This window comes from Cupriavidus sp. GW823-FHT07B10 (assembly GCF_058794355.1).
Genome location: NZ_JBXAGS010000001.1, coordinates 109245 through 218705 on the forward strand (window position 1 = coordinate 109245; position 109461 = coordinate 218705).

111 protein-coding genes and 1 riboswitch (1 of these 112 cut by a window edge) are annotated in these 109461 nt (G+C 68.1%); of the genes, 74 read left to right on the forward strand and 37 right to left on the reverse strand.

The annotated features are described in order from the left end of the window. The 6 genes from pxpB to pcp form a co-directional block, all read left to right on the forward strand. Positions 1 to 582, forward strand: partial view of a 5-oxoprolinase subunit PxpB gene (gene pxpB, locus AC1Q6V_RS00555; RefSeq protein ID WP_010811490.1) — the 3' portion only. The gene continues 66 nt to the left of window position 1, outside the view; the window shows 582 of its 648 coding nt (coding positions 67–648); its start codon lies off the left edge, out of view; its stop codon occupies positions 580 to 582. After that, a complete protein-coding gene (locus AC1Q6V_RS00560; protein ID WP_011614361.1) occupies positions 579 to 1598 on the forward strand; it encodes a 5-oxoprolinase subunit C family protein in 1020 nt (339 codons plus the stop codon). The genes pxpB and AC1Q6V_RS00560 overlap by 4 nt, the downstream gene beginning before the upstream one ends. A 55-nt stretch (positions 1599 to 1653) precedes the next feature. After that, entirely contained in the window at positions 1654 to 2394 is a 741-nt protein-coding gene (gene pxpA, locus AC1Q6V_RS00565) for a 5-oxoprolinase subunit PxpA (protein WP_010811492.1), read from the forward strand. 100 nt (positions 2395 to 2494) lie between these two features. Then, the gene (locus AC1Q6V_RS00570) at positions 2495 to 3223 is read left to right on the forward strand and encodes a DUF969 domain-containing protein (RefSeq protein WP_010811493.1); all 729 of its coding nucleotides are present in this window, start codon (positions 2495 to 2497) and stop codon (positions 3221 to 3223) included. 10 nt (positions 3224 to 3233) lie between these two features. Beyond that, positions 3234 to 4184, forward strand: coding sequence for a DUF979 domain-containing protein (locus AC1Q6V_RS00575; protein WP_010811494.1), 951 nt, complete (start codon positions 3234 to 3236; stop codon positions 4182 to 4184). Positions 4185 to 4199: 15 nt separating this feature from the next. After that, the gene (gene pcp / locus AC1Q6V_RS00580; RefSeq protein ID WP_010811495.1) at positions 4200 to 4850 is read left to right on the forward strand and encodes a pyroglutamyl-peptidase I; all 651 of its coding nucleotides are present in this window, start codon (positions 4200 to 4202) and stop codon (positions 4848 to 4850) included. Between the two features lie 12 nt (positions 4851 to 4862). Here pcp and AC1Q6V_RS00585 read toward each other — a convergent pair whose 3' ends face one another. The 5 genes from AC1Q6V_RS00585 to AC1Q6V_RS00605 form a co-directional block, all read right to left on the reverse strand. Beyond that, complete coding sequence (locus AC1Q6V_RS00585; RefSeq protein WP_454751131.1) at positions 4863 to 6113, reverse strand: VanZ family protein; 1251 nt, start codon at positions 6111 to 6113, stop codon at positions 4863 to 4865. A gap of 19 nt (positions 6114 to 6132) precedes the next feature. Beyond that, positions 6133 to 6762, reverse strand: coding sequence for an ABC-type transport auxiliary lipoprotein family protein (locus AC1Q6V_RS00590; protein ID WP_454751130.1), 630 nt, complete (start codon positions 6760 to 6762; stop codon positions 6133 to 6135). A 70-nt stretch (positions 6763 to 6832) separates the two neighbouring features. Next, positions 6833 to 7774, reverse strand: a complete 942-nt coding sequence (locus AC1Q6V_RS00595; RefSeq protein WP_011614365.1) for an MlaD family protein — start codon at positions 7772 to 7774, stop codon at positions 6833 to 6835. Further along, positions 7771 to 8625: an ABC transporter ATP-binding protein gene (locus AC1Q6V_RS00600; RefSeq protein WP_010811499.1), complete on the reverse strand. Its 855-nt coding sequence runs from the start codon at positions 8623 to 8625 to the stop codon at positions 7771 to 7773. Before AC1Q6V_RS00600 ends, AC1Q6V_RS00595 begins: the two co-directional genes overlap by 4 nt. Then, positions 8622 to 9758, reverse strand: a complete 1137-nt coding sequence (locus AC1Q6V_RS00605) for an MlaE family ABC transporter permease (protein WP_010811500.1) — start codon at positions 9756 to 9758, stop codon at positions 8622 to 8624. The genes AC1Q6V_RS00600 and AC1Q6V_RS00605 overlap by 4 nt, the downstream gene beginning before the upstream one ends. A gap of 171 nt (positions 9759 to 9929) precedes the next feature. Between AC1Q6V_RS00605 and AC1Q6V_RS00610 the strand changes: the two genes are divergently transcribed. The 3 genes from AC1Q6V_RS00610 to AC1Q6V_RS00620 are packed head-to-tail and all read left to right on the forward strand — an operon-like array spanning position 9930 to position 12408. Continuing rightward, positions 9930 to 10811, forward strand: a complete 882-nt coding sequence (locus AC1Q6V_RS00610; RefSeq protein ID WP_037025304.1) for a biotin--[acetyl-CoA-carboxylase] ligase — start codon at positions 9930 to 9932, stop codon at positions 10809 to 10811. Continuing rightward, the gene (locus tag AC1Q6V_RS00615) at positions 10808 to 11650 is read left to right on the forward strand and encodes a type III pantothenate kinase (protein WP_454751129.1); all 843 of its coding nucleotides are present in this window, start codon (positions 10808 to 10810) and stop codon (positions 11648 to 11650) included. The genes AC1Q6V_RS00610 and AC1Q6V_RS00615 overlap by 4 nt, the downstream gene beginning before the upstream one ends. A gap of 41 nt (positions 11651 to 11691) precedes the next feature. Next, positions 11692 to 12408 (forward strand): SPOR domain-containing protein, encoded by a 717-nt coding sequence (locus AC1Q6V_RS00620; RefSeq protein ID WP_010811503.1) that lies wholly within the window; start codon positions 11692 to 11694, stop codon positions 12406 to 12408. Between the two features lie 15 nt (positions 12409 to 12423). Here AC1Q6V_RS00620 and rfaE2 read toward each other — a convergent pair whose 3' ends face one another. The 7 genes from rfaE2 to AC1Q6V_RS00655 form a co-directional block, all read right to left on the reverse strand. Continuing rightward, positions 12424 to 12918, reverse strand: coding sequence for a D-glycero-beta-D-manno-heptose 1-phosphate adenylyltransferase (rfaE2, locus tag AC1Q6V_RS00625; RefSeq protein WP_010811504.1), 495 nt, complete (start codon positions 12916 to 12918; stop codon positions 12424 to 12426). A gap of 717 nt (positions 12919 to 13635) precedes the next feature. Further along, a complete protein-coding gene (locus AC1Q6V_RS00630) occupies positions 13636 to 14499 on the reverse strand; it encodes a ferritin family protein (RefSeq protein ID WP_010811505.1) in 864 nt (287 codons plus the stop codon). Between the two features lie 200 nt (positions 14500 to 14699). Next, complete coding sequence (locus AC1Q6V_RS00635) at positions 14700 to 15965, reverse strand: patatin-like phospholipase family protein (RefSeq protein ID WP_010811506.1); 1266 nt, start codon at positions 15963 to 15965, stop codon at positions 14700 to 14702. A gap of 37 nt (positions 15966 to 16002) precedes the next feature. Beyond that, positions 16003 to 16794 (reverse strand): polyhydroxybutyrate granule multifunctional regulator PhaM, encoded by a 792-nt coding sequence (gene phaM / locus AC1Q6V_RS00640; protein WP_011614369.1) that lies wholly within the window; start codon positions 16792 to 16794, stop codon positions 16003 to 16005. A 74-nt stretch (positions 16795 to 16868) separates the two neighbouring features. Then, positions 16869 to 17702: an enoyl-CoA hydratase/isomerase family protein gene (locus AC1Q6V_RS00645; RefSeq protein ID WP_011614370.1), complete on the reverse strand. Its 834-nt coding sequence runs from the start codon at positions 17700 to 17702 to the stop codon at positions 16869 to 16871. Positions 17703 to 17821: 119 nt separating this feature from the next. Then, a complete protein-coding gene (locus AC1Q6V_RS00650) occupies positions 17822 to 18802 on the reverse strand; it encodes a fumarylacetoacetate hydrolase family protein (RefSeq protein WP_010811509.1) in 981 nt (326 codons plus the stop codon). An 82-nt stretch (positions 18803 to 18884) separates the two neighbouring features. After that, on the reverse strand, positions 18885 to 19883 hold the full coding sequence (locus AC1Q6V_RS00655; protein WP_454751128.1) for a Bug family tripartite tricarboxylate transporter substrate binding protein: 999 nt from the start codon (positions 19881 to 19883) through the stop codon (positions 18885 to 18887). A gap of 179 nt (positions 19884 to 20062) precedes the next feature. Between AC1Q6V_RS00655 and AC1Q6V_RS00660 the strand changes: the two genes are divergently transcribed. The 4 genes from AC1Q6V_RS00660 to AC1Q6V_RS00675 all read left to right on the forward strand — a co-directional run bounded on the left by AC1Q6V_RS00660 (position 20063) and on the right by AC1Q6V_RS00675 (position 23324). Next, on the forward strand, positions 20063 to 20896 hold the full coding sequence (locus AC1Q6V_RS00660; RefSeq protein WP_010811511.1) for an IclR family transcriptional regulator: 834 nt from the start codon (positions 20063 to 20065) through the stop codon (positions 20894 to 20896). Further along, entirely contained in the window at positions 20856 to 21947 is a 1092-nt protein-coding gene (locus tag AC1Q6V_RS00665) for a DUF3108 domain-containing protein (RefSeq protein WP_454751127.1), read from the forward strand. The genes AC1Q6V_RS00660 and AC1Q6V_RS00665 overlap by 41 nt, the downstream gene beginning before the upstream one ends. 51 nt (positions 21948 to 21998) lie before the next feature. Further along, positions 21999 to 22841, forward strand: coding sequence for an alpha/beta fold hydrolase (locus AC1Q6V_RS00670; RefSeq protein ID WP_439671157.1), 843 nt, complete (start codon positions 21999 to 22001; stop codon positions 22839 to 22841). A gap of 225 nt (positions 22842 to 23066) precedes the next feature. Then, a complete protein-coding gene (locus tag AC1Q6V_RS00675; protein ID WP_010812891.1) occupies positions 23067 to 23324 on the forward strand; it encodes a BTH_I0359 family protein in 258 nt (85 codons plus the stop codon). A 72-nt stretch (positions 23325 to 23396) separates the two neighbouring features. Here AC1Q6V_RS00675 and AC1Q6V_RS00680 read toward each other — a convergent pair whose 3' ends face one another. After that, the gene (locus tag AC1Q6V_RS00680) at positions 23397 to 23789 is read right to left on the reverse strand and encodes a rhodanese-like domain-containing protein (protein WP_010812890.1); all 393 of its coding nucleotides are present in this window, start codon (positions 23787 to 23789) and stop codon (positions 23397 to 23399) included. Between the two features lie 230 nt (positions 23790 to 24019). Between AC1Q6V_RS00680 and AC1Q6V_RS00685 the strand changes: the two genes are divergently transcribed. The 5 genes from AC1Q6V_RS00685 to AC1Q6V_RS00705 all read left to right on the forward strand — a co-directional run bounded on the left by AC1Q6V_RS00685 (position 24020) and on the right by AC1Q6V_RS00705 (position 29967). Continuing rightward, positions 24020 to 25081, forward strand: coding sequence for a homocysteine S-methyltransferase family protein (locus AC1Q6V_RS00685; RefSeq protein ID WP_010812889.1), 1062 nt, complete (start codon positions 24020 to 24022; stop codon positions 25079 to 25081). A 17-nt stretch (positions 25082 to 25098) separates the two neighbouring features. Further along, positions 25099 to 27846 carry a methionine synthase gene (gene metH, locus AC1Q6V_RS00690; RefSeq protein ID WP_010812888.1) on the forward strand — a complete coding sequence of 916 codons (2748 nt, stop codon included), beginning with the start codon at positions 25099 to 25101 and terminating at the stop codon, positions 27844 to 27846. A gap of 263 nt (positions 27847 to 28109) precedes the next feature. After that, positions 28110 to 28571: a hypothetical protein gene (locus tag AC1Q6V_RS00695; RefSeq protein ID WP_010812887.1), complete on the forward strand. Its 462-nt coding sequence runs from the start codon at positions 28110 to 28112 to the stop codon at positions 28569 to 28571. 310 nt (positions 28572 to 28881) lie between these two features. After that, the gene (locus AC1Q6V_RS00700; RefSeq protein WP_010812886.1) at positions 28882 to 29514 is read left to right on the forward strand and encodes a response regulator; all 633 of its coding nucleotides are present in this window, start codon (positions 28882 to 28884) and stop codon (positions 29512 to 29514) included. A gap of 45 nt (positions 29515 to 29559) precedes the next feature. Then, positions 29560 to 29967: a response regulator gene (locus tag AC1Q6V_RS00705; protein WP_010812885.1), complete on the forward strand. Its 408-nt coding sequence runs from the start codon at positions 29560 to 29562 to the stop codon at positions 29965 to 29967. A gap of 49 nt (positions 29968 to 30016) precedes the next feature. On the opposite strand, the gene AC1Q6V_RS00710 is transcribed toward AC1Q6V_RS00705, so the two are convergent. Further along, entirely contained in the window at positions 30017 to 31420 is a 1404-nt protein-coding gene (locus AC1Q6V_RS00710; protein WP_011614375.1) for a sensor histidine kinase, read from the reverse strand. 284 nt (positions 31421 to 31704) lie between these two features. Here AC1Q6V_RS00710 and AC1Q6V_RS00715 point away from each other — a divergent pair, with 284 nt between their 5' ends. Beyond that, positions 31705 to 31872 (forward strand): DUF1328 domain-containing protein, encoded by a 168-nt coding sequence (locus tag AC1Q6V_RS00715; RefSeq protein WP_010812883.1) that lies wholly within the window; start codon positions 31705 to 31707, stop codon positions 31870 to 31872. 52 nt (positions 31873 to 31924) lie between these two features. After that, the gene (locus AC1Q6V_RS00720; protein ID WP_010812882.1) at positions 31925 to 32353 is read left to right on the forward strand and encodes a DUF883 family protein; all 429 of its coding nucleotides are present in this window, start codon (positions 31925 to 31927) and stop codon (positions 32351 to 32353) included. Positions 32354 to 32529: 176 nt separating this feature from the next. Here AC1Q6V_RS00720 and AC1Q6V_RS00725 read toward each other — a convergent pair whose 3' ends face one another. Then, positions 32530 to 32850 carry a DUF1840 domain-containing protein gene (locus tag AC1Q6V_RS00725; protein ID WP_010812881.1) on the reverse strand — a complete coding sequence of 107 codons (321 nt, stop codon included), beginning with the start codon at positions 32848 to 32850 and terminating at the stop codon, positions 32530 to 32532. A 264-nt stretch (positions 32851 to 33114) separates the two neighbouring features. Here AC1Q6V_RS00725 and argS point away from each other — a divergent pair, with 264 nt between their 5' ends. The 5 genes from argS (at position 33115) to AC1Q6V_RS00750 (ending at position 38294) form a co-directional block, all read left to right on the forward strand. Continuing rightward, positions 33115 to 34902: an arginine--tRNA ligase gene (gene argS, locus AC1Q6V_RS00730; protein ID WP_010812880.1), complete on the forward strand. Its 1788-nt coding sequence runs from the start codon at positions 33115 to 33117 to the stop codon at positions 34900 to 34902. A gap of 116 nt (positions 34903 to 35018) precedes the next feature. Further along, positions 35019 to 35744 (forward strand): SPOR domain-containing protein, encoded by a 726-nt coding sequence (locus AC1Q6V_RS00735; protein ID WP_010812879.1) that lies wholly within the window; start codon positions 35019 to 35021, stop codon positions 35742 to 35744. Between the two features lie 166 nt (positions 35745 to 35910). Next, positions 35911 to 36546, forward strand: coding sequence for a thiol:disulfide interchange protein DsbA/DsbL (locus AC1Q6V_RS00740; RefSeq protein WP_011614376.1), 636 nt, complete (start codon positions 35911 to 35913; stop codon positions 36544 to 36546). 105 nt (positions 36547 to 36651) lie between these two features. After that, on the forward strand, positions 36652 to 37458 hold the full coding sequence (locus tag AC1Q6V_RS00745; protein ID WP_011614377.1) for an SDR family oxidoreductase: 807 nt from the start codon (positions 36652 to 36654) through the stop codon (positions 37456 to 37458). A 2-nt stretch (positions 37459 to 37460) separates the two neighbouring features. Beyond that, complete coding sequence (locus tag AC1Q6V_RS00750) at positions 37461 to 38294, forward strand: helical backbone metal receptor (protein ID WP_010812876.1); 834 nt, start codon at positions 37461 to 37463, stop codon at positions 38292 to 38294. A 5-nt stretch (positions 38295 to 38299) separates the two neighbouring features. Here AC1Q6V_RS00750 and AC1Q6V_RS00755 read toward each other — a convergent pair whose 3' ends face one another. Beyond that, the gene (locus AC1Q6V_RS00755; protein WP_454751126.1) at positions 38300 to 39376 is read right to left on the reverse strand and encodes an MBL fold metallo-hydrolase; all 1077 of its coding nucleotides are present in this window, start codon (positions 39374 to 39376) and stop codon (positions 38300 to 38302) included. A gap of 205 nt (positions 39377 to 39581) precedes the next feature. On the opposite strand from AC1Q6V_RS00755, the gene AC1Q6V_RS00760 reads away from it, so the two are divergent. From AC1Q6V_RS00760 to AC1Q6V_RS00885, 26 genes are all read left to right on the forward strand, one after another. Further along, a complete protein-coding gene (locus tag AC1Q6V_RS00760; protein WP_011614379.1) occupies positions 39582 to 40046 on the forward strand; it encodes a MerR family transcriptional regulator in 465 nt (154 codons plus the stop codon). Between the two features lie 127 nt (positions 40047 to 40173). After that, positions 40174 to 40650, forward strand: a complete 477-nt coding sequence (locus AC1Q6V_RS00765; protein WP_010812873.1) for a PaaI family thioesterase — start codon at positions 40174 to 40176, stop codon at positions 40648 to 40650. 64 nt (positions 40651 to 40714) lie between these two features. After that, entirely contained in the window at positions 40715 to 41896 is a 1182-nt protein-coding gene (locus AC1Q6V_RS00770; RefSeq protein ID WP_492316699.1) for an isovaleryl-CoA dehydrogenase, read from the forward strand. 111 nt (positions 41897 to 42007) lie between these two features. Continuing rightward, on the forward strand, positions 42008 to 43849 hold the full coding sequence (gene aceK, locus AC1Q6V_RS00775) for a bifunctional isocitrate dehydrogenase kinase/phosphatase (RefSeq protein WP_010813256.1): 1842 nt from the start codon (positions 42008 to 42010) through the stop codon (positions 43847 to 43849). After that, positions 43846 to 44517, forward strand: coding sequence for a carbonate dehydratase (can, locus tag AC1Q6V_RS00780; protein ID WP_010813257.1), 672 nt, complete (start codon positions 43846 to 43848; stop codon positions 44515 to 44517). The genes aceK and can overlap by 4 nt, the downstream gene beginning before the upstream one ends. Positions 44518 to 44564: 47 nt before the next feature. Continuing rightward, positions 44565 to 45743, forward strand: a complete 1179-nt coding sequence (locus AC1Q6V_RS00785) for an acetyl-CoA C-acetyltransferase (RefSeq protein ID WP_011614382.1) — start codon at positions 44565 to 44567, stop codon at positions 45741 to 45743. A 130-nt stretch (positions 45744 to 45873) separates the two neighbouring features. Continuing rightward, the gene (locus AC1Q6V_RS00790; RefSeq protein WP_010813259.1) at positions 45874 to 46554 is read left to right on the forward strand and encodes an SDR family oxidoreductase; all 681 of its coding nucleotides are present in this window, start codon (positions 45874 to 45876) and stop codon (positions 46552 to 46554) included. A gap of 30 nt (positions 46555 to 46584) precedes the next feature. Continuing rightward, positions 46585 to 47715: an acyl-CoA dehydrogenase family protein gene (locus tag AC1Q6V_RS00795; protein ID WP_058698937.1), complete on the forward strand. Its 1131-nt coding sequence runs from the start codon at positions 46585 to 46587 to the stop codon at positions 47713 to 47715. A gap of 87 nt (positions 47716 to 47802) precedes the next feature. Next, entirely contained in the window at positions 47803 to 48459 is a 657-nt protein-coding gene (locus AC1Q6V_RS00800; protein ID WP_010813261.1) for a 2-hydroxychromene-2-carboxylate isomerase, read from the forward strand. Further along, positions 48456 to 49142, forward strand: coding sequence for an HAD family hydrolase (locus AC1Q6V_RS00805; RefSeq protein WP_010813262.1), 687 nt, complete (start codon positions 48456 to 48458; stop codon positions 49140 to 49142). The genes AC1Q6V_RS00800 and AC1Q6V_RS00805 overlap by 4 nt, the downstream gene beginning before the upstream one ends. Next, a complete protein-coding gene (locus AC1Q6V_RS00810; RefSeq protein WP_010813263.1) occupies positions 49139 to 49576 on the forward strand; it encodes a YchJ family protein in 438 nt (145 codons plus the stop codon). Before AC1Q6V_RS00805 ends, AC1Q6V_RS00810 begins: the two co-directional genes overlap by 4 nt. Further along, the gene (locus tag AC1Q6V_RS00815; protein WP_454751425.1) at positions 49573 to 50250 is read left to right on the forward strand and encodes a glutathione S-transferase family protein; all 678 of its coding nucleotides are present in this window, start codon (positions 49573 to 49575) and stop codon (positions 50248 to 50250) included. The genes AC1Q6V_RS00810 and AC1Q6V_RS00815 overlap by 4 nt, the downstream gene beginning before the upstream one ends. 53 nt (positions 50251 to 50303) lie before the next feature. Further along, positions 50304 to 51911 carry a carboxyl transferase domain-containing protein gene (locus tag AC1Q6V_RS00820; protein WP_492316700.1) on the forward strand — a complete coding sequence of 536 codons (1608 nt, stop codon included), beginning with the start codon at positions 50304 to 50306 and terminating at the stop codon, positions 51909 to 51911. Positions 51912 to 51953: 42 nt separating this feature from the next. Further along, entirely contained in the window at positions 51954 to 52850 is an 897-nt protein-coding gene (locus AC1Q6V_RS00825) for a dienelactone hydrolase family protein (protein ID WP_037023757.1), read from the forward strand. A 38-nt stretch (positions 52851 to 52888) separates the two neighbouring features. Further along, positions 52889 to 53677, forward strand: a complete 789-nt coding sequence (locus tag AC1Q6V_RS00830; RefSeq protein WP_011614386.1) for an enoyl-CoA hydratase/isomerase family protein — start codon at positions 52889 to 52891, stop codon at positions 53675 to 53677. A gap of 418 nt (positions 53678 to 54095) precedes the next feature. Beyond that, positions 54096 to 55496: an adenosylmethionine--8-amino-7-oxononanoate transaminase gene (gene bioA / locus AC1Q6V_RS00835; RefSeq protein ID WP_454750541.1), complete on the forward strand. Its 1401-nt coding sequence runs from the start codon at positions 54096 to 54098 to the stop codon at positions 55494 to 55496. Further along, entirely contained in the window at positions 55486 to 56700 is a 1215-nt protein-coding gene (bioF, locus tag AC1Q6V_RS00840) for an 8-amino-7-oxononanoate synthase (protein WP_439671159.1), read from the forward strand. The genes bioA and bioF overlap by 11 nt, the downstream gene beginning before the upstream one ends. After that, complete coding sequence (gene bioD / locus AC1Q6V_RS00845; protein WP_439671160.1) at positions 56697 to 57440, forward strand: dethiobiotin synthase; 744 nt, start codon at positions 56697 to 56699, stop codon at positions 57438 to 57440. The genes bioF and bioD overlap by 4 nt, the downstream gene beginning before the upstream one ends. An 18-nt stretch (positions 57441 to 57458) precedes the next feature. Next, positions 57459 to 58490, forward strand: coding sequence for a biotin synthase BioB (gene bioB, locus AC1Q6V_RS00850; protein ID WP_010813271.1), 1032 nt, complete (start codon positions 57459 to 57461; stop codon positions 58488 to 58490). A gap of 64 nt (positions 58491 to 58554) precedes the next feature. Further along, positions 58555 to 60582 (forward strand): acetyl/propionyl/methylcrotonyl-CoA carboxylase subunit alpha, encoded by a 2028-nt coding sequence (locus AC1Q6V_RS00855; RefSeq protein WP_011614389.1) that lies wholly within the window; start codon positions 58555 to 58557, stop codon positions 60580 to 60582. A 104-nt stretch (positions 60583 to 60686) separates the two neighbouring features. Continuing rightward, positions 60687 to 61628: a 2-hydroxyacid dehydrogenase gene (locus AC1Q6V_RS00860; protein ID WP_454750751.1), complete on the forward strand. Its 942-nt coding sequence runs from the start codon at positions 60687 to 60689 to the stop codon at positions 61626 to 61628. Positions 61629 to 61665: 37 nt separating this feature from the next. After that, complete coding sequence (locus AC1Q6V_RS00865; protein ID WP_010813274.1) at positions 61666 to 62601, forward strand: hydroxymethylglutaryl-CoA lyase; 936 nt, start codon at positions 61666 to 61668, stop codon at positions 62599 to 62601. Positions 62602 to 62642: 41 nt separating this feature from the next. Then, positions 62643 to 63143 (forward strand): YbaK/EbsC family protein, encoded by a 501-nt coding sequence (locus tag AC1Q6V_RS00870; protein ID WP_010813275.1) that lies wholly within the window; start codon positions 62643 to 62645, stop codon positions 63141 to 63143. Beyond that, positions 63140 to 63568, forward strand: coding sequence for a thioesterase family protein (locus AC1Q6V_RS00875; protein WP_010813276.1), 429 nt, complete (start codon positions 63140 to 63142; stop codon positions 63566 to 63568). The genes AC1Q6V_RS00870 and AC1Q6V_RS00875 overlap by 4 nt, the downstream gene beginning before the upstream one ends. A gap of 10 nt (positions 63569 to 63578) precedes the next feature. Next, entirely contained in the window at positions 63579 to 63839 is a 261-nt protein-coding gene (locus AC1Q6V_RS00880) for a DUF1289 domain-containing protein (protein WP_010813277.1), read from the forward strand. After that, complete coding sequence (locus AC1Q6V_RS00885) at positions 63809 to 64765, forward strand: MBL fold metallo-hydrolase (protein WP_052181600.1); 957 nt, start codon at positions 63809 to 63811, stop codon at positions 64763 to 64765. The genes AC1Q6V_RS00880 and AC1Q6V_RS00885 overlap by 31 nt, the downstream gene beginning before the upstream one ends. Before the next feature lie 22 nt (positions 64766 to 64787). On the opposite strand, the gene AC1Q6V_RS00890 is transcribed toward AC1Q6V_RS00885, so the two are convergent. The 6 genes from AC1Q6V_RS00890 to AC1Q6V_RS00915 all read right to left on the reverse strand — a co-directional run bounded on the left by AC1Q6V_RS00890 (position 64788) and on the right by AC1Q6V_RS00915 (position 71719). After that, positions 64788 to 66989 (reverse strand): TonB-dependent receptor, encoded by a 2202-nt coding sequence (locus AC1Q6V_RS00890; protein ID WP_454750752.1) that lies wholly within the window; start codon positions 66987 to 66989, stop codon positions 64788 to 64790. Positions 66990 to 67148: 159 nt separating this feature from the next. Continuing rightward, the gene (locus AC1Q6V_RS00895; RefSeq protein ID WP_454750761.1) at positions 67149 to 67607 is read right to left on the reverse strand and encodes a hypothetical protein; all 459 of its coding nucleotides are present in this window, start codon (positions 67605 to 67607) and stop codon (positions 67149 to 67151) included. After that, a complete protein-coding gene (locus AC1Q6V_RS00900; protein WP_454750753.1) occupies positions 67540 to 68808 on the reverse strand; it encodes a GTP-binding protein in 1269 nt (422 codons plus the stop codon). Before AC1Q6V_RS00900 ends, AC1Q6V_RS00895 begins: the two co-directional genes overlap by 68 nt. A 231-nt stretch (positions 68809 to 69039) precedes the next feature. Continuing rightward, positions 69040 to 69459 carry an RNA polymerase-binding protein DksA gene (dksA, locus tag AC1Q6V_RS00905; RefSeq protein WP_010813282.1) on the reverse strand — a complete coding sequence of 140 codons (420 nt, stop codon included), beginning with the start codon at positions 69457 to 69459 and terminating at the stop codon, positions 69040 to 69042. A 610-nt stretch (positions 69460 to 70069) separates the two neighbouring features. Further along, positions 70070 to 71152 carry a CobW family GTP-binding protein gene (locus AC1Q6V_RS00910; protein WP_010813283.1) on the reverse strand — a complete coding sequence of 361 codons (1083 nt, stop codon included), beginning with the start codon at positions 71150 to 71152 and terminating at the stop codon, positions 70070 to 70072. A 30-nt stretch (positions 71153 to 71182) separates the two neighbouring features. After that, positions 71183 to 71719, reverse strand: coding sequence for a Fur family transcriptional regulator (locus tag AC1Q6V_RS00915; protein ID WP_010813284.1), 537 nt, complete (start codon positions 71717 to 71719; stop codon positions 71183 to 71185). Positions 71720 to 71860: 141 nt separating this feature from the next. Here AC1Q6V_RS00915 and AC1Q6V_RS00920 point away from each other — a divergent pair, with 141 nt between their 5' ends. The 5 genes from AC1Q6V_RS00920 to AC1Q6V_RS00940 all read left to right on the forward strand — a co-directional run bounded on the left by AC1Q6V_RS00920 (position 71861) and on the right by AC1Q6V_RS00940 (position 76733). After that, complete coding sequence (locus AC1Q6V_RS00920; protein WP_010813285.1) at positions 71861 to 72760, forward strand: alpha/beta fold hydrolase; 900 nt, start codon at positions 71861 to 71863, stop codon at positions 72758 to 72760. 295 nt (positions 72761 to 73055) lie between these two features. After that, the gene (locus tag AC1Q6V_RS00925; protein WP_439671166.1) at positions 73056 to 74042 is read left to right on the forward strand and encodes a tripartite tricarboxylate transporter substrate-binding protein; all 987 of its coding nucleotides are present in this window, start codon (positions 73056 to 73058) and stop codon (positions 74040 to 74042) included. A gap of 218 nt (positions 74043 to 74260) precedes the next feature. Next, positions 74261 to 74797, forward strand: a complete 537-nt coding sequence (gene hslV, locus AC1Q6V_RS00930) for an ATP-dependent protease subunit HslV (RefSeq protein ID WP_010813287.1) — start codon at positions 74261 to 74263, stop codon at positions 74795 to 74797. A 50-nt stretch (positions 74798 to 74847) separates the two neighbouring features. Continuing rightward, positions 74848 to 76179: an ATP-dependent protease ATPase subunit HslU gene (gene hslU, locus AC1Q6V_RS00935; RefSeq protein ID WP_010813288.1), complete on the forward strand. Its 1332-nt coding sequence runs from the start codon at positions 74848 to 74850 to the stop codon at positions 76177 to 76179. Between the two features lie 257 nt (positions 76180 to 76436). Continuing rightward, a complete protein-coding gene (locus AC1Q6V_RS00940) occupies positions 76437 to 76733 on the forward strand; it encodes a hypothetical protein (RefSeq protein ID WP_454750754.1) in 297 nt (98 codons plus the stop codon). Positions 76734 to 76786: 53 nt separating this feature from the next. Here the strand turns inward: AC1Q6V_RS00940 and AC1Q6V_RS00945 are convergent, their stop codons facing one another. Both AC1Q6V_RS00945 and AC1Q6V_RS00950 read right to left on the reverse strand, forming a co-directional pair. Continuing rightward, complete coding sequence (locus AC1Q6V_RS00945; protein WP_011614398.1) at positions 76787 to 77398, reverse strand: response regulator transcription factor; 612 nt, start codon at positions 77396 to 77398, stop codon at positions 76787 to 76789. After that, on the reverse strand, positions 77395 to 78783 hold the full coding sequence (locus AC1Q6V_RS00950; RefSeq protein ID WP_011614399.1) for an ATP-binding protein: 1389 nt from the start codon (positions 78781 to 78783) through the stop codon (positions 77395 to 77397). The genes AC1Q6V_RS00945 and AC1Q6V_RS00950 overlap by 4 nt, the downstream gene beginning before the upstream one ends. 176 nt (positions 78784 to 78959) lie before the next feature. On the opposite strand from AC1Q6V_RS00950, the gene AC1Q6V_RS00955 reads away from it, so the two are divergent. Next, a complete protein-coding gene (locus AC1Q6V_RS00955) occupies positions 78960 to 79448 on the forward strand; it encodes a copper chaperone PCu(A)C (protein ID WP_010813292.1) in 489 nt (162 codons plus the stop codon). A 178-nt stretch (positions 79449 to 79626) separates the two neighbouring features. Here the strand turns inward: AC1Q6V_RS00955 and AC1Q6V_RS00960 are convergent, their stop codons facing one another. Beyond that, positions 79627 to 80562 (reverse strand): LysR family transcriptional regulator, encoded by a 936-nt coding sequence (locus tag AC1Q6V_RS00960; protein WP_010813293.1) that lies wholly within the window; start codon positions 80560 to 80562, stop codon positions 79627 to 79629. Between the two features lie 93 nt (positions 80563 to 80655). Between AC1Q6V_RS00960 and AC1Q6V_RS00965 the strand changes: the two genes are divergently transcribed. Continuing rightward, a complete protein-coding gene (locus AC1Q6V_RS00965; protein ID WP_011614400.1) occupies positions 80656 to 81186 on the forward strand; it encodes a DMT family transporter in 531 nt (176 codons plus the stop codon). Here AC1Q6V_RS00965 and AC1Q6V_RS00970 read toward each other — a convergent pair. Beyond that, complete coding sequence (locus AC1Q6V_RS00970; RefSeq protein WP_010813295.1) at positions 81159 to 81389, reverse strand: cysteine-rich CWC family protein; 231 nt, start codon at positions 81387 to 81389, stop codon at positions 81159 to 81161. The two genes, AC1Q6V_RS00965 and AC1Q6V_RS00970, sit on opposite strands and share 28 nt — an antisense overlap. 342 nt (positions 81390 to 81731) lie before the next feature. Here AC1Q6V_RS00970 and argB point away from each other — a divergent pair, with 342 nt between their 5' ends. From argB to metW, 5 genes are all read left to right on the forward strand, one after another. Further along, positions 81732 to 82649 carry an acetylglutamate kinase gene (gene argB / locus AC1Q6V_RS00975; RefSeq protein ID WP_010813296.1) on the forward strand — a complete coding sequence of 306 codons (918 nt, stop codon included), beginning with the start codon at positions 81732 to 81734 and terminating at the stop codon, positions 82647 to 82649. A gap of 72 nt (positions 82650 to 82721) precedes the next feature. Beyond that, a complete protein-coding gene (locus tag AC1Q6V_RS00980) occupies positions 82722 to 83660 on the forward strand; it encodes a pyrimidine 5'-nucleotidase (protein WP_010813297.1) in 939 nt (312 codons plus the stop codon). Next, positions 83657 to 84328: a nucleoid occlusion factor SlmA gene (gene slmA, locus AC1Q6V_RS00985; RefSeq protein ID WP_010813298.1), complete on the forward strand. Its 672-nt coding sequence runs from the start codon at positions 83657 to 83659 to the stop codon at positions 84326 to 84328. Before AC1Q6V_RS00980 ends, slmA begins: the two co-directional genes overlap by 4 nt. A gap of 454 nt (positions 84329 to 84782) precedes the next feature. Beyond that, positions 84783 to 85964, forward strand: a complete 1182-nt coding sequence (gene metX / locus AC1Q6V_RS00990) for a homoserine O-succinyltransferase MetX (RefSeq protein WP_011614402.1) — start codon at positions 84783 to 84785, stop codon at positions 85962 to 85964. Further along, entirely contained in the window at positions 85961 to 86572 is a 612-nt protein-coding gene (gene metW / locus AC1Q6V_RS00995; protein ID WP_010813300.1) for a methionine biosynthesis protein MetW, read from the forward strand. The genes metX and metW overlap by 4 nt, the downstream gene beginning before the upstream one ends. Before the next feature lie 10 nt (positions 86573 to 86582). On the opposite strand, the gene AC1Q6V_RS01000 is transcribed toward metW, so the two are convergent. Then, entirely contained in the window at positions 86583 to 87011 is a 429-nt protein-coding gene (locus AC1Q6V_RS01000) for a VOC family protein (protein WP_011614403.1), read from the reverse strand. 82 nt (positions 87012 to 87093) lie between these two features. Here AC1Q6V_RS01000 and AC1Q6V_RS01005 point away from each other — a divergent pair, with 82 nt between their 5' ends. After that, entirely contained in the window at positions 87094 to 87666 is a 573-nt protein-coding gene (locus AC1Q6V_RS01005) for a TetR/AcrR family transcriptional regulator (protein WP_010813302.1), read from the forward strand. Here AC1Q6V_RS01005 and AC1Q6V_RS01010 read toward each other — a convergent pair whose 3' ends face one another. Continuing rightward, positions 87667 to 88581, reverse strand: a complete 915-nt coding sequence (locus AC1Q6V_RS01010) for a LysR family transcriptional regulator (protein WP_011614405.1) — start codon at positions 88579 to 88581, stop codon at positions 87667 to 87669. It abuts the gene before it with no gap. Between the two features lie 110 nt (positions 88582 to 88691). Between AC1Q6V_RS01010 and AC1Q6V_RS01015 the strand changes: the two genes are divergently transcribed. Continuing rightward, positions 88692 to 89579 (forward strand): DMT family transporter, encoded by an 888-nt coding sequence (locus AC1Q6V_RS01015; protein ID WP_010813304.1) that lies wholly within the window; start codon positions 88692 to 88694, stop codon positions 89577 to 89579. Between the two features lie 125 nt (positions 89580 to 89704). Beyond that, positions 89705 to 90553, forward strand: a complete 849-nt coding sequence (locus AC1Q6V_RS01020) for an acyl-CoA thioesterase (RefSeq protein WP_011614406.1) — start codon at positions 89705 to 89707, stop codon at positions 90551 to 90553. Positions 90554 to 90566: 13 nt separating this feature from the next. On the opposite strand, the gene AC1Q6V_RS01025 is transcribed toward AC1Q6V_RS01020, so the two are convergent. Next, positions 90567 to 91826 (reverse strand): muropeptide transporter, encoded by a 1260-nt coding sequence (locus tag AC1Q6V_RS01025; protein ID WP_010813306.1) that lies wholly within the window; start codon positions 91824 to 91826, stop codon positions 90567 to 90569. A gap of 150 nt (positions 91827 to 91976) precedes the next feature. On the opposite strand from AC1Q6V_RS01025, the gene AC1Q6V_RS01030 reads away from it, so the two are divergent. After that, positions 91977 to 92939 (forward strand): M48 family metallopeptidase, encoded by a 963-nt coding sequence (locus AC1Q6V_RS01030; RefSeq protein WP_010813307.1) that lies wholly within the window; start codon positions 91977 to 91979, stop codon positions 92937 to 92939. A gap of 70 nt (positions 92940 to 93009) precedes the next feature. Here the strand turns inward: AC1Q6V_RS01030 and argC are convergent, their stop codons facing one another. Next, on the reverse strand, positions 93010 to 93957 hold the full coding sequence (gene argC / locus AC1Q6V_RS01035; protein ID WP_454750755.1) for an N-acetyl-gamma-glutamyl-phosphate reductase: 948 nt from the start codon (positions 93955 to 93957) through the stop codon (positions 93010 to 93012). Positions 93958 to 94141: 184 nt separating this feature from the next. On the opposite strand from argC, the gene AC1Q6V_RS01040 reads away from it, so the two are divergent. After that, positions 94142 to 94438: a type II toxin-antitoxin system MqsR family toxin gene (locus AC1Q6V_RS01040; protein WP_454750756.1), complete on the forward strand. Its 297-nt coding sequence runs from the start codon at positions 94142 to 94144 to the stop codon at positions 94436 to 94438. 31 nt (positions 94439 to 94469) lie between these two features. Beyond that, the gene (locus tag AC1Q6V_RS01045; RefSeq protein ID WP_010813310.1) at positions 94470 to 94871 is read left to right on the forward strand and encodes a type II toxin-antitoxin system MqsA family antitoxin; all 402 of its coding nucleotides are present in this window, start codon (positions 94470 to 94472) and stop codon (positions 94869 to 94871) included. A gap of 9 nt (positions 94872 to 94880) precedes the next feature. On the opposite strand, the gene AC1Q6V_RS01050 is transcribed toward AC1Q6V_RS01045, so the two are convergent. Beyond that, positions 94881 to 95657, reverse strand: coding sequence for an exodeoxyribonuclease III (locus AC1Q6V_RS01050; protein WP_011614408.1), 777 nt, complete (start codon positions 95655 to 95657; stop codon positions 94881 to 94883). Between the two features lie 27 nt (positions 95658 to 95684). Between AC1Q6V_RS01050 and pyrE the strand changes: the two genes are divergently transcribed. Further along, positions 95685 to 96371 carry an orotate phosphoribosyltransferase gene (gene pyrE / locus AC1Q6V_RS01055; protein ID WP_010813312.1) on the forward strand — a complete coding sequence of 229 codons (687 nt, stop codon included), beginning with the start codon at positions 95685 to 95687 and terminating at the stop codon, positions 96369 to 96371. Between the two features lie 161 nt (positions 96372 to 96532). Further along, positions 96533 to 97807, forward strand: coding sequence for a patatin-like phospholipase family protein (locus tag AC1Q6V_RS01060; protein WP_010813313.1), 1275 nt, complete (start codon positions 96533 to 96535; stop codon positions 97805 to 97807). A gap of 14 nt (positions 97808 to 97821) precedes the next feature. On the opposite strand, the gene AC1Q6V_RS01065 is transcribed toward AC1Q6V_RS01060, so the two are convergent. From AC1Q6V_RS01065 to AC1Q6V_RS01080, 4 genes are all read right to left on the reverse strand, one after another. Then, a complete protein-coding gene (locus AC1Q6V_RS01065; RefSeq protein WP_010813314.1) occupies positions 97822 to 98631 on the reverse strand; it encodes a polyphosphate kinase 2 family protein in 810 nt (269 codons plus the stop codon). 107 nt (positions 98632 to 98738) lie between these two features. Further along, positions 98739 to 99605 (reverse strand): diaminopimelate epimerase, encoded by an 867-nt coding sequence (gene dapF, locus AC1Q6V_RS01070; protein ID WP_010813315.1) that lies wholly within the window; start codon positions 99603 to 99605, stop codon positions 98739 to 98741. Positions 99606 to 99647: 42 nt separating this feature from the next. Then, positions 99648 to 100541, reverse strand: coding sequence for a lipid A biosynthesis lauroyl acyltransferase (locus tag AC1Q6V_RS01075; RefSeq protein ID WP_010813316.1), 894 nt, complete (start codon positions 100539 to 100541; stop codon positions 99648 to 99650). Next, a complete protein-coding gene (locus AC1Q6V_RS01080; RefSeq protein WP_454750757.1) occupies positions 100538 to 101434 on the reverse strand; it encodes a lysophospholipid acyltransferase family protein in 897 nt (298 codons plus the stop codon). The genes AC1Q6V_RS01075 and AC1Q6V_RS01080 overlap by 4 nt, the downstream gene beginning before the upstream one ends. 331 nt (positions 101435 to 101765) lie before the next feature. Here AC1Q6V_RS01080 and metK point away from each other — a divergent pair, with 331 nt between their 5' ends. Together metK and kdoO are read left to right on the forward strand one after the other, a co-directional pair. Further along, a complete protein-coding gene (metK, locus tag AC1Q6V_RS01085) occupies positions 101766 to 102929 on the forward strand; it encodes a methionine adenosyltransferase (RefSeq protein ID WP_010813318.1) in 1164 nt (387 codons plus the stop codon). A gap of 202 nt (positions 102930 to 103131) precedes the next feature. Further along, a complete protein-coding gene (gene kdoO, locus AC1Q6V_RS01090) occupies positions 103132 to 104073 on the forward strand; it encodes a Kdo hydroxylase KdoO (RefSeq protein ID WP_011614413.1) in 942 nt (313 codons plus the stop codon). Here the strand turns inward: kdoO and AC1Q6V_RS01095 are convergent, their stop codons facing one another. Beyond that, positions 104074 to 105477: a coniferyl aldehyde dehydrogenase gene (locus tag AC1Q6V_RS01095; protein WP_454750758.1), complete on the reverse strand. Its 1404-nt coding sequence runs from the start codon at positions 105475 to 105477 to the stop codon at positions 104074 to 104076. Between the two features lie 315 nt (positions 105478 to 105792). Here AC1Q6V_RS01095 and AC1Q6V_RS01100 point away from each other — a divergent pair, with 315 nt between their 5' ends. Further along, complete coding sequence (locus tag AC1Q6V_RS01100) at positions 105793 to 107472, forward strand: GMC family oxidoreductase (RefSeq protein WP_439668492.1); 1680 nt, start codon at positions 105793 to 105795, stop codon at positions 107470 to 107472. A 4-nt stretch (positions 107473 to 107476) separates the two neighbouring features. Here the strand turns inward: AC1Q6V_RS01100 and AC1Q6V_RS01105 are convergent, their stop codons facing one another. Continuing rightward, on the reverse strand, positions 107477 to 109138 hold the full coding sequence (locus AC1Q6V_RS01105; protein WP_010813322.1) for an acyl-CoA dehydrogenase family protein: 1662 nt from the start codon (positions 109136 to 109138) through the stop codon (positions 107477 to 107479). A 198-nt stretch (positions 109139 to 109336) separates the two neighbouring features. Next, a riboswitch (TPP riboswitch) is annotated at positions 109337 to 109438 on the forward strand. Positions 109439 to 109461 lie beyond the last annotated feature (23 nt).

Sequence of the window (109461 nt, forward strand, 5' to 3'; positions counted from 1 at the left end):
CTGGAAGTCCAGCGCCGGATCTGGGCGATGGCTGCCCGGGCCGAGGACTGGCGCGGGGTGGTGGACGTGGTGCCGGGCATGAACAACCTGACCGTGATCTTCGACGGCAGCGCCGATGTGGACGCGCTGGAGCGCAACCTGAAGCTCGCCTGGGCCTCCGGCGAGGCACGCAATGCCACCGGCAAGCTGGTGGAGATCCCGGTGCGCTACGGCGGCGAGCATGGCCCGGACCTGGGCGATGTGGCGGCCCATACCGGGCTGACACCGCGGGAAGTGGTGCGCCGCCATGCCGCCGGCGAGTACGTCGTCTACTTCCTGGGCTTCCAGCCGGGATTTGCCTATATGGGCGGTCTGGCGCCGGAGCTGGCCACGCCGCGCCGGCGTGAGCCGCGGGTGGCGGTGCCGGCCGGGTCGGTCGGCATTGGCGGCGAGCAGACCGGGATCTATCCGGCGGTGCTGCCGGGCGGCTGGCAGCTGATCGGGCGCACCGATGCCGAGCTCTTCGTGGCGGACCGGGATCCGCCGTCCCTGTTTGCGCCCGGCGATACCGTGCGCTTTGTTGCCGAGGAAATCATCGCGTGATCGAAATCATTCGTCCCGGCGCGCTTGCCTCGGTGCAGGACCTGGGCCGTACCGGCTTTCGCCGTTTTGGCGTGGGCCGTTGCGGGGCCATGGACATGCTGGCGGTGGAGGTGGGCAACCGCCTGCTCGGCAATGCGCCGGGCTGTGCCGCCATTGAATTCACGCTGGGCCGCGCCGCGCTGCGCTTCCATGCCGATATGCGCGTGGCGCTGGCTGGTGCCGAATGCGGCGCCAACCTGGACGGCGTGCCGGTGTGGTCGTGGCATGCCTTTGACGTGCACAAGGGCGAGACGCTGACGCTGCCGTCGACGCGCGGCGGCACGCGCGTGTACCTGTGCGTGGCGGGCGGCATCGAGGTCGAGCCGGTGATGGGCTCGCGCAGCACCGACCTGAAGTCAGGCTTTGGCGGTCTGGGCGGGCGCGCGCTGCAGGAAGGCGACCGCCTGACGGCGGGGCGCCCGGGGCTGGCGGCCGAGACCGACTGGATCGGCGTGCAGGCGCCGGCGTGGGCGCTGCCTGCCAGCATCGCGGGCAAGGCCACGCCGGTCCGGATGCTGCCGGGGCCTGAATATGAAGACTTCGACGCGGCCTCGCGGGCCGCGCTGTGGCAGGCCGACTGGACCGTCACGCCCAACAGCAACCGCATGGGGCTGCGCCTGAACGGGCCCGCGCTGGCGCGGCGCGCCGAGCGCAGCGCCGACTTGCTGTCGCATGGCGTGGTGCCGGGCGTGATGCAGGTGCCGCCGGGCGGCCAGCCGATCGCGCTGATGGCCGATGCGCAGACCACTGGCGGCTACCCCAAGATCGGCGTGGTGATCGGTGCGGACCTGTGGCGGCTGGCGCAGGTGCCGCTGGGTGCGCCGGTGCGTTTCGTGCAGGTGACGCTGGCGCAGGCAGAGGCGGCGCAGGCCGAGCTGGAGCGCTACCTGCGCCAGATCGACCAGGCGCTGCGGTGGCAGGGCGATGGCATGCCCATCGCCGCGCGGCGGCGCGCAAGCACGCGCGTGGCGGCATAGGCGCGCACGCGCAACATCAATCGGGCGACGCAGTGCGCCGCACAGGAGAATGGCAATGCAGATCGATTTGAACGCTGACCTTGGCGAAGGCTGTGCCAACGACGAGGCGCTGCTGGCGCTGATCAGTTCGGCCAATATCGCATGCGGCTGGCACGCGGGCGACGCGGCCACCATGGTGCAGACGGTGAAGTGGGCGCTGGAGCGCGGCGTGGCGATCGGGGCGCACCCGAGCTACCCGGACCGCGAGAACTTCGGCCGCACCGAGATGCAGCGCGACCCGGAACACGTCTACGCCGACGTGCTGTACCAGATCGGCGCGCTCGACGCGATCGTGCGCGCGCAGGGCGGCGAGCTGCATCACGTCAAGCCGCATGGCGCGCTGTACAACCAGGCCGTGCGCGATCCGGCGCTGGCCCGGGCCATCGTGCGCGCGGTGCGCGACTTCGATGCCGACCTGGTGTTCTTCGGCCTGGCCGGCAGCCAGATGATCGATATCGCCAGGGAAGCCGGCCTGCGCGTCAAGCAGGAGGTCTTTGCCGACCGCGGCTACAACCCCGACGGCACGCTGGTCAAGCGCGGCACGCCGGGCGCGCTGCACGAGGACGAGGAAGTCGCCCTGAACCAGACCCTGACCATGGTGCGCGAGAAACGCGTGCGCGCCATCGACGGCACCTGGGTACCGATTCAAGCCGAAACCGTGTGTCTGCACGGCGACGGCGCCCACGCGCTGGCCTTTGCGCGGCGCATCCGGGAACGGCTGGGCGCGGAAGGCATCGCGGTCCGCGCCGGCGACTGAGCACTCCGTCTCAACCGCCAGCATCCACTGCGGCCGGCGCTGTCGTGCGCTGACACGGCTGCCGTCCGCTCGCTTCCGTCACACTCGTTTGGTGTCTCTTATGGAACAGGCAGTCAATCTCTGGCCCCTTGTCGGGGTCGGCGTCATCATTGTCGGCTTCGTGCTGCGCTTCAATCCCATGCTGGTGGTGGTGCTCGCCGCGCTGGCCACGGGGCTGGCCGCGCCGATGCCGCTGATGCAGATCTTCTCGGCGATCGGCACCGCCTTCGTCAAGGCGCGCAACCTGCCGCTGATCATCCTGCTGCCGCTGGCCGTGATCGGCCTGCTGGAGCGGCACGGGCTGCGCGAACATGCGCAGGCATGGATCGCGCGCATTGCCTCGGCCACGGTTGGCCGCCTGCTGATCGTCTACCTGGGCGTGCGCGAGCTGACCGCCGCGATCGGCCTGACCAGCCTGGGCGGGCACCCGCAGATGGTGCGCCCGCTGCTGGCGCCGATGGCCGAGGGCGCGGCCGAGAACCGCTTCGGCCACCTGCCCGAGCCGGTGCGCCAGCGCGTGCTGGCGTTCTGCGCCGCCACCGACAATGTCGGCCTGTTCTTTGGCGAGGACATCTTCGTGGCCTTCGGCGCGATCGCGCTGATGCACACCTTCCTGCTGTCGTCGAACATCGACGTTGAGCCGCTGCATATTGCTGTGTGGGGCATCCCCACCGCGATCTGCGCCTTCCTGATCCACGCCGTGCGCCTGAAGCGCCTGGACCGCTGGCTCGAGCGCGAACTGGGCGGCAAGGCCGCCGCGGCCGCCGTACCTGCCAAGAGCGCAGAGTAAGGAGCCCGCCATGATCATTTCCATCGAATATCTCTACTGGCTCGCGGGCCTGGTGCTGGCGATCACCGCGCTGATGACCTTCGCCGACCGCGAGCATCCGCGCCGCCTCAGCACCGGCCTGTTCTGGCTGCTGTACGCGATCGTATTCCTGATCGGCGACCGGCTGCCGCCGGCCGCGGTCGGCATCGGCGCGGTGGTGATGGCGCTGATTGCGGGCTTCGGCGGCGTCGGCCACGGCAAGCACCACAGCCTGCCCGAGGAAGAACGCCGCGCCAGCGCGCGCCGCCTGGGCAACAGGCTGTTCATCCCGGCGCTGCTGATCCCGCTGGTGACCGTGATCGGCACCATGCTGTTCAAGGACGTCAAGATCGCCGGCGTGCCGCTGCTCGATCCCAAGAACGTGACCTTTGTCTCGCTGGGGATCGGCTGCCTGATCTCGCTGGCGGTGGTGTGCTGGCTCACGCGCGACACCGTGGCGCAGGGCCTGCGCGAGTCGCGCCGGCTGACCGAGTCGCTGGGCTGGGCGCTGGTGCTGCCGCAGATGCTGGCGATGCTGGGCCTGGTGTTCGCCGACGCGGGCGTGGGCAAGGCGGTGGCGCACCTGTCCACCGCCTATATCAACATGGACTACAAGCTGGTGGCGGTGGCGGTCTATTGCGTGGGCATGGCGCTGTTCACCGTGATCATGGGCAACGGCTTCGCGGCCTTCCCGGTGATGACCGGCGGCGTGGGCGTGCCGATCCTGGTCGGCATGTTCGGCGGCAATCCGGCGGTGATGGCGGCGATCGGCATGTTCTCGGGCTATTGCGGCACGCTGATGACGCCGATGGCGGCCAACTTCAATATCGTGCCGGCGGCGCTGCTGGAACTCGACGACAAGAACGCCGTGATCCGCGCGCAGGTGCCGACCGCGCTGGCGATCCTGGTGGCCAATATCGCGCTGCTGTACTTCCTGATGTAACTGCGGAGCCTCGCCATGCGTACCGTGCTGCTGACCGGCTTCGAGCCGTTCGAGAATGAACCGATCAATCCCTCATGGGAGGCAGTGCGCGCGCTCGACGGCGAGCGCGTGGGCGACGCGGTGATCGTGGCGCGGCAGCTGCCGTGCGTGTTCGGCGCGGCGATCGATACCATCGGCGAGCTGGTCGACGTGCTGCGGCCCGCGCTGGTGATTGCCGTGGGCCAGGCCGGCGGGCGCGCCGAGATGTCGGTGGAGCGCGTGGCGATCAATGTCGACGATGCGCGCATTGCCGACAACGCCGGCGCCCAGCCGATCGATACCGCCATCGTCGCGGGCGGCCCGGCCGCCTACTTTGCCACGCTGCCGATCAAGGCGATGGTGCGCGACATGCGCGCGGCGGGCGTGCCGGCCTCGGTGTCGCAGACCGCCGGCACCTTCGTCTGCAACCATGTCTTCTACGGGTTGATGCACCGGCTGTCGCAGCAGCCGGATGGCGACGTGCGCGGCGGCTTTATCCATATCCCCTACCTGCCCGAGCAGGCGGCGCGCCATCCGGGCCAGCCCAGCCTGGCGCAGGAAACGCTGGTGAAGGGATTGCGCGCGGCGGTGGCGACGGCGTTGTCGACCCGCGCCGATGTGCGCGAGCAAGGCGGGCAGTTGCACTAGGCCCCGTCAGCGCTATTCCTGCGTACCGGCCGCGGCCGCCTCACGGCGCGCCGCGGCTTTTTTCCTGGCATGGCGGCGCAGGCTGACCTGTTCGAAGCGCCAGATCACATAGCAGAATGCCAGGAACGGCCACAGCCAGCCCAGCCATTGCGCCAGGCTGTTGAAGTGGATGAAGCGGCCCATGCGCCAGCCTTGCTCCGAGATCCACGCATAGGGGTTGGATGGCAGCACATTGGTCAGCACCACCAGCACGATCAGTGCCACCATCGCCAGCACCGCGCGCAGCCAGCGCGGCAGGTACAGCAGCAGCGCCAGCACCAGCGAACTGGTCAGCAAGGCAAAGCGCCCGCCCTCGGACAGCCAGACAAAAGCGTTCTCGGACGGAAACTGCAGTTCGGCCGCGGTGGCCTTGAGCAGCAGCGCCGCCGCCAGCAGGCCGGCCAGGATGCGCAGCATCGGCGCGCTGCGGCGCATCGCGATCGAGGCGAACAGGCCGGTGCCGACCCAGCTGCTGGCGGTCACCAGCGATTCCAGCAACTGCTGGCTCTGCATGTCCTCGGGCCGCAGGCCGATATGGTCCTGCCAGGCCTCAAGCTGCGGGAACACCATCTGCAGCGCCTGCATCGGCCAGGACTCCGGGTCGGTCAGCCATTCGCGCACGATGCCGCCCATGCCGAACAGGTGCTCTTGCGGAAACACCTGCGCAAACGGCCACAGCAGCAGCAGGATGATGGCAAAGCTGGCGTGCGGCTCGAACCACGCATGGCGCAGGCGCGTCAGGCGCCCGTCGTCGATCAGGGCCCGGGTGAACGGCGCCACCACCGCGCCGCCCAGCAGCGCGCCCAGCGCATTGGTGATCAGGTCGATATTGGAAGAGATGCGGCTTGGCAGCCAGGTCTGGAAGGCCTCCATGCAGGCCGCCAGCAGCGTCCCGGCCACAAGCGCCACCAGCGTGGCGCGCCCGCCCGACATGCGCGGATGCAGCGACAGCACCACCAGCGCACCGAACGGGAAGTACCCCAGCACATTGGTCAGCAGGTCGAAGTCGGTGATGTAGCGCGGCTTGGGCGCGCTCAGGAAGGCAAACGGCGAAACGCCGTTGTCGACCCAGCCCGAGAACGGGTACAGGCTGGCGTACACGACCAGCAGCGTGAAGCAAATCAGCCCCACTCGGGCCAGCGGCGAGTGCTGCGGGCCGGTGGCTTCCGGCGTTGGCTGAGCCGCCGGGGGCGGCGCGGAGGGCGGCGGGGGAGCCGGCTCCATGGCATTTCTCCTTGCGTGTCTACTTTAGCTGCAGCGTGCCGATCCAGTCGAGCAGCGCCGCGATCACCGCGTCGCTGGCCTCGGCCAGGGCCTTCACGCCGCCGGCGCCATCGGCGCTGGCAGCGGGCCGGCGTGCCTCGAAGGTCTGCTGGCCGAGCATGCCATGCTGGAACACCGTGGCGCGCAGCCGCACCACGCCTTCGCTGGTGGTGGCGCTGTCGAACACCTGGTCGAACTCGATCAGGTCCACCTTCAGCGCCGGCACGCTGCTGTCGCCGAACCAGCTCAGCGTGCCGCGCGCGGCCACGGCCTCGCGCAGCCGCTCGTCGAACAGGCGCGTGGGCGACATCACCCAGCGCTGCGTGGCGTAGGCCTGCAGGCGCTGCGCCTGCGCATACTGCAGCCGGTAGAAGAGGGCGTTGCCATCCAGCCAGTTGGGCCCATCGGTCTGCGCCACGCGCAGTTTGGGCAGCCGCGCCGGCGCAGGGTTCCCGTTGCCGGGGGTGGTGGCGGCCGGCGGGCCGAGGTCGTAGGTGACGCTGGGGTCGTTGCCGCGCGTCAGCGCGCAGCCTGACAGCGCCAGCCCCGCGGCGGCCAGCAGCAGGGCGGCCTGGAGGCGGGGGATCGCGGATCGGAGCAAGCGTGGCATCTCGGTCGCAGGGTTCACGGCGGTATCTCGCGGTTGGCGGTATCGGGTGAGGGGCGGCATGCGGGCCGCGCTACGGCGCGCTGAAGCCCGGCTCGCCCGGACCCGGCGCGGGCGCGGGCGCGCCGAACAGCACGCTGCTCGGGCTTTCGTTGAACTGGCCGGCGGCGCGCTCGAAGGTGCGCGCGGTCTGGCGCGCGTCGCGGGCCAGGCCATTGAGCTGCGGCAGGGTCTCTTCGCTGAAGGTGCCCGCCGCGGACTGCACCGACGAGGCCGCGCCCTGCAGGTCGCGCCCGACGCTGTCGACGGTGCGCATCACTGTGCCGTTGGGGTTGGCCAGCTCCTGCGTCAGGCGCCGGGTCGATTCCAGCGTGGCGTTCAGGTTCTCGGTCACCTTCGGCAGCCGGTTGGCGGCCGGGCCCAGCGAATCGGACAACCGCGAGTAGTCCTCGGCGGTCTTGCGCACCGAGCGGATCGCGGCCATCAGCTCGGCGCGGTTGGCGCCCTGGAACATGTCGTTGAGCGAGGCCATCATCGTCTCGACCTGTGTCAGCAGCGAATCGCCGCGTTTTTCCAGCTCTTCGAAGAAGCCGGGGCGCATGGCGATGCGGGCCACCGCCTTGGGCGAGGTCGGCAGCGGCGGCGAGGCCGTGGTGCCGTCGTGCGTAGCGCTGTCGTCCAGCTGCACGTAGGCGATTCCGGTCACGCCCTGGAAGCCCAGCGTGCCATAGGTGGTGCGCGTGATCGGCGTGTCCTTGTTGACGTTGACGCGCACAATGATCTGGCCCGGCACCTGCGGGTCGAACTTGATCGACTCGACCTTGCCCACCGCAAGCCCGCGGTATTTCACATCGCCCTGCGGCTGCAGGCCGTTGACGGTGGAGCGTGTGATCAGGTCATACGGCACGCGCACCGCGTGGTCGGTGCTGAACCAGAAGATCGCGAACAGCACCAGCACGGCCAGCCCGATGGTGAACACGCCGGCAAGGAATGCGTGTGACTTGTTTTCCATCATGCTTCTCCAGGGGGCGGCGCATCCGGCTGCGCGTGCGGCGGCAGCGCCTGCATGGCGCGCTGGGCGCGCTCGCCCAGGAAATACTCGCGGATGAAGGGGTGGTCCACCTTCACCACTTCAGGGATCGGCGCCGCGGCGATCACCTTGTGGTCGGCCAGCACCGCGACGCGGTCGGACAACGCCACCAGCGTGTCCAGGTCGTGCGTGATCATCACCACCGTCAGGCCCAGTTCGCGGCGCAGTTCGCGGATCAGCGCCACGTAGTCGTCCGAGGCCATCGGGTCCAGCCCGGCGGTGGGCTCATCCAGGAACAGCAGCTCGGGCTCCAGCGCCAGCGCGCGCGCCAGCGCCACGCGCTTGATCATGCCGCCGGACAGGTCCGACGGCATCTTGTCGGCATCGCGCGCTGATAGCCCCACCAGTTGCAGCTTGAGCAGCGCCGCCTGGCAGATCAGGTTGTCGGGCAGCGCGCGCAGTTCACGCAGCGGCAGCGCGATGTTGTCGATCACCGACAGCGCCGAGAACAGTGCGCCGCGCTGGAACTGCAGTCCCCAGCGGTTGCGCAGCGCCTGCAGCTGCGCCGGGCGCAGCCGGGTCGGGTCCTCGCCGAACACCTTGATGCTGCCCGAGGTGGGCCGCTCCAGCCCCACGATCTGGCGCAGCAGCACGGTCTTGCCGCTGCCGGACCCGCCCACGATCGACAGCACCTCGTCGCGGTAGACGTCCAGGTTCACGTGGTCATGCACCATGGCCTTGCCGAAGCGCTTGACCAGGTTGCGCACCTCGATGACCGGGGTGCGGTCCTTTTGGACCTTCCCGTCCTGGGTGGCGGTAGCTGGCGCGGCGCTCACAGGCCCACGTCCTTGAACAGGACGGCGAAGACCGCGTCGGCCAGGATCACGATGGTGATCGCGGTCACCACCGAGGCGGTGGTGCCTTCGCCCAGGCTTTGCGTATTTGGCTTGATGCGCAGCCCGAAGTGGCATGCGGTCAGCGCGATCAGGATGCCGAACACCACGCCCTTGCCCAGCCCCAGCCACAGGTTGGCTACCGGCACCGCATCGGGCAGCTCGCGCAGGAAGAAGGTGGCACTGATGCCCAACTGCATGCGCGCGGCCAGCATGCCACCGGCCAGCGCCATCACGTCGGTCCACGCCACCAGCAGCGGCATGGCGATAGCCAGCGCGATCACGCGCGGCATGATCAGCCGGAAGCCGTGCGAGATGCCCATCACGCGCATCGCGTCGAGCTCCTCGGTCACGCGCATCACGCCGATCTGCGCGGTGATGGCCGAACCCGAGCGCCCCGCGATCAGGATCGCCGCCAGCACCGGGCCCAGCTCGCGGATCACCGCCATGCCCAGGATGTTGACGATAAAGGTGCTGGCGCCGAAGGTGCGCAGCTGGTTGGCCGACAGGTAGGACAGCACGATGCCGATCAGGAAGCCGACCAGCGCGGTGATGCCCAGCGCCTTGTAGCCCACGTTGTAGATATTGGCCGAGATCTCGCGCCATGGGCCGCGCTGCGGCACACCCGCAAAGCGCAGCAGATCGAAGGCCAGCTGGCCCAGCATGGTGATGCCGCTGCGCAGCTGCGCGCCGAACGACAGCACGTTGGCGCCGAACAGCGTGATCGGGTTGAAGCGGTCCATCATGTGCTTCTTCCAGCCCTCGTTCTGCACCGCGGCGATGCGCTCGAACACGCGGCGCTGGCCCTCGCTGGCATCGAGCCGCTGCGGCAGCGCGCCGTTCCAGGCCTGCCACAGCAGTTGCCCGCCGATATGGTCCAGCCGCTCGACGCCGGCCAGCGACCACTGCGCGCTGTCTGGCGCCTGCGCCAGCTCATGCAGCTGCGCGCGCAGCTGCCGCGCCTGGTGGCAGCCGGCCAGGGCGAGCGCGGTCCAGTCGCCACGCAGCGCTACGCTGACGGTTCCGTCCCCGCGCGTGATATCGAAGTCTGGCGTCGTCTGGCGTTCCAAGGGCATGCGATGTGATGGCCGAGTCTCGATTCTAAGCCACCCGCCCCGCTGGCGCGACCGCGCCGTGCCGAGGCGGCGGCGCGGCTACAATGCGGCATCTGCCGCAGGCACCCGGGCCGCACCCCGTCCCCGCCTGTGTTTTCTACGATCGCCATCGATCCCAACCCTTTGCCGCGCATGTCCGCCGTTCCTCCGACTCCATCCGACCCTTCCGCCCCATCCGGCGCCAACTGGCGCATTGATGCCGGCGCGCTGCGCGGCATGCTGTCGCCCGCGCTGAGCGACTGGACGCTGGAGCTGGTGGAGGAAACCGGCTCCACCAATGCCGACCTGACCGCGGCCTGCCGCCAGGCGCCGTGGACCGACGCCGCCAGGCTGCGCCTGGCTTACCGCCAGACCGCCGGGCGCGGGCGCCAGGGCCGGCCATGGCAGGGGCAGGCAGGCATGACCTTCTCGGTGGCACTGCCGCTGGCGCTGGCGCCGGCGCAACTGAGCGGCCTGAGCCTGGCCGTGGGCCTGGCGCTGGCCGAGGCCCTGGGCGATGTCGATGCGCGACTCGGCGCACGGATCGGGCTGAAATGGCCCAACGACCTCCAGATCGATGGCCGCAAGCTGGCCGGCATCCTGATCGAGTCGGTGCCCGCCGGGCCGCAGCGCGTCTGGGCCGTGATCGGCATCGGCCTGAACCTGGTGCGCGACGCGCAGATGGAAGCGGCGCTGGGCCGCGAGCTGGCTGGCGTGGCCGAGGCCATGCCCGGCTTCGACGCGCAGCGCGATGCCCCGCGCCTGCTGGCCGCGCTGCTGGAACGGCTGGCGGCCATGCGCATCGCGTTCCTGGCGCACGGTTTCGGGCCGATGGCACGGCGCTGGTCCGCGGCCGATGCCTACCGCGACCAGCCGGTGCGGCTGCTGCACGAGGGCAAGGTGATCGCCGAAGGCATGGCGCGCGGCGTCGACGAGGCTGGCCACCTGCTGCTGGAAACGCCGGCGGGGCTTGAGCGCATCGCCAGCGGCGAGCTGTCGCTGCGGCCCGCGCCGGGGCAGGGAGACACCGCATGAGCGCGCCGCTCCTGCTGATCGATATCGGCAATACCCGCCTCAAGTGGGCCTGGTGCGAAGCCGGGGCGGCGCTGCCCGCCACCGGCGCGCTGCCCACGCCGTGGCAGCACGGCGGCGCGGTTACCCATGCCGACGCCGGCGCGCTGCAGGCGCTGGCCGCTGACCTGCGCGCGCTGCGCGGCAGCGGGCCGATGCCGTCGGTGTGGATCAGCAACGTCGCCGGGCCGGTGATCGCGGCCGCCGTGGATGTGGCGCTGGCCGACGCCTTCGGAGGCTGTGCGCCGGTGCAATGGGTGCGCAGCGCCGCCGCGCACGGCAACCTGGCCAACGGCTACCGCGAGCCCACGCAACTGGGCGTGGACCGCTGGGTCGGCGCCATCGGCGCGCACCGCTGGCTGCCGCACGACACACTGCTGGTGGTGACCGCGGGCACGGCCACCACGCTGGATATCGTCACGGCCGCGGCGGATGGCAGCGCGCGCTTCGAGGGCGGCCTGATCCTGCCCGGGCTGGCGCTGATGCTGGGCACGCTGGCGCGCAACACCGCGCAGTTGCCGGCGCTGGACGTGGACGATGCCGGCACCGTGGCCGGCGCGCACCTGCGCTGGGCCGACAATACGCACGACGCCATTGCCGCGGGCTGCCTGGCCGCGCAGGCCGGCGCCATCGAACGCACCTGGCGTGTGCTGGGCGAGCGCGGGCCGGGCCCCGTGCGCTGCCTGCTGTCCGGCGGTGCCCGCGGCGCGCTGGCAGGCGCGCTCGCCGTGCCGTTCGAGATGCACGATAATCTGGTGCTGCTCGGCCTGCACGCGATGGCGATGGCATCGGCCGGCGACTAGCGCGCAGCGCAACTTCTCACAGCCTCAATCCGCCCCGACCCATGACCGCCCCAGGCCAGCCCGCCCGGCCACGCTCGCCGCGCATCGTCCCGCTGTTGCTGCTGCTCGCCAATGCCGTGCTGCTGGGGGCGGTGCTCGGGGTGTTCGGCGCGAACCCGCTGGCCGGCTGGTTTGAAACCCCGCGTGAACCGCAACGGCTGCAGCAGCAAGTTCGTGGGGAGCGGATGCGGGTGCAGGCGCCGGCGTCGGCACCGGCGGCGGGTGCCGCACCGCGCAGCGCGCTGCCGTCCGCCACGCTGGCGGCAGCTTGCGTCGAGATCGGTGGCTTCAGCGCCCAGGCGGCGCGCCGCGCCACTGAAGACCTGGCCGCCGCCGCGCTGCGCGTGGAAGCGTTCGCGCGGCAGGAACAGGTGCGCTGGTGGGTCCATCTGCCCGCGCAGCCCACGCGCGAGCATGCCGAGCGCAAGCTGGCCGAACTGCGCCGGCGCAATGTGACCGAGTACTCGCTGGTGACCGCTGGCACGCCCGAGGCCCCCACCTATACGGTGTCGCTGGGCCTCTTCCGCGAGCGCGAGCGTGCCGAGCAATATCTCGATACCCTGCGCGGCTACGGCGTGCGTACCGCCATGCTGACCGAGGCCGCGCGGCCGCTCACGCGGCAGTGGCTGCGCGTGCGCGATGCCGACCACGCGGCGCGTGCCCGGCTCGAGGCCATGCGCCAGCGCTACGGCGCCGAGGACGTGCTGGCCTGCTCCTGAGCGCCCTGGGCTGCCTTAGCTGCCCTGGCGCACCCTGGTCAGCAGCTTGGTGGTCGAGCGGTCGTGCAGGAAGGGGATGGCGTAGGCCTGCCCGCCCCAGCTGCGCACCAGCCGGGTTTCTTCCAGCGTGTCGATGTCGTAGTCGCCGCCCTTGACGTAGATGTCGGGGCGCACCAGGCGGATCAGTTCCACCGGGGTCTGTTCGCGGAACATCGCCACCAGGTCGACCGACTCCAGCGCGGCCAGCAGCGCCATGCGGTCCGATTCATGGTTCAGCGGACGGTCGTCGCCCTTGCCCAGCATCTTTACGGAAGCATCGCTGTTGACGCCAACCACCAGGCTTGCGCCCAGTGCGCGCGCCTGTGCCAGGTAGGTGGCATGGCCGCGGTGCAGGATGTCGAAGACGCCATTGGTGAACACCAGCGGGCGCGGCAAGGCGGCGATGCGCGCGGCCAGCGCGGCGGGGGTGTCAGGCAGGGTCAGCTTGGATTCGAAAGCGGGTACGGACATGGGGTCGGCATCGGAAAGTGGAGGCTGGCCCCTGGTCGGAGCCGGCGTGCTTGCCCGAGATGGTACCCCTTCTTGGGATCCCCGCCGGCGGCGGGGTCCTGGTTACCCCGTCACGCACAGCCTCATGGCCGCGTCGTTGGCGACATCCCTGGCTGCCGGATCGGAGACCGGCCGGGCCTGCTGCACCGACGCGGTGGCAATGCCGCGCAAGGCGCCCTGCAGCGCCTGCCGCACGGCGTCGATATGCGCGGCCTGCGCGTTGCTGCCAGCTGCGGCTGGCGCTAATTCCGATGTTATCGGAATTGCGAGGCATTACACCACGAATTAAATGAATTCGTAATGCTGGATTTGCATCGAATTGATGGCCAGGGTAATTGAGGCGTGATTTAAATATTCTATTTCCGGATATAAATCTATTCGACAAACGGACGCCAGGCATGGGTTTGCCGCCGCCGCGCGAGGGCGCGGCAGTGCGCGGGACGGGAATGGAATGATGTAGTAACCGGTTACTACCCGCGTGGCAACTCGCTCGTTTATCATGCCAGGCGCTCGAATTTCCGGGACAAGGAAATCAGCATCGCAGAATACCCGCCACAGCCGGACCAGGTCCGGTGCGCCGCCGCGGGTCGCATTTGTCGGGAATGCGTCAAGGCAAAAGAAGGGAAAAGAAAAGCCCCGCTTCGGCGGGGCTTTTTTTCGTGCTGCCGGACTGGCCGCTCAGGCTTGCGCCGGCTGGGCCCCGCCCGAGCCTTGCAGGCTGGCGTTCAGTTCCTTGCGGTAGCGGTTCAGGTCCTGCACGGTTTCGAAGGTGCGTTCGAACAGCAGCGACATGTTGTGCAGAATCCGTTCGATGACCTTCTTCTCCCAGCCTTCGTCAAAGCGGATCTGCTCGTCCAGCCAGTGCTCGAGCCAGTCCGGATCCGGCAGGCGCGACTGCACCGTGTCGTTGGGGAACAGCGCCTTGTTGACGTGCAGGTTGGTCGGGTGCAGCGGCTTCTCGGTGCGGCGGGCCGAGGCCATCAGCACGCCGATCTTGGCAAAGGCGGCGCGCGCGCTGTCGCCGAACTGCGCCAGGTATTTCTTCATGTAGCGCAGGTAGGCGCCGCCATGGCGGGCTTCATCCTGCGACAGGGTGCGGTAGATATGCTTGATCACCGGTTCCGTGTGCCATTCGGCGGCGCGGCGGTACCAGTGGTTCAGGCGGATCTCGCCGCAGAAATGCAGCATCAGGGTTTCCAGCGGCGGGGCCGGGTCGAACTCGAAGCGCACCGCGTGCAGTTCTTCCTCGGTCGGCACCAGGTCCGGGCGGAAGCGGCGCAGGTACTCCATCAGCACCAGCGAGTGCTTCTGTTCCTCAAAGAACCAGATGCTCATGAACGCCGAAAAATCAGAATCGTGGCGGTTGTCGCGCAGGAACATCTCGGTCGCGGGCAGGGCGGACCATTCCGTGATCGCATTCATCCGGATGGTCTTGGCCTGGTCGTCCGTCAGCATGCTGGCGTCAAAGGAGTCCCAGGGGATGTCCTTGTCCATGTGCCAGCGGACGGCTTCCAACGATTTGAACAGTTCGGGGTAGAGCATGGTAAGCCTTTGAAATTACGGGCAGATTCTACCAGATGCGAATTATTCTCTTCTCCTTTTTTAGTCCGGATCGGGGCAAATGCAACGCTTTTTGACGCGGTTTGGCGCAGCCGGCTGCATATTGCGGGCGATCAGCGGAGCGCCGAGGCGTCAATGTGCCAGCCGCGGCGCCTGGCAGGACGCCATGTGCGGGCGGGTGCTCAGGGCGAAAGCGCGCGTTCGTCCACCGGCAGCGCGGCCGGTGGCGTGCCCGGGACGACGCCGAACAGGAACGCCGCCAGCTCGTCCGCCTGGGCCTCGGCATCGCGCTCGCCCAGTGCCATCAGGGCCTGGGTGAAGGCGGGTTCGAACAGCAGGTAGCTGGCGAAGGCGGCGCCGCGCGCCTCGGTGCCGCCCAGTGGCGCCAGCAGGGCGCGCACCGTGCGCGGCAGCTGCTTCTGGTGCTCGGCGGCAATGGCTTCGATCGGCTCGCTGGGGGAGATCGTCATCACCTGCACCGGGCGCCAGCCCTCGCGGTCGCCGGCCAGCTCCGGCATGCGCGCCAGCAGGCGGTTGATATGCAGCAGCCGTTCCAGGTCGGCGTTGAGCCCGTCCAGGAAGATGCTGGCCAGCGCCTGTCCGCCCACCTGCGCCAGCGACGGGTAGCCGCCGGCCGGCATGGTGTCGTACCAGCCCGAGCGCTGGCGCGAGGCCGCGCCGATCGCCAGCACGCGCGACGCGCCCAGGTGGATCGCCGGCGACAGCGGCGACATCTGCCGCATGGTGCCGTCGCCGAACCACTCATGGTGGCCGTCCAGCTCCAGCGGCATGGCCGGGAACAGGAACGGGATCGACGCGGATGCCAGCAGGTGGTCAACCGTGATCGGCGCCGGGATCGCAATGCGCTGGCTGCGGTGCCACGGATGGATGCGGTGGTGCGACTGGTAGAAGGTCACGTGGCGCCCGGTGCTGTAGGACAGCGCGGTGACCGCGAAGGCCTGCAGCGCACCGCTGTCCAGGCTGGCCTGCACGCGCTCGGGCTCGAACAGCTCGCCCAGCATGCTGCCCAGCGGGGTGTTGTCGAACAGGGCACGGGGCGCGCGCCGCTGCGTGGCCCAGCCCAGCGCCAGCGTGGACAGCCAGCGCGCACCCGACACGCCCACGCGCAGCACGTCGGTGCGGTAGACGTCGTCGGCATGGATGCTGTGCCACAGCGCCGCCAGGCTCTGCGTGGCGGCCTGGAAGTCCCCCGCCTGGATTGCCAGCCCGGCGCCGTTGATCGCCCCTGCCGAGGTTCCGGCGATGATGCCGAAGGGCATCGCGCCATGGCCCTTGCCGTGCCGCGCGGCAATGCGCGCCAGCCCGCTCAGCACGCCCGCCTGGTAGGCGGCGCGCGCGCCGCCGCCCATCATGATCAGCGCGGTGGCGGCGGGATTGGGTCCGGATTGCGACGCGGGGTGGGGGGCCGGGAAGGACTCGCGGTGCATTGCGTTGGTGTGGACGATTTGTCGGAGTATCTGGCGGTCAGGCTGCGCTGCTGCCGTTGGCGCCGTTGTTGCCCCCGTTCTTGCCATTGTCCTCGCCGTTGCCGGCGTCCCTGGCCGGTTTTGCCTTGGCCGCCTTTTTGGCCGGCGCCTTCTTTGCCGGCGCTTTCCTGGCGGCGGGCTTGCCCGTGCCGGCGGAGGCGGCCTTGCCAGGCGCGTCCGTCTTCGGTTTTGCAGCCGCCGCTTGCGCTGCGGCGTCGGGGCTGGCTGCGGTGCCGAAGCCGCCCACGCCGCCCATGCCGAACGGGGCGATGCTGGCCGCGGCGGCGCTGCTGGCGATCTGGTTGAACTGCTGTTGCAGCAGGTCCCACCACAGCGCGGCGTTGGGCGGCAAGGCGGAATCGGTGTCGCTTGCCGCAGCTTGCGGGCGCTCGGCGGCAGGCGGCTCTTGTTGCGTGCCGCTGTCGGCATCCGCGCCGGCGTCGCGCTCCGGCGCCGCGGCGCTGGGCGTGTTGGCCGCGCGCGCGACGTTTTCCATGGCGGACTGCATGGCCTCGGGCGACAGCGCGTTGCCGAAGGTCTGCAGCGCCACCAGCGTGGCGCGCTGCACTTCCAGGCCCTGGATGGTGGTGCGCAGCAGGTTGGTGTTCAGTTGCAGCCAGCTCTCCACGGCCTTCAGGTCGGCAATGCGCTTGTCGAGGTCGTCGAGGTCCATCGGCGGCGTCATTGCCTGCAGGCCGGGCATCATGCCGGCGGGCATGCCGCTGCCGCTGCCCCACAGCCGGCGCATGAAGTCGAAGCCGTTGGTGAAATCGGGAATCTGTCCGAACATGGTCGAGCGCTCCGTGTGCGGCGCAGCCCCGGGATTGGCCAGGAGGGCCCGTCGGGCCGGCGGCTGCGTCGTCGTTACCTGAACTGTGGCGGCCGCTTCTGGCGCAGGCTCGCCACGCCTTCGTGCACGTCGGGGCCGGCAAAGCCCATGAATTCAAGCGCCAGCGAGGTGTCGAAGGCGGGGCCGGCCATGCGCAGCCAGTTGTTGAGGGCGTACTTGGTCCAGCGGATCGCGGTCTGCGACCCGGCCGCCAGCCGGTTGGCCACCTCGAAGGCGCGCGCCACCAGTTCGTCCTCTTCCACCGCCAGCGAGACCAGGCCGATCCGCTCGGCTTCCTCGCCGCTGACCGACTCGCACAGCATCAGATAGTACTTGGCCTTGGCCATTCCGCACAGCAGCGGCCACACGATCGCGGCATGGTCGCCGGCGGCCACGCCCAGCCGGGTATGGCCGTCGACGATGCGCGCGCTCCTGGCCGCGATCGAGATATCTGCCAGCAGGCCCGCCACCAGCCCGGCGCCGACGGCGGGACCGTGCATGGCTGAGACCACCGGCTTGTCGCAGTTGATGACGTTGTAGACCAGGTCGCGCGCCTCGTGCCAGACGCGGGTGCGGGTCTCGAAGTCGTTGGCCATGTCCTCCACCAGCGCCAGGTCGCCGCCGGCGGAGAAGCCCTTGCCCTCGCCGCGGATCAGCGCCACGCGCACCTCGGGGTCGGCGGATACGTCGCGCCAGATCTCGGCCAGCTCGCGGTGCATGTTGGCGTCCGCCGTGGCCAGCTTCTGGTTGGCCGACTGGGCCGCGCCCATGATGATTTCGAGGATGGGGCCGTGGCGGCGCAGCGTCAGTGCGCGATAGCGCTCGTAGCGGGGGGAGAGGGGGGTGGGGTCAGCGGTGGGGGTAGTCATTGGGGGCCTGAGAGGACGGGGTTAGCGGCGCGCCGCATGTATCGTTATTTGCCAACCGATCGGTCGGTTAATTATATGCACATCCGGCTCGCCGCCGCAGCCCGCGGCCCCCACCTGCGTCAGGCCGCTGCCACCAGCTGGTCGATCGCGCCGAATACCGAATGGCCCTGCGCGTCGAACATCTCGATCTTGACCGCGTCGCCGAACTTCATGAACTCGGTCACGGGCTTGCCTTCATCGATGGTTTCCAGCATGCGCTTCTCGGCAATGCAGCAGTAGCCCTTCTTGCGATCAACGTTGGAGATCGTGCCCGAGCCCACGATGCTGCCGGCGCGCACGTTGCGGGTCTTGCAGATATGCGCGATCAGCTGGCCGAAGTCGAACACCATGTCAGTGCCGCAGTCGGGCTGGCCCACCTTCTTGCTGTTCCAGTGCACGGTCATCGGCAGGTGCACCTTGCGCTCGCGCCAGGCTTCGCCGAGTTCGTCGGGCGTCACCGCCACCGGCGAGAACGCCGTGGCGGGCTTGCTCTGGAAGAAGCCGAAGCCCTTGCCCAGTTCGGCCGGGATCAGGTTGCGCAGCGAGACATCGTTGGCCAGCATCACCAGGCGGATGGCGTCGCCGGCCTGCTCGGGCGTGGCGCCCATCCTCACGTCGCCGGTGATCACGGCCACCTCGGCCTCGAAGTCGATGCCGAAGGCCTCGCTGGCGCAGACGATATCGTCCTGCGGCCCGACGAAGTCGTCCGAGCCGCCCTGGTACATCAGCGGGTCGGTCCAGAACTCGGCTGGCATCTCGGCGCCGCGCGCCTTGCGCACTAGCTCCACATGGTTGACATAGGCCGAGCCGTCGGCCCACTGGTAGGCGCGCGGCAGCGGTGCCATGCAGTCCCTGGGGGCGAACGCGAACGGGTGGCGTGCGCGGCCGGCGTTGAGCGCGTCGTACAGGTCCTGCAGCTGGGGCGCGTAGAAATTCCAGTCGTCCAGCACGGTCTGCAGCTTGCCGGCGATGTCGGTGGCGTAGTGGGCTTGCTTCAGGTCGCGCGACACGACCACCAGCTGGCCGTCGCGCGAACCGTCCTTCAGGGTTGCGAGTTTCATGGGTGCGATGGGGTAGGGATCAGGGGCGCCTGCATCGCAGGCGCGTTGGCCGCTAGTCTACCGTGGCCCGCCCGCGCGCCAGTCAGTCGACGGTGATGCCCTTGGCCTTGATCAGCTTGCCCCAGCGCTCGCCCTCGGCGCGCGCGTAGCTGGCGAATTCCTCGGGCGTGCTGTAGACCGCCTCCACGCCCACGCCTTCCAGCTTCTTCTGCACCTCGGGCGTCTTCAGCGCCTTGACCAGCTCGGCATTCAGGCGCGTGACCACGGCCTTGGGCGTGCCGGCCGGCGCCACCATGCCTTGCCAGGCGTAGGCCTCGAAGCCGGCCACGCCGCCCTCGGCCACGGTCGGCACGCCGGGCAGCACGGTAAGGCGCTTGGGCGTGGCCACGCCGAGCGCGCGCAGCTTGCCCGCCTGCACGTTCTGCTGGCCCGAGGCCAGGTCCAGGAACATCAGGTCGACCTGGCCCGCGAGCAGGTCCTGCACCGCCGGCGCCGCACCCTTGTAGGGCACGTGCGTCATCTTGACCCGGGTCTGGTCCATGAACAGTTCCATCGCCAGGTGGTGCGGGCTGCCCGCGCCCGGCGAGACGAAATTGACCTTGCCCGGGTTCTTCTGCGCGTACGCGACCACTTCCTTGAGCGTGCGCGCCGGGAAGTTGGGATTGGCCACCAGCACCAGCGGGAAGCGCGCAAGCTGGCCGATGTAGACGAAGTCCTTGTCCGGGTTGTACGGCAGCTTCTTGTACAGCGACGGATTGGCGGCCAGCGTGGCGGTGTCGGCGGTCAGCACGGTGTAGCCGTCGGGCTTGGCATGCGCCACGGCATCGGCGCCGACGATGGTGGCCGCGCCCGGGCGGTTGTCGATCACCACCTGCTTGCCCAGCCCCGGGGTGATGGCCTGCGCCACGGTGCGCGCCACCACGTCGGTGCCGCCGCCGGCGGGATAGGGCACGACCCAGCGGATCGGCTGCGACGGCCAGTCATCGGCGCGCGCGGGGGCGCTGGCGGTAAACAGGGCAGCAAACAGGGTACCGGCCGTCAATGCGGCGAGGGCGGGGCGGAAGTGGCCAAGGGGGCGCATCGGTTGTCTCCGTGTTAAAAAGGGGCCCGGTTCGGGCGGGCTTGCACGAGACGCATGTCGCCGGCCAGGTCTGTTGCGAAGAAAGTCTACCGATGGCTTAAAAATTGGTAAATCGATTTCGCTATAGTAAATTTACCTACGAATTTCCCCCGCCCCCCGGGGAGCAAACCATCCGCCGCATGTCAGAGACCGAAGAAGAAGACACCAAGCTGCGTTCCGGCATCCAGTCCATCGAGGTGGGCTTCAGGCTGCTGCAGGCGCTGGCGGTGTCGCCGCGCGCGATGATGCTGCGCGACCTGGCCGCCGCCGCCGACATGAACCCGGCCAAGGCCCATCGCTACCTGGTCAGCTTCATGCGGCTGGGCGCGGTGGCGCAGGACCCCGTCAGCGGGCGCTATGACCTGGGCCCGTTCGCGCTGCAGCTGGGCCTGGCCGGGCTGAACCGCCTCGATCCGGTCAAGAAGGCGCGCCCGATCCTGTCGCAGCTGCGCGACGAACTGGACCTGACCGCCGGCATTGCCGTGTGGGGCAACCACGGTCCCACCGTGGTGCACTGGGAGGAATCCAGCCATCCCGTCACCGTCAGCCTGCGCCTGGGCGATGTGATGCCGATGCTGAACTCCGCCACCGGGCGCCTGTACGGCGCCTACCTGCCGCGCAAGCAGACCCTGCCGCTGATCGAACGCGAGCTGGGCGCTCGCGGCAATGACGGCTTGCCCGACATGCCGCGCTCGCTGGCCGAATACGACGCGATCTGCGCCGAGGTGCGCGCGCATGGCGCGGCGCGCACGCTCGGCGGCGTGCTGCCGGGCATCAATGCGTTCTCGATGCCGGTGTTCAATGCCAACGGCCACCTGGCCATGGGGCTGATCGTACTGGGCGCGCAGAGCATATTCGATGCAGAATGGGGCGGTACGATGGATCGTCGCATCCGCGACATCGCCCAACAGCTCTCATCGGAACTTGGCTACCTTGGTGCAGCCACCCCGGCCGGAGAAACCGGCCAATCCTGATCTCCACGCCCGGCCCGGCGCGGATCCCCGCGTCTGGCGCCGGCGGCGCTGGATCATCGTGATCACCCTGGTGCTGCTGGTCCACGTGCTGGCCGTGGTGGGCTTCGTGCGCATGCCGGGGCCGCTGATCCCGGTGGATGTCAGCAACACGCCCACGCTGGAAGCGGTGCTGCTGCCGCCGCCCAGGCCGCCAGCCCCACCCGCGCCGCGGCCGGTGCCGCGCCCGCGCCCGCAGCCCAGGGCGGCCGCGCCGGCCCCGGAACCCGCGCCGCAGGAAGCCCCCGCTCCCCCGCTCGCCACCAGCCCGCAGGGCGCGACCGAGATGGCGTCGGGCAGTGGCGGCGAGGGCAGCGCGGCCAGGCCTGCCGCCGCTGCCGCGCCGTCCGGCGGGCCGCAGGGCGGCGTCGATGGCGTGCGCTACGACCCGCCGCCATCGGCGACGATGCACTACGCCAGCTTCGTCAACGGCGTGCAGAACCCCGACGGCCTGATCCGCTGGGAGCAGGACGGCAGCCGCTACCGGCTGGCGGTCGAAACCCGCGTGCTGTGGTTCCGCTTTGCCTTCCAGAGCGGCGGCGCGATGGCGGTGCAGGGACTGTTGCCGGAACGCTACGAAGAGCGCCGCCGCAACAAGACCGAGACCTCGCGGTTCGATGCCGCGGCCGGCACCGCGGTATTTGCCTCGGGCACGCAGGTGCCATTCCCGCCCGGCGCGCAGGACCGCTTCAGCGTATTCCTGCAGCTGGTGGGGCTGGTGCGCGGCAATCCCCAGCGATATGCCACCCCCGGAGTGACGGAAGCGTTCCTCGTGGCCGACACGCGGGATGTGGAACCCATGCAAGTGCAGTATGTTGGAGAGGACGAGATCGACACCGGCAACGGCGTGATACGAGCAAAGCACTTTGTGAGGCTGCAGCGCCGTGCCAATGACCGGCGCCGCGTCGAGCTGTGGCTGGCGCAGTCGCTCGGCTGGATGCCGGTGCGCCTGCGCCAGACCGAGCCCGACGGCACCCAGATCGACCTCGTGTACCGCGGCAGGGAAGGGCAGTAGGACCGCGGCGCGCGCCTCCCGACGCATCATCCAACCGAAAGGAGCCCAGCCATGACCGTTGCCACGCCACCCGCCGAAACCCACCGCATCCACGCCGAAGGCGCCGACCTGCACGTGCGCGTGGACGGGGCGGACGGGCCCTGGGTGATACTGGCCCACGCCCTGGCTGCCGACCACACGCTGTGGGACGCCACTGCGCAGCACCTGGCGGGCCGCTATCGCGTGGTGCGCCCTGACATGCGCGGCCACGGCGCCAGCGACGCCCCGCTCGGGCCCTACACCATGACGCGGCTGGCCGACGACGTGGTCGCGGTGATGGACGCGCTGCAGATCCCCCAGGCGCATTTCTGCGGGATTTCCGTGGGCGGCATGATCGGGCAGACCATGGGGCTGCGCCATCCCGAACGGCTGCTGTCGCTGGCGCTGGTGGCCACCAACAGCCAGACCCCGATGGAGGCGCACCCGATGTGGCACAACCGCATCGGCCAGGCCGAGGCCCATGGCATGGCCGGGATGGCCGATGCCACCCTCGGGCGCTGGCTGACGCCGGCCTTCCATGAGGCGCATCGCGACCAGGTGTCGCGCATTCGCGACAGTCTGGTGGCCACGCCGGTACGTGGATACGTGGGTGTGGCCGGGGCAATCATGGCTTTTGACCTTGCCGGCGCGCTTTCCCGCATTCATTGTCCTACGCTGGTAGTAGCGGGCGAGCAGGACCAGGGCGCAACCGTGGCGATGGCGCAGAGCATCGCCGCGGCGATTCCCGGAGCCAGGCTCGAGGTCGTGCCGCAAGCGGCGCACCTGGTGCACGTGGAGCAGCCCGAGCGCTTCCACGCCGCGCTGGACGCCTTTCTCGGGAATGCCGCATGCGGGGGGCAGTGCGACGTTCCGTGACAAGCAACACACTGATGTGGAAGGCTCAAGAAACTTGTTGCATTGGCCGATGCCCAATTCATGTAAGGCAGAAAATCGTGGCAACGAGGTGACCCGCACCAATAACTTGATTTCCCGCCGGTCACCCCAAGTTTGGAGGTAAAGCCGCGGCGCCCCCTCAAGGCATCAACTGAGGCAAGAACCACAAGGGCATGCCGCCCATCCATGACGCCCAGGAGGTGTGCCATGCAAATGATCTACAACAGCGACAACTACTGCATCGTGGAGTTTGGTGCGGATGTCGATCAGGCGCCGCTTGAGTTTGGTGGCTATGAAATCGTCGACAAGAACCTGAAGCGCGAAATCTTCCTCGGCGGCCATCTGGCCGAGAGCTTCCGCGCCGATGTCAAACGCCTGATTGAAAGCGAGCCATCCGTGGAGGAAGTCGACGATTTTCTCGGCAAGTTCGACAACGTCATGATGCACCCGCTGGTGATGCACTGAGCGGCTTTGCCTGGAACGATCACGCCCGCTTCGGCGGGCTTTTTTGTTGGTGGCGGGCGCTGCGGGCCGCGCTCAGTATTGTTCCCACGGCAGCCCGTCATGGCGCCAGCCGTTGACCGTATTGCGGTGGCGCTGCGCATCGAGGTCGCCCTCGAAGCCGTGCAGCACGAACTGGACGTTGGAGAAGCCCGCGCCCTCCAGTGCCCGCGCCGCCGCCGACGAGCGGTTGCCGCTGCGGCAGATCAGCAGCACCGGCCGCGCCGATGCCTGGCCCGCCAGTTTCTTCACCATCTGCACGAAATGCGGGTTGACCTCCCAGTCCGGGCCATCGTTCCAGGGTACGTTGTGCGCGCCCTTCGGATGACCGACGAACAGGTATTCCATCTCGCTGCGGCAGTCGATAAAGAGCGTCTCGGGCGATTGCGCCAGCAGGTCCTGGGCGTCGGCGGGGGAGAGATGTTGCATGGCGGGCAGGGAAGGGGGCAGCGCGAAGCGACCCCGGGGCGGTGACGGTTACGTCTCTCAGTGTAGGCGCCAGCGGGCCGGACAGGCAACCGCGGGTCATCGCGGGCAGCCGCAAGGCCTTGATACACCTGATAAAATCGTCCCTCTTTGGCCAGCATAGGCCACAGCAGCGGCCCGGCGCCGATCCAGCCATGGATACGCCGCAGGCCCGCCTTTCCAGAGTCCCCGCCATGAGTGCCCCTGAATCCACCGCGGCCGCGCCGCGCCCCTACACCCGGGCTGCCGAGTTGCCCCGGCTGCTGCAAGAACGCATTCTGATCCTGGATGGCGCCATGGGCACCATGATCCAGCGCTACAAGCTGACCGAGGCGGACTACCGCGGCGCGCGCTTCGCGGAACACAAGGTGGACGTCAAGGGCAACAACGAGCTGCTGCTGCTGACGCGCCCGCAGGTCATCAGCGAGATCCATGAGCAGTACCTGGCCGCCGGCGCCGACCTGATCGAGACCAATACCTTCGGTGCCACCGGCGTGGCGCAGGAAGACTACAAGATGGCGGACCTGGCGTACGAGATGAACGTCGAGGCCGCGCGCCTGGCGCGCGCCGCCTGCGACAAGTACAGCACGCCGGAGAAGCCGCGCTTTGTCGCCGGCGCCTTCGGCCCGACGCCCAAGACCGCCAGCATCTCGCCCGACGTGAACGACCCGGGCGCGCGCAACGTGACCTTCGAAGAGCTGCGCGATTCCTACTACGAACAGGGCAAGGGCCTGCTGGAAGGCGGCGCCGACGTGTTCCTGGTCGAGACCATCTTCGACACGCTTAACGCCAAGGCGGCGCTGTTCGCCATCGACCAGCTGTTCGAGGACACCGGCGAGCGCCTGCCGGTGATGATCTCCGGCACGGTGACCGATGCTTCGGGCCGGATCCTGTCGGGCCAGACCGTGGAAGCGTTCTGGAACAGCCTGCGCCACGCCCGCCCGATCACCTTCGGGCTGAACTGCGCGCTGGGCGCCACGCTGATGCGCCCGTATATCGCCGAGCTGGCCAAGATCTGCGACGCGGCGGTGTCGTGCTACCCGAACGCGGGTTTGCCGAACCCGATGAGCGACACGGGCTTTGACGAAACGCCCGAGGTCACCTCGTCGCTGGTGGAAGAGTTCGCCGCCTCCGGGCTGGTGAACCTGGTGGGCGGCTGCTGCGGCACCACGCCCGAGCATATTGCCGCGATCGCCCAGCGCGTGGCCAACAAGACCCCCCGCACCTGGCCCGGCCAGTACCGCGACGCTGCCTGAGCCCGGAGCCCGACAACATGACCGACAAGCAACTGCCCCCGCGCCCGATGCGCCTGTCCGGCCTCGAGCCCTTCACCATCGACGACGACACGTTGTTCGTCAACGTCGGCGAGCGCACCAACGTGACCGGCTCCAAGGCCTTCGCGCGCATGATCCTGAATGGCCAGTTCGACGAGGCGCTGGCGGTGGCCCGCCAGCAGGTCGAGAATGGCGCGCAGATCATCGACATCAACATGGACGAGGCCATGCTGGACTCGAAGGCCGCCATGGTTCGCTTCCTGAACCTGATCGCCTCGGAGCCGGACATTGCACGCGTGCCGATCATGATCGACTCGTCCAAGTGGGAAGTGATCGAGGCCGGCCTGCAGTGCGTGCAGGGCAAGCCCGTGGTCAACTCGATCTCGCTCAAGGAGGGCGAGGAACAGTTCCGCCACCACGCCGCGCTGATCCGCCGCTATGGCGCCGCCTCGGTGGTGATGGCCTTCGACGAGAAAGGCCAGGCCGACACCTTCGAGCGCAAGACCGAGATCTGCAAGCGCAGCTACGACATCCTGGTCAATGACGTCGGCTTCCCGCCGGAAGACATCATCTTCGACCCGAACATCTTCGCGGTCGCGACCGGCATCGAGGAGCACAACAACTACGCGGTGGACTTCATCGAGGCCACGCGCTGGATCAAGCAGAACCTGCCGTACGCCAAGGTCAGCGGCGGCGTGTCCAACGTGTCGTTCTCGTTCCGCGGCAACGACACGGTGCGCGAGGCGATCCACACCGTGTTCCTGTACCACGCCATCGGCGCGGGCATGGACATGGGCATCGTCAACGCCGGTCAGCTCGGCGTGTATGACCAGCTCGATCCCGAGCTGCGCGAGCGCGTGGAAGACGTGGTCCTGAACCGCCGCGAAGATTCCACCGACCGCCTGCTGGAGATCGCGGACCGCTTCAAGGGCGGCGGCGCGAAGAAGGAAGAGAACCTGGCCTGGCGCGGCACGCCCGAGCAGCCGGTGCCGGTGGGCGAGCGCCTGGCGCATGCACTGGTGCATGGCATCACCACCTTCATCGTCGAAGACACCGAAGAGGTCCGCCAGCAGGTCGAGGCGCGCGGCGGCCGCCCGATCGAGGTGATCGAAGGCCCGCTGATGGACGGCATGAACATCGTCGGCGACCTGTTCGGCGCGGGCAAGATGTTCCTGCCGCAGGTGGTCAAGAGCGCGCGCGTGATGAAGCAGGCGGTGGCGCACCTGCTGCCCTACATCGAGGAAGAGAAGCGCCTGCTGGCCGAGGCCGGCGGCGACGTCAAGGCGCGCGGCAAGATCGTGATCGCGACGGTGAAGGGCGACGTGCACGACATCGGCAAGAACATCGTGTCGGTGGTGCTCCAGTGCAATAACTTCGAAGTGGTCAACATGGGTGTGATGGTCCCGTGCAACGAGATCCTGGCCCGCGCCAAGGTCGAGGGCGCGGACATCGTCGGGCTGTCGGGCCTGATCACGCCGTCGCTCGAAGAGATGGCCTACGTGGCCTCGGAAATGCAGCGCGACGACTACTTCCGCGTGAAGAAGATCCCGCTGCTGATCGGCGGCGCCACTACGTCGCGCGTGCATACCGCGGTCAAGATCGCGCCCAATTACGAAGGCCCGGTGGTGTACGTGCCGGACGCCTCGCGCTCGGTGAGCGTGGCCTCGAGCCTGCTGTCGGATGAAGGCGCGGCCAAGTACCTGGACGAGCTGAAGACCGACTACGACCGCATCCGCACCCAGCACGCCAACAAGAAGGCGACGCCGATGGTGACGCTGGCGCAGGCGCGCGCCAACAAGACCCCGATCGACTGGAGCAGCTACGTGCCGCCGAAGCCCAAGTTCATCGGCCGGCGCGTGTTCCGCAACTACGACCTGGCGGAACTGGCCAACTACATCGACTGGGGCCCGTTCTTCCAGACCTGGGACCTGGCCGGCAAATTCCCCGACATCCTCAACGACGAGATCGTCGGCGAGTCGGCACGCAAGGTGTTCTCGGACGGCAAGGCCATGCTGTCGCGCCTGATCCAGGGACGCTGGCTGACCGCCAACGGCGTGATCGCGCTGCTGCCGGCCAACACCGTCAACGACGACGATATCGAGATCTACACCGACGAGACCCGCAGCAAGGTCGCGCTGACCTGGCACAACCTGCGCCAGCAGAGCGAGCGCCCGGTGGTCGATGGCGTGCGCCGCCCCAACCGTTGCCTGGCGGATTTTGTCGCGCCCAAGGACAGCGGCATCGCCGACTACGTCGGCCTGTTCGCGGTCACCGCGGGCCTGGGCGTGGAGAAGAAGGAAGCCCAGTTCGAAGCCGACCATGACGACTACAGCGCGATCATGCTCAAGGCACTGGCCGACCGCTTCGCCGAAGGCTTTGCCGAGTGCCTGCACGAACGCGTGCGCAAGGACTTGTGGGGTTATGACGCCGGCGAGCAGCTCAGCAACGAGCAGCTGATCGCCGAGTCGTACCGCGGCATCCGCCCGGCGCCTGGCTACCCGGCGTGCCCGGAGCACACCGTCAAGGGCCCGATGTTCGAGTTCCTCGACGCGGCCGAGATCGGCATGGGCATCACCGAGTCGCTGGCGATGACGCCGGCCGCATCGGTGAGCGGCTTCTACCTGGCGCATCCGCAGTCGACCTACTTCTCCATCGGCAAGATCGGCCAGGACCAGCTCGACGACATGGCGGCGCGCCGCCACGAGGACCGCGCCACGCTGGAGCGCGCGCTGGCGCCCAACCTGTAACCGGGTGCGACGGCAGGGCGGCAGGGGCGGCTGCATCGCCCCGCCGCCAGCCCGTTGATGCAACAGGGAAAACCGCCGCAGGCGGCCGGCAAAGCCGTGCCGGAGCGGCGTGCCAGGCGCCTCACAACTCCTTACAGAGCCTTTCAACTCCTCACAGACCGGCGCAGTCCGGCTCCCTAGACTGAGGGCTCGATACACGCAATCACCAGCGTGATCACCGCGGCGAATGTTTCGCCGCGGGGCATCCTGAAAGGAGTCTGTCCATGAAGAAACTGCTGCTCTCCCTCTCCGCTCTGTCGATCGCTGCCGCTTCCTCGCTGGCCATGGCCCAAGGCACCGGCGTTTCCGTTGGCACGAAGGCCGATGTCGGCGCATCGGTGACCACACCCTCTCCCGCCGCTGCAGCGCAGGGCGGCCTGAACACTGCCGGCAGCGCTGCCACGGGTGCCGCAGGCGCAGCCGAAAAGGGTCTGTCGACTGCGGGCGCGGCGACCAGCAAGGGCCTGTCGGCAGCAGGTTCGGCGGCTGACAAGGGTCTGTCGACCGCCGGCGCTGCGGTCGACAAGAGTGTCGGCACTGCTGCCGACGCCACCGGCGGCGCCGCGGCAGACGCCGGCACCAAGGCCAAGCACGGCAAGCACGCCACCAAGTCGGGCAAGAAGTCGAAGGCCGACGCGAGCGTGGATGTGAGCGCCGGTGCCGCAGCGGGTGCCAAGGCGCAGTAACCTGGCGCGCTAGTCCACAGTCACTGGCAACCAGCTACTAGCCCGGCCTTTTACCGGCGCCGGCGGCGCCAGGGCCCTCCAGGGTGTTTCAGCCCTGACGCGCCGCAGCAAAGCGGGACGGATCGCATCCGTCCCGCTTTGCGTTTGTGCGCGATCGGTGTGCCTAGTGGGCGCTGGCCCCGCCTAATGTCAGCCTGACACCGACAGCCCGCGCCCGCGCCCGGCACTACAATGACATCAACGCAGGCGGTTCCGCCTGCACCCGACTGCACCGGGCATGTGCCGGTCTGTTCAACCCAGTGGAGCCCACATGATCCGCATCCTGATCGCTGACGATCACGAGATTGTGCGTGCCGGGCTGCGCCAGTTCCTTTCCGAAGAGCCCGACATCCAGGTGACAGGCGAGGCCGGAAGCGGCGACCAGGTCATGGCGCAGTTGCGCGATGCCGAGTTCGACGTGCTGGTCCTGGACATCTCGATGCCCGACCGCAACGGCATCGATGTGCTCAAGCTGATCCGTCAGCGCAAGCCCGAATTGCCGGTCCTGATCCTGTCGACCTACCCGGAAGACCAGTACGCGATCAACCTGATCCGTGCCGGCGCTTCTGGCTACCTGACCAAGGAAAGCGCCCCGGACGACCTGGTCAAGGCCATCCGCACGGTGGCCCAGGGCCGCCGCTACGTGAGCGCCACCGTGGCCGACCTGCTGATCGGCGGGCTCGACAAGCCGACCGAGCAGCCGGTGCACCAGATGCTGTCGGAGCGCGAGTTCCAGATCTTCTGCAAGCTGTCGCGGGGGCAGTCGGTGTCGGTGATTGCCGACGAACTGTTTCTCAGCGTCAAGACCGTCAGTACCTATCGTTCGCGCATTCTCGAGAAAATGGGCATGAAGACCAACGCTGACCTGACCTATTACGCCATCAAGAACGGCCTGGTCGAATAGCAGCCCACGATGGGCCGCACCGGACGAGGACCAGCAATACATAACATGTCGGAGCAGGCTTCGAACACTTCCTACCGGGCGCTGAGCATACTGCTGATTGAAGACTCGGCGGTCCTGCGAGGCATGCTGCTCGAATACCTGAAGGATTTCCCGTTCATCGAGAACGTGGACTGGGCCGATACCGAAGCCATGGCCCTGCGGCTGCTCGCCGCCGGCAAGTACGATGTGGTCATCGTCGACCTGCAGCTGCGCCAGGGCAACGGCATCAATGTGCTGCGCGCGATGCAGCGCATCGGCACCGGCGCGGTGCGCATCGTCTACACCAACCACGCCCAGGTCAGCATGTACCGCCGCCAGTGCGCCGAGGCCGGCGCGGACTACTTCTTCGACAAGTCGCTCGAGCTCGAGCAGGTGTTCCGCGTGATCGAGGAGCACGCGGCGCCGGCGCCCTGAGCCGGCCCAGCCCCTCGTTCCTTCATCATTCCCTGCCTGCCGGTGCGCGTCAGGCGCGCGCCGGCTCCTGATTTTCCGGCGCCTCCGCCGGTGCCAGCACCGCTTCCGTCAGCGGCACCTCGATGTGGATGCGCACGCCCGCCTGCGTCGAGGAATCGATCTGCATGCTGCCGCCCAGCGCGGTAACGCGCTGCTCCATGCCCAGCAGCCCGTGGTGGCCGGCGGTGCTGCCGGCGTCGAAGTCCGCCGGCAGGCCCTTGCCGTCGTCGCGCACGGTCAGCGTCAGCAGGTTGTCCTGGCAGGCCAGGCTGACATCGATGTGCCTGGCTTCAGAGTACTTGCTGGCATTGGTCAGCGATTCCTGCACGATCCGGTATAGCGCGATCGCGGCCTCGTCGCGCAGTGGAGGCAGGTCCTCGGGCACGCTGACATCGGTCTCCCAGTCATTGCGCGCGCCCACTTCCTCGACCAGCTGGCAGACCGCCGCGCGCAGGCCCAGGTTCAGCAGCACCGTGGGGCGCAGGTCTTCGATCAGGCGGCGCTTGATCTGGATGCCCTGGTCCACGTGCAGCATCACGCGCGTCAGCCGCTCGGCCGCCACCGGATGGTCCTCCTGCACCTTGCGGCGCACCCAGTGCAGATCCAGCTTGATCGCGGTCAGGATGGCGCCCAGTTCATCGTGCAGCTCGCGCGCCAGGCGTGTCTTCTCGTCCTCGGTCACGCGCTGCAGGTGGGCGGCCAGCGCCGACAGCTGGCGCGTGCGTGCGCGCACCTTGCGGTCCAGCCGCACGCCTTCCTCTTCCAGCTGGGTGCGCACCGCCTCAGCCATCGACAGGCGCTTGGCGTGGCCCACGCCCACCGCCATCATCAGGGTGATGTTGATGGCGGTAAGCAGGCCGATGCCGTAGCGCGACAGCTGCACGTCGTTCTCGGCGCCTTCCAGCCGGTGCGAGACCGCGCCGGCCTCGCGCGCCTGCAGCTGGTCCAGGCCGCGGCGCGCATTGTCCATGGTCTCTTTGCCGTAGTCGGTGCGGATCAGGTCCAGCGCCACTTCCAGGTCGCGCTTGCCGTAAACCAGCGTCAGCGCCATCTCGTTGAGCTTGCTGTTGATCAGCTTGGAGGTGTCGCTGAACTGCTTCAGGCCTTCGGGATCGTTGGCATAGCCGGCGCGGATCTGCGCCATCAGTTCGGCGATGCGCGGCAGGGCCTTGTAGTACGGCTCAAGGTAGCTTTCCTTGCCGGTCAGCAGGAAGCCGCGCTGGCCGGCCTCGGCATTGACCAGCTCGCCGTTGAGCGCGGCCAGCTCGGTCTGCACGCGCTGCGAGCGGATCACGTCGGTATAGCTTTCGCGCAGGCGGATATTGCCGGTTTCCGACGCCACCAGCACCGCCAGCGTCAGCAGGATGCCGCCCGCCAGCAGCAGCGTGTGGGGGAGAAAGGACTGCTTGAACATGGGCAATTCCTGTTTAGTGAAGGCGCGCCGCTCGCCCGCCGCAGCGCCAGGGAGCGCCCATGGAATCACATCGATCGCCATGGGTCAACCTTGAAGCCGGGCCCGCGCGGGCGTCGTCCGGGTGCGTGTAGGACTCGGCTGACAGCGGAATCGGCTCGCTGTCAGTATTGGTGCGCGGGCTGGCTTTCTACGATGAGGCTATGAGCTTGCACCCCTTGGCGCAAGCCCTCACATGGGCCCAGCCAGTGCGCCTGGCGTGGTCCGATTGCTTCGGGAGCCTAGCCATGCTGCAATATGCACTCGTATTTTTCGTCATCGCCCTGATCGCCGCGATCTTCGGCTTCGGCGGAATTGCCGCCGGCGCCGTGGAAATCGCCAAGATCCTGTTCTTCATCTTCCTGGTCGTGGCGCTGGTCGCCGCGGTGATGGGCCTGGTCCGCAGGGGGCGATGACACCGGCCGCGAGCCGTCTTTCCCCACCGCCGACCGAAACTGAGGAGACCGTATGCTGACGCAGAACCCGAAAGTCAGGAAGGAACTGAACCACCTGTCCGACAGTGCCGACAGTGCCATCCGCCATATCAGGCATGCCGCGCGCGACACGCGCGATGCGGCAGCGCCGGTATCCGGCGAGGTCAAGGCGCTGATCGCCCAGCTGGAGCACACCATCGAAGTGCTGGCGCGCGAGGGCTCTGCCGAGAGCATGCGCGCCGGGCAGCGCCTGCGCGAGCGGGCCACCGACATGGCCCATCGGCTGCGCGCCCAGACCACCGACGGCATGATGCGCGCCCGCGAGCGCATGGATGGTGCGGTAGAACACGCCCAGCACCGCGTGGCCGAGTCGCCGCTGAAGGCGGTGGCGATCGCGGCGGCCGTGGGGGCGCTGATCGGGCTGCTGCTGGCCAATGGCCGGCGCCATTCAGAGGAGGATTAGGCCCGCCCCCCAGCCACCAGACCGATACCGGGACCCGTCCGGCACGCCGGGCGGGTCCTGCAAGGGAATCCCCCTTTCCGGAATCCTCGTCCGGAAGCCCGGCAGCCCACTGCGGTGCCGGGCGCTTTTTTAGGCGCGCGGCGATCGTGCCGCACGCAAGCGGGCGTCTGTTCCCGTCACACCCCCCACATCACATTGGCCCCCTCACGCTGGGAGGCACGCAGCATGTCCAGGAACGGGTAGGCGCGCTGGCCCAGGTGCAGCGGTTCTTCCTCGTCTTCGTCGTTGCCGGTGTCCGCTTCGACGGCCGAGCTGGCGGGATGGGCCTTGGCATCGGCGACCGCGGCTTCCAGCTTGTGGATCGCGGTTGGAAGCTCTTCCACGGTGATCACCCCTCGTTCCCCGAGGCGCTTGCCGATGATGCCCAGCAGCGTCATCGCCAGATCCTTCATCATGATCAGGTCCTGCGCGGCGTGGGATTTGAAGGTGATCAGCATGATGTGTTTTCCTTTCACGGAGAGGCGGGGGCGTTCCCCCGGGCGGGAAGTCTCGCTGATTTTGGGCCCGGATTGTGGCCCGGGGCCATCCTCGCGCATGATGTCAGCATAGCACCTGATAAAATTCGGCGTTCCCGATTCCAATGCCTGTCACGCGGCGCGGCGCGGCACTCACTGTTCCTTTGCCGTCACTTGCCGCCTTCCGGGCGACGGCGCCGCCCAAGGCGGTGCCTGAATACCTTGCCCACAGGGCTTCCGACATCCATGCTGCCTGTTCAGACCTCTAATCTTGCCGCCGCGTTCACTGATGCGGTGCGCGCGCTCGCCCCGGCCGATGCCACCCTGCCCGCCGTCACCTTCGAGCGGCCCAAGGTGGCAGCCCACGGCGACCTTGCCTGCAACGTCGCCATGCAGGTCGCGCGCGCGCTCAAGAGCAATCCGCGCGAGCTGGCCCAGCGCATCGTCGATGCCGTGCAGGCCGACACGCGCGCGCAGGGCCTGGTCCAGGCCATGGAGATTGCCGGCCCCGGCTTCATCAACCTGCGCCTGACCCCGGCCGCCAAGGCCGACGTGCTGCGCGCGGTGCTGGCCGAGGGCGACCACTACGGCGCGCGCGAGCGCGGCGTGCACGGCCAGGTGCTGGTGGAGTTCGTCTCGGCCAACCCGACCGGCCCGCTGCACGTCGGCCATGGCCGCCAGGCGGCACTGGGCGACGCGCTGGCCAACCTGCTGTCGTGGCAGGGCTGGCACGTGCACCGCGAGTTCTACTACAACGACGCCGGCGTGCAGATCCAGACCCTGGCGCTGTCGGTGCAGGCGCGCGCGCGCGGCCTCAAGCCCGGCGACGCCAGCTGGCCCGAGGCCGCCTACAACGGCGACTACATCGCCGACATCGCCGCCGACTTCCTGGCCGGCAAGACCGTCAGCGCTTCTGACGGCGAGCCCGTGACCGCGTCGGGCAACGTCGAGGACATCGACTCGATCCGCAAGTTTGCCGTCACTTACCTGCGCAACGAGCAGGACATCGACCTGCAGGCCTTCGGCGTCAAGTTCGACCGCTATTACCTGGAGTCGTCGCTGTACAGCGACGGCCGTGTCGAAGCCGCGGTGCAGTCGCTGGTCGGCAAGGGCAAGACCTACGAGAGCGAGGGCGCGCTGTGGCTGCGCACCACCGACGACGGCGACGACAAGGACCGCGTGATGAAGAAGAGCGACGGCACCTATACGTACTTCGTGCCGGACGTCGCCTACCACACCACCAAGTGGGAGCGCGGCTTCACCAAGGTCATCAACGTGCAGGGCAGCGACCACCACGGCACCATCGCGCGCGTGCGCGCCGGCCTGCAAGGCCTGGACATGGGCATCCCGCAGGGCTATCCCGACTACGTGCTGCACAAGATGGTCACCGTGATGAAGAACGGCGAGGAGGTCAAGATCTCCAAGCGCGCCGGCTCCTATGTCACCGTGCGCGACCTGATCGAATGGTCCAACGGCGGCGACGAGACCATCCGCGGCTGCCTGGATACCGGCGTGGCCGACTGGCCGCAGCACTTCACCCGCGGCCGCGACGCGGTGCGCTTCTTCCTGCTGTCGCGCAAGGCCGATACCGAGTTCGTTTTCGATGTCGACCTGGCGCTCAAGCAGAACGACGAGAACCCGGTGTACTACGTGCAGTACGCCCACGCCCGCATCTGCTCGATCTTCGAGTCGTGGGGCGGCGCGGACTGGGAAGCCCGCCTGGCCGAGCTGGCCGGCGCCGACCTGTCCGCCGTGACCGGACCCGAAGCCAGCGCCCAGGCGCAGGCGCTGGGCCGCCGTCTGGCCGAGTTCCCGGACATGCTGTCGGGCGCCGCCGCCGAGCTGGCGCCGCATGCGGTCGCCTTCTACCTGCGCGACCTGGCCGGCGACTTCCACGCCTTCTACAACGCCGACCGCGTGCTGGTTGACGACGAGGCCGTCAAGCGCGCCCGGCTGGCGCTGCTGGCGGCCACGCGCCAGGTGCTGCGCAATGGCCTGGCGGTGATCGGCGTGTCCGCCCCGCGCCGGATGTAAGCAGGCGTCCGGCGCCCCCCGCGCGGGGGTACGGGGCTGTCCGGCCCCGAGGACGATGCCAGTGCTGCCGTTGGCGGCGCTGGCCCTATAATCCCGGCATCACCGAAGAGGACTTCATGCAACAGCAACGCAAGCGCGAGTCGCGCCATGTCCGCCGCAACCAGCAACGCGGCGGTACGTTCCTGGGCCTGGTGCTCGGGCTGATCGTCGGGCTGGCCATCGCCGTGGTGGTCGCCCTGTACATCACCAAGTCGCCGACCCCGTTCCAGCAGAAGAGTGCCCCGCGCCCGAGCGAGCCGGGCAATGTCACCAGCCAGCTGCCGCCGCCGGCCCAGCGCGCCGACGAGGGCCCGAGCGACCCCAACAAGCCGCTGTGGAGCAAGACCCCGGCCAAGCCGGTGGGCCAGGCGCCCGAGCCGGAACCGAAGCAGAACGGCCAGCATGGCCAGAACGGCCAGCAACCCCCGGTGGCCGTCGCCCGTCCGGCCGAGAAGCCGGTGGAAAAGCCCGTGGAGAAGCCGGCTGACAAGCCTGTCGCCAGCAAGCCGGCCGAGAAGCCGGTGGCCGACCCGATCGCCGAGATCGCCCAGGCCGATGCCAACAAGGTGGGCTACCTGCTGCAGGTGGGCGCGTTCCGCTCGTCGGACGACGCCGACCGCCAGAAGGCCAACCTGGCGATGCAGGGCTTCGAAGCCCGGATCACCGAGCGCGATGTCAACGGCGTCAAGATGTACCGGGTGCGCCTGGGGCCGTTCAACCGCATCGAAGACATGAACAAGGCACGCGACCGGCTGCAGTCGTCCGGCTTCGAGGCCTCGGTGATCCGCTTCACCAAGCAGTAAGCCGGACCGCAGGGTCAGGCGTTATTCCGGTCGTGTCCGGCGGCACTGGCAGTAATCGCCGGTAACCGCCGCAACACGTTGTCACCAGAAGCAGCCGGCGTTTCGCTGAACCGGACGCCGCCGCCGCTGTCATACGCTCATCGTCCAACCGCAAGGCCGCACCAAGATGAAAAAACTCGCCGCACTGTTCGCCATGTTCGCCGCCGTGGGCGGCCTGCTGATGTCCGCCCCGTCCCGGGCGGCGCCCGCCGAGGGCAAGGAATACCAGGTCCTGAAGGCGGCCCAACCGGTCGCCGCGGGCAAGATCGAGGTGACCGAGTTCTTCTGGTACGGCTGCCCGCACTGCTACGATTTCGAGCCGGACCTGGAAGCCTGGGTCAGGAAGCAGGGCGGCAACGTGGTCTTCAAGCGCGTGCCGGTCGCGTTCCGTGACGACCTGCTGCCGCACACCAAGATCTTCTATGCGCTGGAAGCCATCGGCAAGCTCGACGCCATGCACAACAAGGTCTTCAACGCCATCCACGTGGACCGCAAGCGCATGACGGACCCCAACGAGATCGCCGACTTCATGGCCAAGAACGGCGTGGACCGCAAGGCCTTCCTGGATGCCTACAACTCGTTCACGGTGACCACCAACTCGCAGCGCGCCAACAAGATCGCCGACGCCTACAAGATCGACGGCGTGCCGACCGTGGTGGTGCAGGGCAAGTACGTGACCTCGCCGTCGATTGCCGGCAACAAGCAGGGCGCGATCCAGACCATGGATTACCTGGTGGATCAGGTTAAGGCGAAGAAGATGTAATCTGCTGGCGACCTTCGCAAGCCGAGGGTTATCCAACACCAGTAGCAAGCCAAACGGCTGGTATCCTGTACCAGCCGTTTTTTTTCAGACTGCAACCCTGCCTTCATGCGTCCCCTCAAAGTCTTCCTCACCGGCGCCTCCAGCGGCCTGGGCCAGGCTCTCGCGCGCGAATACGCGTCGCAAGGCGCCATCCTCGGGCTGGTGGCGCGCCGCGAGGACGCGCTGCGCGAGTTTGTCGCCACGCTGCCCAACCCGGGCGCGGTGCGCGTCTACGGCGCCGATGTGCGCGATGCCGACGCCATGGCGCGTGCCGCTGGAGACTTCCTCGGCCATTTCGGCTGCCCGGACGTGGTGATCGCCAATGCCGGGGTCTCGGTCGGCACCGTCGCCAGCGAGCGCGAGGACCTCGACGCCTTCCGCCAGGTGATGGATACCAACTGGTTCGGCGTGCTGACCACCTTCCAGCCGTTCATGCATGCGATGCAGGAGCGCGAGCCCGGCCACTTCGGGCGCCGCGGCACGCTGGTGGGCATTGCCAGTGTCGCCGGCGTGCGCGGGCTGCCGGGCGCGGGCGCCTACAGCGCGTCCAAGTCGGCGGTGATCAAGCTGCTGGAAAGCCTGCGGCTGGAGCAGCGCGCGCACGGCATCCGCGTGGTCACGATCGCGCCCGGCTATATCCGCACGCCGATGACCGCGCACAACCCGTACCGCATGCCGTTCCTGACCGATGCCGACGTGTTCGCGCGCAAGGCCGTGCGGGTAATCGCGGCAGGACGGCGCTTCCGCGTGATTCCGTGGCCGATGGGCGTGGTGGCGGCGCTGCTGCACGTGATGCCGCGCTGGCTCTACGATGCGCTGGCCGCGGGCGCCCCGCGCAAGCCGCGGCGCGCCGACCCGCCGCAGGAGCCCTGACCATGTGGCGCGACGCCATCGGCCAGCAGCATGCCGCCGCCAGCGGGGTGGTGCGGATCGCGTCGCTGGTGCCGTCGGTGACTGAGTTGCTGTTCGCGCTCGGGATGGCCCGGCAGATGGTGGCACGCACCGGCTTCTGCATCCACCCGGAACCGGCCGTGCGCGCGGTGCCCAAGGTCGGCGGCACCAAGGACGTGAACGTGGCGCGGCTGCGCGAGCTGGCACCCACGCACGTGGTGGTCAATATCGATGAGAACCGGCGCGAGACCGTGGACGAAATCCGCGCATTCGTGCCCAATGTGATCGTCACCCATCCATGCGCGCCGGAAGACAACCTGGGGCTGTACCAGCTGCTGGGCGGGATCTTCGGCTGCCACGCCGAGGCCGAGGCGCTGTGCACGGCGCTGCAGGTGCAGCTCGATGCCATCCGCGTGCGCGCGTGGCCGGCTCGCCGCGTGCTGTATGCGATCTGGCAGGACCCGTGGATGACGGTGTCGCGCGATACCTATATCAGCCGCATGCTGGCATTGGCCAACTGGCACACCTGGCCCGAGGGCAGTGCCGCATTGCAGGCCTGCGCGGGCGGCGACTGCAGCCGCCCCAACGCGCCTGGCGATCGCTATCCCACCTTCCGCTGGAGCGACGCGCTGGTGCGCGAGCTCGACCTGGTGCTGCTGTCGACCGAGCCCTACCGCTTCACCGAAGACCACGCCGACGCGCTCGAGCGCCAGCTTGGCAAGCCGGTGCTGCTGGTCGACGGCGAGATGCTGTCCTGGTACGGCAGCCGCGCCATCGACGGGGTGCGCTACCTGGCGGCACTGGCGGCCGCCAACTAGGCCAGTCAGGCCGCGCGGAAGCGGATCACGCCGTCGTCGCCGGTTTCCCGCACCAGTTCGCCGCGGTGCCACAGGCAGTGCAGGTGGGCCAGCGACTCGCCCATGGCGAAGGTCATCTGGTGGATGTCGAACTGGCGCTTGAAGATCACGCTGACGATGTCGTGCGCGCTGCAGGCCTTCTCGCCGCAGGCTTCGAGCGTTTCGGCGAGGCGGTCGGCATGGTGCTCGCGCAGCTGCATGATGCGGGTATGCAGGTTGCGGAAGGGGCGGCCATGCGAGGGCAGGATCAGCACGTCCTGCGGCAGCGGTTCGTACTTGCCGAGCGAATCCAGGTAGAGCTGCAGCGAATTGCCTTCGGGCTCCATGTCGAACACGCTGACATTGGTCGAGATGCGCGGCAGCACCATGTCGCCGGAGATCAGCACATTGGTGGCGGCGTTGTACAGTGCCACATGCTCGGGCGAATGGCCGAAGCCGGTGATCACGTGCCAGGCCGAGGTCGCCGCATCGGTGCCGATCCGCACCGTGTCGCCCTCCATCATGCGGCGGTACTGCGCCGGCAGCTCCGGCACCAGCGACGGGTAGTAGGTCTTGCGCGCGCGCAGCTTTTCCTGGCTGTCGGCATCGGTCAGGCCGTGCAGCGCGAAGTGCGCGGCGGCGGCGTCGCCGCCCGCGCTGGAGCCGGCACCGGTGCCGCTGCCCATCACGCGCGCGCTCATGTAGTCGCCCAGGCTCATCCACAGCCGCACGCCGAAGCGTTTGCACAGCCAGTGCGCCAGGCCGACGTGGTCGGGGTGGCTGTGCGTCACCAGCACGCGCACCACCGGCAGTCCTTCCAGCTCATTGGCGAAGATGGTTTCCCAGTGGCCCTTGATGATGTCGTTGGTGATGCCGCAGTCGATGATGGTCCAGCCGTCGCGGCCGTCCAGGCGGTCGCGCAGCAGCCACAGGTTGATATGGTCGAGCGCGAACGGCAGCGGCATGCGCAGCCAGTAGACGCCGGGGGCGACTTCCTGCTTGGAGCCGGGCTCGGGCATGGTGTCGCCGAACGGGTATTGGAGCTGGTGTTCGAGTGCGTTCATGAGGAGTCTCGTGGTCGAAGCCTGGCGCGGGGGCGCGGGCTTTCTCGTTCTGCCGGCACGCCAAGCATTGAGCAAGGCGTGCAAGCACCGGTTGCCAGCCGATCTGGTTGACGCTAACGTAAACGTCAATCATACGGGTTCGTTTCCATCTTAAGCGAAAACTTGACTTCACAACGAACGACCGTTCACTTTCTTTGGGCAGGCTATGTCAGCGACGCCAGCGGCGGCTTCCGCCACCTACACCATCACCGACCTTGCGCGTGAATTCGACATCACGCCCCGGGCCATCCGTTTCTACGAGGACCAGGGTCTGCTGTCGCCGGAGCGCGAAGGGCCGGGCGGGCGCAAGCGGGTCTACAACGGCCGTGAACGGACCCGGCTGAAGCTGACACTGCGCGGCAAGAGGTTGGGGCTTACTCTCAATGAGATCCGCGAGATCCTTGACCTCTACGAGTCACCACGCGACACAGCCCCGCAGCTGGAGCGCTTCCTGCACTCGCTCGCGGCGCACCGGCGCACGCTTGAGCGGCAGATGGAAGACCTGCAGGCGCAACTGGCCGAGATCGACCAGCATGAGCGCCAGTGCAGGGCTTTGCTGGCCGCGCAGACCGGCAAGCAGCAACCGGCCACGGAAGACGGCGATGCGCCGGCCCGGACCTCGGTCGCCTGAAGCGGCACTTCCACCGGCATCCGTGCCGGATGGGATTGACGTTTACGTAAACGTCAATAGAATACCCCGACAGCGCGCGCAGCCTGTTGCTGCCGGCGACCCAACGTTCTCACACCGGAACTCCGCCATGACGTCATCCAACGCCAGTGCCGTACCCGCTGAACCAGGATCGCTGTCCGCCGCGCGCGCCGACGCTATCGCCACCAGCTTTTCCCGCCAGGGGCTGATGACCACCTTTGGCGCGACCCTGCGGCGGGTGGACCGCGGCGAGGTCGAGCTGGCCATGCCGTGGTCCGACGGCGTGACCCAGCAGCACGGCTTCTTCCACGGCGGCGTGGTGGGTGCGCTGGCAGACAGCGCCTGCGGCTACGCCGCGCTGACGATGGTGGGCGAAGATGAGGCGGGCCTGACCGCCGAGTACAAGATCAACCTGCTGTCTCCCGCCCAGGGCGAACGCCTGGTGGCGGTGGGGCGGGTCCTCAAGCCCGGGCGCACGCTGATCGTGGCACAGGGCGATGTCTATGTCGAGCAGGACAGCCGCCGCAAGCAGGTGGCCACCATGCTGATGACGCTGTGCGTGGTCAAGACACTGGGCCACGTCTGAACTGACGGCTCCGGCCATCCATCCGGAACCCGACACACATACCGATTCCAAACAGGAGACCATCATGACCGAACTGCCAGGCCTGAAATTCGATCTGGGCGAAGACATCGAGATGCTGCGCAACTCCGTGCGCGCCTGGGCCCAGGCCGAGCTGGCCCCGCGCGCCGGCGAGATCGACCGCACCGACCAGTTCCCGATGGACGCCTGGAAGAAGATGGGCGACCTGGGCGTGCTGGGCATCACCGTGGCCGAGGAATACGGCGGCGCCAACATGGGCTACCTGGCGCACATGATTGCGATGGAAGAAATCAGCCGCGCCTCGGCGTCGGTCGGCCTGTCGTACGGCGCGCATTCCAACCTGTGCGTGAACCAGATCCACCGCAACGGCACGCCGGCGCAGAAGGCGAAGTACCTGCCCAAGCTGGTCTCGGGCGAATGGATCGGCGCGCTGGCCATGAGCGAGCCCAATGCCGGCTCCGACGTGGTCAGCATGAAGCTGCGCGCCGAGTTCAAGGGCGACCGCTACGTGCTCAACGGCACCAAGATGTGGATCACCAACGGCCCGGACTGCGACGTGCTGGTGGTCTATGCCAAGACCGAGCCTGAGCTGGGCGCGCGCGGCATGACCGCCTTTATCGTCGAAAAGGGCATGAAGGGCTTCTCGGTGGCGCAGAAGCTGGACAAGCTGGGCATGCGCGGCTCGCACACCGGCGAACTGGTGTTCCAGGACGTGGAAGTGCCGGTCGAGAACATCCTTGGCGCCGAGAACGGCGGCGCCAAGGTGCTGATGAGCGGGCTGGACTACGAGCGCGCGGTGCTGTCCGGCGGCCCGGTCGGGATCATGCAGGCGTGCATGGACGTGGTCACGCCGTATATCCACGACCGCAAGCAGTTCGGCCAGAGCATCGGCGAATTCCAGCTGATCCAGGGCAAGGTGGCCGATATGTACACCACGCTGCAGGCCGCGCGCAGCTACCTGTACACGGTCGGCAAGAACCTGGACGCGCTGGGCAGCGGGCACGTGCGCCAGGTGCGCAAGGACTGCGCCGCGGTGATCCTGTACACCGCCGAGAAGGCCACCTGGATGGCGGGCGAGACCGTGCAGATCCTGGGCGGCAACGGCTATATCAATGAATACCCGGCCGGCCGCCTGTGGCGCGACGCCAAGCTGTACGAGATCGGCGCCGGCACCTCGGAAATCCGCCGCATGCTGATCGGCCGCGAGCTGTTCGCCGAAACCATGTAAAGCGCAAGGGGGGCGCCGAAATCACCCGGAGCCCCCGCCCGAACCCCATTACAATCTCAGTACCCGTCGCAAGACCGCTCGCCGCACATTTCTCCCGGCCCCCGTCGACCCATGTCCCACTTCCCCAAACTGCTCTCCTCGCAGATTGCCTTCGATGTGGCGAGAACGATGCTCGACGGGTTCGACAAGCATTACCGCCTGTTCCGCGAGGTCAGCCACCAGGCCAAGCTCAAGTTCGAGGCCGGCGACTGGCACGGGCTGCAGCAGATCCAGCGCGACCGCATTGCGTTCTACAACGAGCGCGTGCGCGAATCGAGCGTGATCCTGGAAGACGAGTACGACGCCGAGAACATCGAGGACGAGATCTGGCAGCAGATCAAGCTGCACTACATCGGCCTGCTGACCAACCACCACCAGCCCGAGCTGGCCGAGACCTTCTTCAACTCGGTCTGCACGCGCATCCTGCACCGCTCGTACTTCAACAACGATTTCATCTTCGTGCGCCCGGCGATCTCGACCGAGTACATCGAGAACGAGGAATCGCCCACGCGCCCCACCTTCCGCGCCTACTACCCGGGCAGCCGCGAGGGCATGGCCGCGTGCTTCGAGCGCATCGTGCACAACTTCCAGCTGGAGAGCCCGTTCGAGGACCTGCAGCGCGACATCGGCTACGTGGTGCGCGCGGTCAGCGAGCATTTCGGCGACCTGCGCATCGCGCCGAATTTCCAGGTCCATACGCTGTCGTCGCTGTTCTTCCGCAACAAGTCGGCCTTTATCATCGGCCGCATCCTGAACGGCGACCGCACTTTCCCGCTGGCGATCCCGATCGTGCACGGCCCCTCGGGCAAGCTGACGCTGGACACCGTGCTGCTGAAGAAGGAACAGTTGCTGATCCTGTTCTCGTTCACGCACTCCTATTTCATGGTCGACATGGAGATCCCGTCGGCCTACGTGACCTTCCTGCGCGACATCATGCCGCGCAAGCCGCGCGCCGAGATCTATACCTCGCTGGGCCTGCAGAAGCAGGGCAAGAACCTGTTCTACCGCGACTTCCTGCACCACCTGCAGCATTCGTCGGACAAGTTCATCGTCGCGCCCGGCATCCGCGGGCTGGTGATGCTGGTGTTCACGCTGCCGTCGTACCCGTACGTGTTCAAGGTCATCAAGGACTTTTTCCCGGCGCCCAAGGAAACCACGCGCGAGCTGGTCAAGTCCAAGTACCAGCTGGTCAAGCAGCACGACCGCGTCGGCCGCATGGCCGATACGCTGGAGTATTCCGACGTGGCCTTCCCGCTCTCGCGCTTCGACGAGGCGCTGGTGCGCGAGTTCGAGCAGCACGCGCCGTCGATGATCGAGTACCAGCGCGGCAAGGATGGCGGCGAAGAGATCGTGGTCCGCCACGTCTATATCGAGCGCCGCATGACGCCGCTGAACATCTACCTGACGGAGGGCACTGACGAGCAGGTCGAGCACGGCGTGATTGAATACGGCAACGCCGTCAAGGAGCTGATCGCTGCGAACATCTTCCCGGGAGACATGCTGTACAAGAACTTCGGCGTCACGCGCCACGGGCGCGTGGTGTTCTACGACTACGACGAGATCGAGTACCTGACCGACTGCAACATCCGCGACGTGCCGCAGCCGCGCAACGAGGAAGAGGAGATGTCGGGCGAGGTCTGGTACACGGTGCGTCCGCACGACATCTTTCCCGAGACCTTCCGCACCTTCCTGCTGGGCGACACGCGCGTGCGCGCGGCGTTCCTGCGCCACCATGCGGACTTTTTCGACCCTGCCATGTGGCAGAGCCACAAGGACCGGCTGCTGGCCGGACATGTTCATGACTTCTTTGCCTATCACAGTTCAGAGCGATTCATTCACCGCTACAGCGAAGCTGGCAGCGCGCAGGGTACCGCTGCCGTTCCCGATCCTGGTCCTGCAAGGAGGGTCGCATGACTGACGCCATCGCCCAGCTGTTCCGCAACAACCGCGAGTGGGTCGACCGCGTCAACGCCGAAGACCCCACCTTCTTCATGCGCCTGGCCAACCAGCAGGCGCCCGAGTACCTGTGGATCGGCTGCTCCGATTCGCGCGTGCCGGCCAACCAGATTCTGGGCCTGGCCCCGGGCGAGGTGTTCGTCCACCGCAATATCGCCAACGTGATCGCGCACAGCGACCTGAACGCGCTGGCGGTGATCCAGTTCGCGGTAGAGGTGCTCAAGGTGCGCCATATCACCGTGGTGGGCCACTACGGCTGCGGCGGTGTCAAGGTCGCGCTCAAGCGCGAGCGCATCGGCCTGGCCGACAACTGGCTGCGCCATGTGCGCGACGTGGCCGACAAGCACGAGGCCTATCTCGGCACGCTGCTGCGCGAAGACGATGCCCATACCCGGCTGTGCGAGCTCAATGTGATCGAGCAGGTCAACAACGTCTGCCAGACCACCGTGCTCCAGGACGCCTGGAGCCGCGGCCAGGCGGTGACCGTGCATGGCTGGGTCTACGGCGTGTCCGACGGCCTGCTGCGCGACCTGGGCATGGCCGCCAGCAGCAACGACGAACTGCGCGAGCAACTGGCCGCGGCCTACCGCCAGTACGGCGATCCGCCGCAGGCGTCGATCCGCTGACCGGACGCACACACCGCTTCTTCATCCACCGATCCAGGAGACCCGACATGGAAGAGATCGTCATCGTTTCAGCCGCCCGCACGCCGATGGCTGCGTTCCAGGGCGAATTCGCCAGCGTCACCGCGCCGCAGCTGGGCGCCGTGGCCATCCGCGCCGCCGTAGAGCGCGCCGGCCTGAAGCCCGAGCAGGTGGAAGAGGTGGTGTTCGGCTGCGTGCTGCCGGCCGGCCAGGGCCAGGCCCCGGCGCGCCAGGCCGCGCTGGGCGCGGGCCTGCCGCTGGGCGTGGGCTGCACCACCGTCAACAAGATGTGCGGCTCGGGCATGCGCGCGGCCATGACCGTCTACGACGGGCTGATCGCGGGCTCGTTCGATATCGCCATTGCCGGCGGCATGGAGAGCATGACCAATGCGCCGTACCTGGTGCCGAAGGGCCGCGGCGGCTACCGCATCGGCCACGGCATGATCTACGACCACATGATGCTGGACGGCCTGGAAGACGCGTATGACAAGGGCCGCGCCATGGGCACCTTCGGTGAGGACTGCGCCGCCAAGTACGGCTTTACGCGCGAGCAGCAGGACGAATTCGCGATGGAAAGCGTGCGCCGCGCCCAGCAGGCCACCGAGAACGGCGACTTCCGCTGGGAGATCGCGCCGGTGACGGTGTCCGGCAGGGGCGGCGACACCGTGATCGACACCGACGAAGGCCCGCGCCGCATCAAGCTGGACAAGATCCCCTCGCTCAAGCCCGCGTTTGCCAAGGACGGCACCATCACGGCGGCCTCGTCGTCGTCCATCAACGACGGCGCCTCGGCGCTGGTGATGATGCGCGCCTCCACCGCGAAGAAGCTGGGCCTGCAGCCGATCGCGCGCATGCTCGGCCACACCACCCACGCGCAGGCGCCGGGCTGGTTCACCACCGCGCCGGTGGAAGCGATTTCCAAGCTGTACCGCAAGCTGGACTGGACCACCGACAGCGTCGACCTGTTCGAGATCAACGAGGCCTTCGCCGTGGTGCCGATGGCGGCCATGCACGACCTCAAGATCCCGCGCGACAAGGTCAATATCCATGGTGGCGCCTGCGCACTGGGCCACCCGATCGGCGCTTCGGGCGCACGCATCATGACCACGCTGATCGGCGCGCTGCGCAAGACCGGGGGCAAGCGTGGGGTGGCGAGCCTGTGCATTGGTGGTGGCGAGGCGACTGCGGTGGGGATCGAGATCCTGTAACGCGTTCCTTCCCGCTTGTTTTCTCCCCTCTCCCGCTTGCGGGGGAGGGAGCAAGACAGAGGCAGTTTGCTGAACCCGTGGCCGGGCGAGCCGTTTCGCGCTCCGGCCAGCCCGACAAAGGAGCACAGCCTTGCCAACCGTCCTGATCCTCGGTGCCTCGCGCGGCATCGGCCTTGAATTCGTGCGCCAGTACCGTGCCGACGGCTGGCGCGTCATTGCGGCGGCGCGTACGCCTGAAGGCGTCGGCGCATTGCAGGCGCTGGGCGCCGAAGCCCATCAGGTCGACCTGTCCGATGCCGGCGCGGTCGCGGGCCTGGGCTGGAAGCTCGACGGCGAAGCCCTCGACGTGGCGATCTACAACGCCGGCGTGCTGGGACCCCGCACCGAAGGCGCGCAACCGGTCACGCCGCAGGAATTCGACCGGGTGATGCATGTCAACGTGCTGGGCCCGATGATGGCGCTGCCGCTGCTGCTGCCCTACGTCGAAGCGGGCCAGTCCGGCCACGGCGGCGTGCTGGCGGTGCTGTCCTCGCGCATGGGCAGCATCACCGCGATGGAGCACAGCACCAGCTGGCTGTACCGCGTCAGCAAGGCCGGCGCCAATGCGGCGCTGCGCGCGGTCTCGCTCGATGCGCGCCACGCCACCTGCGTCGCGCTGCACCCGGGCTGGGTCAAGACCGACATGGGCGGCCAGGAAGCCGACCTGACCGTGCAGCAGAGCGTCAAGGGCATGCGCCAGTTGCTCGCCGGCGTCAAGCGGCGCGACAACGGCACCTTCCACAATTACGACGGCACGCCCATCCCCTGGTAAGCGCGCACGCACACTGAGCATCGAACCGACATGCTGCTGACCCCCGAACAGGAAATGATCCGCGACGCCGTGCGCCAGTTCGCGCAGGAAGTGATCGCGCCGCAGGCCGCGCAGTGGGACCGCGACAAGACCTTCCCCAAGGACGTGCACCGCGAACTGGCGGCGCTGGGCGCCTACGGCGTGGCGGTGCCGGAGGAATACGGCGGCGCCGGACTGGACTACCTGTCGCTGGCGCTGATCCTGGAAGAGATCGCGGCCGGCGATGGCGGCACCTCCACCGTCATCAGCGTCAACAACTGCCCGGTGTGCAGCATGCTGATGTCGTTCGCCAGCGAGGCGCAGAAGCAGCAGTGGCTGGTGCCGCTGGCGCGCGGCGAGATGCTGGGCGCGTTCTGCCTGACCGAGCCGCACGTGGGCTCGGATGCGTCGGCGCTGCGTACCACTGCGGTACGCGATGGCGACCACTACGTGCTCAACGGCGTCAAGCAGTTCATCACCAGCGGCCAGAACGCCGACGTGGCGATCGTGCTGGCCGTGACCGACAAGGCCGCAGGCAAGCGCGGCATCAGCGCCTTTATCGTGCCGACTTCGACCCCGGGCTACGTGGTGGCGCGGCTGGAGGACAAGCTCGGCCAGCATTCGTCGGACACCGCGCAGATCCTGTTCGAGGACTGTCGCGTGCCGGCGGCCAACCTGCTCGGCGACGAGGGCGGCGGCTACAAGATGGCGCTGTCGGGACTGGAAGGCGGGCGCATCGGCATCGCCTCGCAGAGCATCGGCATGGCGCGCGCCGCGTTCGAGGCGGCGCTGGCCTATGCCAAGGAGCGCGAGAGCTTCGGCCAGCCGCTGTTCCAGCACCAGGCGGTGCAGTTCCGCCTGGCCGAGATGGCCACCCGCATCGACGTGGCGCGCCAGATGGTGTGGCACGCCGCCGCGCTGCGCGACGCCGGCCGCCCGTGCCTGAAGGAAGCGGCCATGGCCAAGCTCTTTGCCAGCGAGATGGCTGAGCGGGTGTGCTCGGATGCGATCCAGGTGTTCGGCGGCTACGGCTACGTCAGCGACTTTCCGGTGGAGCGCATCTACCGCGACGTGCGCGTGTGCCAGATCTACGAGGGCACCAGCGATATCCAGAAGATCCTGATCGCGCGCGCGCTGGCCTAGCGATGCGCGTACGATGGGGTGTGTGCCGCGAAGGCGGCACGCTTCCCTGATCCCCGTACCGGCAACCACAACAAGAAGGGCCCCGACATGACCGCAGCGATCGACTTCTACTTTGATTTCTCTTCGCCCTACGGCTACTTTGCCAGTACCCGCATCGACGACCTGGCGCAGAAGTACGGGCGCATCGTCGCCTGGCATCCCATCCTGCTGGGCGTGGTGTTCAAGACCACCGGCGCCTCGCCGCTGCCGCAGCTGCCGCTCAAGGGCGATTATTCGTGGCGCGATTTCGAGCGCACCGCGCGCTTCCACGGCATCGAGTACAAGCGCCCCACGCATTTCCCGCTGCCCACCACGCACGCCGCGCGCGCCATGCTGTGGCTGCAGAACCACCACGGCGATGACATCGCCGCGGCCTTTGCCAAGTCGGTGTACCGCGCGCTGTTCGTCGACGACATCAATATCGCCGAGCCGGCCGAGATCATGAAGCTGGCCGAGCCGCTGGGCGTGGACGTGCAGGCGCTGGATGCCGGCGCCACCAGCTACCAGATCAAGGACCAGCTCAAGGCTGAGATCGACGTGGCGATGGCCAAGGGCGTGTTCGGCTCGCCCTTCGTCATCATCGATGGCGAGCCGTTCTGGGGCTTCGACCGCTTCGACCAGGTCGAGGCCCACCTGAAGAGCCGCCGCCAGACTGAACTCCGGGCTGTGCCGAGCCTGGACACCAAGGAAAAGAAACCCGCATGACTGCAGCAACCCGTGGCCATTCCGGCCGATTCGATTGCGTGATCTTCGACTGCGACGGCGTGCTCGTCGACAGCGAGCCCATCGTCAACCGCGTGCTCAACCAGATGCTGAACGAGCTTGGCATCGAGATCTCGCTGGAAGACTCCACGCGCCTGTTTCTCGGCCGCGCCGTGCGCGAAGAGCTGGAGATGATCGAGCGCATGCGCGGCGCGCCGCTGCCCGAGAACTGGCTGTCGACCTGGCTGGCGCGCCGCAATGCGGTGCTGGAAGCCGAAGTCGCTGCGGTCGCCCATGTGCGCGAGGCGATTGGCAAGATCGCCGCCACCGGCATGCCGGTGTGCGTGGCGTCGGGTGCGGACCGCGTCAAGGTCAAGCTGCAACTGACCAGGACCGGCCTGGTCGAGCTGTTCCAGCAGGATGAGCGCGAGCATATCTTCTCCGCCACCGAAGTGGCACGCAGCAAGCCCGCGCCCGATGTGTACCTGCTGGCCGCGCGCACCATGGGCGTTGAGCCGGCGCGCTGCGCCGTGGTGGAAGACAGCCCGACCGGCGTGACCGCGGGCGTTGCCGCCGGCATGACGGTGTTCGGCTACGCCGAGCGCAACGATGCCGCGCTGCTGCGCGAGGCCGGCGCGGGCACCATCTTCACCGATATGCGCGACCTGCCGGAGCTGGTGGGATGACCGCGAAAGCGGCAGGCCGCCTGCCCAAGGCCGGACCGGTGCCGTGCCCGTGCGGCAGCGCGGACTATGCCGCCTGCTGCGGCCGCTTCCATCGTGGCGAGGCACTGCCGCCCAATGCCGAGGCACTGATGCGCTCCCGCTACAGCGCCTATGTGCTGAACGACATGGAATGGTTGCGGCAGACCTGGCATGCATCGACCTGCCCGGCCGACCTGTTGCCGGATACCGCCACGCGCTGGCTCGGGCTCACGGTGAAGGCGCATGCGCAGCAGGACGATGCGCATGCCGAAGTGGAGTTCGTGGCGCGCTACAAGGTAGGCGGGCGCGCCATGCGGCTGCACGAACGCAGCCGCTTTGTACGCGAGCCGCGCGCGCCTGGCGAGGCACCGCGCTGGCTCTATGTGGATGGCGACATGATCGGGGAGACATCATGAGCATCGAGAAGCGGAATGAGCCTGAGTACCTGCTGTATTGCTTTGCCCAGTCCGGCAATGCCTACAAGGTGGCGCTGCTGCTGGAGACCGTCGGCGTGCAGCGCGGCCAGCAGCTGTGGCAGCCGCGCTTCGTCGATTTCTTCAACGGCGAGACCCGCACGCCCGAATACCGCGCCATCAACGTGATGGGCGAGGTGCCGGTGCTGGAGTGCGGCGGCCAGCGCCTGTCGCAGTCCGGTGCCATCCTGGAAACGCTGGCCACGCGCCTCGATGCCCACGGCCCGCGCGACGAGGCCGAGCGCGCCGAGGTGCTGCGCTGGCTGCTGTTCGACAACCACAAGTTCACCTCCTACACCGCCACCTATCGCTTCATGCGCACCTTTGCCAGGTCGCCGGACCCGGCCGTGCTGGAGTTCTTCCGCGCGCGCTGCGAAGGCGCGTGGAACGTGCTCAACGCGCAACTGGCCGGGCGAGCGTTCCTGCTGGGCGAGCGCGCCACCATCGCGGACTTCTCGCTGTCGGGCTACGTCTTCTTCGACGACGAGATCGGCGTGCACTGGCGCAAGGAGTATCCGCATATCCACGCCTGGGCCGAGCGCATCCGTGCGCTGCCGGGCTGGAAGCACCCCTACGACCTGATGCCGGGGCACCCGCTGCCCAGGCACGCAGGCTGAGCCCGGCCGCTGGCAGGACGGCGAAAACCAATATCAAGCAGGAAGAGACACAGATGCCCACCCTGGAAACCAAACTCAACGCCCGCTCCGAATCCTTCCAGGCCAACGCCGAGTCGATGCAGGCCCTGGTGGCCGACCTCAAGGCCAGGATCGCGAAGCTGGCCGAAGGCGGCGGCGACGACGCGCGCAACAAGCACCTGTCGCGCGGCAAGCTGCTGCCGCGCGACCGCGTGCAGCAACTGCTGGATCCGGGCACGCCGTTCCTGGAGCTGTCGCAGCTTGCTGCGTACGAAATGTACGACGATGCCGCGCCTGGCGCCGGCATCATCACCGGCATCGGCCGCGTGGCCGGGCAGGAATGCGTGATCGTCTGCAATGACGCCACCGTCAAGGGCGGCACCTACTACCCGATGACGGTCAAGAAGCATGTGCGCGCACAGGAGATCGCCGAGCAGAACAACTTGCCCTGCATCTACCTGGTCGATTCCGGCGGCGCCAACCTGCCCAACCAGGACGACGTGTTCCCCGACCGCGACCACTTCGGCCGCATCTTCTACAACCAGGCCAACCTGTCCAAGCAGGGCATCCCGCAGATCGCGGTGGTGATGGGCTCGTGCACCGCCGGCGGCGCCTACGTGCCGGCGATGAGCGACGAGTCCATCATCGTCAAGAACCAGGGCACCATCTTCCTGGGCGGCCCGCCGCTGGTGAAGGCCGCCACCGGCGAGGAGGTCAGCGCCGAAGACCTGGGCGGCGCCGACGTGCATACGCGCCTGTCGGGCGTGGCCGACTACTTCGCGCAGAACGACCACCACGCGCTGTCGCTGGCGCGCAATATCGTGCAGCACCTGAACCGCCGCAAGCCGGACCAGATCCGCCTGCACGAGCCGGTCGAGCCGCTCTACCCGGTGGAAGAACTGTACGGCGTGATCCCGACCGACACGCGCAAGCCCTACGACGTGCGCGAGGTGATCGCGCGCCTGGTCGACGGCTCCGAGTTCGACGAGTTCAAGGCGCGCTACGGCACCACGCTGGTGTGCGGCTTCGCGCGCATCTGGGGCTACCCCGTCGGCATCGTCGCCAACAACGGCATCCTGTTCTCCGAATCCGCACTGAAGGGCGCGCACTTTATCGAGCTGTGCTGCCAGCGCAAGATCCCCCTGGTGTTTCTGCAGAACATCACCGGCTTCATGGTGGGCCGCAAGTACGAGAACGAAGGCATTGCCCGCAACGGCGCCAAGATGGTGACCGCGGTGGCCACCGCGCAGGTGCCCAAGTTCACGGTGATCATCGGCGGCTCGTTCGGCGCCGGCAACTACGGCATGTGCGGGCGCGCGTATTCGCCGCGCTTCCTGTGGATGTGGCCGAACGCGCGCATCTCGGTGATGGGCGGCGAGCAGGCCGCCAGCGTGCTGGCCACGGTGCGCCGCGACGGCATCGAGGGCAAGGGCGGCAAGTGGAGCGCGCAAGAGGAAGAGGCGTTCAAGCAGCCGATCCGCGACCAGTACGAGCACCAGGGCCATCCGTACTACGCCAGCGCGCGGCTGTGGGACGACGGCGTGATCGACCCGGCGCAGACCCGCACCGTGCTGGGCCTGGGTCTTTCCGCGAGCCTGAACGCACCGATCGACGAGATGAAGTTCGGCGTGTTCCGCATGTAATCCCGCCCACGCCGCTACTGTCACATTACCGCCTTCCACCCCATGCGCAGCGTCGCCCGCCTGCTTTGCAGCCCAGCCCTGGTCACGGCGCTTGCCTTGCTGGCGCCGCTGTCGGGGCATGCGCAGAGCGCGAACGGCAACGGCAATCCTGCGCCGCGCATGCGCTTCCAGGAGCAGGTGGTTATGCTGCCCAAGGCGGCGATCCCGTCGCGCATCGACCTGGAGGCCACGGTATTCAAGCCGGCTGGCGATGGGCCGTTCCCGCTGGTGGTGATCAACCACGGCAAGGCGCCGGGCCGGCCCGCGATGCAGGGGCGCGCGCGCTTTCCGGCGCAGAGCCTGGAATTCCTGCGCCGCGGCTACGCCGTGGTGCTGCCGATGCGGCAGGGTTTTGCGCGCTCGGGTGGCGCCTATGTGGGCGGCAGCTGCGACATCGAGACCAACGGCATGATGCAGGCCGACGATGTCGTCGCCACGCTCGACTTCATGGCCACGCAGCCCTATGTGGACATGGACCGCATTGTCGTGATCGGCCAGTCGCACGGGGGCCTGACCACGATGGCGTTCAGCACCATCGGCTATCCGGGGGTGCTGGGCGTGGTCAACTTCGCGGGCGGGCTGCGCAACCTGAACTGCGCGGACTGGGAAGAGCGCCTGGTCGATGCCTTTGCCAGCTATGGCGGCCTGGCGCGCTACCCGTCGCTGTGGGTGTACGGCGACAACGACAGCTACTGGCCGGTGCCCTTGCCCGGCCGCATGTTCAACGCCTTCAAGGCGCGCGCCACCGGTCCCGCGGCCAGATCGCGGCTGGTGGACGTGGGCGAGTTCGGCAACGACTCGCATCGCGTCTTCAGCGCGCGCGAAGGCATCCCGGTGTGGTTGCCTGAAGTCGGCAACTTCTTCCGCTCGCTGGGGCTGCCGTTCGACGCCGGGACCTGAACCGCACCAGACAACTTAATCCGCCAACGGAGCGAACCATGGAATTCACCGCCCTGACCGTCAATATCGCCAGCCACGTCGCCACCGTCACGCTGAACCGGCCCGATGTGCGCAACGCCTTCAACGAGACCGTGATCGCCGAGCTGACCGGCGCCTTCCGCGCGCTGGGCGACATGGACGAGGTGCGCGCCATCGTGCTGGCCGGCAACGGCCCTGCCTTCTGCGCCGGCGCCGACCTGAATTGGATGAAGAAGATGGCCGGCTATTCCGACGACCAGAACCGCGCCGATGCGCTGACCCTGGCGCAGATGCTGCACACCATCTGGTCGTGCCCGCGCCCGGTGATCGCGCGCATCCAGGGCGACACCTACGCCGGCGGCATGGGTCTGGTGGCCGCGTGCGATATCGCGGTGGCTGCCGAGCACGCGCACTTCTGCCTGTCCGAGGCGCGCCTGGGACTGCTGCCCGCCACCATCAGCCCGTATGTGATCCGCGCGCTGGGCGAGCAGGCCGCACGCCGCTACTTCATCACCGCCGAGCGCTTCGATGCCGCCGAGGCGCTGCGGCTGGGCTTTGTGCATGCGGTGGTGCCGGCCGAGGCTCTGGACGCCAAGGTCGCCGAACTGGCGACTGCGCTGGTGGCCAACAGCCCGAACGCCGTGCGCGAAAGCAAGCGACTGGTGCAGGACATCGCCGGGCGCGCGATCGACAACGACTTGCTGGCCGATACCGCGGACCGGATTGCAAAGATCCGGGCGTCGGAAGAGGGGCGTGAAGGGGTGAAGTCGTTCCTGGAGAAGCGCTCGCCGTCGTGGCGGCCGGCTTGAGGCAAAAGACTGGCTTACCGCTTGTTTGCTCCCCTCTTCCGCGCGCGGGAGAGGGGCTGGGGGAGAGGGCGGGCTTATGCCAAGCATGAGGCGCCTGACTTCGTGGGAAGGCCTGCCCTCTCCCCCCATCCCTCTCCCGCAGGCGGGAGAGGGGAGTTCCGTAGCAGCATGCGACAGCATGCCTCCGTAAATAAAGATTGCGTGTAGATCGCAGCACGCTAGCAACAAGAACAAGGCTTCATCATGGAAACATTCGTCAAGTTTCGCTAACGCGCCGCTAACTTGGAAATTCCATTGTCATTGCCAACCTGAAAGAGACATTCCTAACATGACCCTCCCCAACCTGTCCGCCACCGTCGCACAGCCCGGCCTTGCCGGCAACGGCGCGCGCGCGGACGGTCAACAAAGGAGGGCTACCTTGGATCACCTGTCCCTTTCCCCAGGCAGAGACGCGCAGGCACTCGGCCAGCGCAGCCGCAACGCCGTCTGGCATCCATGCACGCGGCTGCGCCCCGACGACGACGCGGTGCCGCTGGCGATCGTGCGCGGCGTCGGCCCGTGGCTGCATGATGCCGACGGCCGCCGCTATTTCGACGCCACCAGTTCGTGGTGGGTCAACCTGTTCGGCCACGCCAACCCGCGCATCAACGCCGCGCTGGCCAGCCAGCTGGAAACGCTTGAGCACGTGATGCTCGCCGGCTGCACCCATGCCCCGGCGGTGGAGCTGGCGGAGCGCCTGTCGGCGCTGACCGGCGGCGCGCTCGGCAATGTCTTCTACGCTTCGGACGGCGCCTCGGCGGTCGAGATCGCGCTGAAGATGAGCTTCCACTACTGGCGCAATACCGGCCTGCCTGCCAAGCGCGAGTTCGTCTGCCTGCGCCACGGCTACCACGGCGAGACCGTGGGCGCGCTCGCGGTGACCGACGTGGAAGTCTTCCGCGATGCCTATGATCCGCTGATCCGCCGCGCACACGTGTTGATGTCGCCCGACGCACGCCAGGCCGCACCCGGCGAGAGCGCTGCGGACGTGGCCGCCCGCGCCCTGGCGGAGCTGGAAACCCTGCTGCGCGAGCGCGCCGGCCAGATCGCCGCGCTGATCGTCGAGCCGCTGGTGCAGGGCGCCGCCGGCATGGCGATGTACGACCCGTCGTATCTGGATGGCGCGCGCGCTTTGTGCGACCGCTACCGGATCCACCTGATCGCCGACGAGATCGCGGTGGGCTGCGGGCGCACCGGCACCTTCTTCGCGTGGGAACAGTCGCGCGCCGGGGAGGCGCCGCTGCCCGCGCACCTGTGGCCCGACTTCCTGTGCCTGTCCAAGGGCATCAGCGGCGGCTACCTGCCGCTGTCGCTGGTGCTGTCGCGCCCGGAGATCCAGCGTGCCTTCGTCGCCGACGAGCTGGCCCGCAGCTTCCTGCATTCGCACTCCTACACCGGCAACCCGCTGGCCTGCCGCGCCGCGCTGGCCACGCTGGACTTGTTCGCGCAGGACGACGTGCTCGCGCGCAACCGCGAGCGCGCGCACTGGCTCGCCGACGGCATGGCCGCGCTGGCCGCCGACGCGCGCCTGCGGCACGTCCGCCAGCGCGGGCTGATCTGGGCCGCCGATGTGCGCGATGACGTCGCCGGCGCCGACTTTGCCGCGCGCTTCCATCACGCCGCGCGCGAGCGCGAGCTGCTGGTGCGCCCGATCGGCAATACGCTGTACGTGATGCCGCCCTACGTCTTCGATGCCGCGCAGGCACGCTGGCTGGGCGAGCAGATGATGGCCACGCTCGACGATGTGACCACGAGCGGGGAGGTGCGCCATGCTGCTTGAACAACTGAGGCGGGCCGCCGAACAGCGCCACGCGCTGGCCCTGACGCGCCGCCGCCGCGTTGCCCACACTGCCTGCGCGCCGCACCAGGCCGTGGGCGAGGACGGGTCCGAGCCGGAATCGCTGCTGACCTTCTGCAGCAACGACTACATGGGGCTGGCCAACCACCCGGACGTGATCGCCGCGCTGGTGGAAGGCGCGCAGCGCTATGGCGCGGGCAGCGGTGCCTCGCACCTGGTCAGCGGGCATTCGCTGGCGCACACCCAGCTGGAAGCGGAACTGGCGCGCTGGCTCGCCCCGCATATCCCGCATGCGTGCACGCTGTATTTCTGCACCGGCTACATGGCCAACATGGCGGTGCTGACCGCGCTGGGCACCGCGGGCGCCACGCTGTTCTGCGAGTCGCTCAACCATGCCTCGCTGATCGATGGGGCGCGGCTCGCGCGCGCCGACGTGCAGCGCTACCCGCATTGCGACACCGCCGCTCTGGAAGCGCTGCTGGCGGCCAGCACCAGCGAGCGCAAGCTGATCGTGACCGACAGCGTGTTCAGCATGGACGGCAATGTCGCGCCGCTGCGCAAGCTGCTGGAACTGGCCGAGCGCCATGACGCCTGGATCATTGTCGATGACGCCCACGGCTTCGGCGTGCTGGGCGAGCAGGGCCACGGCGTGCTGGAAGCGCTGGGGCTGTCGTCCGAGCGGCTGATCTATATCGGCACGCTCGGCAAGGCCGCCGGCGTGGCGGGCGCCTTCGTCGCCGCGCACGAGACCATCATCGAACACCTTGTCAACACCGCGCGGCCGTATATCTACACCACGGCCGCGCCGCCGGCAGTCGCGCATGCGCTGCTGGCCAGCCTGGCGATCATCGAAGGAGAAGAGGGCACGCAACGCCGCGCGCAACTGACGCGCTGCATCGGCATGCTGCGCGAGGGGCTGGCCCAGCTGGCTGCCATCGCGGGCTGGACGCTGGGCGACAGCGAGACCGCGATCCAGCCGCTGATCGTCGGCGACAACGGCGCCGCGCTGGCGCTGTCGGCCACGCTGGAGGCGGATGGCATCCGCGTCGGCGCGATCCGGCCGCCGACCGTGCCGGAAGGGACCGCGCGGCTGCGCATCACGCTGTCGGCCGCGCACACCGAAGACGATGTGCGGCGCCTGCTGGATGCCCTGGGCGCCGCCGTGGCGCAGCGGGAGGTCGCATGAGCACGCGTGCGCCTTTCGCCTGCTTTGTCACCGGCACCGATACCGGCATCGGCAAAACCCACGCCAGCGCCACGCTGCTGCATGCGCTCCATGCCGCCGGCTACCGCACCGCGGGCATGAAGCCCGTGGCCAGCGGCAGTGAGTGGCGCGACGGCCATTGGCACAACGACGACGTGGCGCAGCTGCGCGCCGCCAGCTCGGTGGCGGTGCCGCTGGGCCAGACCTGCCCGTTCCTGCTGCGCACCCCGTGCTCGCCGCACCTGGCCGCCGCGCACGAGGGCGTGCGCATCACGCGCGCGCCGGTCCGTGCCGCCTTCGACGCGCTGCGCCGGCAGGCCGATGCGGTGGTGGTTGAGGGCGTGGGCGGCTTCAATGTGCCGCTCGACGCAGGCGCGGTGCGCTGGAACACCGCCGACCTGGCGGTGATGCTGGCAGTCCCGGTAGTGATGGTGGTCGGCATCCGGCTCGGCTGCCTGAACCACGCCGTGCTGACCGCCGAAGCCATCCGCGCGCGCGGCCTGCCGCTGGCGGGCTGGATCGCCAACCGGGTCGACCCGGACATGCTGCTGGCCGACGAGAACATCGCCACGCTGCACGCGTCGCTGGACGCGCCTTGCCTCGGTGAATTGCCCTGGCAACTGGCGCCCGCCGCTGCCGCTGCCGCTGGCCGGCTCGACCTTGCGCCGCTGTTCGCCGCCGCCACCCAATACCAAGCCGAGGCCGCTGGCCTTGCTGCCTAACCAGAATTCGCATCGATCATGACTCAAGCTCACACCGCTACCACCGTTACTACCGTTTCCGTCGATTCCCTGCGCCAGAGCGCGCGCTCGCACGCACTGCCCGATGACGCCGCGTGGCGCGTCGATGACGTTGCCGCGCTGTTCGCGCTGCCGTTCAACGACCTGCTGTTCCGCGCCCAGCAAGTGCACCGCGAGCACTTCGACGCCAATACCGTGCAGCTGTCCACGCTGCTGTCGATCAAGACCGGCGGCTGCGAAGAGGATTGCGGCTACTGCCCGCAGAGCGCGCACCACGATGCCGGCGTGAAGGCCGAAAAGCTGATGGCGCTGGACGAAGTCCTGGACGCCGCGCGCGCGGCCAAGGCCAATGGCGCCACCCGCTTCTGCATGGGCGCCGCCTGGCGCAGCCCCAAGGACCGCCACCTGGAGCCGGTGATGGACATGGTGCGCGAAGTCAAGGCCATGGGCCTGGAGACCTGCGTCACGCTGGGCATGCTCAAGGCCGAGCAGGCCCAGCAGCTCAAGGAGGCGGGGCTGGACTACTACAACCACAATCTGGATACCTCGCCTGAGTTCTACGGCAAGATCATCACCACGCGCACCTACCAGGACCGGCTCGACACCATCGGCCATGTGCGCGACGCCGGCATCAATGTCTGCTGCGGCGGCATCGTCGGCATGGGCGAGGCGCGCGAAGCGCGCGCCGGCCTGATCGCGCAGCTGGCCAATATGGACCCGTATCCGGAGTCGGTGCCCATCAACAACCTGGTCCAGGTCGAAGGCACGCCACTGGCGGGCACCGAGGCGCTGGACCCGTTCGAGTTCGTCCGCACCATTGCCGTGGCACGCATCACCATGCCGCGCGCCATGGTGCGCCTGTCCGCCGGCCGCGAGGCCATGGACGAAGCGTTGCAGGCGCTGTGCTTCATGGCCGGCGCCAATTCCATTTTTTACGGCGAAAAGCTGCTGACCACCGGCAACCCGCAGGCCGACCGCGATCGCGCCCTGCTGGCCCGCCTCGACATCCGCGCAGAGGGCTACGCGGGATGACGAGGTAAGGAAGCCCACCGGTAATCAGCTGGCTCGCCGTCCTGTCGAAAAACTAGGAGGAGCCATGTTCAGCAAGATCCTGATCGCCAACCGCGGTGAAATCGCCTGCCGCGTGGCCGCCACCTGCCGCCGGCTCGGCATCCGCACCGTCGCGGTGTACTCGGATGCCGACGCCGACGCGCGCCACGTCGCCTTCTGCGACGAGGCCGTGCATATCGGCGGCGCGGCCGCGCGCGACAGCTACCTGCGCGCGGACCACATCATCGAGATGGCGAAGGAGGCCGGCGCCCAGGCCATCCACCCGGGCTACGGCTTCCTGTCCGAGAACGAAGCCTTTGCCGAGGCCTGCGCCGCGGCGGGGCTGGTCTTCATCGGCCCGCCGGCGTCCGCCATCCACGCGATGGGCAGCAAGAGCGCGGCCAAGCAATTGATGGAGAAGGCCGCGGTGCCGCTGGTGCCCGGCTACCACGGCGAGGACCAGGGTCCGGCGCTGCTGCGCCGCGAGGCCGACCGCATCGGCTACCCGGTGCTGCTCAAGGCCAGCGCAGGCGGCGGCGGCAAGGGCATGCGCGTGGTCGAGTCGGGCGACGCCTTCGAGGCCGCGCTGGCCTCGGTCAAGCGCGAGGCCAGCGCCAGCTTTGGCGATGACAAGGTACTGGTGGAGAAGTACCTGACGCGCCCGCGCCATATCGAGATCCAGGTGTTTGCCGATACCCATGGCAACTGCGTCTACCTGTTCGAGCGCGACTGCTCGGTGCAGCGCCGCCACCAGAAGGTGCTGGAAGAAGCCCCCGCGCCAGGCATGACCGAGGCGCGTCGCCGCGCCATGGGCGAAGCGGCGGTGGCCGCGGCCAAGGCGGTCGGCTATGTCGGCGCCGGCACGGTGGAGTTCATCGCCAACCAGGACGGTTCGTTCTACTTCATGGAGATGAACACGCGCCTGCAGGTGGAGCACCCTGTTACCGAGATGATCACCGGGCAGGACCTGGTCGAATGGCAGCTGCGCGTCGCCGCCGGCGAAGCGCTGCCGCTCACGCAGGACCAGCTGCGCATCGACGGCCACGCCCTGGAAGCACGCATCTACGCCGAGAACCCCGACAAGCAGTTCCTGCCATCAACCGGCACGCTGCGCTTCCTGCGCACGCCGCCGGCGGTGCAGTTCATGCGCGGTGAGGATGTGCACGGCCCGGCCGGCATCCGCATCGACGCCGGCGTGCGCGAAGGCGACACCATCAGCCCGTTCTACGACCCGATGATCGCCAAGCTGATCGTCTGGGGCAAGGACCGTGACGAGGCGCTGGCGCGCATGCGCCAGGCGCTGGCGTCGTATCACGTGGTGGGGTTGTCGACCAACGTGGCCTTCCTGCAGCGGCTGGTGTCGTCCCAGGCGTTCCGCACGGCGGACCTCGACACCGGCCTGATCGAGCGCAACGAGAAGGTCTTGTTCCCGCCGCCGGCGCCGGTCGGCCTGGAAGTCATCGCGCTGGCGGTGGCGGCGCTGTTCGACCGCGAGGCCCGCGAGCGTCGCATCGACGCCGCCGACCAGCATTCGCCGTGGACCCATGGCGGCGCGTGGCGGCTGAACGGCGGCGTGTCGCGCACGCTGCGCTTCGGCTATGGCGAGCAGGTGCTGGAGGTGACGCTGAGCACCAATGAGCGCGGTAGCACGCTGATCTATGCGGACCAGGCGGCGCCCTTTGCCTGCACCTGCCAGGCCGACGATATCCGCATCAACCTCGGCACCCGGCGCGCGCACGGGCAGGTGCATGCGGATGGCGAGACCTTCCACGTCTTCTATGCCGGACGGCATGTGAGCCTGGCCTGGCTCGATCCGTTGGCCCATGCCGGCGAGACCGAAAGCGAAGGCGGCAAGCTCACTGCGCCGATGCCCGGGAAGGTCATTGCCGTGATGGTCGAGGCTGGCAGCACCGTCACGCGCGGCACGCCGTTGCTGGTGATGGAGGCCATGAAGATGGAGCACACCATCAGCGCACCGGTGGACGGGGTGGTGAGTGAGGTGCTTTACCGGGTCGGGGAGCAGGTTGTGGAGGGGGCGCAGCTTCTGGCGTTCGAGGGGAAGTCGGGGGCTTGATGCCGACAGGGGCAGGGGCGCGGTCACCGTTGCCCCAACCAACCCCACGTCCGTTCCTCTGCCAAAATACGTCTTTAACCCCACCAGATTCCCCTGGAGACAAAATGAAGTTGCAGTTGTACGTCCCCGATGGCCGCTACGACGCCTGGATCGCAGGATTCGCCGAGGCACTGCCCGAAGCGCAATGCGTGACGTGGGAGGACAGCCGTGGCGAACCGGCCGACTACGCCGTGGTCTGGCGCCCGCCGGTGGAGATGCTGCGTGGCCGTACCGAGCTGAAGGCGGTGTTCAACCTGGGCGCCGGCGTCGACGGCATCCTGCGCCTGCGCGATGAAGCCCCTGACGCCTTGCCCGCGGGCGTGCCGATCGTGCGGCTCGACGATGCCGGCATGGCCGCGCAGATGGCCGAGTACGTCACCCACGCCGTGCTGCGCTATTTCCGCAAGATGGACGCCTACGAGGCCCAGCAGCGCGCCGGCAACTGGAAGTTCCTCAAGCCGCATCGCCGCGCGGACTTCACCATCGGCGTGATGGGGGTGGGCACGCTCGGCACGCATATCGCCCGCACGCTGGCGAGCTTCGGCTTCCCGGTGCGTGGCTGGAGCCGCACCGCGCGCGCCATCGAAGGCGTGAGCGGCTTCTATGGCGATGCCGGGCAGGCGCCGTTCCTCGATGGCCTGCGCGTACTGGTCAATGTGCTGCCGCTGACACCGCAGACCGAGAACATCCTCAACGCCGCGCTGTTCGCGCGGCTGGCACAGGGCGCGTATGTGATCAACGTCGCGCGCGGGCAGCACCTGGTCGAGGAAGACCTGCTCGCCGCGGTGCAGTCGGGGCAGGTTGCGGGTGCCACGCTCGACGTGTTCCGCACCGAGCCGCTGCCTGCCGAACACCCGTTCTGGCAGGAGCCGCGCATCACCGTCACGCCGCATATCTCGGCGCTCACGCTGCGCGAAGACAGCATCGCGCAGATCGCCGGCAAGATCCGCGCGCTGCGCGCGGGCCAGCCGATCGCGGGCGTGGTCGACGTGCAGCGCGGCTACTGAGCGCCCGACCAATACCAATCAAAGACAGGAGACTGCCATGACCATGCCGAACTACGTGAAGATCGTTGAAGTCGGCCCGCGCGACGGCTTGCAGAACGAGAAGGCGATGGTGCCGACCGAGGTCAAGGTCGCGCTGATCAACCAGCTGACCGATGCCGGCTTCGTCAATATCGAGGCCGCGTCGTTCGTGTCGCCCAAGTGGGTGCCGCAGATGGCCGACGGTGCCGACGTGATGGCGCGCATCCAGCGCCGGCCCGGCACACTGTTTTCGGCGCTGACGCCGAACATGAAGGGGTTTGAAGGCGCGATCGAGGCCGGTGCCGACGAGGTCGTGATCTTCGGCGCCGCCAGCGAGGCGTTCTCGCAGAAGAACATCAACTGCTCGATCGCCGAGTCGATCGCGCGCTTTGCGCCGGTGGCCGCCGCAGCCAAGGAGAAGGGCGTGCGCCTGCGCGGCAGCATCTCGTGCGCGCTGGGCTGCCCGTACCAGGGCGAAGTACCGGTGCACGCGGTGGTCGACGTGGTGCGGCGCATGCGCGAACTGGGCTGCGACGAGATCGACATTGCCGACACCATCGGCGTGGGCACTCCCGTGCGCGTGCAGGAAGTGATGCGCGCCGCGGCGGCGGAGTTTGCGCTGGACCGCCTGTCGGGCCATTTCCACGATACCTACGGGCAGGCGCTGTCCAATATCCTGGCCAGCCTGGAAGTGGGTATCTCGATCTTCCATGCGTCGGTGGCGGGGCTGGGCGGCTGCCCGTACGCAAAGGGCGCGACCGGCAACGTGGCGACCGAGGACGTGCTGTACATGCTGCACGGCATGGGCATCCACACCGGCATCGACCTGGAAGCGGTGGTGCGCACCGGCGACTATATCTCGCAGGCAATTGGCCGCGCCAACAGCTCGCGCGTGGGCCGTGCCTTGCTGACCAAGTGGGCCGCCGCCAGCGATGCGGCGCCTGCCTGCGCGTAAGTGCGGATCAGGCGCGGGCCACGGAACAAGGAGAAGTACGCATGACGGTGAATGACGAAGCGCTGCCCGAGTCCGCGCAGCGCGTGGCGGACCTGCTGGCCGGGCTTGGCCATGACCGGCCCGTGGTGATGCTGCCGGCCACCGGCAAGACCTCGGCCGAGGCCGCGGCGGGGCTGGGCTGCAGCGTGGCCGAGATCGCCAAGTCCATCATCTTCCGGCGCGTGGCCGACGATGCGCCGGTGCTGGTGATTGCCAGCGGCAGCAACCGCGTCGACGAGGCCAAGGTGGCCGCGCGCGTAGGCGCGCTGGGCAAGGCCGACGCGCGCTTCGTGCGCGAGAAGACCGGCTACGCCATCGGCGGCGTCTGCCCGATCGGACATGCGGTGGCGCCGGTGATGCTGCTGGACCAGGACCTGTTCCGCTATGACAGCTTGTGGGCCGCGGCGGGGCATCCCCATGCGGTATTCAACCTGACGCCCCACCAGTTGCAGCAGATGACGGGCGCTGAAGTGGCCGACGTCGCGGCAGGCTCAGTGGCATGAGTCCCGACCTGCGCCCCGGCCTGACCTTCAGCTGGCAATACACGGTGCCGCCCAAGGCCACCGTGCCGCGCCTGTACGACGATATCCCGGGCTGCCCCGAGATGCCCGACGTGCTGGCCACCGGCTATATGGTCGGCATCATGGAGTGTGCCTGCCTGCAGATGCTGCGCGAACACCTGGACTGGCCGCGCGAGCAGTCGCTCGGCACGCTGGTCAGCTTCTCGCACCTGGCGCCGACGCCGCCCGGCATGACGGTGACGGTCAAGGGCGAACTGGTGGCGGTGGACGGGCGCCGCCTGCGCTTCCAGCTGAGCGCCTGGGACGGCGAGGACAAGATCTCCGAGGGCGTGCATGAGCGCCACCTGATCGACGCCGGCCGCTTCAATGAGAAGGTCGCCGCCAAGGCCGCGCGCGCGGCGGGCTGAGCGCTGTCCGATGGCCACCATGCCCACGCCCGTCCCCTCCGCGGCTGAACTGGCGGCGCAAGCCGACCTCGCGCTGCGCGCGTCGCCTGTGCCTTCGCCATGCCGCAACATTTGCCACATGGACCCGTTCAGCGGCTACTGCGCAGGTTGCCTGCGCACGATCGACGAAATCGCCGGCTGGTCCTCGGCCAGCGACGAAGACAAGCGCCACGTGTGGGCGCAACTGCCGCAGCGCGCAGCATGGCTGGCAGGCGAGGAGGCATCCCCTTGAGCGCAAGCCCGGTTCCGCAGTTGCCGCCATCCATGCGCGTGTTCGAGCGCGGCTGGCTGTCGGCTAACAATATCCTGTTCGTGGACGGCGACGATACGGTGCTGGTCGATACCGGCTACGTCACCCACGCGCCGCAGACGGTGGCGCTGGTGGCGGCCGCCTTGCAGGGCCGGCCGCTCGCACGCGTGATCAATACCCATCTGCACTCCGACCACTGCGGCGGCAATGCCGCGCTGCAGGCGCGCTGGCAGCCGCGCACCGCTATCCCCGCGGCCGAGGCCGCTGCCGTTGCCGCGTGGGATACAGAAGCGCTCAGCTACAACGCCACCGGCCAGCAGTGCGACCGCTTCACCTTCGACAGCGTGCTGAGCGACGGCGACACGCTGCGCCTGGCCGGCATCGACTGGCAAGTCGTGGCCGCTCCCGGCCATGACCCGCACGCGGTGATGCTGTTCGCACCGGCCGGGCGCATCCTGGTTTCCGGCGATGCGCTGTGGGAGAACGGTTTCGGCGTGATCTTCCCCGAGCTGGATGGCGAGAGCGGCTTCGCCGAGCAGGCGGCGGTGCTGGAGCGCATCGCCCAGCTCGACGCGCGGCTGGTGATCCCGGGCCATGGCCGGATGTTTACCGATGTGGCGGCGGCGGTCGAACGCGCCCAGGGGCGCCTGGCCTACCTGAGCGCCGACCCGGCGCGCAATGCCAGCCATGCGGTCAAGGTGCTGGTGAAGTTCAAGCTGCTGGAGCAGCAGCGCATGGCCCAGGACGCGCTGGTGGCATGGATGGAGGCCGCGCCGCTGATGGTGCGCATCCGCCAGCGCTTCATGCCGGGGCTGGAGATGGCCGAGGTCTGCGCGCAGACGGTGCGCGCGCTGGCGGGAGTGAAGGCGCTGGCGGTGGAGGGGGAGTGGGTGGTGAATCGGGATTGATTCACCACGCCTGCCTGCATCCTCAGAACGACGTCCTGAACCCCACCTTCACACTGCGCCCGGCCAGCGGTGCGATATCACGCAGGATCGAAGCCGAGTTGCGCGCATCCTGGTTGGTCAGGTTGTCGCCGCGCAGGTACACCAGCGTCTGCGTGCCCGACACCTTGAACTTGTAGGTCAGCGCCAGGCTCAGCAGCGTATAGGCATCGGTCGGCGTGTCGTTGGTCGGCACGCGGGTCTGCTTTGCGGCGTAGGTCACGTCGACGCGCGCGCCCCACGGGCCCGCGCCATACACCAGTGCACCGCCCAGGCGCAGCGGTGCCAGGCGCGGCAGCGGTTCGCCGGTATCGCGGTTCTCGCCGCGCACGTAGTCGGCGCGGGCCTCGAAGTCCAGCGTGTCGCTGGTGGTCAGCATTTTCTGCAGCAAGCGCGTCTTGCCTTCCACCTCGAAGCCGTACAGCGTGGCCGGCACACCCAGGTACTGGAACTCCGGCAGCGCGTCCGGGCTGCCGGCGGCGACCACATCGCCCGCCTCGTCACGCGTGCGGCCGGTGGCGTTCAGCGCGAGGTAGTTGGCGAAGCGGCTGTAGTAGCCCGACACGGCGGCGCTGTGCGCGCCGGACTTGAAGCGCACGCCCAGGTCGATAGAGGTGGCCCGTTCCTTGTTGGCATTGGGATCGCCCAGCTCCCACGCGCCGGTGGCCACGTGGGGGCCGTTGGCATACAGCTCGTAGAAGGTCGGCGCGCGCTCGGTGTACGACAGGTTGCTGGTCAGCGACCACAGCGGGTTGACCTTGTAGAGCAGGCCGGCCGACGCGCTGGTGGCGTTGAAGCTGCGGCTGGCATCGGTAAAGCGGTCGTTGCCGTTGGCGCTGGCCTTGATGCTGCTGTGGTCCAGGCGCCCGCCCAGGTTCAGCTTGAGGTCGCCGGAAGCGGTCAGCGGCAGTTCCTCGAACACGAACAGCGCCGCGTTATCCGTATTGGTGCTCGGCACGAATGCCTCTTCGCCCAACGCGGAGAAGTCGGTATGGCCGAACTGTGTGCCGATCACGCCCGTCATGTTGCCGATCTTCGCGTGCCTGGCCTCCAGGCGCGCATCCCAGCCGCGGTTCTTGAAGATCGTGCCGGTCTCGCCGCCCTCGATCTCCTTGTGTTCGTAGTCGGTGTAGCCGAACTTGCCCTTGACCGATTCGAGCCAGCCGGCGGTGTTGCCGGCCAGGTTGCGTGCCTCGCCTTCCAGCGCAAAGCGGTCCTGCCGCATTTTCAGCCGCACGTCGTCCTCGGCGGGCGTGCCGTACTCATTGCGGTAGGCGCTGTAGTTGGCGCCGACGAAGCCATCGGCCCAGGTGTAGGAGCCGCCCATCGCGCCGCCTTCCTGCTGCGCGCTGGTGTTGGGCAGGCGGCCATAGGCTTCGGTCTCGCCTTCCGGCAGAGGATCGGCGCTGCGCAGGCGGTCGCTGCGGGCGTAGCCGGGGATGCGCAGGTCGCTGGTCTTGCGCGCAAAGGCGTCGGCGTGGACGGCGAACTTGCCGTTGCCGGCCTCGATCAGCGCGCTGGCGTTGCGCGCCTGGTCGCCGCCCGCGGTGGCGCTGGCATCGACCGCGCCGCCGATGCCTTCGATCGGCTCCTTCGGAATCCGGTTGTCGATCACGTTGACCACGCCGCCGATGGCGTTGCCGCCGTACATCAGCGCTGCCGGGCCGCGCACGACCTCGATGCGCTCGGCCACGAGCGGGTCCACCGGCACTGCGTGGTCGTAGGACAGCGTGGAGGCGTCGACGGTGGTGCCGCCGTTCTGCAGCACCTTGATGCGGTCGCCGTCCAGGCCGCGGATCACCGGCCGGCTGGCATTGGGGCCGAAGTAGCTGGACGAGACCCCGGGCAGCTTGTCGAGCGTGTCGCCCAGCGTGCTGCCCTGGCGCACGGCCAGGGCGTCGCCGCCGAGCGTCGATACCGGTGCCACCATGTCGTTGAGGTCGCTGCCGAGCGGATTGGCGGTGACCACGACTTCGCGCAGCATGGCGCCGGCTGGCGCGGTGGCGGTGGCGGTGGCCGTGGCCGTGGCCGTGGCGGGTGCGCTGTCGGCGGCAGGTGCCGTGGCCTGTGCCAGCGCGGCGGGCGCGACGAAGGCGGTGGCCATGGTGGCGGTGAGGGACGCGGCAAGGGCCGCCAGCGGGGTCAGGCGCGGTGCGCTGGTTGGTGCGGTGTAACGATTCTTCGACATGGCGCGCGGAGTGAGGCAATGGCAATCGGCCCGGCTGGCACGGCAGCTGCCCGGCACTGCGCCGGCCGCCCGCGATGGGCGTGGCCGCGCAGCCGGAATAGGCAGGCGTTCAGCTCGGAATTGGTCAGGCCGGGTGCGCGGCGAGGGCCGCTTCCCGGATCAGGCGAGGGCGATGGCAGGCGCCGGCGGCGCGCGCGATTGGAAGGGGTGGGTGGCGGGCAGGTCGGGCCAGCGCCAGGCCAGGTTGGCCGGCTTGACCGGTTTGCCAAAGGCAAGCTGCGGCAGCGGCAGCTTGCCGCACAGGGTGTCGGCAACCGTGGCGCCATCGAACAGCACGCACGAGTGGCCGCTGAATTTCTGCGCCAGCGGGTGCGGCTCGGGGTCGTTGGCCGAGGCGGCGTCGGCCGTTGTCACGGAGGCCGACGGCGCAAGCAGGCCGCCATGCACGATGCGGTGGGTCAGCCCGGCGTGCTGCGTCAGCAGCAGGCATAGCGTCAGCCACAGCACGGACCAGAGGCCCGGGCCATGCGCGCGCAGGCGGGCGAACCAGTCAGTGCGCATGCGGATGGCCGGCGTGGTTGCCGTGGTGGTGGTCGGGATCGCCGCAGCCGCAATCATCGCCATGGTCATGATCGTGGTCGTCGTCAAAGTCGTCGACCCAGGCGGGGAAGGGATCCGCATAGCCCGCCCAGGCATCCGCGCCCGCGGCCATCTCGGCATCGGTCAGCAGGCAGGCGTCGAGCCGGGCCTGCAGCGCCGCATGGTCCAGGTCCAGGCCGGTCAGCACCAGTTCCTGGCGGCGGTCGCCGAAGGCTGCCGGGGCACCGTCGACCTGCATGTCGGCTTCGACTTCGGCGCGTTCGGCGCTGTCGGCCGGCCATTCGGCCGGATCCAGCGCGGCCCACCAGGCGCCGGCGCCGCCATGGCGGCAGACGCCGCCGGACTGGTTCCAGTCGCCCGCGGTGTCCATGCGGCTGGCCAGCCAGAACAGGCCCCTGGAACGCAGCACGCTGCCGTGCTCGCGCAGCCATTCGGTATGGATCAGGTCGGCGAAGCGCTGCGGGTGGAACGGGCGGCGGCGGCGGTAGACCAGCGTGGAGACGCCGCTGGCGTCGGCAGCCGGCAACTCGCCGCGCAGCGCGGCGAGCCAGCCCGGTGCGTCCGCGGCGGCTTCGAAGTCGAAGCGGCCGGTGCCTTGCACGCGCTCGGGCGCGACCTTGCCGAAGCTGGCTTCGACGATATCGGCACGCGGGTTCAGCGCCTGCAGCACGGCGTGCAGCCGCGCCAGTTCGGCCGCGCTGGCGAGGTCGGCCTTGTTCAGCACGATCACGTCGCTGCATTCGACCTGCGCAACCAGCACTTCAGCCACGGTCCGGTCATCGTCCGTGGCCGGCGCCAGCCCGCGGTCGGCCAGGAACTCGGCCTCGTTGAGGTCGCGCAGGAAGGTGGCGGCATCGATCACCGTCACCAGCGTGTCGGGTTGCACCGCCGCGTCGGGCCCGGCGCCATGCTTGGCCTCGAACAGGAAGCCCTCGGCAATCGCGAGCGGCTCGTCCAGGCCGTTGGCTTCGATCAGCAGCGAGTCAAAGCGGCGCTCGGCGGCAAGCCGGGCGGCTTCGCCGAGCAGGGCGTCGCCCACGGGCAGCAGCGTGGCCTCGCAACCGGGCGGCAGCGGCGCCAGCGCCTGCCCATGCTGCGGCCCGCAGACCAGCACGGCCAGGCGCCGGCCCGCGCTGTGCGCAAGCAGGTGGTTCAGCAGCGTGGTTTTGCCGGCGCCGGGGAAGCCGGACAGCACGGTGACGGGCAGGCGATCAGCCATGGCAGGAGAGATGGAAGTGACGAGGGACTACGCAGCCCAGGCGAGGGGCGCGTTGTTGCAACAAGGTTGCGAATTTACCAGAAAGGCCGGGGCGGCAACAGCCGGACGATTCTCAATGGTAGGCCGTGGCGACGGCACGACAAGGCGGACGCGGCCCGCCAAAGCAAACGGCCCGGGTAACCGGGCCGTCACGTTACGCCTGCCGCACCGTCCGTGCCGGCGCGCGGCGTATCAGTCGCCGAACAGCTTCTGGCGCAGTTCGCGGCGTTGCTGCGCTTCCAGCGACAGCGTGGCGGTGGGACGGGCCAGCAGGCGCGGCACGCCGATCGGCTCGCCGGTTTCCTCGCACCAGCCGTAGTCGCCGGACTCGATGCGCTGCAGCGACTGCTCCACCTTCTTCAGCAGCTTGCGTTCGCGGTCGCGCGTGCGCAGTTCCAGCGCATGCTCTTCCTCGATGGTGGCACGGTCGGCCGGATCCGGCACGATGACCGTTTCGCGCAGGTGTTCCGTGGTCTGGTCAGCGTTCTTCAGGATTTCGTCGCGCAGCTGCTCAAGACGGTGCTTGAAGAAGGCGAGCTGCGCTTCGTTCATGTAATCCTTGTCGCTCATCTTCAGGATTTCAGCTTCAGTCAGAAGTTTGTTGCTGCTCATGGTTGCTGCTGATTCTCTTGTTGATGCGGCCGGCGGCGTCCGGGTCCGCTCGGGTGCGCTGTCCGCGCGCTTGCGCGCCTCGGTTGTTTCACTCTGGCTGGCTGCAGTCTTGCTGCTTCGCGGGCCTCCCTTCGTTGCGCCCGCTTCGGCGTTCGCCGTACTGCCGCGGGGAGCGGGCGCTGCCTTCACAGGCTGCGCCTTGAGCGTCTCTGCCGCTGCAGTACCAGTCTTGCTGCGGCTTTCTTTCGTCTTCGTTGCGGCTGTCATGGGGACACCTCTCTCTCGCGTCAGTCAGTGACGGCGCGCGTCGGGGCACCCCAGGCGGAAAAAGGCGGTCTCCGCACGAAGCACTGCGACCGCACCTGCCGGCGGCCTGCCTCATGCTGACGACAACCGCCGCCCTGCAAGTCCACCAGATCCGATGGACCAAATGCCGGCAGCGGGAAAAAGGTGCGCCACCGGTATCAAATCCGGCCTATTGTACTTGAACAAATTTTTCCGAGATACGGGGAAAACCGGCTGGCGCTTCGGTATTTCCCCGGTACCCCGAACGGGGGGCGGCCGCGGAGCGGGGTTCGAGGGGGCGTCGCCGATGGGGCGACTGGTGCACTCAGGCCAGGCAGTTCTCCAGGCCCTTGAGGATGGCGTCGCGGGGCAGGTCCACGCCGATGAACACCATGCGCGTGCCCGGGGTCTCTTCCTCCCACTTGGCGCCGATGTCGCTGCCCATCAGCTGGTGGACCCCCTGGAACACCACTTTGCGGTCCACACCGTCCATATATAGTACGCCCTTGTAGCGCAGCAGTTTTTCCCCGTATACGGCCAGGATGCCGGACAGGAATTCCTCCAGCTTGCCGTAGTGGAAGGGCTTGTCGCTGCGGAAGACGAACGACGCAATGCGGTCGGTATGGTGGTGGTGGTGGTGGTCGTGCGCGTGGCCATGGCCGTGCGCATGGTCGTGCCCGTGGTCATGGCCGCAGTCGTCGCCGCAATGCTCGCCATGCTCATGGTCATGATCGTGGTCATGGTCGTCGGCGCGCAGGAATTCCGGGTCGATCTCCAGCTTGGCGTTCAGGTTGAAGCCGCGCAGGTCGAAGATGGTGTCGATCGGCGCCTCGCCGAAGTTGACCAGACGGATCGGCGCGCGCGGGTTCATGTGCAGCAGGCGGTGGCGCAGCTCGGCCACGTCGGCTTCGGTCACCAGGTCGGACTTGGTGATGAAGATGGCGTCGGCAAAGCCAACCTGGCGCTGCGCCTCTTCCTGCTTGTCCAGCTGCAGGTGGGCATGCTTGGCGTCGACCAGCGTGATCACCGCGTCGAGCAGGTAGCGCGAGGCAATTTCCTCGTCCATGAAGAAGGTCTGCGCCACCGGGCCCGGGTTGGCCACGCCCGTGGTCTCGATCACCACGCGGTCGAAGTCGATCTCGCCGGCGTCGCGGCGCGTCAGCAGCGTCGACAGCGCCTGCACCAGATCGCCGCGGATGGTGCAGCAGATGCAGCCGTTGCTCATCTGCACGATCTGCTCGCGGCCGTCCTGCACCAGGATCTCGTTGTCGATGTTCTCTTCGCCGAACTCGTTCTCGATCACGGCGATCTTCATGCCGTGCTGCTCGTTCAGGATGCGCTTGAGCAGGGTGGTCTTGCCGCTGCCGAGAAAGCCGGTCAGGATCGTGACCGGGGTCAGTTTGGACATTGTTGTTCTCCGGGTATGAGAGATTGCCGTTCAGTGCGAAGCGCCGCCAGGCGAGGCGGGCGCACGCTTGCCGCACTCGGCGCAGACGCCGTTTACGGTCAGTTCGACATGTTCGATGGCAAAGCCGCTGGGCACGCGCGGCGCGGCCGGCGGAGCCGGCGCGCTGGCATCGTCCAGGCAGAAGGTGCGGTCGCAGCGGGTGCAGTGGAAATGGCTGTGCTGGCGGTGCTCCTGCGCGCGCGCGGCCTCGTGTTCAACCAGGCTGAAGCGGAACACGCGGTCGTTGCCGGCACGCTTCTGCGCCACGCCCTGTTCCACCAGCCAGTCCAGCACGCGGTAGACGGTGACGCGGTCTATGGTCTCGCCCGGTTCGGGCAGGCGGTCGATCACGGCCTGGTGCGTCAGCGCCTCTTCGCTGCCGATCAGGCAGGCCAGGATGCACAGCCGCGGCTGGGTCACGCGCGCGCCCAGCTGGCGCAGGCGCTCGTGGGCGGCTTCCAGGGACTCAGGGGTGGGGATCGCCGGTTCCGGCACAGCGGCCGGCCGGTCCGGACTGGGACGGGTCATGGGCGGATTTAACCATAGGCCCCCGGTTGATGCAATTCAGTTGCGTCAGTGGGCCGAATGGCGAAGCCGGCGCAGCCACGCCGATGAGGCGGTTTGCGCCTATGATCGGCACAGGACGACCCTTAGAAGCGGAGACGACCCATGCTGAATGACGCCAGCGCGCTGCTGTTCCCGAACTTCGAACCCTTCCGGCAGCGTGTCGGCGAGGTCGAGATCGCCGGCGTGCGCGGCGGTTCGGGACCGCCGCTGCTGCTGTTGCACGGGCACCCGCAGAGCCACCTGATCTGGCACCGGGTGGCGCCGGCGCTGGCCGATCACTTCACGGTGATCGCCACCGACCTGCGCGGCTACGGCAGCAGCTCGGCCCCGCCCGGCAATGCCGGCCACGAGCACTACAGCAAGCGCACCATGGCGCAGGACCAGGTGTCGCTGATGACGGCGTTCGGTTTCGAGCGCTTTGCGCTGTGCGGCCACGACCGCGGTGCCCGCGTCGCGCACCGGCTGTGCATGGACCATCCGGACGCGGTCAGCCGCGCCATGCTGCTGGACATCGCGCCCACGCTGGCGATGTACGAGCGCACCAGCATGGCCTTTGCCGCCGCCTACTGGCACTGGTTCTTCCTGATCCAGCCGGCGCCGTTCCCCGAGACGCTGATCAACGCCGAGCCCGATTTCTACATCGAGAAGCTGATGGGCCTGCGCCACGCGGGCCTGACGCCCTTCGCCCCCGACGCCATGGCTGCCTACACCGCGGCGATGCGCGACCCGGCGCGCGTGCATGCCATGTGCGAGGACTACCGCGCCGCCGCCACCATCGACCTGGAGCACGACCGCGCCGACCGCGAGGCCGGGCGCCGGCTGGCGCTGCCGCTGCGCGTGCTGTGGGGCGAGCACGGCGTGGTGGCGCGCTGCTTCGAGCCGCTGGCGCTGTGGCAGGAGGTGGCGACCGACATCAGCGGCCAGGCGCTGCCGTGCGGGCACTACATCCCGGAAGAGGCCGCCGAACCTCTGCTTGAGGAAATGCTCGGTTTCTTCCGTTAGGCCGCACCGGGTGTCACAAACGCATGCATTTGCATCCGATCTCTGCCATATCCTCCCCGTTTCCCGCCATATGCGGCTGATTGCAAGCGGGTTAGCCCCTATACCTGCGTATTGTCTGGAGTTGCTAACATCAAGGCCCGCCCTTGCCGTTTTACGGCAGGGGCAGCCGAGCCAGCCGGCATGGTCCAAGAGCGCCGCCACAGAGACCGCGCCAGATGCGCCCCGCACAAGCAGGGGCCGGGCCGGCGGCAACGCATTGCAAGACGGGTATCAAAGGGAATCAGGAGAAGAGAGCATGAAACGAGTAATAAAGATGGTCGCGGCCGCGCTGGCAGTCAGCGCAATGGGTGTGGTGTCGGGCGCGTACGCCCAGGAATATCCTGGCAGCAAGCCGGTGTCGGCGGTGGTGCCGTTTGCCGCGGGTGGTCCGACCGACAAGCTCTCGCGCGAGCTGACCGCGATCATGTCCAAGCATCTGGGCGCGACCATGATCATCGAGAACCTCGGCGGCGCCGGCGGCACCATCGGCGCCAAGAAGGTGGCCCAGGCCAAGAACGACGGCCACACCCTGCTGATCCACCATATCGGCATGGCCACGGCCCCGGCGCTGTACCGCAACCTGGGCTTCGATCCGCTCAAGGACTTCGAGATGGTCGGCGAAATCGCCGACGTGCCGATGATCCTGGTCGGCAACAAGCAGCTGCCGCCAAACACCTTCAAGGACCTGCTGCCGTACCTCAAGGCCAACGCCAGCAAGCTGTCGCTGGCCAATGCCGGCATCGGCTCGGCTTCGCACCTGTGCGGCCTGCTGTTCCAGAGCGCGATCCAGACCGAACTGACCACCGTGCCGTACAAGGGCGCCGCGCCGGCACTAACCGATATCCTGGGCGGCCAGGTCAACCTGCTGTGCGACCAGACCACCAATCTCGCAGGCCACCTCAAGGCCAACTCGGTCAAGCCGTACGCGGCCATGCAGGCACGCCGCGTGGAAGCGTTCAAGGATATCCCGACGGCGGCCGAGCAAGGCCTGCCGGGCGTGGAAGTGAAGGTCTGGCACGCCATGTACGCGCCCAAGGGCACGCCCAAGCCGGTGATCGACAAGCTGTCGGCTGCGCTGCAGAAGGCCGTGGCCGACCCGACCTTCCGCTCCAAGATGGCCGAGCTGGGCGCCGAAGCCGCGCCGGCACAGCGCGCCACGCCGGATTCGCTGCGCACCCTCCTGACCGCCGAGATCAACAAGTGGACCCCGGTGATCAAGAAGGCCGGCGTGTATGCGGACTGATCTGGTGGAGTGATGCGCGAGGCGCGCGGGCCAGTGGCCCCGCGCGTCGCGGACAAGGGCCATGCGGCAACGCATGGCCCTTTTTGTTTGGGCGCGGCGTCGGGCAACGTGGCGGCAGGCATCCTATATTGGTCAGACCGCGCCCGGCGCACGCGAGGGCCTTGAAACCCGCCGGGGGCGTCGCCAACTAGGGTCCTGACATATTCACGGAAGCCACCATGGAACAGTATCACGGCACTACCATCGTCAGCGTCCGCCGCGGCAATCAGGTCGCACTCGGCGGTGATGGTCAGGTCACTCTCGGCAATATCGTGATGAAGGGCACCGCGCGCAAGGTGCGCCGCATCTACAACGGCAAGGTCCTGGTCGGGTTTGCCGGCAGCACCGCCGATGCCTTCTCGCTGCTGGACCGCTTCGAGGCCAAGCTGGAAAAGTACCAGGGCAACCTGACCCGCGCCGCGGTCGACCTGGCCAAGGACTGGCGTTCGGACCGCGCCCTGCGCCGGCTGGAAGCCATGCTGATCACCGCCGACCGCGACACCACGCTGGTCATCACCGGCAACGGCGACGTGCTCGACCCCGAGGGCGGCATCGCCGCGATCGGCTCGGGCGGCGCGTATGCGCAGTCGGCCGCCAAGGCGCTGGTCGAGAACACCGAAATGGCGCCCAAGGACGTGGTCGAGAAGGCGCTGACCATTGCCGGCGAGCTCTGCATCTATACCAACACCAACTTCGTCATCGAGACGCTGGAATAAGCGCAGGCCGGCCACCGCGCAGGCCGGCGCGCCCCCACTGAACGGATACCATGTCGCACACCATGACCCCGTCGGAAATCGTTTCCGAACTCGACAAGCACATCATCGGCCAGAACAAGGCCAAGAAGGCCGTGGCGGTGGCGCTGCGCAACCGCTGGCGCCGCCAGCAGGTGGCCGAGCCCCTGCGCCAGGAAATCACTCCCAAGAACATCCTGATGATCGGCCCGACCGGGGTCGGCAAGACCGAGATCGCGCGCCGCCTGGCCAAGCTGGCCGACGCGCCCTTCATCAAGATCGAGGCCACCAAGTTCACCGAGGTGGGCTATGTCGGCCGCGATGTCGACACCATCGTGCGCGACCTGGCCGAGATGGCGATCAAGCAGACGCGCGAGTCCGAGATGAAGAAGGTGCGCACCAAGGCCGAGGACGCGGCCGAGGACCGCCTGCTCGATGTATTGCTGCCGCCGGCGCGCGATATCGGTTTCTCGCAGCCGGAAGAGAAGGATTCCAACACGCGCCAGGTGTTCCGCAAGAAGCTGCGCGAAGGCTCGCTCGACGACAAGGAAATCGAGCTGGAACTCTCCGCCGGCATGCCGAGCATGGACATCATGGGCCCGCCGGGCATGGAAGACATGACCGAGCAGATCCGCACCATGTTTGCCGGGCTGGGCCAGGGCAAGAAGGCGCGCCGCAAGATGAAGGTCAAGGAAGCCTTCAAGCTGCTGATCGACGAAGAGGCCGCCAAGCTGGTCAATGACGAGGAGCTCAAGCACAAGGCCATCGCCAATGTCGAGCAGAACGGCATCGTGTTCCTGGACGAGATCGACAAGATCGCCAGCCGCAGCGAGATCGGCGGCGGCGAGGTGTCGCGCCAGGGCGTGCAGCGCGACCTGCTGCCGCTGGTGGAAGGCACCACGGTGAGCACCAAGTACGGCATGATCAAGACGGACCACATCCTGTTCATTGCCTCGGGTGCGTTCCACCTGTCCAAGCCGAGCGACCTGATTCCCGAACTGCAGGGCCGCTTCCCGATCCGGGTCGAGCTGGATTCGCTGTCCGTGCAGGACTTCGAGGCCATCCTGACGCAGACCGATGCGAGCCTGACCAAGCAGTACCAGGCGCTGCTGAGCACGGAATCGGTCGACCTGGTGTTTGCCGATGACGGCATCCGCCGGCTGGCGGAGATCGCCTTCTCGGTCAATGAGAAGGTGGAGAACATCGGCGCGCGCCGGCTGTACACGGTGATGGAGCGGCTGCTGGAAGACCTGTCGTTCCATGCGACCAAGTCGTCGGGCGAGACCGTGACGATCAACGCGGCATATGTCGATGAGCGCCTGGGTGACCTGGCGGTCAATGAGGATTTGTCGCGCTACGTGCTGTAAGGCAATACGGGCGGAATGCGGGAGGGGCGCACCACGGTGCGCCCTTTTTGCGTCTGTGGGCCAGTTTCCGCCCCTGGCGGGAACGGATTTCACATATCCGTACGTATCCGGCTGCCACATGCGGGTAAGGAGCGTAAGCATTGGTAAGCACGCTGGCGCGCAACGGCCCGACAATGCGACCCTTCGTCACCTTGACGGTCGATTGACCGGTGCGGGAGCCACCGCATCCCACTCAACTCACTGGCAGGAGAAATCGAATGGTCCAATACAAGACCCGCCGTGTCGTGCTGGCCACAGGCGGCCTGCTGGCCGCGCTGGCCGCCGCGACGGCCTTCCTTTGCATCCGTCCCGCCGTGCCCGCCGCCGAGGCTGCGCAATCGGGCTCGCGCGGCGCGGCCACTGCCGCGGCCGCGAAGCTGGCGCTGGATTCTGGCGGCCTGTTCACGCTGGCCGACCGGCATGCCGGCGATGCCTTGCGCATCGTCGCGCAGGGCAGCACGCCGCAGGGCAGCGCCGACGGGCTGGACTGGGACTACGTCCAGTTGCGCCTGTAACGCCGGCAGCAGTTGCCACCGGAAGGGCCGCGCAATCCGCGCGGCCTTTTTCTTTACCGCGACACCGGCCGCTTTCCCAGCTTGCGCTGCAAGGTGCGCCGGTGCATGTTCAGCGCCCGTGCCGTGGCGGAGATATTGCCGTCATGCTCGGCCAGCACGCGCTGGATATGCTCCCATTCCAGCCGCGCCACCGACAGCGGCACCGGCTCTTCCAGCGCGGCCTGCGCCGCATCTTCGGACACGCCCGCCATCAGCGCGGTCAGGATCGAATCGACATTGGCCGGCTTGGCCAGGTATTCGTCCGCGCCTTGCTTGACCGCCGCCACCGCGGTGGCGATGCTGGCGTAGCCGGTCAGGATCAGGATGCGTGCGTCCGGCAACGCCTGGCGCAGCGGCGACACCAGCTGCAGCCCCGATTCGGCGGGCACGGTGCTGCCGGCATCCGGCGGCGGCTCCAGGTGCAGGTCCAGCGTGACATAGGCAAACTCGATGCGTGATGCCAGCGCCAGTGCGGTGCGGCCGTCATGCGCCACCTGCACGGCATAGCCGCGTCGCGTGAGCGCGCGGGCCAGGGTGCCGGCAAAGACTTCGTCGTCGTCGATGACCAGGAAGGGCGTGCCAGCCGGTGCGGTGGCTTCGGGTACCGGGGTGAGGGTGTCGGTCATGGGGTTCGTGGTGCCGTGGCGGCGGCGGATGCGGAAAGGGTGGACAGCGCGGGCAGGCGCAGCTCGGCAACGGTGCCGCCGCCGGCGCGGTCATGCCAGGCCAGTTCGCCGTCCATCTGCCGGGCGGCGCTTTGCGCCAGGTACAGGCCGATGCCCTGGCCGCCGTGCTGGCTGGCCACCGGGGTTTCGCCCAGCTGGCCGCGCAGCATCTCGGGAATGCCGTCGCCGTGGTCAGCGATGCGGAACGACAGCCACGGCGCGGTATTGCCGGGCGCCATGGCGATCTGCAGCTGCAGCGGCTCCTGGCCGCGGCCGGCGGCTTGCTGGCTGCGCGCGGCGTTGTCCAGCAGGATGGTCAGGATCTGGCCCACGCGCGCGGTTTCCACCGCCTGCGCGCCGGCGCCCGGCGTGGCGCTGGCCTGCAGGCTGGCGTTGGGGTGGCGCAGCTGCCAGCGCTCGGCAAAGGCCGGCAGCCAGCCGTCGATGCGCTGCGGCGCCAGCGTGGCCGGGTCTTCGCGCAGGCGCGCGAGCGTGGTGCGGCACAGCGCCAGCTGCTGCTCCATGGTCTGCAGGTCGGGCAGGTAGCTGTTGATTGCGGAGGTGCCGCGGCCCGCGTCGGAGGCATCGGCACGCAGCTCGCCGGCGATGACCGCCAGCGTGGCCAGCGGCGTGCCGATCTCATGCGCGACCGCGGCGGCCTGGCCGTTCAGGTCTTCTACGCGCGCCTCGCGCAGCAGCTGCTCGCGTGCCAGGTTCAGCTGCGCCTCGCGCTGGCGCAGCACGCCGGACAGGCGCGCCACGAACAGCGCGATCATCACCGCGCTGGCAACGAAGTTCAGCCACATGCCGGCCAGGTGGTAGTTCACCGCGTTGTCCGGGTTGTGCAGGTCCAGCGGCACATATTCGAACAGCAGCAGCGTGTAGCAGACGAGCGCGTACAGCGCCAGCGCGATCACCTGGCGCCACGGCAGGATGGCGGCGGCAATGGCCAGCCCCGGCAGGTAGAACGAGACAAAGGGGTTGGTCGCGCCGCCGGTGTAGAACAGGATGGCCGACAGCGCGGTCAGGTCCACCAGCAGCTGGCCCATCAGCTCGGCTTCGCCGGGGGCGCTGTTGCGCCGCGTGTGCTGGCGCAGGCGCAGGCCGGTCAGCAGGTTGAACAGCGCCTGCAGGCCGAACACCACCAGCAGCGGCCCGTAGGGCAGGCGGATGCCGGCGATGGGCTCGCAGCTCAGCACGGTCAGCGCCTGTCCCGCCAGCAGTGCCCAGCGCAGCCAGAACAGCCGGCGCAGCGTCACCTGGCCATGGCGGGCGGAGGTGCCCGCCGGCAGTGGCGACAGGAAGGGGAGGTCGGGCAAGCGGGTCACGGCTGCGGCGGTGGTCATGGCGCGAGTGTATCAATGCGGCCGCGGGGCGCCGGTGCGTGCGACACCTTGCCGCATTGGCGCCGAGCTTGTCGGGCTGCCAGACTAGCCGGCTGTGCGCCGCATGGCGGGGTTGCCTGGGGCATGCACGGGCGGGCATCGCCATGGTCTAATGTCTGCTTTCAGGAGAGCCTTTCATGCAAGCCAAATTCCGCTCGGCCACGCTGGCCGCATCGGTCGCCCTCGCCGCCGCGCTGGCGTCCGGCGCCGCGCTGGCCCAGGTCGATGTCAGCAACGCCTGGGTGCGCGGCACGGTGCCGACCCAGACTGCCTCCGGCGCCTTCATGGTGCTGCACGCGCACGACAACGCGAAGCTGGTCGGCGTGTCGTCGCCGGTGGCCGCGGCCGAGCTGCACGAGATGAAGATGGAAGGCAACGTGATGCGCATGCGCCAGGTCAAGTCGCTGGACCTGCCAAAGATGAAGGACGTCGAGCTGAAGCCGGGCGGCTACCACGTGATGCTGATGGACCTGAAGGCGCAGCTCAAGAAGGGCGACACCGTGCCCATCACGCTGAAGATCGAGCAGGGCGGCAAGATGATCGAGCAGAAGGTCACGGCTGAAGTGCGTGACATGGTGCCCGCCGCCGCCGGCGCGAGCGGCGGCCACGGCGAACACAAGCACTGAGCGCCTGACGGGGCCGGCCTCGTCCATCCACCCATCCAGCCATCATGGCCAACAAGCAGCACGGCACCCGGCAGAAGCTGGTCTTTCGCGGCGACACGCGCCCCGCCAGGCCACCTGCTGTTCCCGCGCAGCGCCGTGATGCCCAGCCCCCGGCGCCAGCCAAGCCGGGGGTGCGCCGTCAGCCGCGCAAGCTGATCGGCTCTTCCGATTCCTGACTGGCCGCCGCGGCCAGCACGCGCTCGCGCAGCCAGGCGTGGGCGGGATCGGCTTCGGTGCGCTCGTGCCAGATCATGCTGAAGGTGAAGTCGTCCAGCGCAAACGGCGGCGCGAACACGGCGTAGCGCGGGTCCTCTTCCAGCGCGGCCAGGCTGCGCCGTGCCGTGGTCAGCACCAGGTTGGTCCCGGCGATCAGCGCCGGCGCCACGCTCCAGTGCGGCACCACGCAGGCGATCTTGCGCCGTCCCCCCAGCTTGGCCACCGCCGTGTCGATCGCGTCCATGCGTTCGCTGTGCGTGGCCACCAGCACGTGCGAGCGCGCCAGGTAGGCCACCTGGTCAAGCCGGCCGCTGTCGCGCACGGTGGCGGCATCCACCGCGCAGGCATAGCTCTCGCAGAACAGCTCGGCGGATTTCACGCCTTCCGGCTGGTGGGTGAACACGCCCAGCGCCATGTCGATCTCGCCATCGGCCACCTGGGCGGTCATGCCTTCGCGGCTGGCCTGCGACACCACCAGGTCGATATTGGGCGCGGCCTTGCGCACCGCGCGCAGCAGCCGCGGCAGCACCACCAGCGCACCGTAGTCGGACATGGCCAGGCGGAAGCTGCGCCGCGCGGTGGCCGGCTGGAAGCCGCTCGGCCCCAGCAGGATGCGCACCTGCGCCAGCGCCTCGGCCAGCGGGCCGGACAGCTCATGGGCGCGCGCGCTCAGCACCAGGCCGCCCTTGCCGCGCACCAGGATGGGGTCGTCGAGCAGCTGCCGCAGGCGCCCGAGCGCGTGGCTGACCGCCGGCTGGCTCAGGTGCAGCCGCAGCGCGGCGCGGGAGATATGGCGCTCGGCCAGCAGTGCTTCGAGCACCACCAGCAGGTTGAGGTCGATTCCGCGTAGGCTATTCATTCGGCGAATAATAAACGTACGAAAGCAGAATTGGAAATTCGCATTGCGATATTTCAAACTGCTGGCATCGCATCTTGCCCTATGGAGCGCTTCATGTCAGGCACCCAGTTGCCGTTTTCCTTCCCGGTTTCACTCTGGCTGCCGCTTGGCACGGCCGTGCTGGCCGGCGCGGCGATCCCCTTCCAGGCCGGCGCCAACGCCACCCTCGGGCGCACACTCGGGCATCCGCTGTCGGCCACGCTGGTGTCGCTGCTGGTCAGCCTGGCGGCGCTGCTGCCCGTGCTGTGGCTGATGCGCGTGCCGCTGCCGGCGCCAGCGGCACTGGCGCGCGCGCCGGGCTGGCTCTGGATCGGCGGGGTGCTTGGGGTGTTCTATATTTCGGCCGCGCTGATGATGGCGCCGAAGCTGGGCGCCGCGGGCTTTATCGCCGCGGTGGTGGCGGGCCAGGTGCTGGCGGCGCTGCTGGTGGACCAGTTCGGGCTGGCCGGCTTTGCGGTGCGCGCGCTCACGCCGGCGCGGCTGGCGGGCGCGGCGCTGATCGTGGCGGGGATGCTGGTGATGCAGTGGGGCAGTGCCGCAGGGCCCGGGCCGGCGCCTCAGCCAGCGGCGGAATCAGGTTCCTGAGCCGCTTGCCGGCGCGCTGCCAGGCAGGCCGGACACAGGCAATGCTGGCCCGGCACGATGCGCCGCGCCGGCAGCAGCGGCTGGCTGGCGCACCAGCACTCGGGCAGCCCCGCCACGTAGCCGCAGACAAAGCCCGCGCCGCAGTGGCTGCAATGTTCGACCGGGCGCAGCTGGCCGGTCAGCACGGTCGAGGCGTCGCTCATGGCTGGCTTCCCGGCGCTGGCGGGAAATCGGGGATGCTGGCTGGCAAGAGGCGGCTGGCGGCGGGCATGATGGCCAAGGTGGGGAACGCTGTGCCGCGGCGCAGGCCAAACGGCTGAGTGGTGGCACGTTGTTGCGTGGACGGAACGCGTTGGTGCCCCGTGGGGCGCTTGCAGGCGGTTCGCGGGACCACGTTCGGCCGGTTGACTCGCGCCCCGCGCGGTTTCTTGTAAAATCGGCGCCTGCCATGGCCGGATGGCGCACTTTCGGGCGATCCCCGTTGGTTATCCCTGGCTACGTGGCCGATTAGCCATCATACCTGTTGATTCTCACGGATGTCCCCCATGAACGCCGACAACCCCGGGCCTGCCGCAACCACGGTGGCCGCCATTGCTCCCGCGCTGAAAGCCGAGATCCTCGCCGAGGCCCTGCCGTATATCCGCAAGTTCCACGGCAAGACCATCGTGGTCAAGTACGGCGGCAATGCCATGACCGAAGAGAAGCTCAAGCATGGCTTCGCGCGCGACGTGATCCTGCTCAAGCTGGTCGGCATGAACCCGGTGGTGGTGCACGGCGGCGGCCCGCAGATCGATGAGGCACTGAAGAAGGTCGGCAAGGTCGGCACCTTCGTGCAGGGCATGCGCGTCACCGACGAAGAGACCATGGAAGTGGTCGAGTGGGTGCTGGGCGGTGAGGTCCAGCAGGACATCGTGATGCTGATCAACCAGTACGGCGGCCAGGCCGTGGGCCTGACCGGCAAGGACGGCGGCCTGATCCGCGCCAAGCGCTTGCAGATGCCGGACCGCGAGAACCCGGGGGCGTTCATCGATATCGGCTACGTCGGCGACATCGAGGCGATCAACCCCGCGGTGGTCAAGGCGCTGCAGGACGACGCCTTTATCCCGGTGATCTCGCCGATCGGCTTCTCCGACGACGGCCAGGCCTACAACATCAACGCCGACGTGGTTGCCGGCAAGATGGCCGAGATCCTGAAGGCCGAGAAGCTGGTGATGATGACCAACATCCCGGGCGTGATGGACAAGAAGGGCAACCTGCTGACCGACCTGTCCGCGCGCGAGATCGAAGAGCTGTTCGCCGACGGCACCATCTCGGGCGGCATGCTGCCGAAGATCTCGTCGGCGCTGGATGCGGCCAAGAGCGGCGTGCATTCGGTGCACATCATCGACGGCCGCATCGAGCATTCGCTGCTGCTGGAAATCCTGACCGAGCAGGCCTTCGGCACCATGATCCGCTCGCACTGAGCGGAGCCTCGGGGCGGTGCCGGCAGCGGCCGGCCGCCCCGGTTATCCCATCACCCTCCGAGTTTGCCCGGCGTGCCTTCCAGTCTTCCTTCTCCGCGCCGTGTCCGCGCTCGCCTCTGCCGCCGCCCCGCGGGCAATACCTCGGGCGATACGGTCTGGCTGTTCGATCTCGACAACACCCTGCACGACGCCTCGCACGCGATCTTCCCGGCCATCAACCGGCTGATGACCGACTACGTGGCGCGCGTGCTCGGCTGCGACGAGGCCACCGCCAGCCGCGTGCGCGTGGACTACTGGCAGCGCTACGGCGCCACGCTGCTCGGCATGATCCGGCACCACGGCGTGGATCCGGCTGACTTCCTGCGCGCCGCGCATGAATTCCCGGCGCTGGCCGACATGGTGCGGGTGCGGCGCGGGCTGGCCGCGCACCTGCGGCGCCTGCCGGGGCGCAAGATCCTGGTCACCAATGCGCCGCAGGACTACGCGCGGGCGGTGCTGGAGATAGCGGGCATACGGCATTGCTTCGAGCGCGTGGTGGCAATCGAGCAGATGTGGGTGCATGGCCACCTGCGGCCCAAGCCGGACCGCCGCATGCTGCGCCGGTTGCTGGTGCAGACCCGCATCGCGCCACATCGCGCGGTGCTGGTGGAAGACACCGTGTCGCACCTCAAGCGCTATGCCGGCACCGGCATCCGCACCGCGTGGGTGACGGGCTACCTGCGCACGATCGCGCCATCGCGCCCGCATGAGGTGCCCGCGGTGCGCGACGACGGCAGCCGGCGCGATGCCGCGGTACGCTCGACGCTGGAGGCGGAGGACCGGCGCCATGTCGGCCACGCCGCGCAGGAGCAGTCGGTGACGCTGGTGGCCGCGGAGACCCAGGCACCGCAGGCGCAGCCCGACAACGTGCGGCGCGTGCGCGCCCGCGTGCCGAACCGGCCGGCCTATGTGGACATAAAAGTACAATCGATGCATCAACTCCAACGACGAATGCGGAGAATCGGGTCATGACGCAAAGCAACGGGCGCGAGCCAGAGGCGGTCATTTCAGGCAGTGCGCAGGATGCGCAGGACGGAGGCCAGCCGCCGGCCACGCCGGCGCGCAAGCGCCCGCGCCCGGGCGAGCGCCGCGTGCAGATCCTGCAGACCCTGGCCACCATGCTGGAGCACCCGCGCGGGGAGAAGATCACAACGGCGGCGCTGGCCGCGCGCCTGAGCGTGTCGGAGGCGGCGCTGTACCGCCATTTCGCCAGCAAGGCGCAGATGTACGAGGGCCTGATCGGCTTTATCGAGCAGACCGTGTTCGGCCTGATCAACCAGATCACCGACAAGGAAGAGCACGGCCTGCGCCAGGCCCACGCCATTGTGCGCATGCTGCTGTCGTTTGCCGAGAAGAACCCTGGCATGACGCGCGTGCTGACCGGCGAGGCGCTGGTGGGCGAGCACGAACGCCTGCAGGAGCGCATCAACCAGGTGGTGGACCGCATCGAGGCCTCGCTGCGCCAGTGCCTGAAGATGGCGGTGACGCAGGCCGCGTTCCCGGCGGATGCCGATATTCCCGCACGCGCGGCGCTGATCATGGCGGTGGTGCAGGGCCAGTGGCACCGCTATGCCAAGAGCGGCTTCCGCAAGTCGCCGTCGGACCATGCCGAGGCGCACCTGAGGGTCTTGCTGGGTTAAGAACCCATTTCACAATGAAGAAGGGGCCCGGCAGCAGCCTTCCCTTCGGGTTCAAGCCAGGCGCGGCGCATGCGTCGTTACGGGCCTTGACCTTGGAATGACCAAGGCCGGCGGCCCGCGCCTAGCCTGCGCCGCGCCTGGCTTGAACGCGTCCCCATCTTCATTGTGAAATGGGTTCTAAATCAACATGCCGGGCCGATTGCTCTATAATTGCCCGGTCGCGCCGATTTGATGACTGGCTTGCGGGCGCGCGGCAGCCAAGGGACCAAGTTCCGGGTTGCCACTACAAATGCGGCTAAAGAGGTTGGGTCGGCGCCCCATGCCTCCACGGTAGTGGATGGCGCCGGCACGCGGAATCCCGCAAGGAATCCAGTGAATCCCGACTTGGCTGCGACGCTTTATACGCAAATGCCGGTCGGGTTTTTTTATGCCCGTTCGCCACGGGCCGGATTCCATGACTGATGTCGCCCTGCCGACCGCCGCGCCTGCCGCGTTCGACCTGCCGCCCGATTCGGTCGGCGTGGTTGCGCCGCAGCGCATGCACTTTGCCGAGCCGCTGAAGCTGCGCAACGGCTCGTCCATTGCCGGCTACGACCTGATGGTCGAGACCTATGGCACGCTCAATGCGGCCCGCTCCAACGCGGTGCTGGTGTGCCACGCGCTCAATGCCTCGCACCATGTGGCCGGCGTCTATGCGGAAGACCCGCGCGACGTGGGCTGGTGGGACAACATGGTCGGGCCCGGCAAGCCGCTCGATACCAATCGCTTTTTCGTCATCGGCGTCAACAACCTGGGCTCGTGCTTCGGCTCGACCGGCCCGATGAGCCTCAATCCGGCCACCGGCGCGCCCTACGGCGCGGCGTTCCCGGTGGTGACGGTGGAAGACTGGGTCAATGCGCAGGCGCTCGTGGCCGACGCGTTCGGCATCACGCAGTTCGCCGCGGTGATGGGCGGCAGCCTGGGCGGCATGCAGGCGGTGGCCTGGAGCCTGCTGTACCCGGAACGCCTGCGCCACTGCATCGTGGTCGCGTCCACGCCCAAGCTGTCGGCGCAGAATATCGCCTTCAACGAGGTCGCGCGCAGCGCCATCCTGTCGGACCCTGATTTCCACGGCGGCAACTACTACGCGCATGGCGTCAAGCCCAAGCGCGGCCTGCGCGTGGCGCGCATGATCGGCCATATCACCTACCTGTCGGACGAGGACATGGCCGAGAAATTCGGCCGCGAGCTGAAGACCGACGACATCCGCTTCTCGTTCGATGTCGAGTTCCAGGTGGAGAGCTACCTGCGCTACCAGGGCGACAAGTTCGCCGAATACTTCGACGCCAACACCTACCTGCTGATCACGCGCGCGCTCGACTACTTCGACCCGGCGCTGGCCTTCGGCGGCGACCTGACGCGCGCGATGGCGCAGACCCAGGCCAGCTTCCTGGTGGCGAGCTTCGGCACCGACTGGCGCTTCGCGCCCAGCCGCAGCCGCGAGCTGGTCAAGGCGCTGCTGGACAACAAGCGCCCGGTCTCGTACGCCGAGATCGATGCGCCGCACGGCCACGATGCCTTCCTGCTCGACGACCCGCGCTATCACAACCTGATGCGCGCCTACTACGACCGCATCGCAGAGGAGATCGGCGCATGAACGCACTGGCCAATCCCAATATCCTGGCGCTGCGCCCCGATTTCCGCGCGATCGCGCGCTGGATCGAACCCCATTCCACCGTGCTCGACCTGGGCTGCGGCGACGGCAGCCTGTTGCGCGTGCTGCAGGACGAACTCGACGTGCAGGCCTACGGCATCGAGATCCGCGACGAAGGCGTGCTGGCGTGCGCGCAGAAGGGCGTCCATGTCATCCAGCAGAACCTGGAGGGCGGGCTGGCGCTGTTCGAGGACAAGAGCTTCGACACGGTGATCCTGTCGCAGACGCTGCAGACCATCCACAACACCGCGCAGGTGCTGCGCGACACGCTGCGGGTGGGGCGCGAGTGCATCGTCTCGTTCCCGAACTTCGGCTACTGGCCGCACCGGCTGTCGGTGTTCCGCGGCCGCATGCCGGTATCGGAATCTCTGCCCTACCAGTGGTACAACACGCCCAATGTGCGCGTGCTGACCATCAGCGACTTCGAGGCGCTGGCGCCCAAGGTCGGCCTGCGCGTGATCGACCGCGTGGTGATGCACGAAGGCGTGACCGTCAACTGGGGCGGCAACTGGCGCGGCAGCCTGGCGGTGTACCGGGTCTGCGCGGCCTGAGCCAGGCGCGTCAGCCGGGCAGCGCGCCCGCCTCGTACTGCGCGGCAAACTCCCCCGACGGCGGGATCGGCTTGATGATGTCGATCAGCACGCCGTTCGGGTCGGCGGTAATGAAATGCCGCTGCCCGAAGGCCTCGTCGCGCAGCGGCAGCAGGATCGGCAGCCCGGCCGCCCGCAGGCGGTCATGGACCGCATCCGGGTCTTCCACTTCGAAGTTCAGCAGCAATCCCCTGGCGCGCTGGCCCCGGGCCGGGGCGGGGATGGTCTCGTGGGTGCCGTCCAGCACCGCGAGGTTGACCGACGGATCGCCGGCCAGTTGCAGGTGCACGTACCAGTCGCTGGTGAACAGCGCCACAAAGCCGAAATGGCGCTGGTAGAACGCGGCCGTGCCGGCAACCTCGCCGGTCATGATGACGGGGTAGTAGCTGGTGATTTTCATGGATGCTCCTCTGTTATTCAGATACATGCAGCCTGTATGTAAATCCATATTAAGATACAGGCTGCATGTATGCAAGGAGGCAATGGTGGCCAGATCCAACCGCGAACGTACCGGGGCAACCCGGCAGGCGCTGCTCGATGCCGCGCGCACGCTGTTTGTCAGCCGCGGCTACGGGGAGACCTCTACCCCTGACATCTGCGCCGCCGCCCGCATCACGCGCGGCGCGCTGTACCACCATTTCGCCGACAAGCGCGACCTGTTCCGGCACGTGCTGGCGGAGGAGGCTGCCGCGGTGGCGGACGATATTGAAGCCGCGGCGCCCGCGGGGCTGGATGCCGCGGACGCCCTGATCGCCGGGGCGCAGGCCTACCTGGACGCAATGACGGTGCCGGGCCGCACGCGCCTGCTGCTGGTGGAAGGGCCGGCGGTGCTGGGACTGCGCGAAATGCTCGCGCTGGACGACGCCAACGCCGCCCGCACGCTGCGCGAGGGGCTGGAGGCCGCGGGCGTGGACCCGCAGGGCGATGTGGCGCCGCTGCTGTCGGCGGCATTCGACCGGGCCGCGCTGGAGATCGAGGCCGGGGCCGATGCCGTGCGCGTGCGCGGCGCGATGCTGTGGTTGCTGCGCCGGGTCCTGGGCCAGTCGGCGCGGTGATCAGCGCGGCGCGTCGTCGGCGGTGCCGGCCAGGTGATCGACAAAGGCGCGCACCTTGGGCGGTACATGCCGGGTGGGCGTGTAGACCGCGTAGGCCGTGCCGATGTAGGGCTCGAGGATGTCCCAGTCGGCCAGCACGGTGACGACCCGGCCCTGGTCCAGCGCATCGCCCAATGAGAAGTCCGGCACCAGCCCGATGCCGGCATCGCGCTCCACCATGCTCATGATCGCCAGGCTGTTGTTCAGCGTCAGGCGTGGCGGGATGCGCACCTCCACTTTCTCGCCGCCGGCCTGGTGGCGCATGGCCCAGCGCTCGCCGAAGTTGCCGTAGCCCAGGTACAGGCAGCGTGCGGCGGGCAGGTCGGCGGGCGTGGCCGGCGTGCCGTGGCGGGCCAGGTAGCCGGGCGAGGCCACCAGCCGGTAGCGCACCTCGCGCAGCGGGCGCGCAGCCAGCCCGGGCGCCAGTTCGCGCGCGATGCGTACGGCCACGTCCATCCCTTCTTCGACCAGGTCGACCATGCGGTCGGCCAGCGTCAGCTGCAGGTCCAGCCCCGGGTATCTGGCCAGCAGCGCCGGCAGCCGCGGCGCCAGCCAGGCCTGCCCGAACGAGACCGGCGCGCTCACGCGCAGCACGCCATGCGGCGTGCCGCCGTGCTCGCCGGCCAGCGCGGTGACGTCGCGCGCTGCCGCGGTCATGCGGGCGCAGGCGGCGTAGACCGACTGGCCCAGTTCAGTCAATGCAAAGGCGCGCGTGGTCCGCTGCAGCAGGCTGGCGCCGAGCGTGGCTTCCAGCCGGGAGACGTGCCGGCTGACCGCCGACGGCGTCATGCCCAGGTCGAGTGCGGCAGCCGAAAAGCTGCCGCACTCGACCACGCGCGCAAACACGGCCATCGCATTAAGTGGCATATCCGGCATGGCACGTCCTCTTTCTTTGACTTCAGATCAAATACTAATTGAGCTCTGACGGGATTGTTGAGCAGATCGCATGATGGAACAATGCGGCCATTGTCTGACCGGAGTCCGTCATGCCCTCGCAACAACCCTTGCCAGGCGGCGCCTGGCGCATGGTCGCGGCCATGCTGCTGTCCGGCACCATCGGCTGGTTCGTGGTCACCAGCGGCCAGCCGCCGCTCGATGTGGTCTTCTTCCGCTGCCTGTTCGGCGGCGCGGCGCTGCTGGGCGTGCTGACGCTGCAGCGCGGCTGGGTGCGGATGAGCCGCGCGCAGCTTGGCTGGCTGGCGCTGGGCGGCGTCACGCTGGTGCTCAACTGGCTGGCCTTGTTCTCGGCGTATGCGTACAGCGGCATCGCCATTGCCACGGTGGTCTACCACACCCAGCCGTTCTTCCTGCTGCTGCTGACCTCGGTGATCCAGCGCGAGCCGTTCCCGTTCGCGCGGCTGCCATGGCTGGTGCTGGCCTTTGCCGGGGTGATGCTGATCACCGGGCTGGAGCATGGCGCCACTGGCACTGCGATGCTGGCCGGCATCGGCCTGGGCCTGCTGGCGGCACTGCTGTATGCGGTGACGACCCTGGCCACGCGGCGGCTGCAGGCCATCCCGCCAGGCCAGATCGCCGGGCTGCAGATGGTGCTGGGCGTGCTGATGCTGGCGCCGCTGGCACATCCCGCGGCCGGCAGCTATGGCACCGGCACCTGGGCCGCGCTGCTGGCGCTGGGGCTAGTGCATACGGGCGTGATGTACACGCTGCTGTATGGCGCGTTCCAGCGGCTCAACGTCGTGTCGATCGCCACACTGTCCTTTATCTATCCGCTGGTTGCGATCGTGATCGACGTGATGGTGTTCGGCGTGGTGCTGGGCCCGCTGCAGATCGCCGGCATGGCGCTGGTGCTGCTGGGCGTGGTCGCCAACCAGCTGGGCTGGAGCCTGCCGCTGCGGCGGCGGGTGCAAGGCTGATGCGGGCGCCACGGTGCCAGCGGCTGGAATATTGGCGTCTTGACCCGAACGCTGACTACGGTTAGTGTAGGCAGAGCGATCGAACGATCGTGCTATTCCCTGCGAGTCACCAACCCATACCAGCCATGTCCACTGCGCCCCAGACCCGGGCGGCCACCGCCGCCAGGCCGCTCCATCCCTTTGACGACGCGCTGGCGCTGGAGCCGGCCGGCGAGCACCGCTTCCTGGGCCGCACCACGCCCGAGTACTGGAACATGATCGGTCCGTTCGGCGGCATCACCGCCGCCACGCTGCTGCAGGCGGCGCTGGATCATCCGCAGCGCCTGGGCGACCCGGTCTCGCTGACGGTCAACTTTGCCGGGCCGATCGCCGAGGGCCCGTTCGAGATCGAGGCGCGCCCGGTGCGCACCAACCGCTCGACCCAGCACTGGACGCTGGAGCTGCGCCAGGGCGATGCCGTGGCCACCACCGCCACCGCCATGTTTGCGGTGCGCCGCGAGACCTGGGCCTGCGGCGAGGCGCTGATGCCGGAGGTGCCGGCGGCCGAAGCCCTCGTGGCGATGAACGGGTTTGCGCCGGTGCGCTGGCTCAAGTCCTACGACATGCGCCCGGTGCGCGGCGCCAAGCCGACCGCCGAGGCCGGCACCGAGCACCCGGACAGCCTGACGCAGTTCTGGCTGCGCGACGCGCCGGCGCGCACGCCGGACTTTGCCGCGGTGGCGGCCTGGGCCGACAGCTTCTACCCGCGCATCTTCCTCAAGCGCGCGGGCTTCGTGCCGGCCGGCACGGTGTCGATGACCACCTATTTCCATGCCGACGCGGCCACGCTGGCGGCGCTGGGCGACAGCCACGTGCTGGCCAGCGCGCAGGCGCAGGTGTTCAGGCAGGGCTTCTTCGACCAGCGCGCGCAGCTATGGAGCGCCGGCGGCGAGCTGATCGCCAGCTCGCACCAGATCGTCTACTACAAGGAGTGAGGCAGGCGCGGGCTCAGGCGATCGCTTCGCGCGCCTGGGCCTCGTAGCGATGCACGGTGTGGCGCATGGCCCAGAGCAGCATCACGCCGGGCAGCGCCACCACCACGGTGCCCAGGTAGAACGGCGCCCAGCCCCAGGCCTCGACCATATAGCCGGAAGTGGGCCCCACATAGACCCGGCCCACCGACGCCAGCGCCGACAGCAGCGCGTACTGCGTGGCCGAGAACGAGCGGTTGCACAGCGTCATCAGCAGCGCCACGAAGGCCGCCGTGCCCATGCCCCCGCACAGGTTTTCGACCGCAATGGTCGCTCCCATGGTCCACAGGTGCGGCGGCGTCACCGCGAGGATCCAGTAGCCCAGGTTAGACACCGCCTGCAGCACGCCGAACAGCATCAGCGAGCGGTACAGGCCCAGGCGCACCATCAGCGTGCCGCCGAACAGCGCGCCGATGATGGTGGCGGCCAGCCCCAGGGTCTTGTTGACGATGCCCACCTCGCCCGCCGAGAAGCCCACGCCGCGGATCAGGAAGGTGGTCGACAGGCTGCCGGCAAAGGCGTCGCCGAGCTTGTACAGCACGATCAGCAGCAGCAGCCACCACGCGCCCTGGCGGCCAAAGAAGTCGCGCAGCGGCCCGACCACCGCCTCTTCCAGCGAGCGCGGCGCGCGTGCGGGCACGTCGGGTTCCGGTGCCCACAGCAGCGTGACGATACCCACGCCCATCAGCGCCGCCATCAGCAGGTAGGTCTGCTGCCAGCCCAGCACGCGGTCGGCCAGCCACAACGCCAGGCCGCCCGAGACCAGCATCGCCAGCCGGTAGCCCAGCACCTTGACCGCCGCGCCGGCGCCGCGCTCGGGCGGGCGCAGCACGTCGGTGCTGTAGGCGTCGAAGACGATGTCCTGCGACGCCGACAGGAAGGCCACCAGCGTGGCCAGCGCCGCCAGCGTCCACAGCGCCTCGCGCGGCGGGCAGAAGGCCATGCCGGCGATGCCCAGCACCAGCCCCAGCTGCGTCACCAGCAGCCAGCCGCGCCGGCGCCCCAGCAGCGGCGGCGTGTAGCGGTCCATCAGCGGCGCCCACAGGAACTTGAAGATATAGGCCTGGCCCACCAGCGAGAAGAAGCCGATGGTCTTGATATCCAGCCCCTCGACCGTCATCCATGCCTGCAGGGTGCCGGAGGTCAGCGCCAGCGGCAGCCCGGAGGCGAAGCCCAGCGCCAGCATGGCGCCGATGCGGCGGTTGCGGAAGATATCGAGATAGGTCTGGAAGGTCATGAACGGGCCGGCGTGAAGCGCCGCGCGGCTGCGCGGGCGCCGTGTATTATTGCATCACCTGTTTGCCTGCCCGCCACATCCGGCACGGCATCGTTGCCGCGGATCACCGATCCGCCTGCCTGGTCTTCCACTGCGTCCGAGGAACCGCAAATGCTCCGCCGCCTGCAAGGTGTTCAGCGTCCTACCCGTGACCGGCTGGTCCGCGCGCTGGCGCTGGCCGCGGTGGCGGCGCCCATGGCCTGGTGCCTGCCCGCCCAGGCGCAGGACAGCGAGGCTGGCGGCATCCGGCTGGACCGCAGCGGCTCGGCCGTGCGCAAGATCGTGCCGGTCGAGGCCATCGAGCAGCAGGCCGCGCAGGAATACGAGCAGCTCAAGCAGGAAGCCATCGCCAAGCATGCACTGGCCGCCGCCGACAACCCGCAGCTGGTGCGCCTGCGCACGATCGGCAAGCGGCTGCTGCCGCAGACCGCACGCTGGAACGAGCGCGCGCGGCAGTGGCAGTGGGAGATCAACCTGATCGGCTCCAGGCAGGTCAATGCGTTCTGCATGCCGGGCGGCAAGATCGCTTTCTATACCGGGTTGCTCGACCAGCTCAAGCTGACCGACGACGAGATCGCCATGGCGATGGGCCACGAGATCGCCCACGCGCTGCAGGAGCATGCGCGCGAGCGCGCCGCCAAGTCCGAGATCACCAACCTCGGCGCCAACGTGATCTCGCAGCTGTTCGGCTTCGGCAACCTTGGCAATATGGCGCTCGGCACCGGCGCCCACCTGCTGACGCTGCGCTTCTCGCGTGCGGATGAATCCGAGGCGGACCTGATCGGCATGGATATCGCCGCGCGCGCCGGCTATGATCCGCGCGCCGCGGTGTCGCTGTGGCAGAAAATGGGCAAGGTGAGCCAGTCCGGCACCGAGTTCCTGTCCACGCATCCGTCCGGGCGGAGCCGCATCGCCGACCTGGAGAAGCACCTGCCGGAGGTGCTGCCGCTCTATGCGCGCGCGAGCAATACCACGGTGGAGAAGCTGCCGCCATACCGCGCCAATATGGCGGGCCTGGGCGGCGCGCCGGTGGACAGCGGCGACGACGACCGGCAAAAGCCGCTGCAACGCTGAGCGGTCCGCTGACGCCAATGAAAAAAGCCGGCAATGCCGGCTTTTTCCTCATTCAGGGCTGGCTGCAGCGTCAGGCGCGCAGCCCCGTGGTCTCGTCGGCGCCCACATGCACGTTCATGCATTGCACCGCGGCGCCGGCCGCGCCCTTGCCCAGGTTGTCCAGGCGAGCCACCAGGTTCAGGCGCTCGGCATTGCCGAACACGAACAGGTCGACACGGTTGGTGTCGTTGTTGGCCTGCACGTCGAAGAAGCCGCCGTCGAGGTTGTCGGCGCTGTTGTACGGCATCACGCGCACGAACTGCTCGCCTTCATAGTGCTTGCGGTAGATCTCGACGATCTGCTCGGCGCTGACCTTGCGCGCCAGCCGGTCCGTGAACACCGGCACCGTCACCGCCAGGCCCTTCAGGAAGTTGCCGACGATCGGGTTGAAGACCGGCGCCTGCGCCAGGCCGGCCTGCACGCGCATCTCGGGCAGGTGCTTGTGTTCCAGGCCCAGCGCGTACGGACGCGGGCTGTCCAGCTTCGGGTTACCGCCGGCTTCGAACTCGGCAATCATCGACTTGCCGCCGCCGCTGTAGCCGGTCAGCGAGAACGCCGAAACCGGGTAGTCGGCTGGCAGCACGCCGGCGTCCACCAGCGGACGCACTGCCAGCACGAAGGCGCTGGCGTGGCAGCCCGGCACCGCAATGCGCTTGCTGTCGCGGATCTTCTCGCGCTGGCCGCGCGCCAGCTCGGGCAGGCCGTAGGCCCAGCTGTCGGCGGTGCGGAACGCCGTGCTGGCGTCGATCACGCAGGTGTTCGGGTTGGTCACCAGCGATACCGCCTCGCGCGAGGCCACATCGGGCAGGCACAGGAAGGCGACGTCGGCGGCATTCAGGAATCGTGCTCGTTCGGCCGGGTCCTTGCGCTTGTCATCGGCAATGCGCAGCAGTTCCACGTCGGAACGGCCGGAAAGATAGTCAAGCAGCCGGAGACCGGTGGTGCCTTCCTGACCATCGACGAACACTTTGAAAACCATGGCTGACTCACTCAATGAAGTGCGGGGGAATGCTTTGGATATGAGAAATCTCCCCTGCCGGGCGCTGTGGGGAACCTGCATTGTAGCGGGGATGGGGGCCGGTCGCAGGGGTTTGTACGGATTGGATTATTGCGATTCGGCACAGTTCGCGGCTTGCAGCATCTAACCAAGTAGGTTAATTTGCATGGGGAAGGGAACGGCGCATTACCCGCTGTGGCGGGTCCGGGAGTTGATTGCGGCAGGGCGGGTCAGCTTGACGATGGCAGCGTTCCAGGGCGCCAGGAACATGTGTCTCACCCGCGGCGACGTCCTTGATGTAGTCGCCAGGATCCAGCCCGCCGACTTCTACAAAAGCATGACGACCTACGTCGACCATACCGTCTGGCAGGATGTGTATCGCCCATGCACATCGTATGGAGCGATATACCTGAAGCTGACGGTGACCGAGGAAGTCCTGATTGTGTCGTTCAAGGCGCGCTAGCGCGTGCGCCGCCTTGCCAGAGGAGCTGTCTATGCGATGCCCAGTATGTGGAGGCGCCGAACTCGAAAGGGGGCGGAAAGACTTTGTCTATACCTACCGTGGCGAGTCCACGGTAATCGAAGCGGTCCTTGCCGACTGGTGTGCTCAGTGTGGAGAAGGTGTGCTGGGCCAGGAAGAGGAAGAGCGGATCGGACCGCTGGCGCTCGCCTTCAACAAGCAAGTCAACGCCTCGCTTGTCGATCCGACTTACATCATGCAAGTCCGCAAGAAACTCCACCTCGACCAGCGCGAAGCCGCAGAGATCTTCGGCGGCGGGGTCAATGCATTCTCGCGCTACGAGACTGGCCGGACCAAGCCGCCGCTTGCGCTGGTAAAATTGCTCAGGCTGCTGGACCGCCACCCGGAACTGCTTGAGGAGGTCCGGGCGGCCTGATGGCTGCGCTCAGAGCGGATAGTCGTAATCGATCGACAGCGGCGCGTGGTCGCTGAACTTCTCGTCCTTGTAGATCGAGCAAAGCCGCGCGGTATCGGCGATCTTCGGCGTGGCCAGGTGGTAATCGATCCGCCACCCCACGTTCTTGGCATAGGCCTGGCCGCGGTTGCTCCACCACGTGTACTGCTCGGGGCGCGGATCCAGCTTGCGGAACACGTCCACATAGCCATGGACGTCGAACAGTTCGCCGATCCAGGCGCGCTCCTCCGGCAGGAAGCCTGAGTTCTTCAGGTTGCCCTTCCAATTCTTGATGTCGATTTCCTTGTGCGCGATGTTGACGTCGCCGCACAGCACGATCTCGCGCCCGCTCGCCTTGAGTTGCAACAGGTGCGGCAGGAACGCTTCCATGAAGCGGAACTTGGCAAGCTGGCGTTCCTCGCCGCTGGAACCCGACGGCACGTAGACCGAGATCACTGCCAGGTGCGGATACTGCACTTCGACGTAGCGGCCCTCGCTGTCGAACTCGGAATTACCGAAGCCGGTGACCACCCGCTCCGGCTTGTGCCGCGTGTACAGGCCCACGCCGCTGTAGCCCTTCTTCTCGGCGTAATGGAAAAAACCATGGTAGCCATGTGGCGCCAGGAACGCTTCGGTCATGTCGGCCTCCTGGGCCTTCAGTTCCTGCACGCAGACCATGTCCGCGTCCTGCTTGCCCATCCAGTCGAAAAAGCCCTTCTTCGACGCGGAGCGGATGCCGTTGAGGTTGGCGCTGATAATCCGTAACATTCGGGGAAATTTTGAATTCAGAGAGAAATGATGACGCAGCAGAAACCGCCCGCGGGTGCCGATCTCAGCCAGACCTTTATCCGCTTTGCGCTCGATGCGGGCGTGCTGTCGTTTGGCGAGTTCGTCACCAAGGCCGGCCGCAAGTCGCCTTACTTCTTCAATGCCGGCCTGTTCAACCAGGGTGCGATGCTGGGCGAGGTGGCGCAATTCTATGCCAAAACGCTGCTGGCCTCGGGCGTGCAGTTCGACGTGCTGTTCGGGCCGGCCTACAAGGGCATCACGCTGGCGTCGGCCACCGCGGTGGCGCTGGCTGGCATGGGACGTGACGTCGGCTTCGCCTACAACCGCAAGGAAGCCAAGGACCACGGCGAAGGCGGCACGCTGGTCGGGGCCAAGCTGCAGGGCAAGGTGGTCATCGTCGACGACGTGATCTCCGCCGGTACCTCGGTGCGCGAATCGGTAAACATGATCCGCGCCGCCGGCGCCGAGCCGGCCGCGGTGCTGATCGCACTGGACCGCATGGAGAAGAGCGGTACCGCCGAGCAGGTCGGCACCCATTCCGCCGTGCAGGACGTGCAGCGTGAGTATGGCATCCCGGTGATCGCCATCGCCAGCCTGAAGGACCTGCTGGCTTACCTCGATGCGTCGCAGGACCCCGCGCTGTCGGCCTCGCGCGAGGCGGTGGCGGCCTATCGTCAGCGCTACGGCGTCTGAAACCGTTGATGGCAAGGGGCGCCGCCAAGCGGCGCCCGTTAAGCATCTGGCGGGCAGGCGGACTTTCCAATCGGCAGGAGCGCGGCGTGGCGGAAAAAGAACGGCAGGAGCGGCAAGTACGGCAAGTGCCGCAAGAGCGGCAGGAAAAGACGGCACGGCAGATGGCACGGCAGCCAACGCAGGCCAAAGCTGAAAGCGGCGCCAATGCCGATTCCCTGGCCGAACGCGGCGCGCAGGTGCAGCCGCGCAAGCCGGTGCGCCGGGCCGCCAAGGCCCCGGACCGGCCGGCGCACGAGGCCTATGCCGTGCGCGCGCTGGTGCTGCAGGGCGGCGGCGCGCTCGGGGCCTACCAGGCCGGCGTGTACCAGGGCCTTGCCGAGGGCGGCATCTACCCGAACTGGGTTGCCGGCATCTCGATCGGTGCGCTCAACGCCGCCATCATCGCCGGCAATCCGCCCCGGCGCCGCGTGGAACAACTGCGCGCCTTCTGGGAGTACATCTGCGCGCAGCCGTGGCTGCCCAGCCTGTCGCATTCCTGGTTCGCCGACCATGCCGAAGGCTGGCCCGAGCCAATGCGGATCTGGTTCGATGGCCTGCATGCAGCGCGTGCCATGCTGGAAGGCCAGCGTGGCTTCTTCCAGCCGCGCGGCTGGCCGGAGCTGATGTCGCGCTACTCGGACCCGAGCCATGTCAGCTTCTACGACACCACGCCGCTGAAGGCGACGCTCGAGCGTTTTGCCGACTTCGACCTGATCAACCACCGCCCCGACCTGATGCGCGTCTCGGTGGGGGCGGTCAATGTGCGCACCGGCAATTTCGCCTACTTCGACAATACCCGCGACAAGCTCTGCCCCGAGCATTTCATGGCCTCGGGCGCGCTGCCGCCGGGCTTTCCGGCGGTGGAGATCGATGGCGAGTACTACTGGGATGGCGGGCTGGTATCGAACACGCCGCTGGCCGAGGTGCTGACGGCGCAGCCGCGGCGCGACGCGCTGATTTTCCAGGTCGACCTGTGGAGCGCGCGCGGCAAGCTGCCGCACGACCTGGTCGACGTGGCCGAGCGCCAGAAGGACATCCAGTACTCCAGCCGCACGCGGGCCATTACCGACTACATGCGCGAGCAGCAGAACATGCGCCGCATGCTCAACGAGGTAATGGCGCTGGTGCCGCCGTCAAAGCGCGACAACGCCTGGTACCGCCGCGCGGCGGAGCAGGCCTGCGACGCGCGCCGCAACGTAATCCAGCTGATCTACCGCGACAAGTCGTTCGAGAACCTGGCCAAGGACTACCAGTTCGGCGCGCTCACCATGCATGAGCACTGGACCAGCGGGCTGGACGATATCCGCCAGACCCTGCGCCACCCGCAATGGCTGGCGATGCCCAGCCGCGAGCACCCCTTCGTCACGCACGACGTGCACCGCGGCAACGGTGGCTGAGGCGGCCGGGCGGCTCAGTCGACCTTGGTACTGGCCAGTTCCGGCCGGGCGGGCGGGTAGGCCGGCTTCAGGTCCTCGAAGACCCTGGTCAGGATCTCCGCCACCATCAGGTTGCGGTGTGTCTTGGAGTCGGCCGGCACCACGTACCACGGGCATTCGGGCGTGCTGGTCGCCATGATGGCAGCCTCGTAGGCGTCCATGTAGGCCTTCCAGTGCTTGCGCTCGGCGAGGTCGTTGGTGTCGAACTTCCAGTGTTTCTCCGGATCCGCCAGGCGCGCTTCGAGCCGTGCCTTCTGCTCGTCGCGGGATATGTGCAGGAAGCACTTGACGATGGTGGTGCCGGTCTCGGTCAGCATCGACTCGAAGTCCCGGATCTGGCGGAAGCGCCGCTCGCACTCGGCGGCGTCGATCCAGTTGTGCACGCGCGTGATCAGTACGTCTTCATAGTGGCTGCGGTTGAAGACCACGATCTCGCCCGTCTTCGGAACCTGCAGGTGGATGCGCCATAGAAAGTCGCGCGCCAGTTCCTCCGGCGACGGGGACTTGAAGCCCACCACGCGGATGCCCAGCGGATCGAAGCTGCGGAACACGCCGCGCACGGTGCCGTCCTTGCCGCTGGTATCCATGCCCTGCAGCACCACCAGCAGCCTGCGCCGGTGCTCGGCGTAAAAGATGTCCTGCTGCGCGTCGAGGGCGTTGCTCAGCTCGATGATGCGGGCCAGGTCTTCTTCTTTCTTGCCGCACGACAGCGGCTTGCTGCCCGGGTCGAAGTCGGCAAGGCGAAAACGCTTGCCTGAGGTAATGCGGAAATCGTCCAGCGGCATGGGCGCTCCATCGGTCTGACCAGCAAGATCAAGGGAATGAGCGCCCCGGCCGGGGCTCCGCGGCAAGGAATGCGGGGCGTGTGGACAGGGGCGCACAGCCCCTATGGTCAGGCCGGCAGGGCTGCCAGGTCAATGCTGCCTTCAAACACGGTGGTGGCCGGGCCGGTCATGCGCACCGGTTCCGCGCCGCCGTCCCAGGCAATGGTCAGATCGCCGCCGTGGGTATGCACCCGCACCGGCGAGTCCAGCAGGCCGCGCCGGATGCCGGCCACCACGGCCGCGCAGGCGCCGGTGCCGCAGGCCAGGGTTTCGCCGGCACCGCGTTCGTAGACGCGCAGCCGGATGGCATGGCGGTCCTGCACCTGCATGAAGCCGGCGTTGACGCGGTTGGGGAAGGCGGCATGGTGCTCCACCACCGGGCCGTCCTGCAGCACCGGGAAGTTCTCCACGTCGTCCACCACCTGCACCGCGTGCGGATTGCCCATCGATACCGCCGAGATCCATTCGGTGCGGCCGTTGACCTCCAGGCCGTACAGCGTGTCCGCGCCTTCCGCGCGGGTGGGCAGGCCTTCCGCACGGAACGGCACGCGCGCCGGTTCCAGTTCGGGCGCACCCATGTCCACCGTGACCTGGCCGTCGTCCTGCAGCGTCAGGGTAATGACGCCGTTCATCACTTCGACGCGCACCGAGCGCTTGTCGGTCATGCCCTTGTCGGTGACAAAACGCACAAAGCAGCGCGCGCCGTTGCCGCAGTGCTCCACCTCGCTGCCATCGGCATTGACGATCCGGTAGCGGAAGTCGACATCGGGGCGGGACGGCTTTTCAACGATCAGGATCTGGTCAGCGCCAACGCCGAAATGCCGGCTGGCCAGCGCACGCCATTGCGCCGGGGTCAGGTCGATCTGCTGGTGGATGCCGTCGAGCACGACAAAGTCGTTGCCCGCGCCGTGCATCTTGGTGAACTGGAGTTTCATGGTGGGGATTGTAGCTGCGCGGCGCCGGACGTGCCGGCGCGCTCAGTAGATCTCGGGCTCGCCCGGCAGGCGGTGCTTGAAGCGCTTGTGCACCCAGTAGTACTCGGGTACGCGCGGGCGGATGCAGTCCTCGAAGAAGGCATTCATGCGGCGCGTGTCGTCGGTGACGCTTGCGCCGGGGTAGTCTTCCCAGGGCGGCAGAATGCGCAGCACATAGCCCTGGTAGTCGGGCAGCATCTCGGTGTAGATCGGCACGACCTTGGCCCCGGTCAGGCGCGCCAGCCGCGACACCGAGGTCAGTGTCAGCGCCTGCACGCCGAAGAACGGCACGAACTCCGAGTCGCGCTCGCCGAAATCCATGTCGGCGATCAGCTGCAGGGCCTCGCCCTTCTTCAGGCAGCGCAGGATGTCGCGCGCGCTGTCGTTGCGCGAGATCATGTTGGCGCCGAAGCGCCCGCGCGCGTGCTTCAGGAAGTGGTCGAACAGGTCGTTCTTCTGCCTGGTATAGAGCGATGCGCCGGAGCGGCCGAGATGCTCGCGCAGGTCGATGGTGAGTCGGATCGCACCGGCTTCCACGCCCGACAGGTGCAGCGTCACCAGGATATGCGGGGTGCCATCCAGGGCCACCAGGCCGGCCTGGTCGTCGATCTGCACCCAGCGGCGCATCTGCGCCTCACTGCCGGTCCAGAAGATGCCGCGTTCGGCAAAGCTGCGGAACAGGATGCGGAAGCTCTGCCGCGACAGTTCATCGATTTCGGCCTCGGTCCGGTCCGGGAAACACAGGCGCAGGTTGGCCTGCACCACGCGGCGCCGCTCGCTCGGCACCAGGTAGAGCAGGCTTCCCAGCGCCTCGCCGAAGCGCGCGACGAACGGATATGGCAGCTTGCCCAGCACCGTCAGCAAGCCGATGCCAAGCCACGTGAACACACGGCTCATGAAATCGATCGATCAGTGGCCGGCTCGGTATCATTGCCCGGCGCGTCCGGGGTACCCGCTCCGGCGGGTTGCTTGTAGCGGTTGTAAGCCCACAGGTACTGCGTGGGGCACAGGCCCACCAGTTCCTCGATAGTCCGGTTGATGACCGCGGCAGCGGCGGCAGGATCGTCCGGCAGCATGCCGCCGTCGTTGATCACGCGCAGGTGACCGCGATAGCCGGTGCCGCGCGGCAGGCGCTCGGCAAAGACCGCCACCACCGGCGCGCCGGTCAGCTGCTGCAGCCGGTGCACCAGTGCCATGGTATAGGCCGGCTTGCCGAAGAACGGCGCCCAGTTGCCCTCGCCGCCGCTGGGCACCTGGTCGGGCAGGATGCCCACCGCCTGGCCGCGCTTGAGTGCCTTGACCAGCATGCGCACACCGCGCGGCGTGGCCGGCGCCATGTGCATGCCGGGCCGGGTGCGCATTTTTTCGATCCAGTCGCGCAGCCAGGGCTGGTGCGGCGGCTTGAACAGGGCGGTGACCGGGCGCTGCAGCGCGTGGGACTGCGGCAGCACTTCAAAGCAGCCCAGGTGCGGGGTCAGGATGATGATGCCCTTGCCGCGCGCCTGCAGCTTGCCCAGCTCGGGCCACAGGTAGTCGTCAAAGCCATGCAGCTTCGCACCGATCTTGCTGCGGCTCCAGAAGTAGGGCATTTCGACGATCATGCGTCCGGCCGAACGGGCCGCTTCGTCGATCATCGCATCGGTGGCGTCGGGAAACGCCTGGCGGAAGTTCTCCCGCAGGCGCTGGCCGTAGCGGCCGGGCAGGCGCGCGCTCAGCAGTCCGAGCGCGCCGCCCGCGGCTTGCAGCAGCCGCAGGGGAAAACGGGAGATCAGCCAGAATAAAAAGGTCATCAGGCGCGAAAAGCGGGTCTGCTACGGGTCTGTGCCGGGGAACAGACGGGCAGGCAGCGTTTTTTCTATGGCGGTATTCAGTTCCGCGCGCAGCGTGCCGTCATCGGATTCATCTGGGCACGGTGCCCCCGGCTGGTTGGCAGGGTGCCGTACCGTACCGTTGGCGCGCTGCAACGAGCCCGGCAGGCGCGTATAATAGCGTGTATCGCCGAGTTAACTGACAACTTGCGGGGCGATGCGGCTCTAACCGGGCTGCTTGAAATACCGCTAAAGCGTCGCCGCCATGAACTGATCGGGCTGGCACGCAATAGCCAACCTGGAGAATAAGTTCGTGGCAAACGACTTCCTTTTTACTTCGGAATCCGTCTCCGAAGGCCATCCCGATAAGGTCGCCGACCAGATTTCCGACGCCGTCCTCGACGCCATCCTGGCCCAGGACAAGTACGCGCGTGTGGCGGCCGAGACGCTTTGCAACACCGGTCTGGTGGTGCTGGCTGGGGAAATCACCACGACCGCCAACGTCGACTATATCCAGATCGCGCGCGACACGATCAAGCGCATCGGCTACGACAACACCGATTACGGCATCGACTACAAGGGCTGCGCGGTGCTGGTCGCCTATGACAAGCAATCGCCCGACATCGCCCAAGGCGTGGACCGCGCCTCTGACGACTACCTGAACCAGGGTGCCGGCGACCAGGGCCTGATGTTCGGCTACGCCTGCGACGAGACCCCGGAACTGATGCCGTTCCCGATCTACTACGCCCACCGCCTGGTCGAGCGCCAGTCGCTGCTGCGCCGCGACGGCCGCCTGCCCTGGCTGCGCCCGGACGCCAAGTCGCAGGTGACGGTGCGTTATGTCGACGGCAAGCCGCACAGCGTGGATACCGTGGTGCTGTCGACCCAGCATTCGCCGGACATCACCCAGGCCCAGATCCGCGAAGCCGTGATCGAGGAAATCATCAAGCCGGTGCTGCCGGCCGAGATGCTGAAGGAAACCAAGTACCTGGTGAACCCGACCGGGCGCTTCGTCATCGGCGGCCCGCAGGGCGACTGCGGCCTGACCGGGCGCAAGATCATCGTCGATACCTACGGCGGCGCCTCGCCGCACGGTGGCGGCGCGTTCTCGGGCAAGGACCCGTCCAAGGTCGACCGCTCGGCCGCCTACGCCGCGCGCTACGTTGCCAAGAACGTGGTGGCTTCGGGCCTGGCGCGCCAGTGCCAGGTGCAGGTCAGCTACGCCATCGGCGTGGCCCGCCCGATCAACGTGACGGTCTACACCGAAGGCACCGGCAAGATCCCCGACGCCAAGATCGCCGAGCTGGTGCAGGAGCACTTCGACCTGCGCCCGAAGGGCATCGTGCAGATGCTGGACCTGCTGCGCCCGATCTACGAGAAGACTGCTGCCTACGGCCACTTCGGCCGCGAAGAGCCGGAATTCTCTTGGGAAGCCACCGACAAGGCGGCTGCCCTGCGCGCCGCGGCCGGCCTGTAAGCGCCACCCGCGCCAGCAGCACTGACGGCAAGCCCCGCCGGCCCGCAAGGGCCCGCGGGGTTTTTTTACGCGGGCTTGATCCTGGTCCAGTCGCCGCGTGACGCCGGCGCCACGGCTGACGGCAGGGAGTAAAATCCCGCCATCCCCAGCCGCCACGCCGGCGGCCGACCCCAAACACTGGTGACCGTTTCCAGAGGATGCCATGTCCGAAGCGCCTGTCCTTGCCCCCTCGACCTCAACCCAGCCGCCCGCCGCCGGCCAGCTCAACCTGATCCGCCCGCAGCCATATGCCGACTGGGCGCCGCAGGTCACGGCCGAAGAACGCGCCACGCTGCGCCGCGAGCTGGAGCAGGGCGCCGTGCTGTACTTCCCGAACCTGAATTTCCGCTTCCAGCCGGGCGAAGAGCGCTTCCTTGACAGCCGCTATTCCGACGGCAAGTCCAAGAACATCAACCTGCGCGCCGACGACACCGCGGTGCGCGGCGCCCAGGGCAGTCCGCAGGACCTGGCGGACCTGTACACGCTGATCCGCCGCTACGCCGACAACAGCGAATTGCTGGTGCGCACGCTGTTCCCTGAATACATCCCGCACATGACGCGCGCCGGCACCTCGCTGCGGCCCAGCGAGATCGCCGGGCGCCCGGTCAGCTGGCGCAAGGACGACACCCGCCTGCACGTGGACTCGTTCCCGTCCAACCCGATGCTGGGCAAGCGCCTGTTGCGCGTGTTCCACAACATCGACCCGGCCGCGGCGCGCGTGTGGCGCGTGGGCGAGCCGTTCGGCGATTTTGCGCAGAAGTTCGTGCCCAAGACCCATGGCATGTGGCCGGGGCAGGCGGCGCTGATGAAGCTGCTGCATATCACCAAGCGCAAGCGCTCGGAATATGACCACCGCATGCTGCAGCTGCATGACTTGGCCAAGGCCGACCTGGATTACCAGGCCAAGGTGCCGCAGCAGGAATTCCACTTCCCGCCGGGTTCCACCTGGATCGTCTTCAGCGACCAGCTGCTGCACGCGGCCATGCGCGGACGGGCGATGATGGAGCAGACCATCTACCTGGCGCCGCAGGCGATTTCCGACCACACCCACTCGCCCGAGGCGGTGCTGTCGCGCATGCTCGGGCGGCCGATGCTGGTGTCCTGATCAACGCAGAAGCAGGCGCAACATGGTTTCGAAGGTCTTGCCGTAAGGCGGCTTGAGCAGTCCTGCGCCGTTCAGGCCGGCCTGGTGGAACACCGGCTTCACCTTGGAGAAGGTGTCGAAGCCCGCCTGGCCGTGATAGGCGCCCATGCCGCTGGCGCCGACCCCGCCGAAGGGCAGGCCGTCCTGGGCGATATGGAACAGGGTGTCGTTGACCGTGACGCCGCCGGCAACGGTCTGCTTCATCACATGGCCGATGGCGCCGCGGTCGCGCTCGAACAGGTATAGCGCCAGCGGCCGCGGGCGCGCATTGATGTAGTCCACCGCCTCGTCCAGGGTGCGGTACGTCACCACGGGCAGTACCGGCCCGAAGATCTCCTCGCGCATCGCCGTGACGCCTTCGGGCACATCCAGCAGCAGCACCGGTGGCAGGCGCCGCGCGTGCGCGTCCGGCTGCGCATCGGACAGCGGCACCACGGTCGCGCCTTGCGCCGCGGCTTCGTCCACCAGCGCCGCCAGCCGCGCGAAGTGGCGCGGGCTGATGATGCTGGTGTAGTCCCGGTTGCGCGCCAGGTCCGGATAGAGCCGGTCAACGCACCGGCGTGCCGCCTCCACCAGCTGCCCGCGCAGGTCTTCCGGCACCAGCACGTAGTCTGGCGCGATGCAGGTCTGGCCCGCGTTCATCAGCTTGCCCACCAGGATGCGTTCCACCGCACGCGGCAGGTCAGCGCCGGCGCCGATAATCGCCGGCGATTTGCCGCCGAGTTCCAGCGTCACCGGGGTCAGGTTGGCGGCTGCCGCGCGCATCACATGGTGGCCGACCGCGGTCGAGCCGGTGAACAGCAGGTGGTCGAAGGGCAGCGCGGTAAAGGCGCTCGCCACCTCGGCATCGCCATTGACCACCATGATCTCGTCCGGCGCAAAGTGCTGCGGCACCAGTTGCGCGAACAAGGCCGCAAAGCGCGGCGTGTATTCCGACAGCTTCACCATGGCGCGGTTGCCCGCCGCCAGCGCGCCGGCCAGCGGCCCTACCGTCAGGTACAGCGGATAGTTCCAGGGCACCACGATGCCCACCACTCCCAGCGGCTGCGGCACCAGCCGCGAGCGGCCCGGGCGGAACCAGAAGCCGGTGGCGGCGCGGCGCACGCGCATCCAGCGCTTGCCGTGGCGCAGCGCGTCGTCGATGCCGCCGAGGCTCGGGAATACCTCCAGCAGCGCGGTTTCCTGCCGCGGCCGGTTGGTGAAGTCCGCGTGAATGGCGGCGGCAATGGCAGCCTCGTTCTCTGTCACCAGCCGGCGCAGGCGCTGCAGGCGGTCGGCACGCACGGCCCAGGCGGGCAGCTGGTCGCGCCGCGACGCGGCGTGCATGGCGCCAAAGACGGACGACAGGTCGGGGACTTCTCGCATTGCTGCGCTCCTGGGCAAGGGACGTGCGGGGAAAGTGGATGTGGATCGCGGCGAGTGGCGCTGCAGCGGTCCGCGTGTTCCCGCGCACGATAAGGTAGCGTGCCAGCCATGGCAATGGAAGTTTCCTACCAGAAGGGCAATTCAAACGCCCGTCTGCGCAGCGCCGGCGGCCCGCGCCACCGGGCTTCTCCACCGTCCGGGCTAGCGCCTACACTGAATCTCACAGCTTGCCATCCGCTGGACGGACAGGGCGCGCATGCACCGGCGCGGCCCGGCTCACGCACGCGCGCCGCCTGCGGACTCGCGGGGAGACAGATGGAAACCACCTTTGACTACGTCATCGTCGGCGCGGGCTCGGCGGGCTGTGCGCTGGCGGGGCGGCTTGCCGACAGCGGCGACGACACCATTGCCCTGGTCGAGGCCGGGCACCACGATCACCATGTGCTGGTACGCACACCCGCGGCGCTTGCCGCGCTGCTGCCGCGCGCGGGGGCACGCAACTATGGCTATGAAACCGTGCCGCAGCCAGGCCTGAACGGCCGCCGCGGCTACCAGCCGCGCGGGCGCGGGCTGGGCGGCAGTTCCTCGATCAACGCCATGATCTACACGCGCGGCCGCGCCGCCGATTATGACGCGTGGGCCGCCGCCGGCTGCGACGGCTGGTCGTGGGACGACGTGCTGCCGTACTTCCGCCGCGCCGAGTGCAATGAACGCCTGGCCGGCAGCGACGACGACCCGCTGCACGGCGGCAACGGGCCGTTGCACGTGAGCGACCTGCGCACCCCCAACCCCTTTGCCGAACGCTTCATCGAGGCCGCGCAGCAGGCGGGCTTCCCGCGCAACGACGATTTCAACGGCGAAGAACAGGAGGGCGTGGGCTGGTACCAGGTCACGCAGCACGCGGGCGAGCGCTGGAACGCGGCGCGTGCCTACCTGCACGGTGGCAACAAGCGCGACCGGGCCTGCAATGGCGGCCGCGCGCACCTGCGGGTGCTGACCGATACGCAGGCGCTGCGCATAGTCTTCGAAGGCCGCCATGCGGCCGGGGTGCAGGTGGTGCGCGAGGGCCGCCGGCAACTGCTGCGCGCGCGCCGCGACGTGATCGTGTGCGCGGGCACGTTCGGCTCGCCGCAGCTGCTGATGGTGTCGGGCGTCGGCCCCGCCGCGCACTTGCGCGAACATGGCATCGCCGTCGTGCATGACCTGCCCGGCGTGGGCGCCAACCTGCAGGACCACTTGGACATCGTGCTGCACAAGCGCGTGGCCGTGCCTGAATTGTTCGGCGTGTCGTTCGGCGGCCTGGCGCGGCTGGTGCCTGAAATGCTGCGCTACCGGCGCGAACGCACCGGCATGATGTCAAGCAACTTTGCCGAGGCAGGCGGCTTCCTGCGCAGCCGCCCGGACCTGCCCGAGCCCGACCTGCAGCTGCATTTCGTGGTCGGCATGGCCGATGACCACATGCGCCGGCTGAACTTCGGCCACGGCTATTCCTGCCATGTCTGCGTGCTGCGCCCGCGCAGCCGCGGCGAGGTGCGGCTGGCCTCGCACGATATCCGGCGCGCGCCGCTGATCGACCCGCAATACCTGAGCGATGCGCGCGACCTGGACGACATGGTCGCCGGCGTTCGCATCGTGCGCAGCATCTTTGCGCAGCCGCAACTGGCCGGCTTCGGCGGGCGCGAACTCTATTCCGCCGGCCTGCGTGCCGATGGCAGCGACGACGCTGCCGTGCGCGAGATGATCCGCGAGCATGCCGACACCATCTACCACCCGGTGGGCACCTGCCGCATGGGCATGGATGCGATGGCGGTGGTGGACCCGCAACTGCGCGTGCGCGGCGTCGAGGGTTTGCGCGTGGTCGATGCATCGGTGATGCCGACCCTGGTCGGCGGCAACATCAATGCGCCCGCGATCATGATCGGCGAGCGCGCGCATGACCTGATCCGCTATGCGCCGCGCGTGATGCTGCGGGTGCTGGAATCGATGGAGGCTTGAATCGCTAGCCTTCGAAGCCGCGCGAGAACACCCGCTTGAGCACGTCGGCATCCGCATCCAGGGTGCCGAACACGCGCCCGTGCTGCCGTCCCAGCCGGCTGGCGACGAACAGCTCGGCATTCTCGGTATCGGCATGCGCCAGCATCAGCGCGGCCTGTGCGGTCAGCACCAACCCCTGCGCAAAGCGTCGGGCGCTGGCTTCCAGCAATTCCGGCGGCTGGCGCAGCAGCGCCTGCAGCGATGCCAGTTCCGCGCGCACCGCCGGATGGCCGCCGGCGCGGCGCGACAGGTCTTGCAGCAAGCGCGCGGCATCGTCGGGATTGCGCTGGATCGCGCGCAGCACGTCCAGGCACATGATGTTGCCCGAGCCTTCCCAGATCGAGTTGACCGGCGCCTCGCGGTACAGCCGCGCCATCGGGCCTTCTTCCACGTAGCCGTTGCCGCCCCAGACTTCCATGGCTTCGCCGGTGGCTTCCAGCGTGCGCTTGCAGACCCAGAATTTGGCCGCGGGGGTGACCACGCGCTTCCACGACGCCGCGAGCGGATCATCGTCAGCGTGCTCGAAGGCGTGGCCCAGTTCCATCATCAGCAGCGTGGCCGCTTCGGATTCCAGCGCCAGGTCGGCCAGCACATTGCGCATCAGCGGCTGGTCGGCCAGCAGGCGCCCGAAGGCGCTGCGGTGGCGCGCATGGTGCAGCGCCTGCACAAAGGCGGCGCGCAGGATCGCGGCACTGCCGATCACGCAGTCCAGCCGCGTGCTGGTGGCCATCTCGATGATGGTCGGGATGCCGCGGCCTTCCTCGCCGATCAGGATGCCGGTGGCGTCGCGGAACTCCACCTCGCTGCTGGAATTGGAGCGGTTGCCTAGCTTGTCCTTGAGCCGCTGGATCAGCACCGCGTTCTTGCTGCCGTCGTCGCGAAAGCGCGGCACGAAGAAGCACGACAGCGGGCCGTCTTCGGCGCCCATGCGCGCGACCACCAGGTGCGCATCGCACATCGGCGCGGAGAAGAACCACTTGTGCCCGGTCAGCGCGTATTCCGCGCCGCGGCCCTCGCCGCGCACCGCGCGCGCCACGGTGGTGTTGGCGCGCACGTCCGAGCCGCCCTGTTTCTCGGTCATGCCCATGCCGATCATGATCGCGCTCTTGCTGCGCCACGGCAGGTCGCGCGCATCGTGTTCGGTCGCATACAACCGCGGCTCAAGCTCGGCAAACAATGCGGTTTCCTTGCGCAGCACCGGGATGCTGGCGAAGGTCATGGTCGGCGGGCACAGCGAGCCGGATTCCACCTGCGCCTGCAGGAAGTAGCCGGCGGTGCGCGCCACCCATGCGCCCGCGCGCGGCTGCGCGAAGGGCAGGGCCTGCAACTGCTGGCTGCGCAACAGGGCCAGCAGCGCGTGCCAGCTCGGGTGGAAATCCACGGCGTCGATGCGCTCGCCGGTGCGGCTGTGTGTGTGCAGCTCGGGCGTGTGGCGGTTGGCATCGGCTGCCCATTGCTGGACTTCCGGCTCGCCCAGGCGCGCGCCGAACTGGCCCAGCGTGCCGGCGTGCCAGCCGCCTCCCAGCCGTTCCAGCGCGCCGCGCAGCGCCGGATCGGTGGCGAACAGGTTGTAGTGCGCGAGATCGGGCACCTGGTTGAACACGCGGTGGGTGGCAGCTTCGGTCATGGCGGGATCGGAAGATGGACGCGTCTTACTGCATGGTAGAGCACGTCGCCGGCGTTTGAGTGCGCGGTTGTCCCCTTGTGAGTGATTATTGCGCTGCAGCATGCGCGATTCGATACCTTTTCGAACAGGTGTGGCACCACAAACGGCAGGGAACTGGCACTGGCGCCCACCGGCACCTTGTGCTTAAATTCACCCCGTTGGATGAAACAGGGGTGCCGTACGGATGGGCCGTGCGGCTGAGAGAGTCCCTTCGAACCCGATCCGGCTAGTACCGGCGTGGGAAGTTTCACAAGACCAAGTCTCCAGTCCCTCCGGGACTCGCC

Excerpts from the sequence above, each read along its gene's own strand:
- pxpA (WP_010811492.1), top strand. The coding sequence starts at position 1,654 with ATGCAGATCGATTTGAACGCTGACCTTGGCGAAGGCTGTGCCAACGAC.
- AC1Q6V_RS00570 (WP_010811493.1), top strand. The coding sequence starts at position 2,495 with ATGGAACAGGCAGTCAATCTCTGGCCCCTTGTCGGGGTCGGCGTCATC.
- AC1Q6V_RS00575 (WP_010811494.1), top strand. The coding sequence starts at position 3,234 with ATGATCATTTCCATCGAATATCTCTACTGGCTCGCGGGCCTGGTGCTG.
- pcp (WP_010811495.1), top strand. The coding sequence starts at position 4,200 with ATGCGTACCGTGCTGCTGACCGGCTTCGAGCCGTTCGAGAATGAACCG.
- AC1Q6V_RS00585 (WP_454751131.1), bottom strand. The coding sequence starts at position 6,113 with ATGGAGCCGGCTCCCCCGCCGCCCTCCGCGCCGCCCCCGGCGGCTCAG.
- AC1Q6V_RS00590 (WP_454751130.1), bottom strand. The coding sequence starts at position 6,762 with ATGCCACGCTTGCTCCGATCCGCGATCCCCCGCCTCCAGGCCGCCCTG.
- AC1Q6V_RS00595 (WP_011614365.1), bottom strand. The coding sequence starts at position 7,774 with ATGATGGAAAACAAGTCACACGCATTCCTTGCCGGCGTGTTCACCATC.
- AC1Q6V_RS00605 (WP_010811500.1), bottom strand. The coding sequence starts at position 9,758 with ATGCCCTTGGAACGCCAGACGACGCCAGACTTCGATATCACGCGCGGG.
- AC1Q6V_RS00610 (WP_037025304.1), top strand. The coding sequence starts at position 9,930 with ATGTCCGCCGTTCCTCCGACTCCATCCGACCCTTCCGCCCCATCCGGC.
- AC1Q6V_RS00615 (WP_454751129.1), top strand. The coding sequence starts at position 10,808 with ATGAGCGCGCCGCTCCTGCTGATCGATATCGGCAATACCCGCCTCAAG.
- AC1Q6V_RS00620 (WP_010811503.1), top strand. The coding sequence starts at position 11,692 with ATGACCGCCCCAGGCCAGCCCGCCCGGCCACGCTCGCCGCGCATCGTC.
- rfaE2 (WP_010811504.1), bottom strand. The coding sequence starts at position 12,918 with ATGTCCGTACCCGCTTTCGAATCCAAGCTGACCCTGCCTGACACCCCC.
- AC1Q6V_RS00630 (WP_010811505.1), bottom strand. The coding sequence starts at position 14,499 with ATGCTCTACCCCGAACTGTTCAAATCGTTGGAAGCCGTCCGCTGGCAC.
- AC1Q6V_RS00635 (WP_010811506.1), bottom strand. The coding sequence starts at position 15,965 with ATGCACCGCGAGTCCTTCCCGGCCCCCCACCCCGCGTCGCAATCCGGA.
- phaM (WP_011614369.1), bottom strand. The coding sequence starts at position 16,794 with ATGTTCGGACAGATTCCCGATTTCACCAACGGCTTCGACTTCATGCGC.
- AC1Q6V_RS00645 (WP_011614370.1), bottom strand. The coding sequence starts at position 17,702 with ATGACTACCCCCACCGCTGACCCCACCCCCCTCTCCCCCCGCTACGAG.
- AC1Q6V_RS00650 (WP_010811509.1), bottom strand. The coding sequence starts at position 18,802 with ATGAAACTCGCAACCCTGAAGGACGGTTCGCGCGACGGCCAGCTGGTG.
- AC1Q6V_RS00655 (WP_454751128.1), bottom strand. The coding sequence starts at position 19,883 with ATGCGCCCCCTTGGCCACTTCCGCCCCGCCCTCGCCGCATTGACGGCC.
- AC1Q6V_RS00660 (WP_010811511.1), top strand. The coding sequence starts at position 20,063 with ATGTCAGAGACCGAAGAAGAAGACACCAAGCTGCGTTCCGGCATCCAG.
- AC1Q6V_RS00670 (WP_439671157.1), top strand. The coding sequence starts at position 21,999 with ATGACCGTTGCCACGCCACCCGCCGAAACCCACCGCATCCACGCCGAA.
- AC1Q6V_RS00675 (WP_010812891.1), top strand. The coding sequence starts at position 23,067 with ATGCAAATGATCTACAACAGCGACAACTACTGCATCGTGGAGTTTGGT.
- AC1Q6V_RS00680 (WP_010812890.1), bottom strand. The coding sequence starts at position 23,789 with ATGCAACATCTCTCCCCCGCCGACGCCCAGGACCTGCTGGCGCAATCG.
- AC1Q6V_RS00685 (WP_010812889.1), top strand. The coding sequence starts at position 24,020 with ATGAGTGCCCCTGAATCCACCGCGGCCGCGCCGCGCCCCTACACCCGG.
- metH (WP_010812888.1), top strand. The coding sequence starts at position 25,099 with ATGACCGACAAGCAACTGCCCCCGCGCCCGATGCGCCTGTCCGGCCTC.
- AC1Q6V_RS00695 (WP_010812887.1), top strand. The coding sequence starts at position 28,110 with ATGAAGAAACTGCTGCTCTCCCTCTCCGCTCTGTCGATCGCTGCCGCT.
- AC1Q6V_RS00700 (WP_010812886.1), top strand. The coding sequence starts at position 28,882 with ATGATCCGCATCCTGATCGCTGACGATCACGAGATTGTGCGTGCCGGG.
- AC1Q6V_RS00705 (WP_010812885.1), top strand. The coding sequence starts at position 29,560 with ATGTCGGAGCAGGCTTCGAACACTTCCTACCGGGCGCTGAGCATACTG.
- AC1Q6V_RS00710 (WP_011614375.1), bottom strand. The coding sequence starts at position 31,420 with ATGTTCAAGCAGTCCTTTCTCCCCCACACGCTGCTGCTGGCGGGCGGC.
- AC1Q6V_RS00715 (WP_010812883.1), top strand. The coding sequence starts at position 31,705 with ATGCTGCAATATGCACTCGTATTTTTCGTCATCGCCCTGATCGCCGCG.
- AC1Q6V_RS00720 (WP_010812882.1), top strand. The coding sequence starts at position 31,925 with ATGCTGACGCAGAACCCGAAAGTCAGGAAGGAACTGAACCACCTGTCC.
- AC1Q6V_RS00725 (WP_010812881.1), bottom strand. The coding sequence starts at position 32,850 with ATGCTGATCACCTTCAAATCCCACGCCGCGCAGGACCTGATCATGATG.
- argS (WP_010812880.1), top strand. The coding sequence starts at position 33,115 with ATGCTGCCTGTTCAGACCTCTAATCTTGCCGCCGCGTTCACTGATGCG.
- AC1Q6V_RS00735 (WP_010812879.1), top strand. The coding sequence starts at position 35,019 with ATGCAACAGCAACGCAAGCGCGAGTCGCGCCATGTCCGCCGCAACCAG.
- AC1Q6V_RS00740 (WP_011614376.1), top strand. The coding sequence starts at position 35,911 with ATGAAAAAACTCGCCGCACTGTTCGCCATGTTCGCCGCCGTGGGCGGC.
- AC1Q6V_RS00745 (WP_011614377.1), top strand. The coding sequence starts at position 36,652 with ATGCGTCCCCTCAAAGTCTTCCTCACCGGCGCCTCCAGCGGCCTGGGC.
- AC1Q6V_RS00750 (WP_010812876.1), top strand. The coding sequence starts at position 37,461 with ATGTGGCGCGACGCCATCGGCCAGCAGCATGCCGCCGCCAGCGGGGTG.
- AC1Q6V_RS00755 (WP_454751126.1), bottom strand. The coding sequence starts at position 39,376 with ATGAACGCACTCGAACACCAGCTCCAATACCCGTTCGGCGACACCATG.
- AC1Q6V_RS00760 (WP_011614379.1), top strand. The coding sequence starts at position 39,582 with ATGTCAGCGACGCCAGCGGCGGCTTCCGCCACCTACACCATCACCGAC.
- AC1Q6V_RS00765 (WP_010812873.1), top strand. The coding sequence starts at position 40,174 with ATGACGTCATCCAACGCCAGTGCCGTACCCGCTGAACCAGGATCGCTG.
- AC1Q6V_RS00770 (WP_492316699.1), top strand. The coding sequence starts at position 40,715 with ATGACCGAACTGCCAGGCCTGAAATTCGATCTGGGCGAAGACATCGAG.
- aceK (WP_010813256.1), top strand. The coding sequence starts at position 42,008 with ATGTCCCACTTCCCCAAACTGCTCTCCTCGCAGATTGCCTTCGATGTG.
- can (WP_010813257.1), top strand. The coding sequence starts at position 43,846 with ATGACTGACGCCATCGCCCAGCTGTTCCGCAACAACCGCGAGTGGGTC.
- AC1Q6V_RS00785 (WP_011614382.1), top strand. The coding sequence starts at position 44,565 with ATGGAAGAGATCGTCATCGTTTCAGCCGCCCGCACGCCGATGGCTGCG.
- AC1Q6V_RS00795 (WP_058698937.1), top strand. The coding sequence starts at position 46,585 with ATGCTGCTGACCCCCGAACAGGAAATGATCCGCGACGCCGTGCGCCAG.
- AC1Q6V_RS00800 (WP_010813261.1), top strand. The coding sequence starts at position 47,803 with ATGACCGCAGCGATCGACTTCTACTTTGATTTCTCTTCGCCCTACGGC.
- AC1Q6V_RS00805 (WP_010813262.1), top strand. The coding sequence starts at position 48,456 with ATGACTGCAGCAACCCGTGGCCATTCCGGCCGATTCGATTGCGTGATC.
- AC1Q6V_RS00810 (WP_010813263.1), top strand. The coding sequence starts at position 49,139 with ATGACCGCGAAAGCGGCAGGCCGCCTGCCCAAGGCCGGACCGGTGCCG.
- AC1Q6V_RS00815 (WP_454751425.1), top strand. The coding sequence starts at position 49,573 with ATGAGCATCGAGAAGCGGAATGAGCCTGAGTACCTGCTGTATTGCTTT.
- AC1Q6V_RS00820 (WP_492316700.1), top strand. The coding sequence starts at position 50,304 with ATGCCCACCCTGGAAACCAAACTCAACGCCCGCTCCGAATCCTTCCAG.
- AC1Q6V_RS00825 (WP_037023757.1), top strand. The coding sequence starts at position 51,954 with ATGCGCAGCGTCGCCCGCCTGCTTTGCAGCCCAGCCCTGGTCACGGCG.
- AC1Q6V_RS00830 (WP_011614386.1), top strand. The coding sequence starts at position 52,889 with ATGGAATTCACCGCCCTGACCGTCAATATCGCCAGCCACGTCGCCACC.
- bioF (WP_439671159.1), top strand. The coding sequence starts at position 55,486 with ATGCTGCTTGAACAACTGAGGCGGGCCGCCGAACAGCGCCACGCGCTG.
- bioD (WP_439671160.1), top strand. The coding sequence starts at position 56,697 with ATGAGCACGCGTGCGCCTTTCGCCTGCTTTGTCACCGGCACCGATACC.
- bioB (WP_010813271.1), top strand. The coding sequence starts at position 57,459 with ATGACTCAAGCTCACACCGCTACCACCGTTACTACCGTTTCCGTCGAT.
- AC1Q6V_RS00855 (WP_011614389.1), top strand. The coding sequence starts at position 58,555 with ATGTTCAGCAAGATCCTGATCGCCAACCGCGGTGAAATCGCCTGCCGC.
- AC1Q6V_RS00860 (WP_454750751.1), top strand. The coding sequence starts at position 60,687 with ATGAAGTTGCAGTTGTACGTCCCCGATGGCCGCTACGACGCCTGGATC.
- AC1Q6V_RS00865 (WP_010813274.1), top strand. The coding sequence starts at position 61,666 with ATGACCATGCCGAACTACGTGAAGATCGTTGAAGTCGGCCCGCGCGAC.
- AC1Q6V_RS00870 (WP_010813275.1), top strand. The coding sequence starts at position 62,643 with ATGACGGTGAATGACGAAGCGCTGCCCGAGTCCGCGCAGCGCGTGGCG.
- AC1Q6V_RS00875 (WP_010813276.1), top strand. The coding sequence starts at position 63,140 with ATGAGTCCCGACCTGCGCCCCGGCCTGACCTTCAGCTGGCAATACACG.
- AC1Q6V_RS00880 (WP_010813277.1), top strand. The coding sequence starts at position 63,579 with ATGGCCACCATGCCCACGCCCGTCCCCTCCGCGGCTGAACTGGCGGCG.
- AC1Q6V_RS00885 (WP_052181600.1), top strand. The coding sequence starts at position 63,809 with ATGGCTGGCAGGCGAGGAGGCATCCCCTTGAGCGCAAGCCCGGTTCCG.
- AC1Q6V_RS00890 (WP_454750752.1), bottom strand. The coding sequence starts at position 66,989 with ATGTCGAAGAATCGTTACACCGCACCAACCAGCGCACCGCGCCTGACC.
- AC1Q6V_RS00895 (WP_454750761.1), bottom strand. The coding sequence starts at position 67,607 with ATGATTGCGGCTGCGGCGATCCCGACCACCACCACGGCAACCACGCCG.
- AC1Q6V_RS00900 (WP_454750753.1), bottom strand. The coding sequence starts at position 68,808 with ATGGCTGATCGCCTGCCCGTCACCGTGCTGTCCGGCTTCCCCGGCGCC.
- dksA (WP_010813282.1), bottom strand. The coding sequence starts at position 69,459 with ATGAGCAGCAACAAACTTCTGACTGAAGCTGAAATCCTGAAGATGAGC.
- AC1Q6V_RS00910 (WP_010813283.1), bottom strand. The coding sequence starts at position 71,152 with ATGTCCAAACTGACCCCGGTCACGATCCTGACCGGCTTTCTCGGCAGC.
- AC1Q6V_RS00915 (WP_010813284.1), bottom strand. The coding sequence starts at position 71,719 with ATGACCCGTCCCAGTCCGGACCGGCCGGCCGCTGTGCCGGAACCGGCG.
- AC1Q6V_RS00920 (WP_010813285.1), top strand. The coding sequence starts at position 71,861 with ATGCTGAATGACGCCAGCGCGCTGCTGTTCCCGAACTTCGAACCCTTC.
- AC1Q6V_RS00925 (WP_439671166.1), top strand. The coding sequence starts at position 73,056 with ATGAAACGAGTAATAAAGATGGTCGCGGCCGCGCTGGCAGTCAGCGCA.
- hslV (WP_010813287.1), top strand. The coding sequence starts at position 74,261 with ATGGAACAGTATCACGGCACTACCATCGTCAGCGTCCGCCGCGGCAAT.
- hslU (WP_010813288.1), top strand. The coding sequence starts at position 74,848 with ATGTCGCACACCATGACCCCGTCGGAAATCGTTTCCGAACTCGACAAG.
- AC1Q6V_RS00940 (WP_454750754.1), top strand. The coding sequence starts at position 76,437 with ATGGTCCAATACAAGACCCGCCGTGTCGTGCTGGCCACAGGCGGCCTG.
- AC1Q6V_RS00945 (WP_011614398.1), bottom strand. The coding sequence starts at position 77,398 with ATGACCGACACCCTCACCCCGGTACCCGAAGCCACCGCACCGGCTGGC.
- AC1Q6V_RS00950 (WP_011614399.1), bottom strand. The coding sequence starts at position 78,783 with ATGACCACCGCCGCAGCCGTGACCCGCTTGCCCGACCTCCCCTTCCTG.
- AC1Q6V_RS00955 (WP_010813292.1), top strand. The coding sequence starts at position 78,960 with ATGCAAGCCAAATTCCGCTCGGCCACGCTGGCCGCATCGGTCGCCCTC.
- AC1Q6V_RS00960 (WP_010813293.1), bottom strand. The coding sequence starts at position 80,562 with ATGAATAGCCTACGCGGAATCGACCTCAACCTGCTGGTGGTGCTCGAA.
- AC1Q6V_RS00965 (WP_011614400.1), top strand. The coding sequence starts at position 80,656 with ATGTCAGGCACCCAGTTGCCGTTTTCCTTCCCGGTTTCACTCTGGCTG.
- AC1Q6V_RS00970 (WP_010813295.1), bottom strand. The coding sequence starts at position 81,389 with ATGAGCGACGCCTCGACCGTGCTGACCGGCCAGCTGCGCCCGGTCGAA.
- argB (WP_010813296.1), top strand. The coding sequence starts at position 81,732 with ATGAACGCCGACAACCCCGGGCCTGCCGCAACCACGGTGGCCGCCATT.
- slmA (WP_010813298.1), top strand. The coding sequence starts at position 83,657 with ATGACGCAAAGCAACGGGCGCGAGCCAGAGGCGGTCATTTCAGGCAGT.
- metX (WP_011614402.1), top strand. The coding sequence starts at position 84,783 with ATGACTGATGTCGCCCTGCCGACCGCCGCGCCTGCCGCGTTCGACCTG.
- metW (WP_010813300.1), top strand. The coding sequence starts at position 85,961 with ATGAACGCACTGGCCAATCCCAATATCCTGGCGCTGCGCCCCGATTTC.
- AC1Q6V_RS01000 (WP_011614403.1), bottom strand. The coding sequence starts at position 87,011 with ATGAAAATCACCAGCTACTACCCCGTCATCATGACCGGCGAGGTTGCC.
- AC1Q6V_RS01005 (WP_010813302.1), top strand. The coding sequence starts at position 87,094 with ATGGTGGCCAGATCCAACCGCGAACGTACCGGGGCAACCCGGCAGGCG.
- AC1Q6V_RS01010 (WP_011614405.1), bottom strand. The coding sequence starts at position 88,581 with ATGCCGGATATGCCACTTAATGCGATGGCCGTGTTTGCGCGCGTGGTC.
- AC1Q6V_RS01015 (WP_010813304.1), top strand. The coding sequence starts at position 88,692 with ATGCCCTCGCAACAACCCTTGCCAGGCGGCGCCTGGCGCATGGTCGCG.
- AC1Q6V_RS01020 (WP_011614406.1), top strand. The coding sequence starts at position 89,705 with ATGTCCACTGCGCCCCAGACCCGGGCGGCCACCGCCGCCAGGCCGCTC.
- AC1Q6V_RS01025 (WP_010813306.1), bottom strand. The coding sequence starts at position 91,826 with ATGACCTTCCAGACCTATCTCGATATCTTCCGCAACCGCCGCATCGGC.
- AC1Q6V_RS01030 (WP_010813307.1), top strand. The coding sequence starts at position 91,977 with ATGCTCCGCCGCCTGCAAGGTGTTCAGCGTCCTACCCGTGACCGGCTG.
- argC (WP_454750755.1), bottom strand. The coding sequence starts at position 93,957 with ATGGTTTTCAAAGTGTTCGTCGATGGTCAGGAAGGCACCACCGGTCTC.
- AC1Q6V_RS01040 (WP_454750756.1), top strand. The coding sequence starts at position 94,142 with ATGGGGAAGGGAACGGCGCATTACCCGCTGTGGCGGGTCCGGGAGTTG.
- AC1Q6V_RS01045 (WP_010813310.1), top strand. The coding sequence starts at position 94,470 with ATGCGATGCCCAGTATGTGGAGGCGCCGAACTCGAAAGGGGGCGGAAA.
- AC1Q6V_RS01050 (WP_011614408.1), bottom strand. The coding sequence starts at position 95,657 with ATGTTACGGATTATCAGCGCCAACCTCAACGGCATCCGCTCCGCGTCG.
- pyrE (WP_010813312.1), top strand. The coding sequence starts at position 95,685 with ATGATGACGCAGCAGAAACCGCCCGCGGGTGCCGATCTCAGCCAGACC.
- AC1Q6V_RS01060 (WP_010813313.1), top strand. The coding sequence starts at position 96,533 with ATGGCACGGCAGCCAACGCAGGCCAAAGCTGAAAGCGGCGCCAATGCC.
- AC1Q6V_RS01065 (WP_010813314.1), bottom strand. The coding sequence starts at position 98,631 with ATGCCGCTGGACGATTTCCGCATTACCTCAGGCAAGCGTTTTCGCCTT.
- dapF (WP_010813315.1), bottom strand. The coding sequence starts at position 99,605 with ATGAAACTCCAGTTCACCAAGATGCACGGCGCGGGCAACGACTTTGTC.
- AC1Q6V_RS01075 (WP_010813316.1), bottom strand. The coding sequence starts at position 100,541 with ATGAGCCGTGTGTTCACGTGGCTTGGCATCGGCTTGCTGACGGTGCTG.
- AC1Q6V_RS01080 (WP_454750757.1), bottom strand. The coding sequence starts at position 101,434 with ATGACCTTTTTATTCTGGCTGATCTCCCGTTTTCCCCTGCGGCTGCTG.
- kdoO (WP_011614413.1), top strand. The coding sequence starts at position 103,132 with ATGTCCGAAGCGCCTGTCCTTGCCCCCTCGACCTCAACCCAGCCGCCC.
- AC1Q6V_RS01095 (WP_454750758.1), bottom strand. The coding sequence starts at position 105,477 with ATGCGAGAAGTCCCCGACCTGTCGTCCGTCTTTGGCGCCATGCACGCC.
- AC1Q6V_RS01100 (WP_439668492.1), top strand. The coding sequence starts at position 105,793 with ATGGAAACCACCTTTGACTACGTCATCGTCGGCGCGGGCTCGGCGGGC.
- AC1Q6V_RS01105 (WP_010813322.1), bottom strand. The coding sequence starts at position 109,138 with ATGACCGAAGCTGCCACCCACCGCGTGTTCAACCAGGTGCCCGATCTC.